The organism is Paenibacillus sp. ov031 (assembly GCF_900143165.1).
In the GTDB taxonomy this organism is placed as follows: Bacteria; Bacillota; Bacilli; order Paenibacillales; family Paenibacillaceae; genus Paenibacillus; species Paenibacillus marchantiae.
Window position 1 is genome coordinate 173,015 of sequence record NZ_FRDO01000002.1, and the last position, 115,343, is coordinate 288,357.

90 protein-coding genes (2 of these 90 running past the window's edge) are annotated in these 115,343 nt (G+C 48.6%); 23 read left to right on the top strand and 67 right to left on the bottom strand.

The genetic code is table 11. The features are described 5' to 3' along the window. Nucleotides 1-1,497 carry the 5' portion of a phytoene desaturase family protein gene (gene crtI / locus BUA17_RS11070; RefSeq protein ID WP_072733637.1) on the bottom strand. It extends 54 nt beyond the left edge of the window, so 1,497 of the gene's 1,551 nt are visible here — the first part of the coding sequence; it begins with the start codon at nucleotides 1,495-1,497; its stop codon lies off the left edge, out of view. 288 nt (nucleotides 1,498-1,785) lie between these two features. Then, the gene (locus tag BUA17_RS11075; RefSeq protein ID WP_072733939.1) at nucleotides 1,786-2,715 is read right to left on the bottom strand and encodes a MerR family transcriptional regulator; all 930 of its coding nucleotides are present in this window, start codon (nucleotides 2,713-2,715) and stop codon (nucleotides 1,786-1,788) included. 264 nt (nucleotides 2,716-2,979) lie between these two features. Between BUA17_RS11075 and BUA17_RS11080 the strand changes: the two genes are divergently transcribed. The 8 genes from BUA17_RS11080 (at nucleotide 2,980) to BUA17_RS11110 (ending at nucleotide 12,623) form a co-directional block, all read left to right on the top strand. Continuing rightward, the gene (locus tag BUA17_RS11080; protein WP_063566953.1) at nucleotides 2,980-4,455 is read left to right on the top strand and encodes a phospholipase D family protein; all 1,476 of its coding nucleotides are present in this window, start codon (nucleotides 2,980-2,982) and stop codon (nucleotides 4,453-4,455) included. 125 nt (nucleotides 4,456-4,580) lie between these two features. Next, a complete protein-coding gene (locus tag BUA17_RS11085) occupies nucleotides 4,581-5,204 on the top strand; it encodes a TetR/AcrR family transcriptional regulator (protein WP_072733638.1) in 624 nt (207 codons plus the stop codon). Then, entirely contained in the window at nucleotides 5,201-5,542 is a 342-nt protein-coding gene (locus BUA17_RS11090; RefSeq protein WP_072733639.1) for a DMT family transporter, read from the top strand. Before BUA17_RS11085 ends, BUA17_RS11090 begins: the two co-directional genes overlap by 4 nt. Beyond that, complete coding sequence (locus tag BUA17_RS11095) at nucleotides 5,542-5,856, top strand: DMT family transporter (RefSeq protein WP_063566950.1); 315 nt, start codon at nucleotides 5,542-5,544, stop codon at nucleotides 5,854-5,856. The genes BUA17_RS11090 and BUA17_RS11095 overlap by 1 nt, the downstream gene beginning before the upstream one ends. 139 nt (nucleotides 5,857-5,995) lie before the next feature. After that, complete coding sequence (locus BUA17_RS31835) at nucleotides 5,996-6,130, top strand: hypothetical protein (RefSeq protein ID WP_274568725.1); 135 nt, start codon at nucleotides 5,996-5,998, stop codon at nucleotides 6,128-6,130. A gap of 223 nt (nucleotides 6,131-6,353) precedes the next feature. Then, nucleotides 6,354-7,301, top strand: coding sequence for a TetR/AcrR family transcriptional regulator (locus BUA17_RS11100; RefSeq protein ID WP_083584669.1), 948 nt, complete (start codon nucleotides 6,354-6,356; stop codon nucleotides 7,299-7,301). A 40-nt stretch (nucleotides 7,302-7,341) separates the two neighbouring features. Continuing rightward, nucleotides 7,342-10,560, top strand: a complete 3,219-nt coding sequence (locus tag BUA17_RS11105; protein WP_072733640.1) for an efflux RND transporter permease subunit — start codon at nucleotides 7,342-7,344, stop codon at nucleotides 10,558-10,560. A gap of 374 nt (nucleotides 10,561-10,934) precedes the next feature. After that, nucleotides 10,935-12,623: a PucR family transcriptional regulator gene (locus tag BUA17_RS11110; protein ID WP_083584670.1), complete on the top strand. Its 1,689-nt coding sequence runs from the start codon at nucleotides 10,935-10,937 to the stop codon at nucleotides 12,621-12,623. Between the two features lie 4 nt (nucleotides 12,624-12,627). Here the strand turns inward: BUA17_RS11110 and BUA17_RS11115 are convergent, their stop codons facing one another. The 11 genes from BUA17_RS11115 to BUA17_RS11165 form a co-directional block, all read right to left on the bottom strand. Next, nucleotides 12,628-12,855: a hypothetical protein gene (locus BUA17_RS11115; protein ID WP_072733641.1), complete on the bottom strand. Its 228-nt coding sequence runs from the start codon at nucleotides 12,853-12,855 to the stop codon at nucleotides 12,628-12,630. 5 nt (nucleotides 12,856-12,860) lie between these two features. Then, on the bottom strand, nucleotides 12,861-14,300 hold the full coding sequence (gene hydA / locus BUA17_RS11120; protein ID WP_063566947.1) for a dihydropyrimidinase: 1,440 nt from the start codon (nucleotides 14,298-14,300) through the stop codon (nucleotides 12,861-12,863). Then, nucleotides 14,297-15,592 carry an NAD-dependent dihydropyrimidine dehydrogenase subunit PreA gene (gene preA, locus BUA17_RS11125; protein WP_072733642.1) on the bottom strand — a complete coding sequence of 432 codons (1,296 nt, stop codon included), beginning with the start codon at nucleotides 15,590-15,592 and terminating at the stop codon, nucleotides 14,297-14,299. Before preA ends, hydA begins: the two co-directional genes overlap by 4 nt. 186 nt (nucleotides 15,593-15,778) lie before the next feature. Continuing rightward, nucleotides 15,779-17,146: an NAD(P)-dependent oxidoreductase gene (locus tag BUA17_RS11130; protein ID WP_072733643.1), complete on the bottom strand. Its 1,368-nt coding sequence runs from the start codon at nucleotides 17,144-17,146 to the stop codon at nucleotides 15,779-15,781. Between the two features lie 109 nt (nucleotides 17,147-17,255). Beyond that, nucleotides 17,256-18,137, bottom strand: a complete 882-nt coding sequence (locus BUA17_RS11135; RefSeq protein WP_072733644.1) for a nitrilase-related carbon-nitrogen hydrolase — start codon at nucleotides 18,135-18,137, stop codon at nucleotides 17,256-17,258. Between the two features lie 168 nt (nucleotides 18,138-18,305). After that, nucleotides 18,306-19,571, bottom strand: a complete 1,266-nt coding sequence (locus BUA17_RS11140) for a M20 family metallo-hydrolase (protein ID WP_072733645.1) — start codon at nucleotides 19,569-19,571, stop codon at nucleotides 18,306-18,308. Nucleotides 19,572-19,647: 76 nt separating this feature from the next. After that, nucleotides 19,648-21,021, bottom strand: coding sequence for an aspartate aminotransferase family protein (locus BUA17_RS11145; protein ID WP_072733646.1), 1,374 nt, complete (start codon nucleotides 21,019-21,021; stop codon nucleotides 19,648-19,650). Nucleotides 21,022-21,109: 88 nt separating this feature from the next. Continuing rightward, nucleotides 21,110-22,186: an ABC transporter substrate-binding protein gene (locus BUA17_RS11150; RefSeq protein ID WP_072733647.1), complete on the bottom strand. Its 1,077-nt coding sequence runs from the start codon at nucleotides 22,184-22,186 to the stop codon at nucleotides 21,110-21,112. A 102-nt stretch (nucleotides 22,187-22,288) separates the two neighbouring features. Continuing rightward, nucleotides 22,289-23,239, bottom strand: a complete 951-nt coding sequence (locus tag BUA17_RS11155; protein ID WP_244552124.1) for an ABC transporter permease — start codon at nucleotides 23,237-23,239, stop codon at nucleotides 22,289-22,291. After that, nucleotides 23,236-24,060 carry an ABC transporter permease gene (locus BUA17_RS11160; protein WP_244552125.1) on the bottom strand — a complete coding sequence of 275 codons (825 nt, stop codon included), beginning with the start codon at nucleotides 24,058-24,060 and terminating at the stop codon, nucleotides 23,236-23,238. The genes BUA17_RS11155 and BUA17_RS11160 overlap by 4 nt, the downstream gene beginning before the upstream one ends. Continuing rightward, nucleotides 24,029-24,844 carry an ABC transporter ATP-binding protein gene (locus tag BUA17_RS11165; protein ID WP_072733649.1) on the bottom strand — a complete coding sequence of 272 codons (816 nt, stop codon included), beginning with the start codon at nucleotides 24,842-24,844 and terminating at the stop codon, nucleotides 24,029-24,031. The genes BUA17_RS11160 and BUA17_RS11165 overlap by 32 nt, the downstream gene beginning before the upstream one ends. A 544-nt stretch (nucleotides 24,845-25,388) precedes the next feature. Between BUA17_RS11165 and BUA17_RS11170 the strand changes: the two genes are divergently transcribed. From BUA17_RS11170 to BUA17_RS31840, 3 genes are all read left to right on the top strand, one after another. Next, nucleotides 25,389-27,611 carry a methyl-accepting chemotaxis protein gene (locus BUA17_RS11170; RefSeq protein WP_072733650.1) on the top strand — a complete coding sequence of 741 codons (2,223 nt, stop codon included), beginning with the start codon at nucleotides 25,389-25,391 and terminating at the stop codon, nucleotides 27,609-27,611. Nucleotides 27,612-27,730: 119 nt separating this feature from the next. Then, nucleotides 27,731-28,732 carry a GTP 3',8-cyclase MoaA gene (gene moaA / locus BUA17_RS11175; protein ID WP_072733651.1) on the top strand — a complete coding sequence of 334 codons (1,002 nt, stop codon included), beginning with the start codon at nucleotides 27,731-27,733 and terminating at the stop codon, nucleotides 28,730-28,732. Between the two features lie 323 nt (nucleotides 28,733-29,055). Beyond that, nucleotides 29,056-29,892, top strand: coding sequence for a methyl-accepting chemotaxis protein (locus tag BUA17_RS31840; RefSeq protein ID WP_072733652.1), 837 nt, complete (start codon nucleotides 29,056-29,058; stop codon nucleotides 29,890-29,892). 89 nt (nucleotides 29,893-29,981) lie between these two features. Here BUA17_RS31840 and BUA17_RS11185 read toward each other — a convergent pair whose 3' ends face one another. After that, entirely contained in the window at nucleotides 29,982-30,590 is a 609-nt protein-coding gene (locus tag BUA17_RS11185) for a LysE/ArgO family amino acid transporter (RefSeq protein WP_072733653.1), read from the bottom strand. A 157-nt stretch (nucleotides 30,591-30,747) separates the two neighbouring features. Between BUA17_RS11185 and BUA17_RS11190 the strand changes: the two genes are divergently transcribed. Then, nucleotides 30,748-32,235 carry an aminotransferase-like domain-containing protein gene (locus BUA17_RS11190; RefSeq protein ID WP_072733654.1) on the top strand — a complete coding sequence of 496 codons (1,488 nt, stop codon included), beginning with the start codon at nucleotides 30,748-30,750 and terminating at the stop codon, nucleotides 32,233-32,235. A gap of 115 nt (nucleotides 32,236-32,350) precedes the next feature. On the opposite strand, the gene BUA17_RS11195 is transcribed toward BUA17_RS11190, so the two are convergent. From BUA17_RS11195 to BUA17_RS11220, 6 genes are all read right to left on the bottom strand, one after another. Continuing rightward, on the bottom strand, nucleotides 32,351-33,178 hold the full coding sequence (locus BUA17_RS11195) for a carbohydrate ABC transporter permease (RefSeq protein ID WP_024632759.1): 828 nt from the start codon (nucleotides 33,176-33,178) through the stop codon (nucleotides 32,351-32,353). After that, entirely contained in the window at nucleotides 33,175-34,059 is an 885-nt protein-coding gene (locus BUA17_RS11200) for a carbohydrate ABC transporter permease (protein WP_064641854.1), read from the bottom strand. The genes BUA17_RS11195 and BUA17_RS11200 overlap by 4 nt, the downstream gene beginning before the upstream one ends. A 78-nt stretch (nucleotides 34,060-34,137) precedes the next feature. Then, complete coding sequence (locus BUA17_RS11205) at nucleotides 34,138-35,418, bottom strand: ABC transporter substrate-binding protein (protein ID WP_064641853.1); 1,281 nt, start codon at nucleotides 35,416-35,418, stop codon at nucleotides 34,138-34,140. 144 nt (nucleotides 35,419-35,562) lie between these two features. Beyond that, nucleotides 35,563-36,663, bottom strand: a complete 1,101-nt coding sequence (locus BUA17_RS11210) for a response regulator (protein WP_072733655.1) — start codon at nucleotides 36,661-36,663, stop codon at nucleotides 35,563-35,565. Beyond that, nucleotides 36,660-38,450: a sensor histidine kinase gene (locus BUA17_RS11215; RefSeq protein ID WP_072733656.1), complete on the bottom strand. Its 1,791-nt coding sequence runs from the start codon at nucleotides 38,448-38,450 to the stop codon at nucleotides 36,660-36,662. The genes BUA17_RS11210 and BUA17_RS11215 overlap by 4 nt, the downstream gene beginning before the upstream one ends. Before the next feature lie 130 nt (nucleotides 38,451-38,580). Next, the gene (locus BUA17_RS11220; protein WP_072733657.1) at nucleotides 38,581-40,584 is read right to left on the bottom strand and encodes a beta-galactosidase; all 2,004 of its coding nucleotides are present in this window, start codon (nucleotides 40,582-40,584) and stop codon (nucleotides 38,581-38,583) included. A gap of 246 nt (nucleotides 40,585-40,830) precedes the next feature. Between BUA17_RS11220 and BUA17_RS11225 the strand changes: the two genes are divergently transcribed. Further along, a complete protein-coding gene (locus BUA17_RS11225) occupies nucleotides 40,831-41,805 on the top strand; it encodes an AraC family transcriptional regulator (protein WP_072733658.1) in 975 nt (324 codons plus the stop codon). Between the two features lie 32 nt (nucleotides 41,806-41,837). Here the strand turns inward: BUA17_RS11225 and BUA17_RS11230 are convergent, their stop codons facing one another. Further along, entirely contained in the window at nucleotides 41,838-42,446 is a 609-nt protein-coding gene (locus BUA17_RS11230; protein ID WP_072733943.1) for a molybdenum cofactor guanylyltransferase, read from the bottom strand. Nucleotides 42,447-42,542: 96 nt separating this feature from the next. Between BUA17_RS11230 and BUA17_RS11235 the strand changes: the two genes are divergently transcribed. Then, entirely contained in the window at nucleotides 42,543-43,769 is a 1,227-nt protein-coding gene (locus BUA17_RS11235; protein WP_063566968.1) for an MFS transporter, read from the top strand. A 350-nt stretch (nucleotides 43,770-44,119) separates the two neighbouring features. Here the strand turns inward: BUA17_RS11235 and BUA17_RS11240 are convergent, their stop codons facing one another. After that, nucleotides 44,120-45,829: a glutamine--tRNA ligase/YqeY domain fusion protein gene (locus BUA17_RS11240; protein ID WP_170867831.1), complete on the bottom strand. Its 1,710-nt coding sequence runs from the start codon at nucleotides 45,827-45,829 to the stop codon at nucleotides 44,120-44,122. 261 nt (nucleotides 45,830-46,090) lie between these two features. Here BUA17_RS11240 and BUA17_RS11245 point away from each other — a divergent pair, with 261 nt between their 5' ends. Together BUA17_RS11245 and BUA17_RS11250 are read left to right on the top strand one after the other, a co-directional pair. After that, on the top strand, nucleotides 46,091-46,348 hold the full coding sequence (locus BUA17_RS11245; protein ID WP_090808970.1) for a DUF2164 domain-containing protein: 258 nt from the start codon (nucleotides 46,091-46,093) through the stop codon (nucleotides 46,346-46,348). A gap of 31 nt (nucleotides 46,349-46,379) precedes the next feature. Continuing rightward, nucleotides 46,380-46,928, top strand: a complete 549-nt coding sequence (locus BUA17_RS11250; protein ID WP_063566926.1) for a GNAT family N-acetyltransferase — start codon at nucleotides 46,380-46,382, stop codon at nucleotides 46,926-46,928. A gap of 183 nt (nucleotides 46,929-47,111) precedes the next feature. On the opposite strand, the gene BUA17_RS11255 is transcribed toward BUA17_RS11250, so the two are convergent. Both BUA17_RS11255 and BUA17_RS11260 read right to left on the bottom strand, forming a co-directional pair. Continuing rightward, nucleotides 47,112-47,900 carry an SDR family oxidoreductase gene (locus tag BUA17_RS11255; RefSeq protein WP_072733659.1) on the bottom strand — a complete coding sequence of 263 codons (789 nt, stop codon included), beginning with the start codon at nucleotides 47,898-47,900 and terminating at the stop codon, nucleotides 47,112-47,114. A 24-nt stretch (nucleotides 47,901-47,924) separates the two neighbouring features. Further along, entirely contained in the window at nucleotides 47,925-48,428 is a 504-nt protein-coding gene (locus tag BUA17_RS11260) for a GNAT family N-acetyltransferase (RefSeq protein WP_072733660.1), read from the bottom strand. A gap of 233 nt (nucleotides 48,429-48,661) precedes the next feature. Here BUA17_RS11260 and BUA17_RS11265 point away from each other — a divergent pair, with 233 nt between their 5' ends. Then, nucleotides 48,662-49,942: a methyltransferase domain-containing protein gene (locus BUA17_RS11265; protein ID WP_083584673.1), complete on the top strand. Its 1,281-nt coding sequence runs from the start codon at nucleotides 48,662-48,664 to the stop codon at nucleotides 49,940-49,942. A gap of 128 nt (nucleotides 49,943-50,070) precedes the next feature. On the opposite strand, the gene BUA17_RS11270 is transcribed toward BUA17_RS11265, so the two are convergent. Further along, nucleotides 50,071-53,472 (bottom strand): GH36-type glycosyl hydrolase domain-containing protein, encoded by a 3,402-nt coding sequence (locus BUA17_RS11270; RefSeq protein ID WP_072733662.1) that lies wholly within the window; start codon nucleotides 53,470-53,472, stop codon nucleotides 50,071-50,073. Between the two features lie 149 nt (nucleotides 53,473-53,621). Further along, nucleotides 53,622-54,638: a LacI family DNA-binding transcriptional regulator gene (locus BUA17_RS11275; protein ID WP_063566921.1), complete on the bottom strand. Its 1,017-nt coding sequence runs from the start codon at nucleotides 54,636-54,638 to the stop codon at nucleotides 53,622-53,624. A 457-nt stretch (nucleotides 54,639-55,095) separates the two neighbouring features. Between BUA17_RS11275 and BUA17_RS11280 the strand changes: the two genes are divergently transcribed. The 3 genes from BUA17_RS11280 to BUA17_RS11290 all read left to right on the top strand — a co-directional run bounded on the left by BUA17_RS11280 (nucleotide 55,096) and on the right by BUA17_RS11290 (nucleotide 59,663). Next, a complete protein-coding gene (locus BUA17_RS11280) occupies nucleotides 55,096-56,745 on the top strand; it encodes an ABC transporter substrate-binding protein (protein WP_072733663.1) in 1,650 nt (549 codons plus the stop codon). A gap of 97 nt (nucleotides 56,746-56,842) precedes the next feature. Next, entirely contained in the window at nucleotides 56,843-57,850 is a 1,008-nt protein-coding gene (locus tag BUA17_RS11285; protein WP_063566919.1) for an ABC transporter substrate-binding protein, read from the top strand. A gap of 100 nt (nucleotides 57,851-57,950) precedes the next feature. Then, nucleotides 57,951-59,663: an ABC transporter ATP-binding protein gene (locus BUA17_RS11290; protein ID WP_072733664.1), complete on the top strand. Its 1,713-nt coding sequence runs from the start codon at nucleotides 57,951-57,953 to the stop codon at nucleotides 59,661-59,663. A 188-nt stretch (nucleotides 59,664-59,851) separates the two neighbouring features. Here the strand turns inward: BUA17_RS11290 and BUA17_RS11295 are convergent, their stop codons facing one another. From BUA17_RS11295 to BUA17_RS11365, 15 genes are all read right to left on the bottom strand, one after another. Further along, a complete protein-coding gene (locus tag BUA17_RS11295; RefSeq protein WP_072733665.1) occupies nucleotides 59,852-60,766 on the bottom strand; it encodes a class I SAM-dependent methyltransferase in 915 nt (304 codons plus the stop codon). 210 nt (nucleotides 60,767-60,976) lie between these two features. After that, on the bottom strand, nucleotides 60,977-62,200 hold the full coding sequence (locus tag BUA17_RS11300) for an MFS transporter (protein WP_072733945.1): 1,224 nt from the start codon (nucleotides 62,198-62,200) through the stop codon (nucleotides 60,977-60,979). A 203-nt stretch (nucleotides 62,201-62,403) separates the two neighbouring features. Next, nucleotides 62,404-64,467 carry a molybdopterin-containing oxidoreductase family protein gene (locus BUA17_RS11305; protein WP_139295650.1) on the bottom strand — a complete coding sequence of 688 codons (2,064 nt, stop codon included), beginning with the start codon at nucleotides 64,465-64,467 and terminating at the stop codon, nucleotides 62,404-62,406. A gap of 454 nt (nucleotides 64,468-64,921) precedes the next feature. Further along, complete coding sequence (locus BUA17_RS11310; RefSeq protein ID WP_072733667.1) at nucleotides 64,922-65,776, bottom strand: formate/nitrite transporter family protein; 855 nt, start codon at nucleotides 65,774-65,776, stop codon at nucleotides 64,922-64,924. Between the two features lie 211 nt (nucleotides 65,777-65,987). Next, nucleotides 65,988-67,349 (bottom strand): FAD-dependent oxidoreductase, encoded by a 1,362-nt coding sequence (locus BUA17_RS11315; protein WP_072733668.1) that lies wholly within the window; start codon nucleotides 67,347-67,349, stop codon nucleotides 65,988-65,990. Nucleotides 67,350-67,719: 370 nt separating this feature from the next. After that, nucleotides 67,720-68,202, bottom strand: coding sequence for a glutathione peroxidase (locus tag BUA17_RS11320; RefSeq protein WP_063566912.1), 483 nt, complete (start codon nucleotides 68,200-68,202; stop codon nucleotides 67,720-67,722). A 187-nt stretch (nucleotides 68,203-68,389) separates the two neighbouring features. Beyond that, nucleotides 68,390-68,662 (bottom strand): hypothetical protein, encoded by a 273-nt coding sequence (locus BUA17_RS11325; protein ID WP_063566911.1) that lies wholly within the window; start codon nucleotides 68,660-68,662, stop codon nucleotides 68,390-68,392. A 90-nt stretch (nucleotides 68,663-68,752) separates the two neighbouring features. Beyond that, complete coding sequence (locus BUA17_RS11330) at nucleotides 68,753-69,640, bottom strand: ABC transporter ATP-binding protein (protein ID WP_063566910.1); 888 nt, start codon at nucleotides 69,638-69,640, stop codon at nucleotides 68,753-68,755. 436 nt (nucleotides 69,641-70,076) lie between these two features. Continuing rightward, complete coding sequence (locus tag BUA17_RS11335) at nucleotides 70,077-73,253, bottom strand: GAP1-N2 domain-containing protein (protein WP_072733669.1); 3,177 nt, start codon at nucleotides 73,251-73,253, stop codon at nucleotides 70,077-70,079. Continuing rightward, nucleotides 73,250-74,509: a TRAFAC clade GTPase domain-containing protein gene (locus BUA17_RS11340; protein WP_024632789.1), complete on the bottom strand. Its 1,260-nt coding sequence runs from the start codon at nucleotides 74,507-74,509 to the stop codon at nucleotides 73,250-73,252. The genes BUA17_RS11335 and BUA17_RS11340 overlap by 4 nt, the downstream gene beginning before the upstream one ends. Before the next feature lie 44 nt (nucleotides 74,510-74,553). Beyond that, complete coding sequence (locus BUA17_RS11345; RefSeq protein ID WP_063566907.1) at nucleotides 74,554-75,201, bottom strand: hypothetical protein; 648 nt, start codon at nucleotides 75,199-75,201, stop codon at nucleotides 74,554-74,556. 20 nt (nucleotides 75,202-75,221) lie between these two features. Beyond that, on the bottom strand, nucleotides 75,222-76,505 hold the full coding sequence (locus tag BUA17_RS11350; RefSeq protein ID WP_072733670.1) for a vWA domain-containing protein: 1,284 nt from the start codon (nucleotides 76,503-76,505) through the stop codon (nucleotides 75,222-75,224). Between the two features lie 148 nt (nucleotides 76,506-76,653). Beyond that, a complete protein-coding gene (locus tag BUA17_RS11355; RefSeq protein WP_083584674.1) occupies nucleotides 76,654-79,185 on the bottom strand; it encodes a transcription initiation factor TFIID in 2,532 nt (843 codons plus the stop codon). 1 nt (nucleotide 79,186) lies between these two features. Next, complete coding sequence (locus BUA17_RS11360) at nucleotides 79,187-82,576, bottom strand: tubulin-like doman-containing protein (protein WP_072733671.1); 3,390 nt, start codon at nucleotides 82,574-82,576, stop codon at nucleotides 79,187-79,189. A 238-nt stretch (nucleotides 82,577-82,814) separates the two neighbouring features. Beyond that, nucleotides 82,815-84,608, bottom strand: a complete 1,794-nt coding sequence (locus tag BUA17_RS11365) for a vWA domain-containing protein (RefSeq protein ID WP_072733672.1) — start codon at nucleotides 84,606-84,608, stop codon at nucleotides 82,815-82,817. Between the two features lie 435 nt (nucleotides 84,609-85,043). On the opposite strand from BUA17_RS11365, the gene BUA17_RS11370 reads away from it, so the two are divergent. Then, on the top strand, nucleotides 85,044-85,976 hold the full coding sequence (locus BUA17_RS11370; protein ID WP_072733673.1) for a hypothetical protein: 933 nt from the start codon (nucleotides 85,044-85,046) through the stop codon (nucleotides 85,974-85,976). Between the two features lie 235 nt (nucleotides 85,977-86,211). Here BUA17_RS11370 and BUA17_RS11375 read toward each other — a convergent pair whose 3' ends face one another. The 23 genes from BUA17_RS11375 to BUA17_RS11485 all read right to left on the bottom strand — a co-directional run bounded on the left by BUA17_RS11375 (nucleotide 86,212) and on the right by BUA17_RS11485 (nucleotide 109,608). Next, entirely contained in the window at nucleotides 86,212-87,774 is a 1,563-nt protein-coding gene (locus BUA17_RS11375) for a DEAD/DEAH box helicase (protein WP_072733674.1), read from the bottom strand. Between the two features lie 451 nt (nucleotides 87,775-88,225). Then, nucleotides 88,226-89,677: a SulP family inorganic anion transporter gene (locus BUA17_RS11380; protein ID WP_063567239.1), complete on the bottom strand. Its 1,452-nt coding sequence runs from the start codon at nucleotides 89,675-89,677 to the stop codon at nucleotides 88,226-88,228. Between the two features lie 548 nt (nucleotides 89,678-90,225). After that, nucleotides 90,226-91,896, bottom strand: a complete 1,671-nt coding sequence (locus tag BUA17_RS11385) for an ABC1 kinase family protein (protein WP_063567238.1) — start codon at nucleotides 91,894-91,896, stop codon at nucleotides 90,226-90,228. Next, the gene (locus BUA17_RS11390) at nucleotides 91,897-92,274 is read right to left on the bottom strand and encodes a phasin family protein (protein ID WP_053782782.1); all 378 of its coding nucleotides are present in this window, start codon (nucleotides 92,272-92,274) and stop codon (nucleotides 91,897-91,899) included. It lies immediately after the preceding gene. A gap of 72 nt (nucleotides 92,275-92,346) precedes the next feature. Further along, nucleotides 92,347-92,985: a ThuA domain-containing protein gene (locus BUA17_RS11395; RefSeq protein WP_063567237.1), complete on the bottom strand. Its 639-nt coding sequence runs from the start codon at nucleotides 92,983-92,985 to the stop codon at nucleotides 92,347-92,349. A 35-nt stretch (nucleotides 92,986-93,020) separates the two neighbouring features. Continuing rightward, a complete protein-coding gene (locus tag BUA17_RS11400) occupies nucleotides 93,021-93,743 on the bottom strand; it encodes an SDR family oxidoreductase (protein ID WP_240321537.1) in 723 nt (240 codons plus the stop codon). A gap of 274 nt (nucleotides 93,744-94,017) precedes the next feature. Next, nucleotides 94,018-94,854 carry a uroporphyrinogen-III synthase gene (locus BUA17_RS11405; protein WP_063567236.1) on the bottom strand — a complete coding sequence of 279 codons (837 nt, stop codon included), beginning with the start codon at nucleotides 94,852-94,854 and terminating at the stop codon, nucleotides 94,018-94,020. Nucleotides 94,855-94,983: 129 nt separating this feature from the next. Further along, nucleotides 94,984-96,189, bottom strand: coding sequence for a GerAB/ArcD/ProY family transporter (locus tag BUA17_RS11410; protein WP_072733675.1), 1,206 nt, complete (start codon nucleotides 96,187-96,189; stop codon nucleotides 94,984-94,986). Between the two features lie 50 nt (nucleotides 96,190-96,239). Beyond that, entirely contained in the window at nucleotides 96,240-96,461 is a 222-nt protein-coding gene (locus BUA17_RS11415) for a hypothetical protein (protein ID WP_063567234.1), read from the bottom strand. Beyond that, a complete protein-coding gene (locus BUA17_RS11420; protein WP_072733676.1) occupies nucleotides 96,454-97,653 on the bottom strand; it encodes a Ger(x)C family spore germination protein in 1,200 nt (399 codons plus the stop codon). The genes BUA17_RS11415 and BUA17_RS11420 overlap by 8 nt, the downstream gene beginning before the upstream one ends. Nucleotides 97,654-97,657: 4 nt before the next feature. Beyond that, on the bottom strand, nucleotides 97,658-99,118 hold the full coding sequence (locus tag BUA17_RS11425) for a spore germination protein (RefSeq protein ID WP_240321539.1): 1,461 nt from the start codon (nucleotides 99,116-99,118) through the stop codon (nucleotides 97,658-97,660). Nucleotides 99,119-99,422: 304 nt separating this feature from the next. Further along, nucleotides 99,423-100,409, bottom strand: a complete 987-nt coding sequence (locus BUA17_RS11430) for a siderophore ABC transporter substrate-binding protein (RefSeq protein ID WP_072733677.1) — start codon at nucleotides 100,407-100,409, stop codon at nucleotides 99,423-99,425. Nucleotides 100,410-100,450: 41 nt separating this feature from the next. After that, nucleotides 100,451-101,209 carry an iron ABC transporter ATP-binding protein gene (locus tag BUA17_RS11435; protein WP_072733678.1) on the bottom strand — a complete coding sequence of 253 codons (759 nt, stop codon included), beginning with the start codon at nucleotides 101,207-101,209 and terminating at the stop codon, nucleotides 100,451-100,453. After that, entirely contained in the window at nucleotides 101,203-102,171 is a 969-nt protein-coding gene (locus BUA17_RS11440; RefSeq protein ID WP_269453530.1) for an iron chelate uptake ABC transporter family permease subunit, read from the bottom strand. Before BUA17_RS11440 ends, BUA17_RS11435 begins: the two co-directional genes overlap by 7 nt. Continuing rightward, complete coding sequence (locus BUA17_RS11445) at nucleotides 102,168-103,121, bottom strand: ABC transporter permease (RefSeq protein ID WP_063567229.1); 954 nt, start codon at nucleotides 103,119-103,121, stop codon at nucleotides 102,168-102,170. Before BUA17_RS11445 ends, BUA17_RS11440 begins: the two co-directional genes overlap by 4 nt. Nucleotides 103,122-103,362: 241 nt before the next feature. Beyond that, a complete protein-coding gene (locus BUA17_RS11450; RefSeq protein WP_063567228.1) occupies nucleotides 103,363-103,698 on the bottom strand; it encodes a hypothetical protein in 336 nt (111 codons plus the stop codon). Between the two features lie 48 nt (nucleotides 103,699-103,746). Further along, entirely contained in the window at nucleotides 103,747-104,448 is a 702-nt protein-coding gene (locus BUA17_RS11455; protein WP_063567227.1) for a pirin family protein, read from the bottom strand. Between the two features lie 224 nt (nucleotides 104,449-104,672). Further along, nucleotides 104,673-105,083 (bottom strand): DoxX family protein, encoded by a 411-nt coding sequence (locus BUA17_RS11460; protein ID WP_063567226.1) that lies wholly within the window; start codon nucleotides 105,081-105,083, stop codon nucleotides 104,673-104,675. A gap of 40 nt (nucleotides 105,084-105,123) precedes the next feature. After that, nucleotides 105,124-105,984, bottom strand: coding sequence for a M56 family metallopeptidase (locus BUA17_RS11465; protein ID WP_063567225.1), 861 nt, complete (start codon nucleotides 105,982-105,984; stop codon nucleotides 105,124-105,126). Between the two features lies 1 nt (nucleotide 105,985). After that, the gene (locus tag BUA17_RS11470) at nucleotides 105,986-106,402 is read right to left on the bottom strand and encodes a BlaI/MecI/CopY family transcriptional regulator (protein ID WP_063567224.1); all 417 of its coding nucleotides are present in this window, start codon (nucleotides 106,400-106,402) and stop codon (nucleotides 105,986-105,988) included. Nucleotides 106,403-106,650: 248 nt separating this feature from the next. After that, nucleotides 106,651-108,114 (bottom strand): catalase, encoded by a 1,464-nt coding sequence (locus BUA17_RS11475; RefSeq protein WP_072733679.1) that lies wholly within the window; start codon nucleotides 108,112-108,114, stop codon nucleotides 106,651-106,653. Between the two features lie 316 nt (nucleotides 108,115-108,430). Next, complete coding sequence (locus BUA17_RS11480; RefSeq protein ID WP_072733680.1) at nucleotides 108,431-109,237, bottom strand: winged helix-turn-helix transcriptional regulator; 807 nt, start codon at nucleotides 109,235-109,237, stop codon at nucleotides 108,431-108,433. After that, a complete protein-coding gene (locus BUA17_RS11485) occupies nucleotides 109,213-109,608 on the bottom strand; it encodes a Fur family transcriptional regulator (RefSeq protein WP_063567221.1) in 396 nt (131 codons plus the stop codon). The genes BUA17_RS11480 and BUA17_RS11485 overlap by 25 nt, the downstream gene beginning before the upstream one ends. Nucleotides 109,609-109,883: 275 nt before the next feature. On the opposite strand from BUA17_RS11485, the gene BUA17_RS11490 reads away from it, so the two are divergent. Continuing rightward, nucleotides 109,884-111,011: a GGDEF domain-containing protein gene (locus tag BUA17_RS11490; RefSeq protein WP_072733681.1), complete on the top strand. Its 1,128-nt coding sequence runs from the start codon at nucleotides 109,884-109,886 to the stop codon at nucleotides 111,009-111,011. A 132-nt stretch (nucleotides 111,012-111,143) separates the two neighbouring features. Here BUA17_RS11490 and BUA17_RS11495 read toward each other — a convergent pair whose 3' ends face one another. Beyond that, nucleotides 111,144-112,082 (bottom strand): aldo/keto reductase family protein, encoded by a 939-nt coding sequence (locus BUA17_RS11495; protein ID WP_072733682.1) that lies wholly within the window; start codon nucleotides 112,080-112,082, stop codon nucleotides 111,144-111,146. Nucleotides 112,083-112,286: 204 nt separating this feature from the next. Continuing rightward, nucleotides 112,287-113,933, bottom strand: a complete 1,647-nt coding sequence (locus BUA17_RS11500; RefSeq protein WP_139295651.1) for a cellulase family glycosylhydrolase — start codon at nucleotides 113,931-113,933, stop codon at nucleotides 112,287-112,289. 300 nt (nucleotides 113,934-114,233) lie between these two features. On the opposite strand from BUA17_RS11500, the gene BUA17_RS11505 reads away from it, so the two are divergent. Then, nucleotides 114,234-115,247, top strand: coding sequence for a LacI family DNA-binding transcriptional regulator (locus BUA17_RS11505; protein ID WP_063567218.1), 1,014 nt, complete (start codon nucleotides 114,234-114,236; stop codon nucleotides 115,245-115,247). Between the two features lie 47 nt (nucleotides 115,248-115,294). Here BUA17_RS11505 and BUA17_RS11510 read toward each other — a convergent pair whose 3' ends face one another. Further along, nucleotides 115,295-115,343, bottom strand: the 3' end of a protein-coding gene (locus BUA17_RS11510; protein ID WP_063567217.1) for a hybrid sensor histidine kinase/response regulator. It continues 1,589 nt past the right edge of the window; the window shows 49 of its 1,638 coding nt (coding positions 1,590-1,638); its start codon lies off the right edge, out of view; the stop codon is at nucleotides 115,295-115,297.

Below are 115,343 nucleotides of genomic sequence, written 5' to 3' on the forward strand. Positions count from 1 at the left end.
CTTGCGAGCGTCCTCTTCCTGGATCAGCTTCACGCTGATTCGAGCCGATTCAAAGATGGTCGGCAGCCCACTGCCCGGATGCGTTCCGCCGCCCACCAGCCATACCCTTTTCAACTCTTCAAACTGGTTATGCGGCCGCAGATACATCATCTGCCCAAGATTATGAGCCATGTTAAATGTTGCTCCACGGTACACGTCGAGTTCATTTTGCCAATCCAGCGGTGTAAACATCATGGATTCTTCAATACGACTGCGGATGTCTGACAACTCAGGAATCGATTCCATCCGCTTCATCATCGCCTCCCGCACATTCTCCCGTTCTACCTCCCAATCGATGTCTCCGGTAAGGTTCGGCGTAGGCATGAGAACATATAAAGCAGATTTTCCTTCCGGTGCGAGCGTCGAATCGAGTCTGGAAGGGTTATGAATATAGAGAGATGGATCCGCAGACAACACTTTGTGCTTCGTAATCTCGTCGACATTGAGTCGATAGTCCTCGGGAAAATAGATCGAATGATGCGGTAAATCCACTTCACCGTCCACGCCCAGATACAACATGGCTGTGGAGCAAGAGTACTTTTTACGCTTCATTTTCTCCGGTGTATATTTCTTGAGTACGCCTGGTTCAAACAGATGGTTCACGGCATTTGCAAAGTCTGCATTAACAACGACATGGTCCGCTTCAATGCGTTCGCCATTTTCAAGCAAAACGCCTTCTGCACGACCATTGCGAACAATGACCTGTTTAACTGGACAGGATGTATGTATTCTTCCTCCATATTCTTCAACTACATCAGCCATGGCTTGAAATACGCGATTGACGCCTCCAATAGGGTGAAACAAACCATAGTGGTGCTCAATGAATGACAGAATCGTAAACGTACCCGGGCAATCCCAAGCGGACATGCCGAGGTATTTGGATTGGAACGTGAATGCCCAGCGCAAGCGCTCATCTGTGAAATAGCGGGACAGAATGCCGTAAACTGTATTGTTAATATCGAGTTTCGGCAGAGCTGTCATGGCATCTTTTCGCAAATAATCTGCCAGCTTGCCAAAAGGCCTGCGCAGCAAAGGCATGACTTTGCCAAACTTCACTTCCTCTTCCTGCATGAACCGAAGGTAATTGTCCTCGTTGCCGGGGAAAAGCTCCTTGATCTGTGCAGCTGTATCTTCACGATTACGAGAAGGCGTAAACACCTTATCACCGAAATTTAGGGCATACAGCGGAGTCAGCTCTTTCATCTCCACATAGTCTGATATCTTGCGTCCTACAACGTCGAACATCTCTTCAATCAACTGCGGCATCATCAAAAATGTGGCACCACGGTCGAATCGATATTCACCCAGCTCCAGTCTGGCAGAACGTCCCCCGATGACTGGCTGTTTCTCATATACATCTACTTCGTACCCCTGGCCGGACAATAACATCGCTGCTGCAAGTCCACCCGGACCTGCACCAATGACAGCTGCACGTTTACGTTGCTGATTCGGTATCATGCCACTCACCTTTCCTATGTTAAGAACTATCTCTAGGACTATAGTCTTTAACCTATTATTAAACCGCCCATGAACAGTTCAAGCGGGTAAACGCAAAAACATTATACAAATGTAGTACAAATATTATACAACTTATTAAATCAAAAAATGACCGACTGGTCAAATTCTCTAATAAGATATTTTGGAATACAAAAAAACACCCTCTGCGCTCTTGCGTCAAAGGATGTCCTGTATACCCAAACCTATACATTCTATTTTAAAATACATTTTCAAAAAGACACGAATCAGTTATCTCCGCCCAGGCGATGGTTCAACAAAATACTCACGTTCCATCCACGCTTGCCAATCCGATGAATCTTCAGGCATAATCCACTGCGGATATCGTGCTTTCTCTGTACGCTCATAACCCTTGCCTCCAAGTACAAAACGCATATGCGGGAACTCGTCCACAATTCGTCCTATGAGTTGATCACACCGCTCAAGAAGTTCGGAACTAGTAACCGATAGACAGACCAATCGGATGTTCTGCTCCCGGATAATTGGGAATAGCCCCTCTTCCGGTGTGTTGGCTCCGAGATAGAGCACTTCTGCACCATTTTTACGCATAAACAGGGAGAACAACAATAATCCCACCTGATGATGCTCCCCTTCCGGGCACAAGGCCAGAACTTTGGGCAGATGCGGATAGATCGGGAACAGATGGAAAAACTGATAAAAGCGCTGTGAGATCAGTTGTGTCATAAAATGCTCTTGAGCGACCGAAGCCCTGCCTTGCTCCCATGCATCCCCAACCCGAACCAGAATAGGCACCAGCACATGATAAAACATGGAATCATATCCGTACATGGTGAAGCCAAAATCAATCAGACCATTGGCTCGTTCACCCTGAAAGTTGTATAGCGAGTCATAGATCTGATCGGCTATACGTACATAAGCCTCTTCCATCGTGGGTACTGGAGGCGTTAACGATGTAGGCACTGCAGCTTCATGTGAACTGGTTTTGTTCACCTTGAGCATACGTACTGCTTCCGAAATATTCGTCTGGTGCTGCTCCACCTGCTCTTTTAACCAGCGCAGATCTGCAACATTCTCTTCCGTGTACAAGCGATAACCCGATTCCGTCCGCTCAGGGGTGACCGCACTGTACCGATTCTCCCAAGCCCGGAGCGTTACCGTCGGAATACCCAGCATGGCAGCGACTTGTTTGATGGAATACACCTTATTACCCACTTTCTTTCCTGAAATAGCCAGACTTTCGCAGGTTAAACGAATCCTTATCCCGTCTTTGTCAGGTATATGAAAATCCGAACATTCCACAAAAATAATACACTCATTATACACAACGGTCATATGCATGTCGATTGAATCGATCGAAATGGTTTTGCCTTTCCTGACGACTTAAATAATCTGTCAGGCTCTCTGCGTCAATGTTGTCATCCGGGTGGTAATAGAAGTCAGCACGTTCAGAAAGGGGAGTTATTGTTGTTTTCTTATCGCCGCCAGACATCAGACCGCAAGTCTTCACGCGGCAAATTTCCATACATACGAACAGGACTCGTCCTATTGGCACTATGGCTCATCGCCGTCATGCTCTATCAGACCTATAAACCGTTACCATCCGGCATTGCCTATGAAAGTCCTGAATACCGGGTGGATCAGGTACAGTTTTTGCATGATCTGACCTATCCATCCGCTGATGGACAGATGGAGCACGAACAGCAGATCTTCCAGCGCATGCTTCAGGTTATCGAGGACGCGGAACAGTTCGTCGTCGTTGATATGTTTTTATTCAATAATTACCAGCACAAAGGTCAGCAATTTCCACCCATCAGCACAGAGTTTACGGAAACACTGGTTGCCAAAAAACTTCAGAAACCGGATATGGATATGTGGTTCATTACGGATGAAGTGAACACCAACTATAACTCCGCACCGAACCCGTTACTGGAGCAGATGAAGCAGGCCGGAATTCACGTGGTCATCACAGATGTGGACCCTTTACGTGACTCCACTCCTGTCTACTCTGCGGTCTGGCGCACCTTCTTCCAGTGGTTTGGACAATCCGGCAATGGCTGGATTCCGAACCTGATGGCAACCGATGGACCGGATGTCACCGTGCGTTCCTACCTTAAGTTGCTCAATGTGAAGGCCAATCATCGCAAAGTGGTGGTCAGCGAGAAGACAGCTATTGTCTCCTCAGGCAATGTTCATGATGCCAGTGCCTATCATTCGAACATTGCTTTTGAAATAACCGGACCAATCATCGGAGATATTCTTCAGTCCGAGCAGGCCGTACTAAACATCTCGGGTGGAGGTAAAATTCCTTCCTATACAGCTCCTACCACAGACCCGAATAAAGGAGATTTGCGAATTCGCTATCTGACCGAGGGCAAAGTGAATGACGCAGTGCTCCATGAGATTAATCAATCGGCAAAAGGTGACATCTTGTGGATGGGCATGTTCTACATCGCTTCACCCAAAGTACTGGATGCACTGCTCGAAGCCTCGAAACGGGGAACCGAGATACGGCTTGTGCTCGACCCGAACGAAAATGCCTTTGGTCAGGAGAAGACTGGCATTCCCAATCGTCCTGTAGCTGCTGAGTTACATGATAAATCGGATGGCAAAATACAAATTCGCTGGTATAACACAACCAAGGAGCAATATCATACTAAGATGATGTACATTGCCAAAGCCACCGGGGACCATATCGTCCTTGGAGGATCGACCAACTTCACCCCCAGAAACATGAATGATTACAATCTGGAAAATGACCTCTGGGTTGCTGCACCACCAGACAACTCATTTACTCATGATGTGGCGAATTATTTTGACCGGATATGGAATAATGAAGATGCCGAGTTCACCCTGAACCTGGATGAATTTCAGGAAAAGACTACATTTTTGAAAGAAATCGTATATAAGCTGCAACTGATTTTGGGTTTAACGACCTTCTAATGGAAAATGAAATTCCAAGCATAAAGCCGCCTGTACACTATCGTGCAGGCGTTTTTTGTGCCTTGACAGGGAATGTAAAATGTGAAAATATAGGTTACCTAACGACCGTTAGGAAGGTGATATTAATGACTGCACATTCGATTCGGGATGCAGCCCTGTTCCATTTTGCAAGAGATGGATATGAAGGAGCCTCCTTAAGAGCAATCGCTGACGAAGTCGGGATTAAAAAACCGTCTATATATGCACATTTTAGCGGCAAGGATGACCTGTTTTTGCAAACCCTTGCGCATGCGTTTAAGGATGTTCAGCGTCGAACGCTCGAATACTTCCGTGATCACGCCGATCTGCCATTGGAACAAAGGTTGAAGGGTTTGCTGATATGGTTTGAGCAAGAGTATAACTGTAATGCCTCTGCCCGCTTTATGCTGCGTATGTGTTACTTCCCGCCGCTTTCGCTATATAGCGAAGTGATGGATTTAGTTTATCCGTTTCTGGACGGTATGGAGCGGTCACTGACACGACTGCTGCAAAGGGCGACGCGCAAGGGGGAACTACAGGCTGTTCCAGCAGAACAAGCTGCGATTACTTATATGACTTTTCTCGATGGCATCACGGTTGAGATTATTTATGGAAGTTCACGTCGATACAGAAGACGGATTGAAGCTTCCTGGCCAGTCTACTGGCATGGCATTCATCATCTGAAACAAGAGGCACTGCCCGTTGTTTTGAAAGGAGATTCATCATCATGAACCGCAACTGGTTATATGTATTTGTCGGAGGACTCATTGAGATTGTATGGGTAAGCGGGCTGAAACACGCCTCTAATGTTTGGGAGTGGGCTTTGACGGCCCTAGCCATCATCCTGAGCTTTGGATTAATCATTGCTGCTTCCAAAAGATTGCCTGTGGGTACGGTGTATGCCGTATTTACGGGGATTGGTACTGCAGGTACGGTACTGGCTGAAATGCTGCTATTTGGTGAAGCATTCTCACTTGCCAAGGTTTTGTTAATCGGCCTGTTGCTATGTGGTGTGATCGGACTGAAACTGGTCACGGATCAACAATCGGCAAAAGGAGGTGAAGCATAATGGCTTGGATGGCAATTGTGGGCGCAGGCATATGTGAAATTTTTGGCGTCATCGGCATTAATGGTGCTTCTACCCGAAAAGGCTGGCCTTATATCGTGCTCATGCTCGTATCGTTCGCATTCAGCTTCTCCCTGTTATCCTATGCGATGACTTCTATTCCCATGGGTACCGCGTATGCGGTGTGGACTGGAATCGGTACGGTGGGCAGTACGTTAACAGGTATGTTCCTGTTCGGTGAGCGGAAGGAAGCCAAGCGGCTGCTGTTTATTGCCATGATTTTGGTGGCGGCGATCGGATTGAAACTGATTACGTAACGTAAATACCTCCATTATATATCTTCCATAATATTTAATTATCCCAAAAAGACGACTTTCGATCAGAAAGTCGTCTTTTTGGGATATGATGTAAGTAAGAAACCTCACCACACTCTGTTACGTAAGAAAGGAAGTCGTGATGATGAAGAAATGGTTCGCGCGTATGGGTTCATTTACCGGATATATCTTTCTGGTCGCTGTGGGAACCTTTTATTTGATTGCTCTTGTAGCTATTATTCTTCTAGCCATTTACGTCTTTAAAGGCGGATCATGAAATAGATCATACATATTGCAATGAACATTCGTCGCTCATATATACAGCCTTTACTGCGTCTGCATTACGTAGGAAAAATGCTCCAGTCCCCATATAGTATACCCTCTTCTTTTTCCATTTTTCTCCCATTTGAATTCCATTGTCTTTATCGTTTATACTTGGTTTGACCCTAAAGTCAATTCAAGAACTCATAAGTTCCGCAGGTGAGGTGGATGTATCGTTAATGAACCCTATCCATGAAATGAATGAGAAGAAAAAGCTCATTATTACCACAGCACTCAAGCTGTTCTCAGCCAAAGGCAGTGCTGCAACCTCCATGCAGGAGATTGCAGAAATATGCGGGATGTCGAAAGGCAGCCTCTACCTCATGTTCAAATCCAAAGAGGAATTAGAGGCCAGTACGATGGAGTACTGCATATTCACGCTCATGGACGAAATCTCCCAGATTGAACATGAAGCTGGGCTCACTTCGAGAGAACGTCTGCACAGGCAGATTGAAACACTGCTTGTCCATGTATCCGAGCTGAAAGAATTTTTACGCGTGCAAATGCGCAGCATGATGATGGATGAAGAGCAGCATCGCAAGGAAAAGTGCAAACCGAAAAACAAGGATCTGGAGATCCGTACCCTGCACTGGTTCAAGGACAAACTGGAGGATCTGTACGGACCGGAGATTGGACCCTATACCTTAGACCTTATTTTGCTCACGCATGGTCTGTTCCTCTCCTACATCAAAATCTGGTTTACGGAAATGCCTTCCCTTACCGTATCCAAGATGGCAAGCAACATGCTGCAAACGATTGATTATGCAGCTCGCGGATTGCTCGATCAACGCCCTGCCCCTTTGGTTCCTTTGGAACATTGGCCAGCATGGAGCAGCGATTCAGATACAGATTCCACAATGATGCGTCATCCTATTCATATCATCAAACAGATGAAGGATATCATCTCTTCTGATATGCCTCCAGGGCAATTGCGCAATGACGCGTTGGAGACCATCGCCATCCTGAGACAGGAAATCATGGAATTCACACCGCGACGTGCCATTATTCTGGGCATGATGCGTAATTTGGATCACATTCCTGTCATCCAGCCATTGCACTCCGAGCTTCAGCACATTATGGATGCCATGTATAGCCGGTTCATCCAGGCTGACTCGTCACAACAATAAAGAAATACAGGGAGAAACAGAGAGGAGAAGAAACCATCGTATGAAAGGGATTATTAATTTTTCACTGAACAACAAGTTTGCGATCTGGATTCTGACCATCATCGTTTCCTTCGCCGGTTTGTACAGCGGACTGACGATGAAACAGGAGACCATTCCAAACATCAATGTGCCATTCTTGAGTGTTACGGCCATTGATCCAGGGGCAGCTCCAGAAGGTATTGTCGAGGATGTCACCAAACCACTCGAACAGACCTTAAGAAATGTAGAGGGAATTAAGACACTCACCTCTACTTCCATGGAGAATGCTTCTTCCATCACCCTCGAATTTGATTATGGTACCGATCTGGACAACGCTACCGCAGCGGTACGTGAAGCACTGAATGAGGTGCAGTTGCCGGATGGTGTACAGAAACCAACCATCTCGAAGTTCAGCATCAACTCCTTCCCGGTTGTCTCGCTCAGCTTGTCTGACAAGGACGGCGGCGATCTTGAACAATTGACTCGACTGGTTGAAACGGATATCCAGCCTGCACTCGAAGATATTGACGGTGTAGCTCAAGTCCAAGTTTCCGGCCAATATGTTAAGGAAGTTCAACTGAAGTTTGATCAGAAAAAAATGAATGAACTCGGTTTGACTGAAGATACAGTCAACGGCATCGTTCAAGGCTCTTCTGTCCGTGTACCACTCGGACTGTTTGAACTGGACAAAGCACAGAAAGCTGTTGTTGTTGATGGCAACATCATCGATCTGGATGATTTGAAAAATCTCGCTATTCCGGTTGTACCAAGCGGTGCAGGAGCAGGCAGTGGTTCGGCCACAGCACCACAAGGCGCCGGCGCACAAGCTGGTGGAGCAGCTCAAGGCTCTGCACAAGGTTCTGACCAGGCTGCAGGACAAGCCGCAGGTGGAAATGCCAGTGTAGGCAGCACTTCAGGTGCCGCAAACGCACCTGGAATTCCAACGGTTAAATTAAGCGAGATCGCCAAAATTGAAGTCATTGGTCAGGCGGAGTCCATTTCCCGGACAGACGGTAAGGAATCCATCGGGATCTCCATCGTTAAGTCCAATGATGCCAATACAGTTGATGTCGTTAAGGCGGTTAAGGACAAAGCGGAAGAATTACAAACGCAGTTCAAAAACGCCGATTTGACTGTTTTGCTTGACCAAGGTAAACCTATCCAGGACTCCGTAAACACGATGCTGTTCAAAGCGATGTTTGGTGCTTTGTTCGCCATTTTGATCATTCTGTTGTTCCTGCGTGATATTCGCTCCACCATTATTTCCATTGTCTCTATCCCGCTCTCCTTGCTCATTGCATTGACAGCACTGAATATGATGGACATTACGCTGAACATGATGACCCTGGGTGCCATGACGGTCGCGATTGGACGGGTTGTCGATGACTCCATCGTTGTTATCGAGAATATCTATCGCAGACTGACACTCAAGGGAGAGAAACTTAAAGGCCGTGATTTGATCCGGGAAGCTACCCGTGAAATGTTCATTCCGATCCTTTCTTCCACGATCGTAACCATTGCGGTATTCCTGCCGCTGGCACTGGTGAGTGGTATGGTCGGTGAGCTGTTCATGCCATTTGCCTTGACCATGGTCTTTGCTTTGCTGGCATCCCTGATTGTGGCTGTTACGATTGTACCGATGCTGGCACATACGCTGTTCCGCAAAGGTCTGAAGAACAAGCAGAATCATGAGGAAAAACCAGGCAAGATGGCGGAAGGTTACAAACGTCTCTTGAACTGGACATTGTCTCACAAACTCATCACCGTCGGCGTTGCTGTATTGCTGCTCGTCGGCAGTTTGTTCCTGTATCCGTTCATCGGTGCAAGTTTCTTGCCGGAACAACAGGATAAATATGTGACCATTACGTACAGCCCGGAAACTGGAGCTTTGCGTGAAGATGTTGAAAAAGAAGCACTCGTAGCCGAGAAATGGTTGCTGACGCAGCCAGGTCTGGAGAAAATGCAGTATTCCATCGGCGGCAGCAATCCACTGAGCAGCATGGGTGGAGGCAGCTCCAACTCTGCTCTCTTCTATATCGAATATAACGAAGATACGAAAGACTTTACAAAAGTGAAAGAACAGCTTGTGGAAGGTCTGAAGAAAGAAGTTACCGTAGGAACCTGGAATGAGCTTGACATGTCTGGGGGACTGGGAGGCAGCAGCTTGAGCCTTTCCATCTATGGTGACAATGTAGATCAGATCAAACCTGTCTCGGATGAAATTCTGAAGCTGGTTGAAGCAGATACCGAATCTTTTGAAAAAGCCGACACTACGCTCTCTGATACCTACGGGCAATACACGCTCGTCGCGGATCAGGAAAAACTGAGCTCGCTCGGTCTGACTGCTGGCCAACTGGCTATGACCCTCAGCCCTGCACGTGAACGCCCTGTACTCACAGAAGTGGATATTGAAAACAAAACGTATAAGGTCTATGTAGAGACTGACAAAAAGACATTTACCAGCATTGCTGATATTGAAAACGAAAAAGTTACTTCACCACTCGGCATTGAAGTACCAATCAAAGATGTCGCGAAAGTGGAAGAAGGCACTTCACCGAACTCCATCATGCGTATTGATGGCAAAGTCGTTGTGCAGGTATCAGCCAACATCTTAGCTTCCGATGTACAAAAAGCATCATCAAACTTGCAGGCGAACATCGACAAACTGGATCTGCCAGATGGTGTTGAAGTGAAGTTTGGCGGTACAACCGAACAGATTAATGACACGTTTACCCAACTTGGTCTGGCCATGCTGGCAGCCATTGCGATTGTATACTTTGTGCTTGTTGTTACGTTCGGCGGTGGACTGGCGCCATTTGCCATCCTGTTCTCCCTGCCATTTACCGTCATTGGTATTATGGTCGGCCTGTTCGTAGCTGGTGGTACGCTTGACGTATCTGCCATGATGGGTGGACTGATGCTGATCGGGATCGTGGTCACCAACGCCATCGTCTTGATCGACCGTGTTATTCACAAGGAAAAAGAGGGAATGCCTACTCGTGAAGCCTTGCTGGAAGCCGGAGCAACGCGTCTGCGTCCAATTCTAATGACAGCTCTGGCTACCATTGGTGCCTTGCTGCCACTGGTGACAGGACTTGAAGAAAGCGCAGGGATCATCTCGAAAGGTCTCGGAATTACCGTAATCGGTGGTCTGATCAGCTCTACGCTGCTGACTCTGGTTATCGTGCCAATCGTGTATGAGTTCCTGATGAAGTTCAAAAAGAAAAGAATTGAAGATTAATCGACACCTTCTGTTGATTGAATTAAATCATCACTCAGAATTATGATGAGCTTCTAACATAGAACACCCCTTAGTCCACATTAGAATGGTTTGTACATTCTGATCTGCGGCTAAGGGGTGTTTTACATTTAACTATAGTTTCTTAGCATCGGTCATAGAAACATCTAGATGTTAGATAGAACTACATAGAAATAATCCATTTTGTTTTATTTCATAAAAGGAAGATATCATTTTGTGAAATAAAACAAATGAACGTGAGATTTCAGCTCATCTGTTGTTAACAGACTTATAATCAAGACAAACGCTCTTCAGAAGCCCGACTTACAAAGCGGGTATGTAAAACTGCATGTATTTGTGGGAAGGACGGTGATTGTGTGGGGGAAACGACGCTGCATATTCAGATGAGAGACATGCTGAAACGTCCGGTGTTCCGCAAGGCTGAGGTACTCGCCAGTGAACGGGCCTTAGAGCGATATGTGCGCTGGGTGCACATTATGGAGGTTACCGAAGTAGGCAATTTGCTAAATGGCGGGGAACTGGTGCTAACGACTGGCATTGGCTGGCAGGATAATGAGAAGCAGGGACTGTCATTCATGCGCCAGTTAATTGCTCGTGGAGCTGCGGGACTCTGTATCGAACTGGGGGCTCATACCAAATCCCAGCTTGGACCTATGAAGGAACTTGCAGCAGAAGAGGATTTCCCACTGATCTGGTTCCACGAAAAAGTACGTTATATCGATATTACACAGGATCTGCATTTCGCGCTGATTCGCAGCTACCAGCGTATGCTTGCGGAGCTCGACAGCCTCACTACCTCGTTCAACCAACTTCTTTTGAATGGAGACGGTGTACAACCACTGCTCCGACTATTGTCTCGAACAACAGGTTACCCTGTAGCGTTATATCCAATGGATGGGGAAGCGAGTGCCGTTCCCTACTGCCCTCCAGCCCAATTGGAGATTCGTCGGCAGGACTGGTTGACACATCGTGGTCATTCGGACGATGGGGCTCATTTGGGAGATCATTTCGTTCAGAGGAATCATTCGGTGCATTCACTGGGTGCACTCACCCTGACTGTTCAAGCGCTTGATTATGCATTTGCCGATCTGGTGCTGATGCTCGACAAGCTACCGGATCACGATCAGGATCTGCATAACAGGCCCTCTGAAGAGTTCATCATCCAGGCACTGGAACGTTGTGCAGCCGCCATTGCTCAGGACTGGATGCGCACCAAATACATGGAGGAAAAACGACGCTACAAGGAAGATATGTGGGTCATTGACTGGCTTAACGGACATCATTCTGCGAAAGAAATCCATGAATATGTATCTGCCGCCAACGCCCAGCTTGCTTCTGGAAAAGGTACCGTCATTTTGTTCGATAGCAATCCCAGCTACACAGACAGTCTCAAGCTACAGAAACTGCTGATTCAACGTAATATCGTTGCCCGTTCCGTGTTCTCTCGGGAAGGATTTGCCCTGTACAGCACCGTGCTAAACCACCAGATCATTCTGATTATTGTTGACCCTCTGCCTGGATCTCAGCGAAAAAGCAGTCTATGGCGCTGCATTGAACAGTTGCAGCAGCATGAACAGGAACAGACCCATCGCCTCTTCTCGGGTCTGTTCGGCATCGGTCACAGCTGCGCTGATCTATCACGTCTGAAAGACAGTCTTGAGGCAGCCAAGGATACCCTGCGCATTCAGAAGGACATCGGTGTGATGCAGCAGCCCTTTTACAGCAATCTTCACTGCTACCGCATTATTGCCAGCATGAAGCAGAGCGGTAGTCTGGATGATTTCATTGAGGAATATCTCGGGCCTGTCATTCGTTACGATGCCGAAAAAGGAGGTCAGTTGTTACGTACGCTTAAACAATATTTTATTCTATGCTGCTCCAAGCAGGAGACGGCCACGGCTTTATTTATCGTCCGACAGACGTTATATCACAGATTACACAAAATTGAGACACTCCTGGGTGACGACTATACGCTCCCCGAGAAACGCGTCGCCATCGAACTTGCCATCTATGCATATGAATACGTTCATGGGCCACTCGCGTGACCTTCTACGCTCCTTTTTGCTCCTGAAGCTGCCTGATCAGGATATGACTGAACCACTTCCGCCCAGACGCCGTACCCACATATTGCTCCTGTTTTTCTCCAGGAAGATCGGGGTGCCCCCACACGACATGAGCACCCTCCAGATGTTCTCGAACGGCATAAATGCGATAACCCTGCGCCACCATTCGTTCAATCGCTATCTTTTCCACTTCAAATACATCATGGTCCGACATCAGCTTCACCCTCCATTCACTGCCGTCACAGGCTGTCTCACAGGTAATGGTGTACCGGCATCATATTTGTCACGCTTCACATACTGACCCGCGCCTGCCACTCCGGCAAACTGTCGATCCCGAATCACATATTCCCCGCGGCATAGCACTGTCACCGGACATCCCTGGATTGGCATGCCTTCAAAGGCGCTATAATCCACATTCATATGGTGGGTAGCTGCCGAAATCACCCTTGAGATAGATGGGTCAAAAATAACGATATCCGCATCTGTCCCCACAGCAAGGGTTCCTTTCTGCGGAAATAAACCAAATAGCTTGCTTGCCCGTGTAGAGCATAAATCCACCCACTGATTAAGCGAAATTCGCCCCTTCACTACCCCTTCGGAATATAAAATGCTGAGCCGATCTTCAATGACAGGCCCGCCATTTGGAATTTTGCTGAAATCATCCCGTCCCAGATCCTTCTGTCCCTTGAAGTTAAACGAGCAATGGTCCGAGCCAATCGTCTGCAACTGACCGCTCTTGAGTGCATTCCACAGCACTTCCTGATGATGGGCTTCACGCAGCGGTGGGGACCATACATACTTCGCGCCTTCAAAATCCGGTTGATCCATCTTCGATTGATCCAGAGTTAAGTACTGCGGACAGGTCTCGCCCCAGATTCGATAGCCCATGTCTCGCATACGGGCGATCTGCTCCACGGCTTCCGCACAGGTGACGTGTACCACATAGAGCTGTGAATCGGCAAGTGCTGCCAGTCGGGCCGCCCTCCCTGTAGCCTCTCCTTCCAACATGGAAGGTCGGGTAAGTGCATGATGTATCGGCTCGGTTCTACCATCCGCCAGCGCCTGCTGGACCAGCAGATCAATAACATCGCCGTTCTCGGCATGTACCATGACGAGTGCGCCGTACTCTTTGGCCTTTTGCAGCGTCTGAAAGAGAATGCCGTCATCGGCCTGGAACTGATTTTTATAAGCCATGAACACCTTGAAGGAAGACACACCCTCTTCTTCAATGATCTGTGGCAGTTCCTCCAGCACCTGATCATTCATCTCGCCAATCATCAAATGAAACCCGTAATCAATGGCGGCTTTGCCCTCGGCTTTGGCATGCCATTCCTGAAGGGATTCCAGCAAAGGTCGGCCTTTTTGCGTCAAACAGAAATCAATGACCGTTGTTGTGCCGCCGAAGGCAGCAGCTGCGGTACCCGTTGCAAAATCATCCGCCGTCACCGTTCCGCCGAACGGCATATCCAGATGAGTATGCGGATCAATCCCGCCAGGGATGACATAACAGCCGGACGCATCCACAACCTCCGTTCGTTCATCCGGCACAAGTCCCATGCCTATCTGCACGATCTTTCCATTTTCAATGTAGATATCCGCTTCAAACGTATCCGACGCTGTGACCAACATTCCATTACGAATCAATTTGCGGGTACTCATGATATCGCCTCCTTGGTGGATTGGTCTCTGGCCGATTGCAGCAGGGCAATCGCAGACTGACGGTCATTCCAGGTTAACGGTTCCTGTTCATGTGCGATCTCTACCATCTCAATTGCGCCGTCCACCGGACAGACAATCGAGCACAGATTACATCCGACGCAATCTTCCTCAACGACCTCCAGATACGAGCCAGAGGGGTCAGACAACATATCAATACATTGATGCGAGGTGTCTTCGCAGGCGATATGGCATTTGTTGCAATTGATGCAGACATCGCGGTTGATGCGGGCTACCACTTTGTAATTCAAATCGAGATTGCCCCAATCCGAATAACGCGGAACCGTCTGACCAATCAATTCAGATACACTTCGCAGACCTTTCTCATCCAAATAATCGTTCAAGCCATCGATCATGTCCTCCACGATACGGAAGCCATGATGCATGGCTGCGGTACATACCTGGACCCCCGTCGCGCCCATAAGCATAAATTCTGCGGTGTCCCGCCAATCGGATATGCCTCCGATGCCGGAAATCGGCACACCAACTGCCGGATTGCGCGCACACTCGGCAACCATGTTCAGCGCGATTGGCTTCACAGCCGGACCGCAGTAGCCGCCATGCGCCCCTTTGCCACCTACATGCGGCACGGTATTCCATGAATCGAGATCCACACCCGCCAGGGAGTTGATCGTATTAATCAGGGAAATCGCATCCGCACCGCCACGCACGGCTGCCCGGGCAGTCGCCGTAATATCGGTGATATTTGGCGTTAGCTTCACAATGACAGGTGTGGTCGCCACTTCCTTCACCCACATCGTCTGTAATTCAACCAGATCCGGTTGCTGACCAGACGCAGCTCCCATACCACGCTCGGCCATGCCGTGCGGACAACCAAAGTTCAGCTCCAGCCCGTCTACGCCGACAGCTTCGACTTTCTTCACAATCTCATGCCACTTCTCGCGTTTCGGTTCCACCATGAGTGAAGCAACCACTGCCCGATCTGGGAAACGCCTCTTGGTCTCAGCAATTTCACGCAGATTCACCTCCAACGGACGATCAGATATTAACTCAATATTGTTAAAACCCGCGACGCGCTGTCCACCAAAATGAACGGCTGCAAAACGCGAAGAGGTATTAATGATCGGCTCGCCCAACGTCTTCCAGACGGCACCACCCCAGCCTGCTTCAAAGGCGCGCTGAACCTGATATCCGGTATTGGTCGGCGGCGCAGAGGCCAGCCAGAATGGATTGGGCGATCGAATACCTGCCAGATTAATGGATAAGTCAGCCATAACGATCCCTCCTTGGTGTAGATAGAACCCACAACGGTGTTTTTTTCAACTTCACAAGTTACACAGGAACCTCACGTATTTATTACCTAGGACTTCTGCTTCATAAGGGTTAAGTTGAGTGGTTGGTGTTGCCAACCTGTTGGCATAATTTGTTGAAACATTCTAACGAACCGTACACCTCGTATTTCAAGCCGTCTCTTCCACCTGTCCGGGCAACGCCTTCATCACCGATGCAGCCGCCAACTTGCCTTGTTGAGCTGCGGAGACCACCATCGCTTCGCCCTGCCCCTGTCCGAAGATAACATCGCCTGCCGCATAGATCTGTGGATGGGACGTACGGTACGTCTGTGGTTCCACTTCAACAACGCCCCAGTGATGACGCAGGCCAAATACCTCAAATAATGGCAGCAAACGGTTCTGTCCAATGGCTCGAACAACGGTGTCACATTCAAGCATGAACTCCGATCCCTCAATCGGCACAGGCATTGCCCGACCACCTCCAGGTGGAGTAACCAGCTTCATTTTCATACATTCTATAGCCTGGACTCGACCATTCTCGTCTCCAATAATGCGCTTCGGCATGGTGAACCAGCGAAATTCCACCCCTTCCTGCTTCGCAAATGTATATTCGAAGGCATACGCTGTCATCTGGCTCTCCCCACGTCGATAAAGCATCTGCACACGCTCGGCACCTAGGCGTACCGAACAGGTCGCTGCATCCACTGCCGTATTGCCCGCACCAATAATGGCAACCTTCAGACCGTTCAGAGCCGGAGGCACACCCTGCTTCGTGGATTCCACCAGCTCAATGGCATCATAGACACCTTCCAGCGTCTCTCCTTCAATGCCGAGCATCGGAACAGCGCCCATCCCGCAAGCCAGAATAACGGCTTCGTGCTGCTCCAATAACTCTTCAGCGGATACATCCACCCCAATGCGTACACCATACCGAACCTGCACCCCCAGTGCCTGCACTTGTTCGACTTCCCATAAGGCTACGGATTCCGGCAGGCGAAAGGACACGATACCATACGTGTTAAGCCCTCCGCCTTTCGCTTTGGCTTCATAGATCGTCACCTCATACCCTGCACGCCCTAACTCTCTGGCCGCAGACAATCCCGCAGGCCCTGCGCCTACAACTGCAATACTTCTTCCGTTGGCAGGCGCTGCCTTGAATAACGGTTCATTCTTCGTCCGTGCCCAGTCTGTTGCATATCGCTGTAAATCACCGATCCGAATCGGCTTAGATGACTCGTTCAGTACACAAGCGCCTTCGCAAAGTTCCTCTGTCGGGCAGACCCGTGCACAGCTAGCACCTACCGGGTTGGCTTCCATAATGGTCCGAGCCGAGCCTTTGAGGTGATCTGTTGAGATTTTTTTGATAAACGAAGGAATATTAATGTCGGTTGGACATGCCTTGATACAGGGTGCATCATAACAGTACAGACAGCGGTTCGATTCCTCCATCGCTTCCTTGCCCGTCATTGCAGGCTTCATTTCGGTAAAACGACTCTCCCATCCGTAATCAGACAACGTTGCTCCTGCGCTGTTCATCAATATCATGCACCTCCATAAGGTTGATCTCTGTTTTTCCTTTCGCCGCCGGATAAAGTTAATGACTGACTCACACAGGGACTGCGATGCCAAAACTATCTTCGCTCAGCTACAAGTTAACAAGATGTTCGTAGGTCTCAGGCCGTCGATCGCGGTAAAATTGCCATACATTGCGTACTTCCCGAATCAACTCCGTATCCATCTCACCAATGATGACCTCATCCTGATCCCTGCTGCCCATGGCCACCATTCTGCCTCGCGGATCCACCAGATACGACTGACCATAAAATTCACCCATATTCCATGGCGATTCCACTCCCACTCGGTTGATAGCAGCCACATAATAGCCATTAGCTACCGCATGGGCAGGCTGCTCCAGCTTCCATAAATACTCCGATGTTCCGGCTACCGTTGCGGAAGGGTTGAATACAATCTCTGCACCCGCTAGCCCAAGCAGCCGTGCTCCTTCCGGAAAATGACGATCATAACAGATGTACACACCCACTCTGGCGTAGGCTGTATCAAATACCGGGTAACCCAGGTTGCCAGGTCTGAAATAATATTTTTCCCAGAACCCATTCGTGCCTTCGCCCGCCTCCACGTGCGGAATATGGTGTTTGCGGTATTTCCCCAGGTAGGAGCCGTCCGCATCAATAACAGCAGCCGTATTGTAATACGAAGCGATCCCTTCCACCTCGTATACAGGCAAAATGACTACCACGCCAAGCTCCTTCGCGAGCTCCTGAAAACGCATGGTTGTCGGTCCTTCCGGCACCTGCTCGGCAGATGCATACCACTTGGGGCTCTGCTCCGTGCAGAAGTAAGGCCCGTAGAACACTTCCTGCAAGCCGATAATCTGCGCTCCCCGAGCAGCCGCCTCACGCACCAGCGCAATGTGTTTCTGAATGGCGGCCTCCTTATGCACTTCAACTGGGGCCGAGCCCTCCACCTCGTGTGAAGCTTGAATCATCCCGATGCTGATTTTACCCATACGCCACATCGCCTCCTCTAAGAAACTGTCCGCTGTCCGTTTATATGAAAATCACCATCATCTTATATGACTGTAAAACCCACCGAATATGATTGGATTTGAAGTATCCATTGGATTGTTACCTACGAAATGAACTTCCATCGTCCTCCCTCCTGTATGTTCCCATCGTTACTCGCCGTTTTCCAGGCTGCACATCTGCCTGATCGTGCGGTACAACACTTCTGTACCGAGAGCAATGTCCTCGGGCGAAGAATACTCACTTGGATGATGGCTGATGCCATCCTTGCTGCGAACAAAGATCATGCCATAGTCACACACGTAAGAAAGGGCAAGTGCATCATGGAACGGACCACTCATCAGCTCCGGTAAAGGCAGGCCGATTTCTTCGGCAGACGAGCGAGTGGCATTCTTGATTCGTTCTGCACAATATCGCGGTTCACTGTTGGTATCTTCGGTCAAGGAGTAGGTCAGGCCATATTTCGAGCTGACGTCATCCAAAAGGCTCATTAACCTTCCTTCAAGCCGATTTCTACGCTCCATCTCCATATCTCGCAAATCAACCGTAAAGCTGACCTGCTCAGGAATGATGTTGCGTGAGTCCGGGAAGACACTGAGGCTCCCCACGGTCCCTACTGTCGGAGCTTCCGGATCTTCTCTGACCATATCGTCAAAAGCCGCAATGACCTTGGCGCTGCCCACCAGCGCATCATGCCGCATCCCCATCGGTACGGACCCGGCATGCCCTGCCATGCCTTTCATGGTCACCGTGAGCCACAGCGGGCCCGAGATGCCAGTCACCAGACCTACCGGAGCGTCCAGCGATTCGAGCACAGGTCCTTGCTCAATATGCAGCTCCAGATAACTGCCAATAGAGCCAGCCGGATAGATCGCTTCGGCAAATTGTTCTGGTGCACAGCCAAAGGCCTGCAATGCCTCTCGGCGGGTCACCCCATTTTTGTCCTGTCGCTCCAATTCTCCCTCTTCCAGCTGTCCGGTTATGCCACGTGAACCAAATAATCCTTTGTTAAAACGCGAGCCCTCTTCATCACAAAAGGCAATGACCTCAATGGGCATCCGAGGTCGAATCCCTTGTTCCATCAGACACTGAACAGCTTCCAGCGCACCAAGGACGCCGATGGCCCCATCATACCGACCGCCATATGGCTGGGAATCGATATGCGAACCGATCATGAGGATCGGCAAGGACGAATCTGTACCTTCAAAGCGACCAATCAGATTGCCAAACGGATCAAGGCGAGTCACAAGTCCGGCCTCTTCCATCCAGAGACGAACCTGGATAATGCCCTCCATGTCTTCCGGGGTTAAGGCAAGTCGACAGACACCCGTCTCCACAATTCGGCCAATACGGGACAACTGTTCAATTCGATCATCTAGACGCAGCTGATTGATGATTTTCCCGGTGGTGGTCTGCATCCTCCCTCGCCTCCTTACATATTCACAAGCACGATATAATTAGAGATCCCACTAGATTAGTACCTCTCCTCCATCGCTACCCTGCATCCAGACTGCGTAGTGCAGCCAGCAAACTACCAGCGATCAGGTCCAATTCTTCCTCGGTGGTGACAAACGGCGGTGAGATGGTCAAAATATTCGCAAATCCCGGCACGGTATCGCCGTTCTTGCCAATCAGTACGCCGTCCTTTTTGCAGCTTGCCAGTACTTTCATGACCTTATCCGCATGAGCAGGCGAACCATCGGCTTCAATCAGCTCCACCCCGCAGGCAAAGCCAAATGTGCGGATATCTCCAACCACCGATAACTCCAGCAGCGGCTCCAGCTTATCCCGAAGCAGGTATCCAAGTTCATCAGCACGGCTGACCAGATTCTCTCGTTCCAGAATTTCGAGATTCGCCAGTGCCACGCGGCAGGATACAGGATTGCCCCCGAACGTATTAACATGACGAAAGTGTGAATCGGTTCCAGGTTCTCTGAACGTGTCATACAGATCCGCTCGAACGGCTGTCGCCGATAGTGGAGCGTACGCACTCGTCATACCCTTTGCCATCGTGACGATATCGGGCTGCACTCTGTAATTCTGATGACCGAATTTTTGCCCGGAGCGGCCAAATCCGCAGATGACCTCATCCACAATGAACAGCACCCCATAACGCTCACAAATCTCCTGCACGGTACGCATATACTCCGGAGGCGGGACAATCATGCCGCCCCCTGTAATGACTGGTTCCATAATGACCGCAGCTACCGTCTCCGGCCCTTCCCAACGAATAACCTCTTCATAGATAGTGGCGCATTCCAGTCCGCATCCATCCTTGTTTCGTCCAAATGGACAGCGGTAGCAATAGGGAGGTGGTACATGAGAAAAGCCTACGCCCAGCGGCTCGTATTTGATTTTGCGGGCCGCTTGCCCGGTAGCGCCCAGTGCGCCCATGGAGTTGCCGTGATAGGCGCGGTGACGGGAGATGAATTTGTGACGAGTTGGTTCACCATTCTGATGATGAAACTGACGGGCTATTTTGAACGCCACTTCATTGGCATCTGAACCCGAGTTGGAGAAGAATATGCGATACTCCCCCTCCAGCCAGTCATTCAGCTTCTCTGCCAGCAGAATCGCCGGCTCATGGCTCTGGGTCATGGGCACGTACGCTAGAGCTTTCATCTGCTCATAGGCACTTTGGGCAATCTCCTCGCGTCCATGCCCGACGTTCACACACCACAGTCCCGACATCGCATCCAGATACCGTGTGCCATCCTGATCCGTGATCCAGCTGCCCTCCCCGCTTACGGCAATCATCGGATGATCGTTATGAGGCGAGATGTGATGCCACACATATTTGCGATCCTTTTCCAGCCACTCTTCCTTTGTACCACCACGCGGCTGGGGTTGCTGATCCACTGAGCTCATTCGTCATCCTCCTCTCTAACCTGAATCTATGGACTTTACACTTGACCACTCCGATTGCAGTGCCCACTTCCGAACGCTCCACGCTTATTTATTTCGTCACATCCTTCACCGCTTCTTCATAGATGCTTTTCTCAAGTGCTTCGTCCAGATTAGCGGCTTTCTTGATCAGACCATACTTCAGGGCAATATCCGCAGTTCGGGTAAACGATTCATCCACGAAACTGCCCACTTGTTTCTCCGTAAATCCTTCCGGGCGAATCAGCTTCGCAATCTCTTCCAGCATGGTCACCTGATGTTCGCGGGTCGTGCTGCCGTCCGTTACGTTCTTCATCACGATATCCACCGTTTCATTCTGATTGTCGATGGCGTAGTTCCAGCCTTTCAGAACGGCACGGGTCACTTTCACCGCCAGCTCTTTATTACTGTCCACCCAATCCTTCTTCGCGATCAGCGTATCCTCCAGCATGCCTACCCCGGCATCCTCAATGTTGAATACATCCAGGTCGGTCTCCTTCGTTCCGCTTTCCAGTACCACGTGATATTCGTTATAAATCGTTGCCGTGGCGACATCCACCTGATCGTTGAAGAACTGATCCATCGTGAAACCCTGCTTCACCAGTTCAATATCCTTCTTTGGATCAAGGCCGTTCTTCTCCATAAAAGCGAGAACCTGGAACTGCTGGCTGCCGAACCATGTGCTCACTTTCTTGCCTTTCATCTGGGCTGGATCGGTAATACCTGCGGACTTCTTGGCAATCAATCGATAACTGCTCTTCTGCGAAATCTGGGCGAGGGAGACCAGCGGAAGACCGTTATCCCGGCTGACCAGCAAACTGTCCACCCCGGTGATACCCACATCGGCTGCGCCGTTAACCACCTGCTGTTCGATCACGATATCCGGGCCACCCGGAATGATCTCGGCATCAATACCTTCATCTGCAAAGAAACCTTTCTCCTTAGCGGCGTATATCCCCGCGAACTGAGCCTGAGGCACCCATTTGAGCTGAATCTTCACTTGGGTTAAGGGCTGATCTGCCCCTTCCGCTCCCTCCGAGCTGGCAGCAGCAGGGGTGACGGAAGACTCTGATTTTGCGGAGCACGCTCCCAGCATCGCAACGACCAACAGTACCAACACCAGAAAACCCGGTTTTAACGTTTTGTACATATACAGAACAACCCCCTGTTTATATAAGGATTTTCAATCAGGTACTGTGAAGCCTGCTTCACGAGTCAATCGATCTGTGGAAGGTTGGCATCTTAATGAGCTTTAAGGATCTGTATGTGCACGATTCCACGGGGTCAGCCGTTTCTCGGCCAGAACGACGGCTTCATACAACACAATACCGAGCACGGCGGCGATAACAATACAGGACCAGGCAAGTGGCATGTTCGCCAGTCGGATCTGATCCGAGAGCAAGTATCCAAGCCCCTGGGAGGCGATGAAAAATTCACCCACAATGGCGCCAATAATGCTGGTCGACATATTAATTTTCAGACCTGCGAAGAGGGAAGGCAGTGCATGAGGCCAGCGCAGCTTCACGAAAACCTGCATCCTTCTGGCGGCAAGACCAGCCATCAGATCACTATATTGCGGCTGAATTGAGGTTAATCCCTTGAACAAACTCACAGCCATGGCAGCCATCGTAATTACAGCCACAACAGCAATTCGTGACCATATCCCGTCCCCAAACCAGTTGTTCATAATCGGGGCCAGCGCAACAATCGGAACGGCGTTCAGGGCTGACATCACGGCAACCGCCGCCCTGCCGCTCGTCGGGAAGAAGGATGCAACCGAAGCCGCCAAAGCTCCCAGCAAGGAGCCTAGCAGAAAGCCACCCAGCATCTCGGTTCCGCTGTACATCGCATATCGGAAGAGCATTTCTGCATTTTCGCTGATGGACGTTGCAATTGCTGATGGCACAGGCAGTTGGTAACTTTCAAGCGAGAATAACTGATGGAACAATCGAAGCTGCCATAAGGTAAGAAATAAGGCTCCGGCAAGCCACGGCAGTAGGCGCAATCCAATTGATCTTTTGCGAACACTACTACCCCGCAGTCTCTGTCCGGCTTGTCCCTGTTGCCCATGGATATCCGAGCCTGAAGCAGTTGGCACCTTAATCGAATCCACAATAGATTCCCCAATGGAGCCCGTGCCAGAGACAGCGACCGTCGCACCCTCCTCACCATTGCGGCTTACCACCACACTTTCATTCATCATGCAGCACGCCCTCCCTTGGCCCTGAATTCGGGCTGCCATGGGGTTAGCCAGCGCTCAGCGAGGCTGATGGCAAGATACGAGATGAGTCCTATGCCAATGCTGAGCATGATGGTTGCCCAGAACATGCCGATTTGGGCACTGCCGTAATACAAGGAACTGACCATCAGTACGCCAAGTCCATCCGGGGCTCCCATTAGCTCCACCACAATGGAAGAAGTGACTGCAAGTGGAGCAGCTATTTTCATACCGGAAAATAGACCCGGTAGCGCAGAAGGCAGCAAACATTTGATATAACGAGCAGGCAGGGAAGCTCCACAGGAACGCATAAGCTCCAGATGCTCCGGCGCTGCACTTTTTAATCCTTTGAGTGTGTGGATGATAATCGGGAAGAACGTAACGTAAGCCGCCATTATAATTCGGGCCCACTCGGCGTTATGGATAATGCCATAGACAATGGGCGCAAGACCGATTACGGGCACCATCTGGGAAGAGATGACATACGGAGATAAGGTACGCTCCACCCAAACCGCCACACTCATGAGCAGGGCCAGCAACAGGCCTAACACAGTTCCACCGGCAAAACCAATTGCTGCATTCCCAAACGTTACGGCCCCCTGTTCAGCCAATGTTCCTGAGTAACGAAACAGGGCTGTGAGAACTTCATGGAGATAAGGAAGACGGGATGCTGCCTGCTGGGGTGACAAGAACAAGTGGAGAATCCAGGCGATACCTTCCCACAGCAGCAATACGGACAAAATCCAGATCGCTACCCAGGAGCGAAAACCCAGCTTACTGGTGTGCAGGAACATGGATTGGATCACGCTCCTCATAGAAACAATTTCGGATGGTGGTCATCATACGGTAAAAGGCTTCGGTTTCCCTCAGCTCTCGATCCCGCTTGGCTGGCAGGTTGACGGAATGAATGGAGTGCACCTGACCAGGGTGTGCGGAGAGGACGATGATGCGGTCAGATAGAAATACGGCCTCGGGGATACTGTGTGTAACGAACAGGAATGTCTTGCCTGTAGATCGCTTAATATCAAGCAGCTCCAATTGCAGCTTCTCCTTCGTGAATTCATCCAGTGCGGAGAAAGGTTCATCCATAAGCAGCAATGGCGGATCAAGCGCGAGTGCCCGTGCGATGGAAACACGCTGCTGCATGCCCCCACTGAGCTGCCATGGATAATGGTCAGCAAAGCGGGTCAGCCCGACCATTTCAAGCAGTTCACCACTCATGCGACGGCACTCCTTCCGACTTGTGCCGAGCAGCTCCAGGGGAAGCTCCACATTGTGGCGTACCGTGCGCCAATCGAACAGAGCTGGAGTCTGGAAGACAATACCGAACTGGCGCTGCAACCGCGCCCGCTCTGGTTCTTCCCCGGCAACCCGGATGCTGCCTGTCGTTGGCTGGAGCAAATCGGCTACGAGTCGCAGCAGTGTGGACTTGCCACACCCCGAGGGGCCAAGCAGAGAGACAAATTCATTGGAATGTATTTGAAATGAAACGTCGGACAGGGCGGTAACTTGTTGTGCTCCACTGCCAAATACAACGGACACGTGATCCAGCTCAATATGGCAGGTGTCGGGGACGATGATAGAGGACATGGGCATTCTCCTTTTCGCGGGAAGCTCGCAATCTTTTCACACCAAGGCTGAATGGAAGGTTTATATACACGAACGTAACAGGTTTTGCTTGTTAGGTAATACTATATATCTTTGGGCCGGGATTACATTATACAGACTGTTTTGAGTATGGGCCTGTTCATGTTACACAGTGTAAAATGATACCGATTCTCAGTCCTAAACATGTCAATGTCCGTGTATGTTATCTAACATCTGCTTCACTTATACAGAACTCTTGTAATATCCAAGTAAAGGCGCATAATCATTTGTATTTATTGAATAAATATTCGGAAAATATGACATATACCCTCGTATTCTTGTTGATTTTCTTGTATAAACATTGATAACAGCATTTTGCAAAATGCTCATATAGAAGGACGTGAACTCTCGCCCCGATACGGTGTCTGGTTCCGGGATCATGAAGGCGGTGTCATTGATTCCCGTCCACCACCCATAGTGGCTGGATAATCGCGTTTCCGAACAGTCTCGCAAAGGATTTTCAAAATCAGAAATCGGGGTGGTCCGTATGTTTGATTGGCTGGGATCGAGAAAAGGGTGGCCGCTGTGGCGGTCGTATCGGTTGAATGCAAATATGAAGCACGACGTGGAGGAAATCTTTGAGGGCATCGCCGAGACCCGGCGGCAGCTTTTGATGGATTGGGCTGAGGAGCAGTGGAATCATCTGGATCGATTGCTTCAGCAGGTACGGGCCGTTCATCCGCAGGGGGTGCTGCAAGGTACGGAAGATGTACACGGATTGGAGGTATGGTTCGCAGCAAGTTATGTACGCGCTACTGATAGTACTGAGCTTTTTATGCTGAACGAGCAAAACCAGGTTGTATTTTCTACATATAAGAATCATATTGGACAAGTCTACGAAGATGGAAATGCTTTGATCGGGCCAGGATTAAGGTATACCCAAGCGGATATCAACGGACAAAAGTGCCTGTTTGGACCTTATTCTGATCCGCTCACACTAGAAATTGGACCACGTTCATCCACGTTTCACGATGATGTAACCTTGATGTTTATCGTACCTATCATGGAAAACGGCCGATACATCGGTTCCCTGTGCAACCGTGTGCCTAATGATGTATTGGGCGATCTGATCCAGCGTGAATCAGGCCACATCTACCCCGATTCCGGGGATAATTATCTATTTATGGCTGAATCACGACTGCGACCCACGCTTCAACCCGGGACTGCCCTGTCCCGCAGCCGCTTCGAGGATCATACATTTACCCATGGGGAAAATCTGAAGGACGGCGTAACCACTGAATGGGGCGTTGTATCTGTTAAAGAGCATACCGAATTGGAACTGATGTTTACCGATCCTTCTACCAACGAACTTCATCCCGGTGTAGCGAATACCATTCGCAATGGCTCCAATCTGTTTGTGGCTTTTCCGGGTTATTCAGACTATCGTCATATATCAGTTATTGGAAAAGGCATCACGTTCCAGCTTCCCCACTGTCCGGATCTGTGGGGCATGATGTGTGAAGGCGATTTGGAGGAAGTGTATCGGATACGCAGCATTGGCTGGCGCCAATTCAAGCAGCATAGCTTGTACATCCTGTTGTCAGGCATTGCGGGAGCTGCACTTGTATATGCGCTGACTGGAAGTGCATGGAGCGCAGCAGCCATCGCTGCCTTTAATTTCATCTATGGATTCCTGACTGCAAGCCAGCTGCAACGAAAACATGTTCAACGGGGCCATGAGGATTTGCGCCGCATTAGCCGCTTTATTCGGATTAACGCCGAAGGCAAAGGGGATCTGACTCAGCGTCTGGACACGTCGGCTTTTGCCCAGGATGAATCAGGTGAACTGGCGAAATGGATCAACAATATGATCGACTCTCTGGAAGGAATTATGCTCAAGGTACAGCTTGCCACCGTGGATGTGATGAACAACCAGCACCAGATGCGGGCGTCAACGGAAACTACACAGGGAACAACCGAACGTGTAAATCTCAAACTTGGCTCTATGATTCAGGGGATACGCAAGCAGCTTGAGGACCTGGATCAGGCCAAAGTAGCCGCCGACGAAATGCGCCTCACCTTACAACAGCTTGAAGTGTCGTCCACAGAGCAGATTGACGTTGCCCGCCAGGAAGTGGAGCGTATTGGAGACAAAATGACTCAGATCTCGGGAGCCGTGTCCGACACCAACCATACGATTCTATCCTTTATGGCGACCATGCAGGATATCTACCGCGCACTTGCTGTCATTGATGAAATTTCGGCACAGACCAACCTGCTTGCACTAAATGCTTCCATTGAAGCAGCCCATGTTGGCGAACACGGACGTGGATTTGCCGTCGTTGCTGGGGAGATCCGCAAGCTGGCCGAACTATCCCGTTCCTCCACGGAAGATATTCATCAGATTCTGGATAATATCTCTGTAGCGGCAGGAGCAGCCTCTCAATCCATCAAGGAGGGTGATCAGGTTCTGGCTGAAGGCACCACGCTTGTTCAGGCTGCTTCGCGCTTACTCCAAAGTGCGACGGCTGAAGAACCCCAAAGAACACAGGTTGTGGATCAGGTGGTGGTATTAATGGAGAATATCGCCGCCATCAGCCACAAAAACCGTTCCACGTCTTCCGAGGTGGAAGCCGAGATGGTCGAGCTTATTAACGACATGCTCCATGTTCAGCATTCATCGCACAATGTAGAAGCCATCACGGTCTTCTTGCAACAGCTTGTGGGACAATTCCAACTGACCCATCCCGATAAAAACGTAATTACCTGACGTCATCATTGACGCGGATTGGAGAAATAGCTAAAATTTGATGCAACTGTTCGTTTAGACATTGTCGGTTCATTTCATATAGAAGCTTTCCAATCTGAATCAATGAAAGGGTGGTCTGCATGGAAATGCTCCAGGATTCTTTTGGCAGAATACATGACTACATCCGTATTTCTGTTACGGACCGCTGTAATTTGCGTTGCGTGTATTGTATGCCTGAAGAAGGCATGGAATTTGCCCCGCATGACCAAATTATGAGCTACGAGGAAATTGCCCAGGTGCTCAAAGTGTTGGCTCCAATGGGAATGCGCAAAGTCCGTCTGACCGGAGGCGAGCCTCTGGTACGGAAAGATCTGCATCAACTCGTAAGTATGATCTCGGCCATTGACGGGATTGAAGATATTGCGTTAACTACCAATGCATTGCTGCTGGACAAACAGGCTCAGGCCCTGAAAGACGCTGGACTGAACCGGATTAACATCAGTCTGGATTCCCTGCAGGCGAGCCGTTTCTCCATGATTACTCGCGGTGGGGATGTAAATAAGGTGCTGAAAGGCATTGAAGCCGCCACGGCAGTTGGACTTGCTCCGATCAAGCTGAATGTCGTGTTAATGAAGGGCATCAATGATGATGAGATTAAGGATTTCATTGCCATGACCATAGATCAGCCACTGCATGTGCGCTTCATTGAATATATGCCGATTGGGCAGGCTTCAGATTCATGGCGCAAATCGTATTTGCCGCTGGAAGCAGTCACGGATGTATGTGCGGAGGCTGGCTGGACGGTAGAAAATACGGCAGGTCCGGCAGGTAATGGTCCATCACGAAACATGAAGATTGCCGGTTCACAAGGGACATTCGGATTGATCCATCCGGTCAGTGATCACTTCTGTGATAACTGCAACCGACTCCGCCTGACAGCAGATGGGCATATCAAAGCTTGTCTATACTGGTCGGATGAATACAACGTTCGCCGCTTCGTAGATGCCCCCGATGCTATGGCAGCTCTCTTCCTCAAGGCGCTTGGCACCAAACCGAAGAATCATGAAATGGCGCTTGCCCTGGAGCAGAAAATGCAAAGTCATACACCGACGGTACGACGCATGTCCCAGATCGGCGGTTAGGCAAGCGTGATCTGGGGGGTACCTGCTCATCGTTTAAATGCATCAGAGCAGGAAGAAATAATAAACGTAAGCACACGATATACTTCTCAAAATACAGCCATTATCGATGTACTAAAAGCTGCTGAGGTCAGATGATCCTCAGCAGCTTTTTTGTCATGTATTTTTCTTTTTTCTAACCTTGTTGATCAATTTTCCTGATTTCAAGATTAAAATAAAATTAATCTGCCATATGTCCTCTTTAGCCCTTCAAAGATCCCGCAATTCTGACGATGAATATACAATACATCACGATAATACGCACACATATATAGGAGTTGATCCAATTGAATATTGTTGAAGCACTTGTTGCAGCAAGCCCGTATTTTAAAATCATGCTCAAGGAAAATGATTTGATGATTGCTGTTACCGATATGGAGCAGTTCCGGTATTACGTACGGAGCGAAGATCTTGATTTGGGTATCAAGGCCGGAGATCCGATCTCACTTGAAGATCCTACACTACGCCGGGCACTTATCCATGGTGAGACTTCAGCCAATCGTATTGAAGCGCATCATTACGGGACTCCCATTAACTCTGCGGCTACCCCGCTTCGCGATGAAGCAGGCCAGATCGTAGGTGCATTGGCCATTGGATTTTCGCTCAAAAACGAGGAAAAACTGGGGCACTTCACCGAATTGATCGGAGAAATCAGCGGTAAGTTAACCGATATGGTTCAGACCGTAGCTGCTCAGTCCCAGCAACTGACCGCTTCATCTTCACAGATTTTGGACAACACACGGATGGCGGTGCAAAATTCCAGTGAAGTCACCAAAGTAGCTTCATTCATTCGTGAAATTTCGGAGCAGACGAACCTGCTAGGTCTGAATGCTGCCATTGAAGCAGCTCGAGCAGGAGAAGCAGGCGCCGGCTTTGGCGTTGTTGCTACCGAAGTACGCAAATTATCTACCGGAACCAAAGAAGCTACAGTGAACATTGAACGCTCCTTGAAGGAAGTACAGCATTCCATTCGTCAGATGGAACAGGAGATTACATCCATTGCCCAATCCAGCAACCAGCAGGCCGAACTCGTCACCGAGTTCAGCGAGGTGATTGATCAACTGAACAACGCATCCAAGGATCTCAAAGCTTTTATTGAATCCATGCTATTGAAGGCAGAATAAGATAGAATACTCATTTGGCGCATTAAGTATATAAGGCCAGCATATAAACAATCCCCGCACGTTTAACGTGAGGGGATTCTTTTCTATTTTTACGATAGAATCAGCTTCCACAGCATCATGCCCGCCATTCCGACCATGACTACAGCGGACAACCGATTGAAGAAAACACTGACCCGGCCTGTACGATCTGTTCTACCTACTAGCCTGCCTGCACCTGCCAGTCCCAGAAACCATACCCATGATACCACTGCCGCCGTAATCGCAAAATAAAAGCGTGCCACCCCTTCGTATTGAAGCGAACTGGTACCGATCACAGCTACCGTGTCCAGCAGAGCATGCGGGTTAAGCAAGGAAACGGAAGCAGCAAAAGCGATCTGCCTTCCCGCAGATAGCACTGCTGCTGAACTATTCGCAGGCCCGGAAGACTTCCAAATGCTCCATGCCATATAGAGCAAAAACACACTCCCTCCTGCATACAATACATTCGCCAGCACCGGCCATTGCAGTAAAATGAGGGACACCCCTCCGACGGCTGCTCCAATCAACAACGTATCACTGAGTCCTGCGGTTACTATCGCTGGCAGCGCCCGTGCATAACTTCGCTGACTCATGCCCTGATTAAAAATAAACACATTTTGTACACCGAGTGGCAAAATCAGGCCAAATGCCAGCACCACCGCGTGAATAATTACCCCCATCGTTCATCCCCCTTAGATATGTCTCCATAGTAGTAGAGATAACGTCAGGCGTAACCAACCACTTGGATGGCACTGGACCCAACCAAATGATATAGTGTTCAAAATAAGAGAAAACATAAATCCCATCACTCATTCTATAAAGGAGGCAAACCTGCCCATGAATCGTTCTGATTCTCGACAGGGGGGCAGCTGGAAGCCGGACCCGTCCCATTCCTTACCTCTGTACCGACAGATTGAAGTCTATATCAGCGAGAAAATTACTGCCGGCGAATGGACAGCAGGATATCGGCTTCCATCACAACGGACATTGGCTCAAACCATGGGTGTGAACCGCAGCACGCTGGTTACTGCACTGGAAAATCTGGCTGCCGCAGGCATGATTGAAGGCAGACATGGCGGCGGAACATATGTCTGTGGCTCTGGCTGGCATGCGCTGGCTCACGGAGCCATGCCCAACTGGGAGGAAGCCATCGAAGAAGGCTGGTATTACCCCAATCTGCCAGAGGTACAGCAGATTAACCGGGCTGAGTTCCAGCCAGGCATCATCAGGCTTGGTACAGGTGAGCTTGCACCTGAGCTGATGCCCCAGGAGGCTTTTAACGACCTCCTCCTTGCTCTATCCAGTCGTCCTCGTACACTAAACTACCTCGAACCTCAGGGTAGTCTGGAGCTCCGTCAGGCTTTGTCCGTTTACTTGCAAGAAAGTGGTATCCAAGCCTCCCCTGACTCCATTCTGATCGTATCCGGCTCTCTTCAGGCACTGCACCTTATTTCAGTTGGGCTTCTGCCCCGCGGATCGGCAGTTCTGCTGGAGAAACCATCTTATCTGTACTCCATTCATGCCTTCCAATCCGCCGGATTGAAAATGAGTGGCATTCCGATGGATGCCGAAGGATTACACACTCCGCGTCTGGAAGATGCCGTACAGAATAATGCAAACAGGGAAAGCATCTCGCTGCTCTATACGATTCCGAGCTTCCACAATCCTACCGGCTCCGTCATGAGTGACAGCCGCCGGGAAGAACTGCTCGCCACAGCGCGGAACATCGGCATCTCCATATTGGAGGATGCCGCGTACAGCGACCTGTGGCTGGACGAGCCCCCGCCGCCATCACTGAAAGCGCGTGATAAAGAAGGACGGGTGCTGCACATGGGCACCTTGTCCAAGGCGGTCAGCCCCGGTCTGCGCCTCGGCTGGCTAGTTGGGCCAGAGCCGGTCATCCGTCGCCTCGCAGACATCAAGATGCAGACAGATTATGGCACCAGCTCCCTCGCTCAGGAGGCTGCTGCACTCTGGTTTGCCGATGGATACCACGAGCAGCATATGGATCGCCTGCGGCCAGAACTGCGCAAACGCAGAGACTTTATGCTTGAGCTTCTGCAACGCGATTTCAGTGAACTCGCCGATTGGAGCATACCTGCCGGAGGCTTTTATATCTGGCTCCGATTTACCGCCAGTCCTCTATCCATTCGCGAACTGTTCCATGCCTGTCTGGAGAATCATGTGCTGATTCATCCGGGTTATCTCTATGACCGCCTAGATACAGAGCACATTCGTCTGTCCTATGCTTATGCTTCACCGGATGAGATGGAGCGTGGTCTTCACTTGCTGGCACAGGCAGTCAAGAAGCTGATGTCATCATGAAATGAAAGAACCGCCTTGATCGGAAGGAGTGACATCCCTCCGATCAAGGCGGTTCTTTTGAATTTTTGTATTAATAAGGCAGATACGTCTCGTCTAGATCGCAGGCAGGTTTTCTTTACCCTTTTACCGCACCTTCTGCAATACCCTCCATGATGAACTTTTGGAAGAACGCATAGATGAGAACTACTGGAATCGCGGTAAGTACCAGGGAAGACAGAATCAACGGCCATTCCTTGTTGTACTCGCCAAACAGCATGTTCGTGGACAGAATCAGTGTATAACGATTCACATCCGTCAGCATGAGCAGTGGCAACAGGAAGTCATTCCAGATCCACAGGAAGTCCAAGATGGCGATGGTGACCGTAATTGGCAGCAACAGTGGGAAGATGATCTGGAAGAACGTCTGGAACTCATTACATCCATCCATCTGTGCCGATTCTTCCAATTCACGCGGGATGGACTTAACAAACCCGTGATACAGGAAGATCGCCATGTTCACACCAAGTCCGATATAGATCAGGGCCAATCCGTATGTGCTGCCTTGAACGTGAAGTCCTTTGGCAACCCGTGTCAGCGGAATCATGATCGAGTGAAAAGGAACGAGCATGGATGCCACGAACAGGAAGAAGATCAGGTTGCTCAATCTGCCTGAAGTACGCGACAGCTTGTATCCGGCCAATGAAGCGCAGAATACAATACCCCCAATCCCCAGGAAGGATACAATCGCCGAGTTCAAGGAGCTGCCCAGCAGGTTGATTTTGTTAAATGCATCCGAGTAGTTTTCCCAATGAAATGTCGTTGGGAGAGCTATAAAGGATTGGAACATTTCGCCTTGTGTTTTGAATGAGTTCACAATCGCCATGTAGATTGGCAGCATTGCGACGAGGGAGCCCAGCACCAGCAGCAGTCGAATCAGGTAGCTGTTAATTCGTTGCATCCTCATGCTTCCACCTCTTTCTTCTTCATCACCGTAATCTGGATGAGCGTGAAGATGAGCACGATGACGAATAACACAACCGACTTGGCACTGGCATATCCGTATCTAAAATTGTTGGAGAATGCCTCTTCATAAATATTCATCGTAATGACCTGAGTGGCTCTGCCTGGACCGCCACCTGTCAGACCGTACACAACTTCAAATACTTTGAAGGCACCGTTCAGTGTTAGGAAGAAACAGATTGTCACAGCATGAGTAATCATCGGCAATACGACATTACGCAGTACCTGGAACGCGTTGGCTCCATCAATAACAGCCGCTTCCTTCAGACTCTTCGGCACACCCTGGAGTGCAGCCAGATAGATGATCATCATATACCCCACACCATTCCAGAGCGATACGATCAGGATGGAGTAGAATGAAAATTTCGGATCACCCAGCCACTGTTGGTCCAAAAAGGAGACGGCTAACTTCTCGGCCAGTTGCGGCAGCACCTGGGAGAAAATAAATGTCCACATAAAGGCGCTGATGATTGTACTGATCATGTTCGGCATGAAAAACAGGGTCCGGAATAACCCCTTGCTGCGCGTCCGTGTCTCAATGAACACGGCGAGCAGCAAGGCAATTCCATTTTGCAGGATCAGCATAAACACCACATATTTCAACGTGAACCACAGGGAATTCAGAAAGTCTGGATCTTCCTTGAACAGTTCCACGAAGTTCCCCAGACCGATAAAACTGTAATCCCGGTTCAGACCATTCCAGTCCGTCAAGCTGTAGAACAAGCCGCTAAATGTGGGATACAGCAGGAAAATGGCATAGATGACAAAGGCAGGCGCAGTGAACGCTAGCAGCGACAGATACTTCTTGAATACATTCGTAGCCATTGGTTCTCCCCCTTTTCACTATAAGCAGACTCGCGGAAACGGGGGAACGAAGACCGTTCTGCCAGCCGTTTCATCTGCTTACTTGTTGACTTTGTTGTAGGATTTCCACGCCTTGTCGAGCGCATCAATCACCTGCTGCTGATCCAGTTGTCCGGAGTAGTAACCTTGCAGCGCTTTGCCTGATTCATCCTTAACCGCTTGAGGAATGGATGGATCCTGATACGCTTTGCCTTCATTAACATATTTCAGGGCATCGTCTACCCAAGGGAAACTTTTGAAGTCATGAATTTTGGCAACCGGATTGAATTTCAGTGCTTCGTAGAATGCACTTGAATCCTTGTCATCAAGAACATAGTTTACGAAGTCGAGTGCCACTTCCTTGTTTTTGCTGGAGGAAGATACGGCCAGTGAAGTCGATGTGCTCAGGTTGATTTTGGTATCATCCGGGTTGTCATTGATTGGCAGTGGAGCTACGCCGAAGTTGATATCCGGATTGGACTTCAGGATGGTTTCTGCGAACCAAGGTCCTTGAATCCACATTGCTGCTTTGCCTGTTGCAAAGGCTGCTGAACCATCATCGCCGCCCACTTCGAGTGCTTTCTCCGTACCATTGGCATTGACGAGATCGAAGATGTCGAACAAGGATTTCATATCCGAGAAGGAACCTTGATCCTGATTCATCTTATCCAAGAAGTCTTTATGTTCTGACTGAGTCAGTGCACCTACAGTAAGTGGCAGGAACAGTTGTGGAATCCAGGCTTCTTTGTATGAAAGTTCAAACGGGGTGATGTTGGCTGCTTTCAGCTTTTCCACGACCGCTTTCATTTCCGTCAAAGTTGTAGGTACCTCTATCCCCTGCTCTTTGAAAATATCCTTATTGTACAGGTATCCCCAAGATAACGTTTCCAAAGGAACGGCCACGACTTTACCCGATGCATCCGTTACGGAAGGCTTAACGGAATCCAGTAATTTATCGACAAAAGGTTGACCCGACAGGTCTTCCAGATAACCTGCTTTGCTGAACGGTGGAATTTCATTGACCGCATGAAGTGCGAACACGTCCGGTGCATCATTGGAGGCAAGTCGTGTTTTCAGAATCTGAGGCGCATTATCTGCTGGCGGCATCTCCAGTTGTACGTTGACCTCAATATTCTTTTCGGCTTTCTCCTTGGCTTTGAACTGTTCTATATATTTATCGTAATGTTCTTTCAGCCGCGGCTGTGCAATGAATACTTTGAGGGACACCGTACTGCCCGATGCAGTTCCCTCCGCCTTACCATCCGTACCCGCATTGGAACCGCAGCCTGCGAGCAGAACACTCACAAGTACCGCACTTGCTACGCTTTTCCATACTTTCATCTCTTATGACCTCCCGGTGTAACTGGTTTGTCTTTCATAGGATCATTATATATCACAAAATGAAAGCGCTTCATTGGACATTATTAGACTCATTTATTGGATTATTTTAAACCTTAATCCAACAGTAAGCTCTCTGTGAATGAATTATTTAGGGCTGTTACCTGATATTCGAGGTTGTCCCTTTCGCATCTCTCCAGGCGAAACTCCGAAGTGTTTCTTGAACACCCGGTAAAAGTACGATACATCCTCATAACCCGTCATCTCAGCAATATGTTTGAATGGAATCTGATCATCGAGCACCCATTCCTTGGCTCTTGCCATCCGTAACTGGACAATATAGTCGGTCACATTCACGCTGTGTTCTTTTTTGAACACCTTGCTGAGATATTCTTTGCTAACAAAAAAGATCTGGGCAAGCTGCTCCAGCGTAATCATCTCCATGCAATGCTGATCGATGTATTGCTTCACCTCATCCAGGTTCAGCTTGTTCTTGAATTTGCGCTGCGCAATCAGCTGCTCCAACGAAGTATAGTAAGGCGCTGATATCCAGTCCACCGCCGATGCGATGGACGCCAGAGCAGTCGGTGGCGGGAGCACAGCTGCTACAGGTTGCTCGCATAAGCCGTTGGAAACACACAGCTCGCCCAGCAGCGTCTGTAATTCGTATGCGATCCGCCCAAGCTGTTGCGGTCTCCGGATATCACTGGTATCAAGTCGGTGCTCCAGCTGCCCGAACAGCTCATGTAATCCCTGAACGTTCAAGTCGTTAAAACGCAAGCGTGCCTGCTGCTGAAACAACGAGAATTCGCCAGAAAAAGCCGAAGGATAAGGTTCCCACGACTCCGGCCCGGACTCGGTCTTTTCCAATTCACGTTTACACTTGGCCAGAACGTTATTCAATTCATCGGGATTTACTGGCTTAAGCAGATAATCAGCGGCACGGTGACGAATGGCATGTTTCGCATAATTGAAATCATCATAACCGCTGACCACAATCACTTTGATATGCGGATATTGTGCGCTCAGCGTCTGGAGCAGTTCCACGCCGTCTTTACCCGGCATACGCATGTCTGTAATGATAATATGGGGCTGATGCTGCTCGACCAACCGGATCGCCTCTCCGCCATCCTCTGCCTCACCTGCTACCACCATGCCAAGCTCATCCCACGTGCCCAAATTGCGCAAAATGTCTCTATTCCATGGCTCGTCGTCCACTAACAGCACTCTATAATGATCCTTGTTCACGAGATCTCGCCTCCTGTATGGCAAGGAATTCGAACAGTGACACGGGTTCCCTGTCCTTCCCCACTCTCCATGTTCATACCGTATGCAGGCCCAAAGTGCATCAAAATGCGTGATGCGGCATTGACCAGACCAATGCTAGTGCCCGAGCTCCATACTCTGTCTCCTTGCTGGGACAGCTTGGACAGTCTCGATTGCATCTCGGCCAGCCTCTCTTGATCCATGCCCATCCCATTATCGGAAATGCGGATGGTTACCTCATGATCTAGTCGGACAACTTGAATGTTCAATTTCCACTCTCCCTGCTTTTTCTCCAGACCATGAACAAATGCATTCTCCACAATCGGTTGCAGGGACAACTTGGGAATGTAACAGTCATTCAGCCCGCCTTCAATCTCCAGTTTATATTCAAGTCTGCTGCCAAAACGCTGCTTCTGGATGAGCATATAATGCTCCAGTTGGTCCAATTCGGACTGTAATGGCACAAGACCATCCGGCGCTCTGACAATATAACGGAACATCTCACTTAGTGCACGAATAACTTTATAACTGTCTGCCGGCTTCTGTGAGTACACCATACCTCCGATCATCTGCAACGTATTTTGTAGAAAATGCGGGTGAATCTGGGACTGAAGCGCCTTGAGCTCGGCCGTCTGTTTCTCCAGATTCATGAGATAGTTATCCCGGATATGCTCCCGAATGCGGCTTGCCATACCATGCAGATTTTTCTCCAGCAGGCCAATCTCATCCACCCGACCACTGCGCACCACTTCCTTGTCCTTGATCAACTGGATTCCCTTCATGGAATTCGCCAGTCTGACAATCGGTTTGGATGTTCGCCAAGCCACAAGTGCTGCCAACAATACCGAAACCACGGTAGCTAGCCCACCCACAACAAGACCATATTTCATCGTTTCCATTGCACTCTCATTGATGACATGGGAAGGTACAATTTTGATCAGACGCATTCCTGAAGGATCAATGGCATGATAGAATACATATTCCTTGGCTGTTCGAATGAAACCGGAACTGTCCTTCGTAGCTGCGAGCCTTTCCAGCGCCTCTGCTGAAGGCTGTATCTCCTTATTTGGCTGATAGACCGGACTTCCCGTACTATCCGCGATGTACACCGCATAATCTCCCCGGCTGTCCAGCAATTCCAGTGTCTGATTGAATTCGGCCCACTTGACTTCCAGACTGATCGCGCCGATCTGCGCCTGATCCTCGAATCGGTTCATGCTGCGGGTCATATGAAACTTCTCTGGATCGTTCGGATCATTAATAATCGTAAAGTCCTTATGCTGTTTAAAAAGTTCATCGTATGCCGAAGGAATGTCCGGGACTGATCTGATCCGGCTTTCCATCGAGTTGAAGGTGAACAATGTGTCCAGTTCCTTCAGGTATAATTCCACACCAAATACATAGTTGCCAGCCGAATAATATACACTGTTCAGCATGTTGAACACAGCCTTCTGTTCATCGAAGCGGCTGGCAGCTGGAGCATCCTGGTTCAATGCCAAATACTGATGCAGCTCATCACTGATCTGAATGGAATAGATGAGATTGTTCATCCGCGCGAATTGTTCACCCAAATAGATGGAGGCCCAATTCATATTCGCACGGTTGGTCTCCATGATCTCTTCTTCCATGGAAGAACGGGTATTTTCGGCTGCTACAACCGTCATGGCAATGACGGGCAGAATGGCCAGAAACGTCATGGTGAGGATTAATTTGTTGCGAATGCTGCGTTTGAACGGATCAGTAAGCTTCCGATATAATTCGGTAAACACGAGGCATCCACTCCTGAGCTATGAGCTAAAATAAGATAAACGCCCCAGCATGAAGCCGAGGGCGCTTTGGTCTTGGTATTCTTTTTATAATCATTGAAAACAGACTTGTCAATTCATTTATGATTTCCCATTATTGCTCAATAATGCAGAACCCCCATGGTTCCAGCTTCATATTCTGCCCTCCGGACACCGCTGTTCCTGCCAAAAGTTCCGTTCCGTCCCCGTAGGCATACACGAACGAAATCGCCTGATCGGAGTAGTTAAAGAAATACCGAATCGTATTCCCCTGATCATTCACTCCGCTCTTCACGATGATTGGAAAAGCCAATTCCTGATCGGTTCCCCACAGTCCAGCTTCCTTCATGACACGCTCCAACACGTTGCGGATCACCGCGGAGCTGGTATAACATCCAACGTACGTTGCTTTGCCCTTGCCATAGGTATTCTGGGTAATTGCTGCATATTCTCCCCAGTGAGGATGATCATACCAGGCCAGCACTTCTGCAGTTGTTGGTGTGATGAGTTCCATCCAGGTGTGAATCTGATTCTGTTCCTCTCCAACCTCGAACGGATCATCTCGAAGCGAAACATTTTTCGGCTCTACAAAAAGGTTGTAACTGATGCCACAAGCCTCACTGATCAGTCCAGGCTGGTGGGTAGAGCGGACCTTAATATGCTCATTAGCGAATCCGCTCTTGAAGGAGTAAACGACATGCCCACCATCTTGTACGAATTGGTTCAGCCTCTCAAGCAAGACATCGGAAGCTGCGTACAAAGCAGGCACAACGATCACATCATAGCCTTCATAACTCTCCACAGACGGATCAATCAGATCACAGCCAATATTCATTTTGTATAATTCGTCATACATCCAGCGGATAACGTCGTTGTATTTTTTGTCACTCGTAAAATTAAATCCGAACCACTTGATCGACGTCAACGCCTCATTGCTGAACAGCACGGCTACCCGATTCGTTTTCTTCAAATTCACCAGTTGCGGGCTAAGTCTGGCAAAATCCCGGCCGATCGTTTTGGCCTCGTTGTACACCGGATTGGGTTCAAAATCATGGCTCAGCAATCCTTTCCAATACGTCTCAAATGAATTATGCAAGGAATGCCAGTGCCAATAGGCGACCATGTTTGCTCCCGATGCCAGGTGGCTAAACGCCTGAAGGCGAAGCTGTCCGGGGTAGGGAACCCAATGCCAGAAAGCCTGCGCTTCCGTCTCCAGTACGAGATAGTTCGATTGTTTGGTGGAACGTGCCACGTCACCACCGAATGAAATCTCAATGCCGGTCAGATCATCCTGCGACGGATGGTAGATGTCCACACTGGTGATGTCAAAAGGTTTGGATGCGGCAAAATGGTCCACATCTCCCTGAATGCCGTACGAATATCCACGCCAGTCGAAGTCAAAATTCTGGGTTACAAACTGCCCCTCCTGTTTGTACTCATTTACAATTCCGACCTGCCACGCTAGAAAGTTAGTTACCAGTTGGCGCTGGAATTTGGCAAATTCAGCTCCCAGACTGCCGTTGATTGTACCAACAACAGACGGGAAGTCCTCCCAGCTATTAATGCGGTTACTCCAGTAATCCAGCCCAAATTCCTTGTTCAGATCATCCAATGAGCTGAACTTGTTACGCATATATTTGACGAATTGCAATTGTACATTATCTCCGGCAGTGTTGTAATGCTTCGTTTCGTTATCCGTCTGATAACCAATCACGGCAGGGTGTTTACTGACACGGGAAATCAGCTTGCGAATGATGCGTTCCGCATAGAACAGATACGTCGGATGTGTGATATCCATGATCTGCCGCGCCCCATATTTCCCCGGTCCTTGTACCGTTGTTGCCAGAACATCCGGGTGCTCCTTGACCATCCACGTCGGAACAGCATACGTAGGTGTACCCACAATAACCTGAATACCCGCCGCATGCATGGCATCCAGAACACGATCTACTGAGGAGAAGTCGAATACACCATTCTGTGGTTCATGCGTACTCCATGTTGATTCCGCAATCCGCACCACGTTGATGCCTGCATCTTTCATCATCTGAATATCCTTGTCCAATCGCTCATAAGGCATATATTCGTCATAGTAGGCTACCCCGTACAATAACTTGTCCATGTTAAAATCCCCTTTTCATCCGGAAGTATGAAGCTCTTGGCATTTATACAAAATGAAATGATCCAATTGAAAAATGATAACGTTTACATTATTATCTATTGAAGTACATCAGAGACTTAGCAATCTGCCGAACGCTCTCCTGTTCTGCGATTTTCAATGTTGGCGTTAAACTGATTATAATGAAGTATACTATGGGTGCCGATTGTACAAGGCGAGTTATTTTTACCCTTTTCCGAGGTGAATGTCATGGATATCCGATCGCAGCTGCGAGAAATGCCACATCATACACTGGCTCACTGGCTGCCTATTATCGACTGTAACATTAAATTCTATGGAGCGCACAGCCAACAAGTTCCATACGGTTGGGCGATGCCGGAGGAATGCCATCCGGGCTTTGAAATTATGCTGATTATAAAGGGGACTCAGGAGAGTGTAATTCACGGATATACCTATACGGTTGAGGAAGGTTCGATTCTGCTAATTCCACCCGGATTCAAACATACAAACCAATGTGTATCATCAGAGGGCATGACGTACTTCAGTGCTCATTTTAATGTAGATGATCCCGTATTTACCCTGAAGCTGATGTCACATCACAGCCGAATCTATGAGGCAGGCACCACAGATAATATGCAAATGCGCCCTGTCCTGGAGAACTGGATGAACATGATCAGAACATCGGAGGCATACACTTCCACAGACAAATTTATCATGCAGGCACGCATGTTTGAATTGTTTGCCCTGCTGTCCCAAGCAGCTGACCGTGAACCACTATCCACCCGATCTGATGCTTCGCCTAATGCTCCAGCTCCCGCAGCCATGCATTATGCAGGAGCCATCGCAGAAGCCATCAAACAGGCGTTCCATACCCAGCTCCGAATCAAAGAGGGCAATGTATCCACCGTCAAAGTGGAACAGATCATATCCTCATTTGGCATCAGTCCGGGATATGGGTTGCAGATCTTTCGCAAGGTATACGGACAATCTCCACGGGCCTACCTGTCCAGCCTGAAGCTGCAGGAAGCCAAAGTACTGATCGAACAGCCGAAGCTCTCTTTGGGGGAAATTGCATGGAAGCTGGGCTACACCCATCTGTCGCACTTCAGTCGGCAATTCAAACGATGGACGGGCCAGAGTCCACTTCAATATCGCAACGCCGTTCAGGATCTATCCAACGAATCGGGTCCAGTGGACCAGAGTTGGGAGACCGAATCGGACTAAGAAAGGAATCAGAAGATGAATGAATAGATGGGTTAAGGGCCGTATGATCTGTTGCGAATATGCTCATACTCTTCCGGGGTATTCATATTACTAAGCTGAATGGCCACATCATGGACACCAGCGCTTTCCAGCTCATCGACGTCGACATATCGGCAGCTGATCTCTTCAAGCCATTGGGTTACTTTCAGTCTATTATCTATTAAGCGCTGTTCAAGTTCGGGGAGAACATGTCTATGATATGCACCTGCAAGCGGATGAACACGCCCTGCCAGTCGTGGAACGATCGCTTGATGCTCTTGACCTGATTCGGTGAGCCACTTCATACCTTTGAAAAAGGATGGCTCTATAAGCGGCATATCACAGGCGCAGACAAGGTTCCAGTCTGTCTGCGAGGCTTTCAGCGCGGCATGCAACCCTGCCAGCGGTCCCTTCCCAGGGTAATAATCCTGAACGCAGTCATAGGGCAATGCCTTGTATGCAGCCGTGTTGGCTCCTGCGGAAACGATAATACTATTCACAGCTGGTGCCATCGCTTGGATGACCTGCTCCAGCACGCTGGAACCATTCCATTCCAACAATGCCTTATTGGAACCCATACGGCGGGATAAACCTCCTGCCAATACAATACCTGTCCATTCCATCGTGCTCACGGTAATCCTCCTCGTTCAATAAACTTATTCTATACATTGAATACCCTTTCAACAAATGATACATTGAAGAATATGATTCTGAAAGGAATGGCTCTATTGGACAGATATGCACCCGGAAGAGGCAATCCCTCTTTGGTTTCGCTGAAACTATATAACTTTTTCATTTATGGAGCCATTTCAATCTTCGCCGGTTTTCTTCAGTTGTATTTGCAGGAAATCGGGATGACCAAATTGGAGATTGGCAGTCTGATGGCGATTGGTCCGTTTGTATCCTTGTTCGCTAATCCGTTCTGGGGCTTCTGGAGCGATAAATCACGCAATATTCGCATTATTCTGATGATGATGATGGGTGGCACCTTTGTGCTTGCTCAGGCCGTATTCTATGCGCCTACGTATGCCTGGATTTATGCAGCCATGATCTTTTTTTATTTTTTTCAAAGTCCACTGTTTGCCCAAACCAACAGCCTGATTCTTGGTTATATTGATGGCACGACTCAGAAATTCGGTACGTTTCGGCTATGGGGATCGCTGGGCTGGGCTCTAACCGCTGTGGCTGCCGGACCGCTGATTGACCGCCTGGGAGCGGGCAGTGTATCGATTGTCTTTGCCTTCATGATTGTCATTGCCTTTGTCTTTGCCTTGTTTCTACCCAGACAGCCGATCGCTTCAGATACACCTGTAGTGAGCTTTCGACGTTTCGGCAGGGTGATGTTCAATCCGTACTTTATGATCTTTATCGGGCTTGGGGTGCTCGTTTCCGTACCCAACGCCATGAACAGTACATTTATGTCATTATACATCGTGGAAATGGGTGGCGATAAACAGATGGTTGGCTGGGCCATCTTCACATCATCCATCCTTGAAGTGGGTGTTTTCTTGCTCCTGGACCGTTTTCTCAAACGCAAAATGAGCATGCTTCTATCATCGCTCATCCTGATCAGTCTGTTGTTCGCCATTCGCTGGCAGCTCATGGCCTTAGCGAACAATCCGTTAGAGATTGTGTTCATTCAGCTCATGCACTCCATTACGTTCGGCGGGTATTTCTATGTAGGGACTCAACTGACGATGCTGTTCATTCCAAGGCCGTACCGTTCCTCTGGTCAGGCCGTGTATACGATGGCCTGGGGCGGCCTCTCTGGTGTCATTGCCGGCCTGTTCGGCGGCTGGCTGTTCCAGAGCTTTGGTGCTGAAGTGATGTATAACATCGGGGTATTCTTCTCCCTGATCGGTGCTGTTGGTTTTGCAATCATGTGGCTCTCGAACCGCCGCAACGGCTATCAGCCAACTGTGTTGACGGAAATGGGTGAAAGGTAATTTTTTGTTGGCAAAGGTTGAACCTTTCAAGATCTACACTGGAGCACTACGAGGACAGAACAATCTTTCGATCGCTGTTATCCCCGGATTTTTTTGATTCCCTTTCTATAAGGGTAAAATCCGGTGATAAAGGCGACCGCTTCGCTTCTCCAGCTTTGTTCTGTCCTCTCCGTTATGGTGTAAATAACAAAGTTCAAACAATCAAACAAAAGATTAAGAATAGTAGTAGTAAAAAGAAAGGCGTCTCCATTGGCTTATTGCCCTGGAGACGCCTTTTACGTTTATAACCCTAGCTTGTAGCCTTGACCTTAAAGCTTTTAACTTTACCCTTGCCTACTCTGTACTTCACCTTATGCTTTTGGCAGTTGGAACGAGCTTTTCAGGGATACAACCCGGTTAAATACCGGACGGCCTGGCTCGGAATGTTTCGGATCAACGCTGAAGTAACCATGACGGAAGAACTGGAATTTATCCTGTGCTTTCGCTTCCTTCATCTCTTGCTCCACAAACCCTTGAACGACTTCAAGAGAGTTTGGATTCAATTGATCCAGGAACGTTTTCTCCGGTTGCTCTTCCAGCTCTGTTTCCTCTTCAGCATCCGGTGCTTCTGCGGTGATCAGAGGTTCATACAGACGGAATTCAGCAGGTACCGCTTGGCTTGCTTCCACCCAGTGGATGGTACCTTTAACTTTACGGCCTGTGAATCCACTGCCACTCTTCGTTTCCACATCATAGGTACAATGGATTTCAGTCACATTGCCTTCTGCATCCTTGATTACATCGTTACATTTGATGAAATACGCATGTTTCAGACGAACTTCGTTGCCAGGGAACAAACGGAAATATTTGTTCGGTGGATTTTCCATGAAATCGTCTTGTTCAATATAAATCTCACGGGAGAACGGAATTTGGCGATTGCCCATCTCCGGATTCTCCACATTATTCTCAGCTTCGAGCCATTCCACTTGCCCTTCAGGGTAGTTGGTAATGACCACTTTGAGCGGGTGCAGAACAGCCATCGTGCGCGGAGCTTTCAGTTTCAAGTCTTCACGGACAAAGTGCTCCAGCGTTTGCAGGTCGATGACGCCTTGGCTTTTGGAAATGCCTGTTTCGAATACGAAATCACGAATCGCTTCCGGTGTATATCCCCGGCGGCGCAGACCTGAAATCGTTGGCATGCGCGGATCATCCCATCCATCCACATGGCCTTCATCCACGAGCAGTTTCAGCTTCCGTTTACTTGTCACCATTTGCGACAGGTTCAGGCGGCCAAACTCATATTGATGTGGTTGGTTCTCCATCTCACATTCGGCAATAACCCAATCATAGAATGGACGTTGATCCTCAAACTCCAGGGAGCAGAGGGAGTGGGTTACTCCTTCAATGGCATCTTCAAGTGGATGTGCGAATGCGTACATCGGATAGATGCACCATTTGTCACCCGTATTATGATGATGTGCATGAGCAATACGATAAATGACCGGATCACGCAGGTTGATGTTCGGTGAAGCCATATCAATCTTGGCGCGCAGCACTTTCTCACCGTTCTGGAATTCGCCTGCACGCATCCGTGTAAACAGGTCCAGATTCTCCTCTACAGTGCGGTCACGGTACGGGCTGTTCTTGCCCGGCTCAGTGAGCGTTCCACGCATAGCACGGATTTCTTCAGCGCTTTGGTCGTCGATATAAGCTTTGCCTTTTTGGATCAGCAAGACCGCGCGGCTGTACATTTCATCAAAATAATCGGAAGCAAAACGTTTCTCGCTCCACTCATATCCGAGCCATTTCACGTCTTCCTGAATCGATTGAACATACTCTACATCTTCCTTGACCGGATTTGTGTCATCGAAGCGCAGATTTGTTTTGCCGCCAAATTCGCCACCCAGTGCAAAGTTAATCCAGATCGCTTTGGCATGGCCGATATGCAGATAACCGTTCGGTTCCGGAGGAAAACGGGTAATGACTTCCTGGACTTTCCCTGACCGGAGATCTTCGGTAATAATATTTTTGATAAAGTTAGGTGGGGTTGTACGATTGTCCACAGGTATCAAACCTTTCATGAATTGATTGGAGCTTTCAGGAATTTGCAGCAATTCCGGCTAAAATTCCTTTATAACGAAGTCATTTCCTGAAAAAATCTATTTTCTTGGAAAGTTTCGTACGCGTTTCATTTAAATATACCTTTAACGAGGGAGGAGTTCAATAAATAACGCCCCAAAATCAGGATCAGTTACACACAAGATAGGCCCAAAACCATTTTGACGGGTTCGCACGAATCATGTAGCATGATAGAAAAACAGAATTTAAGGGAGGGTTTCCCATTGAACGCGCTAAAACTGTCCAAAGAACAACAGGATGAAGCCATACGTACCATCCAGTCGTATTTCGAAGAGGAACGCGGCGAAGAACTGGGCGATCTGGCAGCTTGGGGTGTGCTGGATCTTTTCATGACCCAGTTGGCTCCCTTCATATATAATCAGGCACTGGGTGACGCCCGTACTACGGTGAATCAACGCATGGCCTCGATGGAAGAAGACCTGTTTGCATTGGAGCGCAAGCTACCGAAGAATTCCCGATAATTCATTATTTTAAAGAAAGAAGGTTGCACTCATGTTTACCTATTCATTGGATGAATATACCGAACTCCGCCCACTTGCCATGGAGCACACCAAACCGTTGTTCGAACTCACGGACCGCTCGCGGGACCAGTTGAGGCATTGGTTACCGTGGGTGGACAACGTGACCGAGATTGAGCATACTTCAAATTTTATCAGCAATGCATTGAAACAGGGCGCTGACAACGGCGGGTTCACCGCAGGTGTCTGGCTGAAAGGCGATCTTGCCGGCATCATCGGCTTCCACGAAATCAACTGGACCAACCGCACGGTAAGCATCGGTTACTGGCTTGGCAAAGGTTTTGAAGGTCAAGGCTTGATGACCAGCGCATGCCGCGTTCTGGTGGACTACGCTCTCGTCACCCTGGATCTGAACCGTGTCGAGATTCGTTCAGCAACCAACAACAAGCGGAGCCGGGCCATCCCTGAACGGCTTGGGTTCGTCCTTGAAGGCGTTATTCGCCAGGCTGAGAAACTGCCTAAGGGCTATGTTAACCATGCGGTGTATGGCATGCTGCAGCATGAATGGGAACTTTTACGCTAATTAGACTTACATAATTTGAATGGTTGGAGGACCAGCTTCCATTACGAATGACGGCCCTCACAATGCATACATCAACCCTTAAAGCCCCTCCTACTCCACAACACGTGGAGAATAAGGAGGGGCTTATCTTATTTGCGCATTTATGCATCCATATAACTTCGAATCTCTCGATCCGACTTCTTCTTAGAGCGCACGTACCATGCCACCGTCCACTACAAGAGATGTACCTGTAATGTACGTATTCGCTCCTGATAAGAGGAACACAACTGCTTTGGCAAACTCGTCGGGTTGACCATAACGTCCCAGTGGAATTTCCTTACGGAATTGTTCGGCAACTTCTTCCTCACTTATTCCGTTCTGCTCTGCACGTGCAGCATCCAGTTCACGTATCCGATCCGTACCAATTCTACCCGGTGCAACCGTATTAATCAGAATGCCATATGGCGCGAGTTCCTGTGACAAGGTCTTGGCTAATCCGAATACCCCCGTACGGAACGTATTGGACAGAATCAGACCGGGGATCGGCTGCTTCACAGAGGTGGAGGCAATGTTCACGATATGTCCGCCATTCTCCTTCATGTAAGGGAGCGCACCGCGAATCAGTCTGACATAGCTAAGTACATTTAATTCAAATGCACGTTCCCAATCTTCATCCGTCAATGACTCGAATGTTCCTGAAGGCGGGCCGCCTGAATTGTTCACCAAAATATCAATCTGCCCAAACTGTTCGCCTGTCTTGCGAATCAGGGCATCAATATCTTCCTTGCTTGTCACATCGGTTGCACAATATTCGATACGTCCACCACCACCCAGCGCCAGCAGCTCCTGTTTCACCGCTGCAAGCTTCTCTTCGTTCCGGCTGGCGAGCATGACATCAGCGCCTTCTGCCGCCAATTGAGCGGCTACCGCTTTGCCCAGTCCTCGACTGGATGCAAGCACCAGCGCCTTTTTACCCCGAAGTCCCATGTCCATTGTTGTTCCTCCTTCTACTCTGTTCTATCCGTTGGCCCGGATGAAATAGCTCATAAGAATATCGTCCACATAATTGCCTGCAATATAAAATTCCGACACCAGTCTGCCTTCCGTCACAAATCCGCACTGTGTATAAAAAGCAATCGCCCCTGGATTGCTGGATAACACCCGCAACCTAAGTTTGATGATCCCTTGTTCAAAGGCATGGTGTTTCATCGCATCCATCAGGGCTGTAGCAATACCACAGCGCCGATCATGGGGATGAACAGCGATATTAATCTCGTATACATGGCGGTTAACAGGCAGTCCTGTTGGCAGATAAAAGCCCACATAACCACATACCCGCTCTCCCTGAACGGCAATCAGCTGACTGCCTGGAGGACAATGCTGCAAATATTGTTGTCTGGATCGCCACTGAAACGGGGCCGGAGAGGTATGCTTATCCCATACCAGTGCATCCAGTTCCATCAGTTGGGCGGCATCCTTGATCTCGGATGGCCGAATGGTGTACGTATGGCTGATAAGCATAAAAGTTCAACCTTTCGTGCAATAGTCGATAACACTGCGCAAAGCAGCGTTAGAAAAAATGGCTTGTTCCTTACTCATTTCGACATTTTGCAATTGAATACGTGCAAAATGCTCCTTTGCTTTATATTGTAGCATAGCCTCAGACTTGACTAAAATTTCACTCAGTGGAAAGAAATGAACACTTAACCTTGCCGTAACGTCATCGTTTATACTGAATTGAAAAGGAGGTGCACATGATGAACATCAAAGAAGCCGCGGACAGACTCGGCATATCGGCGAGAGCTATTCGCTTTTACGAGGAAAAAGGACTGATCTTCCCCGTCAAACAGACAAGTAACGGATATCGTACATATACCGAGAATGACATCTGGCGGCTGCAAACCATTGCAGCTCTGCGTGAAATTGGGATGTCGCTTCAGGATATCACCCAAGCGCTCGGAGAGATTGACCAGGGCAATCAGCAGCGGCTGGAAGAATATCTGGAGCTGCAGCAGGCGGTCATGTATGCCCAATGGGTTGAGCTCAAGCGCATGCTGGATACAACCCAGCGCATGATTGATCTCAATCGCCAAGACGGGCCATTGGATGTCAGTCATCTGCATGATCTTGCAGACAGTGCGCGCCGTCTCAGGGAAGCCCGGCAGAACTGGCATGACCGCTGGAATTACGATATGCAAGCAGCCATCCACGATCAGCGCGTACAGGCGGCGAATGGTCGTCTGCCAGGACAAATTGCCTCAAACGTCAGCATTGATTCGAGACCTGGAGCCATGCAAGCAGCGGTTGAGTCGGATCGAAAAGGCGGACCAGATCATAACGGCGATGAAATCCATAGCCAGAACAATAGCCAGACAGCACACAGTCCAAACAGCGATACAACGTATACGGAAGATGCAGGATCAGGATCGGGAGAATTAGGAGTAAGAGTAGGCGCAGGACCGTTCAATATATATGACAACTATGATGAGGCGCTGGAGCAGACGGCAAGCTGGATATCTCCTGTGCCCGGCGAAAAAGGACTCGATATCGGTACAGGCACGGGGAATTTGGCTGGCAGACTGTTAGAGCGCGGCGCAGCGATGACTGCCATCGATCAATCCCGGGAGATGCTGCGTACATGCCGCACCAAATATCCCGAGATGCATGTGAAGCTTGGCAACTTTCTGGCGTTGCCTTTCGCCGACCATTCCTTCGATTTTGTCGTATCCAGCTTCGCCTTCCATCATCTGAGCCCAGACCAGCAACAGTTGGCGTTACATGAAATGCAGCGAGTGTTAACTGCACGTGGACGGATCTGCCTGACAGATCTGATGTTCGCTGATGCAGCTCACCGTCAGACGTATATTCAACAGGCTGAAGCAGCAGGTCATGAGGACCAATTGCAAACGATAAGGGAACGTCATTTCCCGCTGCTGGACGGCCTGTGCGGCTCGCTGGAGGACGCAGGCTATGTGACGAAGCATATACGCCATAATGCGCTTCTGCACACGTTGCTGGCCGTTCCTTTGCGTTAGAATGATCATCCCACCGTAACGAGTTCCCCTGACCCGCTATTGAATCCTTCTCAAATAAAAAAAAGGTCACCCTGCCTGTTAAGGAGGATGACCTTCCACTCTAGTAAAACATCGAGTTTGTATTTAATTTACATATAAATTTCAACAATCGTGCGCTCCGAAGCATTACGCGCTTGTTTGAATTCATCCAGCGAGATACGAGCCCCACCTTGACGGTAACGGTTCGCCGTTTGCTCGGTGCGGATGTCCTTGCCATTTACCGTTACACGGTTAACCGAACCTTCGTTCAGATGGTAGATAAATGTTACCGGCTCTCCTGCATATTCAAATTCGAATTGCATGCCATTCAGCTCAGCCGGCAATACCGGGTCAATAACCAGATCTCCGCCTTCCTGACGAATGCCAAGTGCGTTCGAGATCAATTGGTTCATGTAGATTCCAGGGCCGCTGGAGTAGATTCTCCATCCACCTTTCACCTGTACTGTTCCTTTGCGTAGTTGGTCAAAATGCTCCTGCGCCTCGTAGCGCGTGTTGAACTTGCCGTCGGAACTGCTGAAGTACGCGTTCGCCTGACGAATCTCCGCATTAGGTACAACTTCGCCGATGCCAACCGGGTTAATCATGGCAAGACCATTCCACACCTGATCCGTCTTACCAAGCTTCGCCATCGCTTCAACGTAACGGATATGAGCGTGTACATACTGCAAACCGATCTCGCGACCGAAGTTGGACGCTTGCTCTGCCCGTTTGAAGTGAGTGCTCACACCGCCTGCATATTGAGCTGGACGATTCATCAGACGTACCCCATCCGGGCACAGGAACTGTTCACGAATCAGCGCATAATGCGATTCTGCCTGTTCTGCATTCAGCAATTCACCGATCATGCTGCGCGTCATCGGCAGAAGGCGATATTGAATGCCTGTCTCCGTATCTGTTGGGTGAAGCATCAGCTTCGCTTGATCTGCTTCTTCCATGTATACGAAACCTGGGATCACATCTGTACCCAGCATGTAACGATTAAAGTCTTCACGGATGCCTTGAGCCAGAACGTCCAGCTCCTGTGCAAATCCAGCGTCTTTATGTTGCAGCGCTTGTGCGAGCACATTTACAGACTGATAAGTCAAAGCAACGGTCCAGCTGCTCACCATATATTGTTTGAGCTGTGCATTGGCTGGCTGGAGTGTATCATCCCAGTCCCCATCACCGTAAGAAGACAGGAATGTGTCGTGCAGGAAGTGTGAGCGGATATATTCGATCTCTTTTTTCGCGTGATCCAATACAGTCGCTGTTTCTTCCGTGAATCCGAAGCTGTGCTTAACGGTATAAGGCACTTTCTCATCCAGAATCGCATAGTCGCGAGTCGCTGTCAGGTAGTCCGCCAGCACTTTCAGCGGCCATACGATGATGTCACCGTGGCTCTCTTCCTGCTGAATTGCAAAATACTTGTCGAACATAAACCATTGCGGCCAGTTGCCATCATCTTCATATTGGTGGGTGTATACCATTTTGATGATATCGCGAACCTGCTCATATTTTTGCGTTGCCATGAAGTATTCAACCGGACCTTGGCATACATCCCGAGTACCCCATGCTGCGCCGCCGTACTGCTCCAAACCGTGAGGCACGGAGTAGTGAACCAGCATATTGTGTGTGTACCACCAAGCCAGTGCGTTCACTTTGAACAGATCCTCTGCACTTTGGCCCTCACCACGAGACAAACGGAAACCGTTCATTACACCTGCGAAGAATTCACGGTACGCCCGCACTTCCTCTTCAAAAGTAAGACTGGATCCTGCTACGACAGAACCGTCTGCTTCGTTTACTTGACCTTCCAATACGCCTTGTACCTTGAGCGTCCATTCTGCACTCTCTTCCAGACTAAGTGTAACCAGCGATGCAGATCCACTGCGAATACCACTCGCCAGCAACGTTTCATCTCCAACATTTACAGCTGCGCCATCCACCGACATGCGGTATTGCAGGTCAGGATACGTTCCGGCACTAATCGCTTGCGGATCAGCCTTGAAGATCAGCGTGTTGCCATCTTGCGTCATATGCAACGGATACTCGTATTCATTGACATTCATCGTAACTTGGTTGGTTACCAGGTAGCGATATGCTTTGCCACTAGTCGAGCGCACATTCATGCTCACTTCAGTCGTGTGTGCTCCAGTGTAGTTGGTCACGATAATGGTATCCGATTCGGTTTTGTAGATCCAACGTACATAGTTGAAGCCAATCTCGAACAGGGAAGGCATCGTCAGCAGACGATATTGTCCATCCATTTCCACATAAATGCGTTGTCCAGCCGTCTTCGGCACGTTCAATGCGTTACGGGCATTACTGATCATTTTATTAAAATTGGTGTTACCAATAACGAGTTGTGAGTTGAAAATACCGTACATATACGATGTCGTCGTAATAACCTGCGCACCCAGCTGTACATTGCCACCACTCATCAGGATATGGCCGTGCGGACGCTCTACGAGCAATTCTTTCGCTTTCAGGACGATATGTTCATAACTGCCCGTGAAGAAGGATAACAGTGAATCACCGCTACGCTCTTCCTGATGACGGTCAGGGAACAGATCATTAATCTCATCTTGTGTCAAATCAAGCGCAGCAAGCGGTTCACCCAAGAAGGATGACAGTTTCACCTGTTCCAACGTCTCGCCTTGCTCCACAGTCAATGCTTGTACTTCGTTCCATGCTGCAGTCACTTCATCCCCGAATTCCAGTGCGGAGATTCCGGCAGGATGATCTGCTTTGGCCAGTCCGTAGAAGACCACTTGGGCTTCCCCGTCCAAGCTTACGCGCTCCGATTGCAATGCTGTGTAGGCAAATTCATACTGGTATGTCTCATTTGCCAGTGTATTATGGCTCAGGCTCTCAGGCTGGTTCGTTTCCTTGTAGGACAGACCGAAGAATTGGAATCCGTCTGTAGAATAACCAACTGCCTTAGTCAGAGAACCTTGTTGCATGTAAGGGAAAGCACCTCCCTGAGGCTGGTTTTGACGGGAACACACCACATATCCCTTCGCTTCATCTTCGAATACCGTATGGTCAATATACTGTGACAGATAGGCTTCATTGCTGCGTACTGCACCTGGATCAGCAAGACCTACATCTTGTCCATATACCACGTCAATGTTATGTTGTTGTCCTGTGAGCTTCACATCCCAGAACCAGACGCCTTGCGTTGTGGCTGTAAACACAACCTGATAGCTAATACCTTGTTCTTTGCCTTCAAGCTGTACGGTACCTTCCCAGATCAGTTGATTCCCGGATTGCGCTTTGCTTGTGATCACTTTGCTGTTCGAACGCACACCCAGCAGTGGGAACGAGCTGATTTTCTCTCCCTCGTGTACACGCAGATACAGGTTATTCAAAGATCCATCGATCTGGTTGCTAAGCAATTGATTCAACATGGTCGTACCGGATTTAGCTTGGTACAGGTCCCCACTGTTCAAAAAGGTAAAGGATAAATCCCCGGCAGTCAGCCGGATTGATTCATTAATCATCGTTGTCATACTATTCACTCCTTCAATTAGTATAAAATCGAAACGTTTCGATAAATCTGAAAAAGAATAGGGGTCCTCTGCGAAATGACCTTTGTCTGGCCAATTCGGACGGTGATCCCCATCATTCAACTCTTAATTCAAAGAGGGCGAGTTACTTCCTAGGCCGGCTGGTTTCCTGACTCTACCTGTACCGATCGTACAGACTCGCGCTCCACCAGATCAATGGTTAACGTATACGATGTATTCACAGCTTCGCCGTTCAGCATCTGGAAGAGCAAATGTCCTGCCAATGACCCTGCTTCATGCTTGGGCTGCCGCACCGTCGTAAGCGGAGGATGAACATATTCGGACAGTTGAATATCATCAAACCCGATTATCGAAATGTCATTCGGTACCGAAATGCCGCTCTCTTCAAATGCTTTCAGTCCACCAATCGCCATTTCGTCATTCCCGTAAAATACAGCAGATGGAAGCTCGCCCTGCATAACCATCATCTTGGTTGCACTATATCCGCCCTCACGTACAAAATTACCGCTTAGACGCCATTTGGACTTCTCTTCAAGGCCCGCCTCCTGCATTGCTCGCAAATATCCTTGATAACGCAGAGCATTATCATAAGAATTGGATGGCCCGCTGATATAGGCGATGGTCTTATGCCCCTTCTGAATGAGGTGACGTGTAGCCAGGTAACCACCTTGCTCCCCGTCCACCAGCACGTTGACCAGATGGCTACTCGACAGCTGCCGATCCATCACAATGATAGGGAAACGTTCGCCTGCAGATTCCACCAGGATATCATCATGGATGTTATGAGCCAGGATAATAGCACCATCCACTCTTTTCTCTCGCAAGAAACGAACCGCTGTGGAGTCGCGTCCTCCCATAGAGCTGCAAGCAATCAGATCATATCCGTTAGCCAGCGCTACGTCCTGTACGCTGCGAATCAATTCGGAGTAATACGGACCCGAGAGATCTGTAAGAATCAACGCAATCGTGTTCGTCCGGCTCCGTTTCAGGTCCATGGCAAAGCCGTTTTTGCGATAATTCAGTTCCCGTGCTGCCGCCAGCACTTTTGCCTTGGTCTTGGCACTTACCTTGCTGTCCCCATTCAGTGCATAGGAAGCGGTCGAGAGCGCCACGCCTGCCAGCTTTGCCACATCCTTAATCGTTGCCATTCCACGTTCGCTCCTTCTAACTTTCTTGTTACCTATCATTTTATACTGTAAATGGTTGCAACAACCACTCATTCCTATGCATTATCCATTAGAAATGGCATCAATTCTCATTTATCGAAACGTTTCGAAGTGTTTTCAAAAAAAATTTCTCTTCACGTCTTTTAAGCATCACTGCTGAATCATATACCCTTTAATTGTACATATAGCTTGGTCGATTGACAACATTTCAATATTGGACAAGAGGAAGAATTCATTATAAATCACAATGAACACGCCTGTAAACCATAGATTGAAACGTTTCGACATTTTCATTATAGTCGGTGTTGATAGCGATTTCAACCTCTTTATCCATTTTTCACAGAAATATGTGAAGGGAATGATTCGCGGGGTCCCCATTACACCTTTGTGGTATTATACTGCTTATTAGTCCAATCCTCTATAAGGAGTCCATTAAATTATGAGCAATCTGGATCTAAGCTTTCATAAATCATCCCTGAACACCCCCGGCCGCTTGCAGCAAATCACAAACGTGCCTCCGGCAATGTTCAAGCTGTGTCATCTGGTGCAGCTCCATGATCGGGAAGCCTTCTCCCGTATCGATGAGCTGTGGAGCAGCAAGCACGTTCTTTATGTCATCACCTCTGGTCAGGCAAGACTGATCAGTTCGAATGGTCAATTGATGGTAAATACCGGCTCTGCTATCGTACGCCAAGCTGGAACCCTGCTTCAGCATGAAAGCAAGCGTGGTTCCCTTTCACCCGTTCAGGGTATTGCAATGGCCTTTGATTTTGCAGATAACGAACAAAGGCTCTGGCCATTCGGACATCCTGTTTCCGTTACGAGCCGTCTTATTGCCGAGCTGATCTCCGAGTTGGTTCAGTCCAGCTCGAAACACGATGAGTCCGGACCATTCAAACCTCATATGCTGTTTTATCAGCTGCTGGATACGTTGCGAGATCATGCTGTGCGTTTGGCTCATGAAGATCATTCCTGGCTGGACATCGTCATCGCGCACATCCATGAAAGAATTACTCATTCTTTTACACGTGAGCAATTAGCGAAAGAGGTTAATGTGAGTCCAGAGCATTTTTCAAGAGAATTCAAGAAGTACACCGGACTTACGTTTGTGGAGTATGTTACCCGGTTAAGAATTCGAATTGCCCAGGAACACCTGCTGTTTGCCAATCCCACATTGCAAGAGCTTGCGCAGTTGACGGGATACAGGGATACCTTTTATTTAAGTCGAAAATTTAAACAAACGGTAGGTTGTGCACCGACTCTCTATCGGAGAACGCCAAAAAAAATCGCAAGTCTTACATACAACTATACCGCTTCCTTGCTCGCACTGGGCCACATCCCGCATCTGGGTGCCGTTGCAGGATGGATGAAAAGTAGACTTATTGAAAATGGACAAAACCAATTTGATCAGTGTTATGAGCATGATCTCATTAATCATCCGGATCTAATCGCAGACGCTCATCCCGATGTCATCCTTGGTTATGCACCTCATTCCGGCATGGATGAATTACGGCAGATTGCACCAACGATTTTGATGCCTTTTGAGGAACTTGACTGGCAGGAGCAATTCATCCATTTGGGACGTATCACGGGTCTGGAAGCCAAAGCACGTGCGCTGTTAGACCATTATGATACGCTTCAGCAAGAGGCCAATCGTACACTCGATCAGATCATGGGTGAACGGGGTTCAGCAGTATGCATTTTCATGATTGGTGAGAGTGGAGCGTACATCTATGGTCACGGATGGGGTAGAGCTTCTCATATTTTGTATCAATCGCTGGGCTTCACCCCTCCTGCACGGATGAAGAAGGATGGACAACTACTCACAGGTTACATCCATGTTCCACTAAATGAAATTCATTTGTATGCGGCAGATCATATTTTTATTGATTATGCTAGGGAATCATCAGAGCAGGATGCTGTAGACAAGCTATTTGCTCAGGAGTCCTGGAACACCTTGAGTGCGGTCCGGGAAGGGCGCCTGTACGAGATTGATGCGGATATGTTTTATGGATTCGACCCCATCTCGGTTATGGAGCAATTGCAGCACATCATGCACAAACTGACATCACATCTGTCCATGCATTAGTCATCATAGATGTCCATGTACAAATGTTACGTCATCCTCTATGTTAGTAATGAGAATAATAATCATTATTGATTATATACACAGGGGGAACAATTATATGTTTGCTGCAAAAAAACGCTTTTCCGGCTTGCTGCTCATGCTCGCCATCATCATGATTTTGGCTGCCTGTAACAGCGGTACGGGTTCCGGCACAACGGAACCAACAGCGGCGGGTTCAGAATCGACTACAAGTTCGACCGAAACTAATACCGATTCTTCGGGTGCTACGCGGATCTACAAGTCATTAAGTGGAGATGTGGAAATTCCGGCTGAACCGAAACGGATTGTTACGGATATGTACGTAAGTGATCTGCTCGCACTTGGTGTAAAGCCCGTTGGCTCTATTAAATATTATCTGGAAAATCCATTCTACGCCGATCAAGTGGAGGGCATAGAGAATATTGGCGACCGGGGTGCCGTATCCTTGGAGAAGGTCGTCGCGTTGGACCCGGATCTGATCATTACCTACTCTGATAAAGCTGAAGAAATTGAGAGTTATCAAAAAATCGCACCTACCGTGGTCATTCCCTACGGCACGTTTACCAATGTAGAGGATGAAATTCGAGGCTTCGGAGAACTCATGAACAAATCCGAAGAAGCCGAAGCCTGGCTGAAAACGTACGACGAACGTATTGAAGCCGCTCGCGCCAAAGTAAAAGCAGTCATTAAACCGGAGGAAACCTTCTCCATCCTCGAAGTATCAGACAAGAGCTATTATGGCTATGGAGACAACTTTGGTCGCGGTGGACAAGCCGTTTATCGCGCTTTGGAACTTACACCACTCGAAATCACCAAGAAAGAACTGATGGGTGATACCCAGTGGAAAGAGATATCGCGTGAAGTCGTTGGTGATTATGCAGGAGACCATATCTTCCTGACCGTAGGGGAAAACAATAAAAATTACCAAGGTGATTCCATCTGGCAATCGCTCCCGGCTGTGAAGAACAATCAGGTGTACGAATTACAGGAAGATCGCTACTGGTACTTCGATCCGATTGCAATTCAGAGTCAGGCTGAAGAATTCGCTGATATGATCGTAGAACGTGCACAGCAAAATCGTAAATAAGAGGATGGATTCAATAATCATTTCATAGGAAGAAACGTAATGTCCGGACAGGCCGATCAGCCTGCCTGGGCTTTTGCGTTAGAGAGAGGAGTGACTACATATGCTTCGCCGTTTTATGGCTTATTATCGTCCTTATCGGGGACTCTTTATATTGGACTTCTCCTGTGCGATTCTGGCTGCACTGCTGGAACTTGCGTTTCCCTTGGCTGTAAACAAAGTTGTCGATCAGCTGCTTCCCGCAGGCAACTGGTCCATGATCTTATCAGCCTGTGCCGGATTACTGGGCATCTATCTGCTCAGTTCCTTTTTCCATTATGCAGTCACCTACTGGGGACATAAGCTGGGTATTAACATCGAATCCGATATGCGGCGGGAACTGTTCCAACGTGTGCAGAAGCAATCCTTCCGCTTTTTCGATAACAACAAGACGGGGCACCTCGTCTCTCGCATGACCAATGACCTGATGGATATAGGTGAGATTGCGCATCATGGACCCGAGGATCTGTTCATTGCCCTGATGACGTTGGCTGGAGCCTTCGGCATTATGCTGGGTATCAACTGGCAACTGGCTGTCATGACCTTCATCATCGTACCACTGATGATCTTCCTTTCCCTCTATTTCAGCCGCAAAATGTCCAAAGCGTTCAAGCGTATGTTTGCGGATATTGCAGATTATAACGCACGCGTAGAGAACAATGTGAGCGGAATTCGTGTAGTACAGGCTTTTGCCAATGAAAAGCATGAAGTGAAACGTTTTGTCGAAAATAATGAACGCTTCCGTCTTACCAAACTGATCACCTACCGGATTATGGCGTGGAATTCCTCGCTCAGTTTCATTCTGATGAAATTTGTCTCGCTGTTTGTACTGGTGTGCGGTACGTGGTTTGTCATTCAGGGCAGCATGACCTACGGAGAATTTATTGCCTTTGTCATGTTATCCAATGTGTTTCTTGGACCGATTCAGCAGATCAATTCCGTCATCGAAACGTATCCCAAAGGCATCGCTGGATTCAGACGTTACCTGGAGCTGCTGGAAGCCGAGCCCGATGTGGATGATACACCACAAGCCAAATCCATCCCACATGTGAAAGGCGACATCGCCTTCCATGACGTTTCATTTGCTTATGGGGAACACAAACCAACCTTGGATCAGGTGAATCTGGAGATTAAGGCAGGACAAACGGTAGCGCTGGTTGGACCTTCGGGTGCAGGCAAATCTACGCTGTGCAGTCTTATTCCACGCTTTTACGATGTGGATGCGGGGCACATCTCTATTGATGGGATTCCGGTAAGAGATATGACACTGGAGTCGCTGCGCTCCCATATCGGAATTGTGCAGCAGGATATTTTCCTGTTTGATGGGTCGATCCGTGAAAATATTGCCTACGGCAAACTGGATGCACCTGATGAAGAAATCTGGCAAGCCATTCGCCGGGCCCAACTGGAAGAGCTGGTACAATCTCAACCGGAAGGACTCGATACTCTAATTGGTGAGCGGGGCGTCAAATTGTCTGGAGGACAGAAGCAACGTCTATCCATTGCTCGCATGATTTTGAAAAATCCGCCGATCCTCATTCTGGATGAAGCGACCTCCGCACTTGATACCGAGACGGAAGCCGCCATTCAGTTGGCTCTATCTGAGCTGTCACAAGGACGTACTACACTGATCATCGCCCATCGACTGGCAACGATCAGACACGCCGATCGTATTGTGGTAGTGGAAAATGGCGGCGTAGCCGAGCAAGGCAGCCATGATGAACTTCTGGCGCGTCAGGGCTCGTATAGCCGATTGCATCAAGCCCAGTTTGGATAGGTGCGGAAGTAACGTCTCTTGGTTTCGTTAAACCACAGACCTGTGGAAATTGGCGCCAATAACACGCGCTCAGTTCGTTAAACAGTACTAACGCTAAAAAGGGATGTCCCCGTCATGTTCAATGACTTATGGGACATCCCTTTCTTATTCAGATCCTAATCTGTGATAATCATATCAGGAATAGGATTTTATTTTTTGACCGCATGGATGAAATGGTTTGTTTCGAAGGCAGATAAGTCATCTGTACGATTGTTGAAATATCGATCCTGTATGTCCTCCGGCGATAGATGCTCATATATGAGAAGTCCCACATCCGCCAATAACCGCTCCATCTCATCGTAAGTGAAGCAGGATTGCATCGGCTCGCCCCCCATTGCAGCCATCTTAACCATATTTTCAACCCGGTTAAACCTTCCTTTTTCCTCAAAGAGATGCTCATCTGCATAATCCAGCACAATGGAGCTACCCGTTGGAAGATTCCAAAATACATGTCGGAGCAAGTTGGACAGATCTTCTTTGGTCAAATAATACGAAACGCCTAATAGAGTAACCATCGTCTTTCGCTTCTTCAAGCCTTCCTTAGTCAAACGTTCATACGAAGGCTCATGGGTAAAATCCATTGGCACCAAATGAAGATTGTCCGGCATGATCAACTTGGCCTGGTTCAGACGCTCCCGCTTGAATTGCTGTGTAGTTGGATAATCCACTTCAAATAGTTCTAGAGTGTCCTCCAGTTCCGGATGCCTCATAGCAAATGTATCCATCCCCGCGCCAAGAATGACAACCTGCTTCAATCCCAACGTGATTTCATGCAGCAGTACATGCTCACAATAAGCAGCCCGAGCCAGTGTTATTGGAGATAACTGTACCTGGGTAATCCATTTTAAAATCGTATCCGGGTCGTCCTTGATCAGGTGAGCCATGTCCGGGTTGAAAAAATGGATACCTTGAATCATATTCTCGCGAATACCCGCAAACTCTTGCGGAGTAATAAGCTCTTTAGCTATATAATCATCGAAAATAAGAGGTGTATCGTACTGGCAGTGGTAGGCTCGGCCAAAAGCCGAAATCAAGGATGTGATGCTGGACTCATTTTGCTTCATATTTCATCCTCCCGTACAAACAAAAATAAGATTCCCCCTGGCCAGGAGAACCTTAGTATATACGGAATGTTTTTATATGTAAATTATATCATAAAAAGATTTTTTTGTCAATCTACATCTACGGGATGATCCGACAGATTAAAATGGCTTTCTTTGCCCCTCCACTCCAATCTGTCCTCTTCCTCCCTCATAGCATTCAATCAGAAAAAGCTAAGCGTCCAATCCGTACTCCTTCACTTCACGGTTGCGGTTCAGCACCGCATGCAGTACAAAACCAAGCACCGCAATAACCGCCGTGCCAGTCGCCAGCCACGCTACAGGAATCAGTCCCTGTTTGTCGTACATGACCCCCATTGCATACGGCCCGATAACCCGTCCAACCGCACCGATACCACCGGAGATCCCGATGTAGAAAGGTGCCGCTCTTCCGGCATGCTCTGAGATGAATGCCGGCGTAGCAGGTGAGATCAGCATTTCCCCAAAGGTAGCCAGTACCATTGCAAGCACCATACCCGGATAGCTATACATGGTGATCATGACGATGTAGGCCATGCCATAGAACACCGCACTTGCAGTCATCTGAGCAGTCGATGTACGGGCCATCGTACGCTTGACCCAATTGGTGAAGGGTTGTCCCACAAAGATCAGCACCCCATTTAGAGTCCAGAGCAGACCGTACATTCTTTTCTCCATACCCTCGGAAATAATATACGGAGACACACCCGTATTCCAGATGGAATTACCGAACAGCAGGAACAGCACGCCCAGGCTCATGAACAGATATAATCTGGTGTTGCCCAGCAGCGCCCAGACGCCCGGCCCATCGGGAACCGTTTTGCGTTTGGTCAGATGTACTTCGCCCTGATCCGGTTCTGCCCGCGACAGATAATACCAGAAGAAAATCGCAAACCCGGCGGAGGTCACCCCGTTCAGTATAAAGCTGAGGTGATAGGAAAAGTCAGCCAGAAAACCACTGAGCGCTGTACCAATTGCCACACCGATATTGTTGGCGACATAGATCACATTGAACAATTCCCCGCGTCGTTCCGCAAACCGGAAGCCAATAAAGGCTTGAATAGCTGGTAACGACAATGAACTGAATAGACCGATCCAGCCCATGGCACACATAAACACAACCCAATACGCGCTAATCCACGGCAGAGCAAACAGCCCTACCGCATTTAACGCCAGCGATCCGATGATCAGCTTCTTGACGCCCACCCGGTGGTACAATGCACCGCCGAGCAGTTGCCCGAAGATGCCGCCCAGCGACTGGATCAGAATAACAAACCCCGCGTTCGCCATCGTGCGTCCAAGCTCGTCAAATACATACATCGTGGTCAGCGGCCACATCAAGGCACTGCCTGTCGCATTGACCAAACTTGCCAGCAAAAATATTTTCACTTCTTTTGGATACGTATCCAGCCATCTCATCATCTTGTTTATTCTCCTTAGTGCCTTCAAAAAGCATATTGCCATAAAAAATAGACCCTTGCCCTGACGGCATAATTAGCCAGAGCGAAGGCCACTTGAATTTAGAATTTAGAAATTTGAATTCCGAATCTTGCTCTTTATCATTCTGCTTACGAACTATCCATTGTTCATCTTACCTGAAAAGATCCGATCTGCAAGCACATTCATTGACGCTTCACTTCGACAGTGGCCGAGAAGAATGTTGCCCCATTCCCCATGTCGGACAGACGATTAGACGTGAGCGAGTTCGCCCGCTGTTTTTTGCCATTACCATCCCACCATAAGCCTTGACTAATCACCGTTCCTGGCAGCATGGATTCACTCACTTTGGCGGTTAGCTCGATCCGGCCACGGTCGTTCCATACGACCACCGCATCCCCGTCTTCCACCTGTCTGTGAGAGGCGTCCTCTGGGTGCATTTGCAATAATGGCATCTTCTCCAAACGTTGATGTTTGGCCGAATTGGCAAAGGTGGAATTCAGGAAATTATGGTTTGGCGGCGACAGAAACATCAGCGGATAAACATCCGCAGGTCCAGCCGGGTTTTCCCCGTCATACCCCTCCACGAGTGCACTATACGTAGGCAACGGAGGCAGTCCCTTCTGTGCCATCGTTTCCGAATACAGCTCGATTTTCCCCGAAGGCGTGGGCAACTGATCCAAATAGGAGTCATGTGCAGACATATCCAGCTTGACGAAATGATGCTGCTTCAGCCCTTCCAAGGTTACTCCGTTCATGTAGGGATTGCCCGTACCCTGAAGTGCTTCCTCGATCATCTGTTCCGGTGTCTCACCGAAAATCTCCGGGTCATACCCCATCGCCTGTCCAAGCAAAGAGAACAATTCAACATTGCTCTTGCTCTCGCCCAAAGGCGCAATGACTGGCTCTTGCAAATGAACATACTGATGCCAGTAGGACGTATATAGATCCGTCGTTTCAAATGAAGACGTCGCAGGCAGCACAATATCTGCGTATTTCGCCGTATCCGTCATGAATAGGTCATGGACTACCGTAAACAGATCTTCTCGTGCAAAACCTCGCTCCACCCGCTCGGTATCTGGTGCCACCACCAGTGGATTGCTGCAGTAGACCATCAACGCCCGGATCGGCTGCTCCGCTTCCAGTAGCGCTTCGCCAATCCGGTTCATGTTCACCACGCGCGGCTCCGGGTTCTGCCGCAGCTCAGGACGCTCGAGCGCATCGCTATTGGTGCTCGCGTAGCTGTTGGTACGAATAGCGCCCCCGCCGCGCTTCAGCCACTGCCCTGTAATGGCAGGCAGACAGGCTACGCTGCGGACGTTCATGCCACCGTTGTCGTGATGCTGGAGGCCATTGCCGATATGAATATGAGCTGCCTGTGCATTGCCATAGAGCTCAGCCAGCTTCACGATGTCCGCTTCCGGCACACCTGTAATACGTGCGACACGCTCAGGGGTGTAGCTGCGGACATGATCACGCAGTGCCTCATGGCCAACGGTATACTTTTGCATAAAAGCCTCATCCGTCAACCCCTGCTCGAACAGTACATGCATTAATCCGAGTGCCAGTGCACTGTCTGTACCGGGGTAGAGTGGAATGAACCAGTCTCCCCATTGGGCGGTCCGATTGCGATGGACATCAATAACGACGATTTGGGCGCCCTTTTTGCGGGCTTTCTCGGCCAGAACAACCTGATGCATATTGGTGCTGACGATGTTTCCTCCCCACACCAGAATGACATCCGCATGCTCTGTATCCTCGGGCAATGTTCCACGGTTCGCACCCATCGTATATTTCCAGCCGGTATTTCCCGCTGCATTACAGATGGTCTGTTCCAGCTTGCTCGCACCTAGCGCATTGAAAAATCGACGATCCATGCCATCCACACCAAGAATGCCCATGTTTCCATAGAAGCTGTAGGGCAGGATGCTCTCCGGTCCGTAGGTAGCTGCCAGCGAACTGAATCTCGCCGTAATCTCGCCGATGGCTTCGTCCCAACTGATTCGCTCGAACTGGCCTTCGCCCTTGGCTCCGATGCGTCGCATCGGATATTGCAGCCGCTCGGGGTGATACACCCGCTCCGTCATATTTCGGACTTTGTTACAGATGGCGCCTTTTGTAATCGGATGGTCCGGATTGCCCGCAACCTTCACGATCTTACCGTTCTCCTTATGAAGCAGCAGGCCGCAAGTATCCGGACAATCGAGCGGGCAAACTGCCGGGAATACGCCATTCTCCTGATCGATCATATACAAGTCCCTCCCCCTTCAAAGCTATCCTCATATCATATCTTCTTCCTGGTAATCGCGTAAAGAGAACAGTCTTTTTTTAACGCCACAACCGCTCCAAATTTTTTACAAAAAAATCTTTTTTCCCTTTGATTCAATCTCGAAATTCAGGGGTAAATTAAAAATAAGGCATTAGGCTAGTGTTTCCCCACTTCCTCCTCATGCCATATCATGGACCACTCCCGAAATTCGCCATGAACAGGTTTCGTTCCCCCGAACCTTGTCATGGCGAATTTATTTTGCGTGGATATTTTTTTGCAAAAAAAAAACGATTCTTTTCCCGCCCATCACAGCAGACAGCCATGACTTGAACGAGATCAGAATCGCCTCCTGTTTACTTTGCATTCGTCTTTCCACTCGTTCTCGCACTCGCATCACGGTTACACCGCTAACTCGGTTACTGTGCAAAATGCCGCTACGCCTGCTTGCTCCACATCGGTCTGGCTTCCGTTTCCACAGGCTGGGCCGCCGCCATGGCCACCTCAGGCTTCACTTCCGGCTCATGCTTGCGCAGGTACACCATCCAGTAGGCAGCCGCGACAAACAGCGCCCCTCCCGTCAGGTTGCCAAGCCATACCGGAATGAAATTCATGACGTATTGTCCCCACGAATAATGCCCTTCAAAGATCGCAGCAGGAATCAGGAACATGTTGGCGACAACGTGCTGGAATCCAATAGCTACAAAGGCCATCGTTGGGAACCATATGCCCAATACTTTTCCACTCATCGTATCCGATGCATAAGACAACCAAACCGCGAGAGCGACCAGCCAGTTACACCCGATCCCGGATATAAAAGCCTGAAGGAAGCTGTCGTCCAGCTTGTGTCCAGCCATATCCACCACTTTGGTCAAATAAGCCCCCTCTGCCGTCAGACCAAGCACATGCCCAAACGCATAGGCCACAAAGATCGCCCCAAGGAAATTACCTATCGTTACTAAGGTGAGATTCTTCAACATGTTGCCTGCGGACAGTTTACGTGCAATCGTCGCGAGTGGAACAGCCATCATATTGCCTGTTAGCAGTTCCCCACCGCCAATCAGCACCAATATCAAACCTACCGGGAACACTGCTGCGCCAATCAGATTAACCAAGCTGCCCCACTCGGCCGGAGCAGAGGCAATGACCCGAATATCCAGCAGAAATCCAAGCGCAATAAAAGCGCCTGCCAGAAAACTGAGTATCAATACGGAGGACACCGGATTTTGGGCTTTCTTCATCCCCGTATGCGCCGTATATTGTGCAACCTCAAGAGGTGTTTTTGCTGCCATAACGATCCTCTCCTTCACAGTTCATGAACATCATAATTCAACCTGTTTTGTTGATATGTTCATTGTATCGCGAAGGTTTCAAGAGGTTTGTTACTTTTATCACAAAGTCTGAAAACTACATTTTAATATTTCCGTTGTGTCTTGCTTGATATGCAGAAAAAACAAAAAGAACTACCGCAGAATGACTGCGGCAGTTCTCAGATATTTATGGTTATACCATCGCTGGTGTTTTTACTTCTACTGGTGGCAACGCCTGAAGACCCGCCGAGTTCAGGAAGTTCCATGGTTTGTTGTAATGTGGCTGGAAGAAGAAGTCGATGAAGGCCAGCTCATCTACCGTCATGTTGTTCTGGATGCAGACAGAGATCGTATTGATCGACTGTGTCAGATCAGCTTGTGACATGACCTGCGCACCAACAATGCGGCGTGTAGCCTGTTCATAGATTACTTTGAGCAGCAGCTTCTCTGCCGTTGGCATGAACTCTGGACGGTAAGCATCTTCAAGCGTTACAGCTTCAACGACCAGACCCTCATCCGCAGCAGATGCTTCCGTCAAGCCTGTACCTGCAATATTTTGCTCATAAATTTTAATACCTGATGTGCCTTGTGTACCCATATAACGTGTCGTAGGACGAACAAGATTCCTTGCTACGAGTGTACCCATCCGCACTGCGTTGGTTGCCAGTGGAATGTACGCTGCCTTGCCAGTTGGGTTGTAATGAATTGCACAGCTGTCTCCAGCAGCGAAGACGTCTTTTTGGCTGGTTTGCATATATTTATCCACGATGATTGCACCGTTCGGCAGCATATCCACTTGGCCTTTGAGCAGCTCGGTATTTGGACGGAAACCAATGCACAGAATAACGAGGTCTGTATCGAACTCTCCTTTGGATGTAATGACCTTGTTCACTTTGCCATTCTCTCCGGTAAACTTCTGAACAGTTTGGCCCAGCGCCAGCTTGATGCCGTGTCCAGTCAACGTTTCTTCAATAGCATCCGTGAACTCGGGGTCGAGATATTTGTTCAAGATCCGGTCCACACTATCGATCAGTGTAACTTCCTTGCCGTTCATTTGGAAAGCCTCCACCAGCTCAATGCCGATATATCCGGCTCCTACCACAGTAATACGTTTGGCATGCTTGGCTTTCTCAATAATCGTGTTGGAATGGTTGTAGTTTTTGCAAAGTAAAATGTTGTCCATCTCGATGCCTTCCAGCTTCGGTACGACAGGCCATGAACCCGTGGTCACGATCAGCTTGTCGAAGGTATCTTCGAATTCTTCCCCTGTTTTCAAGTTTTTAGCCTGAAGTTTGTGACCCGCAGCATCTACTGACGTCACTTCATGAAGCATTTTGGTAACGACACCGAGCTCGGCCAGTTGGTTTGGCGAAGAATAGAACAATCCGTCTGGATCTTTCACCACGCCACCTACATAAAGCGCAATGCCACATGATAAGAAGGAGATGTTGTCATTGCGCTCATACACTGTAATGGTAGCATCCGGGTACAATTTGGCGGTGTTAACGATGGCTGCGGTTCCTGCATGTGTACATCCGATAACTGCGATTTTCATGATAAGGTTCCCCCTTGGAGTATATAAATAAAAAATTGAATTTAACGTCATTGTGGTTGTGAAATATTTCACTTCTAAATGAATACTGCTTATGTGATTTATTTCACTTTGTACACTTATTATAATGTGATATTTTTCACATTGCAAGGGGTTAATCAAAATAAATTTTTCGGATGTGGTTTATTTACGATCAAGCGAGTCATCGACTCAATCTCCATTGACTTCAGTTTTCCCTGCTTATGGCTGGTTTATGCTCAAAATAAGCGTAATAACTACTGAGGAGACACTTATATGAAGAGGATATTTGCACTAAAAAATTGTATCAAAAAAAGCCTATCCTCCAATCTGGAGGCAGGCTTCTTCGTTTATTTTATACGCCAAGCAGCTTTTCAATCTCTGCAGTCATGGCTTCAGGGGATTCTTTTGGTTCAACACGCCCTACAACTTCACCCTCACGATTCACGAGGAATTTGGTGAAATTCCATTGGATGTTATTGTCTTCGCCAACACCAGGTTGCTGCTCACGCAGATACTTGAACAATGGATGCGCATCTTCACCATTTACATCGACCTTGGCAAACACCGGGAAATTAACGCCATAGTTGATTTGGCAGAATGATTCTGCTTCCTCACTGGTACCCGGCTCCTGGCCTCCGAACTGGTTACAAGGGAATCCCAATACAACCAAGCCTTGATCACGATAGCGATCATAGAGCTTCTGCAATTCACCGTATTGTGGAGTCAGCCCACACTTGCTGGCTGTATTGGCAATCACCAACACTTTGCCTTGATACAAATCGAGTGAAACTTCCTGATTTGCGGTCGTTACCGCCTGATACGAATATACGGACATGACTGATTCCTCCCATGAGTAAGATGTAGGTTGGGCTGCTGTATGTACTGTACCGAATAAGCATGCGGCACACAGCCTGTCTCTATATTATAGACCTGAGGCGGTCAATTACCAAATCTGCGATTAAACCCTGCCTAAGTTCATACGTAGAATCAAATTTTGTCCATCGACATGGACATATCCCTTTTTAGCCTGACTTCGCAACCAAAATAGCATCATACCGCTCTTGCCGCTCTGCCTTCGTCACCCCAATCATCAGGCCACGAACCGAATGCATGAAATAAACAGCCGCTGAGCGAAGAGAATCGGCCCGAAGATGCTCATTATAAGCTTCCAGCATAAGCTTGGCCTGCTTCGGATGTTTCAATGCCGTCAAAGGCATGCCAAAGACCGATTCATCGATCGTCCCGGTTGTTATTCGTCCATATTGCTGTAACCAGGTGTAGTTGATTGCTCCCATTCCTGTAGACCTCCTAGAATGCGAATGAGCCGCGTGCATAACGCACAGCGGCTTCATTCTATAGTTTAGGACCACATATGGCCCGTTTCATTAACTTCCTGTCGCGTGACGAACGCGTTGCTCTGTCCGTCCTCCAGCATGAACCATTGCACTGTTCATGAGCACTTGTTCTGGAGGTGCTGATTGCTGACGTTCACCCGCAAGGGCGTAAGGCAAGCAGAGCGGTACACCGGAACGAGGATCAATCACGATATCAGCTTCAATGTTAAATACTTCGCGAAGCACATCGGAGTTCATAACCTCTACAGGTGAACCTGTAGCGATGGCTTTACCTTTTTTAATACCAATCATGTGATGCGCATAACGGGAAGCATGGTTCAAGTCATGCACAACCATAACGATTGTACGGTTTGCTGTGGCATTCAGTTGCTCCAGCAATTGCAGTACTTCAAGTTGGTGAGCCATATCCAGGAACGTTGTTGGCTCGTCCAGGAACAGAATATCTGTCTCTTGTGCAAGAGCCATGGCAATCCAGGCACGTTGACGCTGTCCACCGGACAGTTGATCGATTGGACGATCATGGAACTCCGTCATGCCTGTCACTTCGATAGCCCATTCAATCATGCGTTTGTCTTCAGCACGCATCGAACCAAAACCTTTTTGATATGGGAACCGTCCGTAGGACACAAGTTCGGTTACTGTAAGTCCTTCAGGAGCTGTTGGATTTTGTGGCAAAATCGCAAGCTGCTTGGCTACTTCACGCGTGGACTGCTTATGGATGGACTTCCCGTCGAGCAATACACTACCTGCTTTTGGATTCATGATCCGTGCCATTGTTTTCAGGATGGTAGACTTTCCTGAACCATTGGCTCCAACAAGTGCTGTAATTTTTCCTTGGGGAATTTGAATATTCAGATCTTCAACAATCAGTCTTTCCTCATAAGCGATATCCAACTTGGACGTCTCCAGACGAAACATGCGATCATCCCTCTCTCATTTATCCCGGTTATGTATTCCGGCTATGACAACGAAAACGAAATTGTAGTTCAGCGTATTTCCGGCGCAACAAGATCTTATACTCTAAAGATACTGATAATCATTATCATTTGTCAACAGTAAATACCAAATTCCTTGATAGTTGAAAGCTATTTTTGAAGTGTTTTACTAGAAATCGTTCAAATTTTTCGCACTTTATGTGAGAGCTTTTCTCATCGTGTACGTGCATTTCATCGCTTTGCGTATGTTCATCCTTGCCCAACATCTTAATAATGTGTCCGAATTGTGAAAATTAGACCTATATTGATTCATTTTGTATATGTCATTCCCCATCAATTGAGCAAAAACAAAAATACAGCCCCTACGAAATTCTTCGAGGTGGCTGTATTCCATTAATAATATATTCAATTAATGCCGCTTAGAGCTTCGGTTCCGGGACTAGGTTGATCACGAGCGTTCCACTCTGGATACTCACGATGTCCTTCAGATCAAAATCGGCCGGAAGCTCCACTTGGTGCCCATAGGGATACAGACGATCTGCTTCAGCAACAGTCAGATTTTCCACTGAAGATGATTCTGTTCCCTTAGACTGAGACGAATCTGAAGGCGTGCCGCCTGCATCTCCCTGTGTAGCTCCTTCATCCGTAGTGTCAGAGGCTGTGCCAGTACCGCCATCCGTCGATGTGCTGCCTGCTGCGGGATTTGAAGTGGTATCCCCCGTTGAGGCTGAATCTGCCCCTTGCTCGGCTTCTCCGCTCTGCTGAGTATCGTCCACATTATCGGTAGAAGAACCTGCTGAGCTTCCTTCAGACGTACCCTCTGAGCTGTCACCAGCTGTACCTTCGCCATCCGGCTCCTCATTTCGGTTGAAACTCTCCCATTCACCCTCAGCATTGAGCTTCTGTGTCGTACCATCTTTCAAGTTCCATATGAGAGTGTCCGTTTGCAAAGCGTTGCTGTCCGTTTCGTCTCTGTAACGAATCACCAACTGGGCAGGCGTCTGTGTGCCGTCGTCCGCTTCGGATGCAGGAACGAGGTAGGCGATCTGTTCAGCGAGCTCCACCTCCGGTTCAGCTGGAACAACGGGCTCCTGTGTCGGTGGAGGTGATGCCTCAGGTGTCTTCGCCTTATCGCTCATCAAAGCATACGTGCCTCCAGCAATACCAAGAATCAGAATGACAATGACCAATCCTAGAAAAAGGTTCTTCCTTTTACCTGTCAGCATGCGTACCAGCGGGGAAGACAACTCTGTTTTGGCGCGATCGTAAGCCGGCTTCATCGTCTTACTTGCTCTGGCATAATAGGGTTTGAAAGCTGACTTTGACTTAAAAGCTTCGCGATCATGGGCCTTGAAATAGGCCACGATTGCATCCGAGTATCCCTTATGTGCGTTAGAGCCGCGAATAAACAAGCGTTGATTCCCTGACCACTCCATAAATTGATACAACACTTCTGTACGTCCTGAACTACTATAGATAAATTCAATCAGGCCTGGATAATCGAGTCTGTTGCTACCGCTGCCACCGCGATAGAAAGCCAGCGGCAGTGCTTCAAATGCAGTCGTATCTGGGCGATCACGAAGCTCTCCGGCAAGCCAGCGACGCGTCCAGCGCTGGAGCTCATTACGTTCGGCCAAAGAGAGGGATTCCAACTCCTCTTCGTCACGCCCCTCACCGCTAAGCCATGCTCTCGCTGCCAGCATCATGTTTGTACGCGCAGATACATCTGAGCCCTGGCGAGCAGCCCAGTCCCGAACCTCGTTTCCGTGCAACAAAATATCAATGCTTAACAGCTGTTCACGGTTAACCCGCTCCAGATCGAGATCCTGGATCATAAACAAGTTAATAACGTAAGCCAGCTTATCTGCAAGCCGGGTTAAATCCTCCTGATACGCTGGTGGTTGGACAGCGGACCCAGGTCCACCTTTCCGGTTAGCGCGAACTGAAGCTCCAGACTGTCCAATCCGGGCGGTAATACCCGTGTCTAGGGAGCCTGCGACTGGTACACGATCCAAGATACTAACCCGCTTAAGTGCCTCATTGGCAGACTGAACAGGGTTGGGCGCAGAACACAAACGTTCACGCAGCTCCGTTCCTGTCCGTTCCAGCAAGAAACTGTTGTGGATGGCAGACGGGTGAGATGTAATCCATCTCTGGATCACTTCCACAACATCGGCGGCTGATTCCGTGCGTTTCAGCTGATTATCCAGATAGGGCTCGAACAGCAGCTTGGTCAGTGATTCGTTCGCCAGCACTTTGTCGAAGAAAGCACGGCTTAACAGGCTGTCCCGATCCAGCAAGCCATACAGCTCCTGCACGGCACGCATACGTTTCTGCGAACGGGCGTTATTAACACCATAGATGAAATAATCCACGATTCGGGACTGTACGACTGGCGCAGCGACCCGGAAATACTCCCCAATGCGTGCTGCAACCGATTCTTCAGGTACATTCTCCCGTTTAACGCTGTCCAGCTCACGACTGAGCAACGTCAAGAACAATTCGTTCAAACGAGAACGTTGCTGCGCTCCGCCTTCCGGTTTCAAGTAGGTGAGCAATCCACTTAGGACATCGCTTTTGTTATCCAGGTATAACTCTTCCATCCCCTGCTCCAGACGATAGAACATAGAAAGTTCCCCGTATGCTTCAATGGAGAGCTCCCGTCCAGGCTCCATTCCGGACAGCATCTCATCCGCAAAAGCATAAAATGAATCGGCAGCCGCAGGTTCGTGCAGTAGGGTCCAGGCGAATTCCGTATAAGGAAGCTTCGCCACAGATGCATCTGCATGGGTAACTCTGCCCGATACCAGATCAAAGGTGAAATCCTTCTCTGTATTCCGATCTTTCGGACGCAGCGTGCCCCGCTCAACAAACTGAAGGTGGATGCCTTTCTTTGCCTGCGGCTCCTTTGCAAAAGTCATAAAGCCGAGCTGCCGCCGGAACGCGTAAGGCAGCGCCGTATATAACAAACGCAGCAGTCCCTTGGCTCCGGCTGTAACTTCCTCAGCGGGCACATCCAGCGCAATGTATACCTTCCGACGTGTCGCTACGGCTTGCATGACGGCGTAGAGCAGGCGTTTGAATACCACCTCGTCCATTTTCAGACCGCCAAGGATCTGACTTGGAGAGCTTTGTCCAACACCAGCTGCTCGTGGCAATTCATTAAGCGATGGCAGCACTGTACCTTGTTCGATGTCATATGACGTGGCGAACACAGCATCCAGCCAGCCGCCTTGCTTCATCTGCTCTTCCGAGCGTTCGGGAGACAAGACATAGTTATGAGCGAAAAAAGCGCTGCGCAGCCCGGTGAAATCAACGGACTGGTACACATTTTGCCCAAGAATCGTCTCCCCGCTCTCCAGATGCAGCAGATGAATGGACGGGGGAAACTTCGTCTCATCCTTCTCACTCCGGCCCGTCAGCTCCGCCGGAGCGTCATAGACGCAGTAGGGATGAAGCACTTTTTTGATAAAAGAAGGGTCCAGTCCCGGCGATGCGGCAACCGTATCGAACCCCTCCGTTGTGCGAAACACCCCGCGCCGCTCTCGAGTGTACAGCTGTTGTTCAATTGGCGGGGTCATGGAAGAACGCATCATCCCACTCTCCCCTCAATGTACTTCAGCTTGTACAGCAGCCAGAGGAATGGCTCATCGACACGGATTGGACTGACCACACCTTGCAGCTTCATATCCACCGGATTGCTTCCCAGCGCAGACACCGCAAAGTAAGCCGTATCCTTAAAGTACACATCCATCGTGCCTTTGAACGGACGGTCCACCTTCTCGATAAAACGCCGGATCTCCCCGTCGATATTCTCGAATTCGGTCAGGTCAAACCAGTCGCGGTGCACCATGTTGCGGAATACATTACTGTTGGATTTGATGTAATCGCCCTCTTCATCCTTGAGGGAATGCAGCATGTCGCTTTTGGTGAGTACAACGGCTGTCGGAATATTCGTCTTGGCTTTGTCTTGGTACGCGATAAAGTCACCGAACATCGTTAACACCACATCACGTGGCTCATCGTATCTTGGCGTCCACTCGCCTGGCTCGTTGCCGAGGTTGATGCGGATTTTGTCCCGGATGGAACGAATCTGAAGCGGGTCCACCATGAACAGAATGCCTGCCGAGTTCTTGATATGCTGCCCGTGAAGTCCCAGATAGTCCTGCTCCACCATACCTTCACCAGCGACGTCAAAAAACACCAGTGTCAGCGGAGCTTTATCTTCATCCTTGAATACAAATTGGAAAATAAACGGCTCCTGCAGCTTCTCCTTCTGCGTTGAATCCAACAGATCGCCCCGCTCGAATAGCGGTTCTTCATAATCTGCACGGAACCGGCGGCTAATCTCCGCGTTCAGCGGCATGCAGGCCGCATCAAAATGATCGGCTGTGTAATGCTGCAATGTATGAATCAATGAAGTCATGTAGACGGATTTACCCACCTGGGATGCCCCAATAATGGAAATGATATTGCTTGGTGCTTTGCCTGCCGTGACAGGCAGCTCGTTATGGCACTGTGGACACAGCCGGCGCCGTGTAACCACACCGTAACGATCGTTCAGTCCCATCACAATGTTATCCGAATAGATGCGATGTTCCTCAGGTACATCATGCGGAGCCAGCACGGCCTCCATATCAAACACCGTATCCAGTCCAAACCGTTCGCGATATCGATTCAGCTTCGCATCTTCCCCAAGTGCGTAGTCCTCATCGTCGTCGCGATGATGTGCAGCACGGAACACAACCTCCTCCGGTGAAAACTTGCTGAAACAATACGGACATACGATATCGTAAAACAACGGCCGCTCTTCCGGCTGCTGTCTCTTCAAAAACCGACTAAAAAAGCTCATAGCCACTCCCCTCCCCTGATCAGTTAGACAAAAAGCCTAACTATCTAGTCTGATATAAGCCTATAGGCGGCTCCATACTTTGGTCCGTCCGTGAAGAATAGCCTCACGTAATCGTCCTTGGCTACCTCAACCGGTGGCATCTCATTTCTCCCGGGAGCAAAATCACTCACAAAAGGGTACACCGTGCCATCTTCCTTATTCAACGGAACCCCACCTTGTTTGCGGACATAACAGAGTGCCTCCTTCGGAACAGGTGCTTCCGTTGTAACGGTCATCAGTACACTTTTTCGTTTCTGAAAAAAACCGCTCTTGTATCGGATCGAAAAGCGAATATCCGCCTTGCCTGCACTGGCAACTACCGTGTTGTCTCCATCACGCTGACGCACCAGAACTGGCCCGTCCTCCTGCATCTGACACACATACACTGTATAACGAATTGCACCAAAACCCGTGATTCGATCCATATATCCATTGCTCGCCTTATATTCTTCTTTTGTGTATAACTTCAGCTTGCCCTGTGCAGCCTGTTCCTCGGTACGATCATCACCCATCATATCGAGCTCCAGCCGTTCAACATATACAGCTTCCACGCTCTCTGGCCAGAGCCAGCGAAGTGTACACTGGCTCTCGTCCACTGCAAGTGTCAGTCTGCGAATCAGGGGCGCTGAAGGGTCTGCATCCGTAAAACGCATCTATCGCCTACCTCCAGACGTCAAAATCCTTTGCTGCGCGAATCTCTTGCCCGCTGACCGAATCCTTCCACCGAATTGGTTCCTCCACCAGCATCGCGACGCCCACGCGTCTTCCGCGGTGTATTCTCCTTGATCGGAATAATCCAGCTGAACAGGGTTAACACACCAGATAAGATGAGCATCGCTCCGAATCTTACAAATGTATCACCAACCGTTGATCCGTCCAGTCCCCATTCGAGCAGAAGTCCGGCCAATAAACCAGACACGGCACCACCAATTCCGAAACTGAGTGCGAGATGACGGTTATCGAATACAAGTCCGAGCGACACGCCCAGCGCGACACCAATCAACAGTAAGACAGCCACTCGGAAAATAGCCAGATACGTACTGTGCTCCATCATGCCTGTACGTTCGGTCACCAGCGTTCGTTCATCAATCGTATCGTAAATTTGCTGGAATGCCAGATTAAGTCCACCGGAATCTGGTACATCATAGTACATACCGCCCGTCTGCTGTGCGATATGACGCAGCAAGTCGGTTCCGGAAGGGTCCACCAGACTCAGCCCCACCGTATTGACGGCGATCTGTTCATTTGCATACTCAGACAAAATGCCGGATGTGTCTGCATCACTGAATCCATCGGATAGCAGAATCGCTACCGTTCCGCGTTTCGGGTCCTGTTTGCCCTTAATCTGCTCCATCGCTTCCCGCAGCACTGCATCGAAATTAGTTCCGCCCGAGGTCGTCACGATGCCATCAATTTTGCTGTACACCTCATTTTTGGCAGCTTCGCTGTCCAACGGGGTGAACGGCTGAAGCAGCTCGGGTTGATCATCAAAGGTAATCACCGCCACCTGTTTATCGCTTTCCATTTGGCTAATCAGTGTTTTGGCCGCTTCAAAGCGACCGTTATCTGGGTCTGTCTTACTCATACTGCCCGAGTTATCGATCATCAGCACGATATCCTTGACTTGCTTCACACCGCCTGGGTTAATCTGATACAGCAATTGCAGGGCAAGTCCGACGACAAACAATAGCGCCAGCGTTGCCGGAACAAGCAGTTTCCAGGATAGTCCCAGATATCGCAGCTTCCAGGAAGCTCCGTTCAGCTTTGGCGAGATCATCTCTGCGAGTAAACAGAATAATCCCACGCTAAGCGCCAACACGCCAAAGTATAATCCCATCAGCAATAGACGGGGCATTTCCCCGAGCCACTGACGCAGCATGATTTCTCCAGCCGCAAAGCCCACAGCTCCGCCAATCAGGCTGAACAGGACCAGGAGAAGATTGATTTTTCGCTGCATGTTTGCATGCATCCTTTCCAAAACAGCCGATGAACGGCTGAATTAATACAAGATGGGTTGATGAAAAATGAACGTATAATGTACTGGACGGAAACAGATGGATCGATCTGTACCTCCCTTCCGTCCATATAAGATACAGCCTTATGTTTTAACGCATGGGTGACAGCTTCTCGGCCAGATCGGAGGGATGGAGCTCATAACCATTCTCTGTATACGAATCGTAATACACCCGACCATTGCGATACACCATCAGGTCTTCCAGATGGAAGCCCCCCATCAGATTCAGCTTCTCCACACCACTGCTTCGTTCTTCATATACCACACCCAGCTTATAGATCCGTGACGTTTCTTCGGCATACGCCGCGTAGTCCATGAAGGCACTATGGTGATCACCAAAGAAATATTTTTCTTCATAACGATGTTCCTGCGTATAGTCGAATACTCTTACCCGAACGACCGCCTGCTCCTCCAGTGTGCGATACAATCGGCGGAACAGATCATCACGGGTCAGTACATTTTTGTCCCCATAGGTAATTGTAACATTCGCCCGCAACAGCAATTCTTCTTCGAAAGGTACCCGGAGCGGTTCTGCTGTAAGCAGCATCACATGACATACCTCCATCAGACGTTGCAGGAGTCGCTCGTTTCCTTCTGTGGCAAGCCCGTTCATATCCCCCATATGGCGGTCCTCAAACCAGACATCCCGTCCACGCTTTGCCTCCAAATCTGCAATCAGCGCTTCCGTCACTTTGCCGTAATACTCCATTACGTTCTGACCGATATATTCATCTGCAGCCGCTATGCTCTCTACCGCTGTCTCACGCAAAACACGTTCCAGCGTTGCAAGTGTCTCCGTTACACTCCGGCTGAACGTATGCAGTTGTTCCATCTCTGTGTCGTAGACACGAAGCAGCTGCAATTCATTCTCCAGGCGCAGCAATTCAACTTTGGGCACATACACACGCTCCAGTAAACAATCGATCAGGTTGCGCACGTTCTGTTTGTCACGGAACAACGCCCGTTTGAACGACTGATCCTCTACCCGCTCCTGCTGAAGCTGCTCCAGCAAGGCACGTGCGGATTCAAGTTGCACCGATTTATCACGAATCAGTCCAAGCAAAGCCTCACGCACGCTGCCGAACCCATTGTCACTCCAGGCAGCCCACTGAAAATAGCCAACCTCAGGATGCTCCGTGCGCGATTGCTCAGCCTTACGACGAAGGGAACCTTCTGTGCTGCGCTGACGTACTCGTTCCTCCGCAAGACGGACCACATTATCACGGAAATACACCTCTGCCCCCTGCCCGAACAATGCTCTCTCCGCTTCACGCAGCGAGAGCGGCTTCAGATCGGTGAAGCTGACGTTATGCGTCATTATGCCGCTCATGCCGCTCACCAGATCCTCATCGGGAAGAATCCCTTCCACTTTACGTTCTACCGAAGCCCCATCCAGTCCGAAAAAGGCGAGCTTGTCCTTGATGCTCCACTCGGGTTCCTGCCGCATCCGTTCAAGCAAATAACGATACAGGTGATACAACACCGCGAGTGCAATGGGTTTGTTCGGCCGTCTAATCTCGGCAAAACCTGCACTGGCATAACCATGCTGATCCGAGGTCGTACGAATGTTATTTTTGAACGACGTATTGTTATACGTGTTGGCCCCCGTGCTTGATACGGAACCAGAGCTATCTGCATCCTGCTTCCGATTCTTGAGCAGACAGATTCGGCAGATGATCTCGGCATTTTCGATCCACCCGCCGGGTACGCCAGTTCCCCGCTCGTTTTTGTCTGACAAAATATATACGAGATCGAATAACGGAGAAGCGGGATGTACAACCGGAATGGAGATACCGTCCTCCGTAACCAGCAGATTGCCACTGAACGTATAGTCCAGCCCCTGCATGTAATCCAGTTCCCGCAGAAAAGCGAGTCCCGCTGCGCTTGCATATCCAAAGGAATCGACCTGCTCCATCTCGCTGACTAGCACATGCAAATCGGTCTGTACCGACTTGAAGGATTGAGCCAGTATCGTCTCGGTCAGCTTGGTAAGCTCCGGCAACAATACATTCAATGGATCATCTGCCCTGGTCACAACGGTCACGTAGATTCGATCGAACGATGAATATAGGCGTCCGTATTCGGCAATACGATTACTCACCCGCCGCAAGGTACGATTCAGACCAAAGAGTGCCTGATCTGAATCGTGGAAACTGCGATGCACATCCTTGCGAAGCGTTTTGGATGGTCGATCTGTCTGTATGGTGGACAAGGGAAGCACGTGACGGGTCACCTGACCATCATCAGAAGTGCTGCCATTCCTTGCATCACTCCCGCCGTTAACACGCGCATATCCTGAATGAGCACCATCGCTGTAATGGTCATGCTTCGTTTGCGCGGTGTCATGGTCACGATGTCGGGCATGCTCCTGATTTTCCGTTCCAATCTGTACATAGACTACGCCTTCTCCGTTATCCCACTTCAGCCGGTTGATTTCCTGGACAGCAGACACTGCCGGAGCGACCTGGTCACCCACGAACAAGAACAACGCGGGGTAATGGATGCTGCTTCGACCATCACCCAGGCTGCCTTGACGCTCCTGCTCTGTTGCATACTGTGCTGCATACTTCTCCAGATTGCGCTTCAGAGCATTGTTCGAGCTGAACTCCATCCCGGCCGCCATCTTACTTCAGCCTTCTGCGAATGTCATTCAGTTTCGATGACATCGTTCTGTAGAACTGGTAGATGTCTTCCCCGTTCGCCAGTTCTACTCGCTCGTATTCCAGACGATCACGGGATTCCATGAACAATGCAGCCAGATCATCCAACTTCGTAAGCAGTGGCGTGATATCTTCAGAAGCGGTCAGGTCGTTATCACGGCGGGACGCTTTGCGCAGCAATGTGCTGCGATCCTTCTCCGCGAGTCCACGGAAGTTGCCAAACACTTCATATTCGGCAAAGTTACGGCTCTTCATCAGGTTCGCAAACGGCTCCCACGCGTCTTCTTCCGGATCACGGTCATAGACGTACAGCGCGCCTTTCTTCACGATGGTATCGGTGTATAGTGCTTCGATGAAGCGGTCATACCACTGCTCCTCGTCCTGATGCTGGGCGAGAATGCCTTCCAACTCGGCGACTTTGGCTAAGATAGCGTTCATCTTCGCCAGTTCTTCACGTACCCGTGCGATCAGCTGCGGGGAACGCACCAGGTTTTCTTTGGCCATATCTTCATTAATACTTCCGAAAATGTCCTTCACCGACACCCGTGGCAATCCTTCGGATTGCAGGCGTTTCAATTCAATAACTGCCCGCTTCACTTCACCCAGGTTCGGCGTGGTGGACGTGAGGCGCATGTCGTAGACACCCAGCTTAGCAGACAAGTCAAACGGTTCCGTTGTCACAATTGCATAGCGGTTGCTTGTATTCTCATCAATGGATTTGGCTATCACAATGTTGTATCCGAGCGCCTGCTCGAATTCGGTACGTACACGGGCATTGTACTGCTTGACCCGGGCGTTCTCGTACACATCTCCCCATGACTTTTCTGGAATTGGCGACGGCAGATAGGTCCAGTTATTCTTTTCGGTTTGCACCAGATGGCGTCCGATACCTTCTTTGTCCAAAATGGTACGTTCATAACTTTCCTCATATACTTTGAGTGGTGTGTACACAAACAGTGGTACCCCGTTGCGAGTGTTCAGCCAGAAGATCCGGTTGCGCACTTCACTTTCCTTAACGGTAAAATGGGATTTGCCCACCGCATTGTTCTGATAGTTGCGAATCCCTCTCAGAATGCCCGGCGCCTGTGCTGGCACCGATACGAATCCCCAGGATGGGAAATGCAGACTGCCTGTGCTGTTGCTCAGATTGAACACCGGAACCGCCTCATCATCCAGTTTGCCTGCAATGAAACGTTCCACGAATTTCTCGACAGACTCGTCCTGTCCATATTTGATAACCAGGAAGTCCTCCATCGAGCGGGTAATCAGATCGCCGAACTTCTCAGTCAGGAAATCAGAGATGGAGCTGACGATATCGATCTCGTTTTCTTTCACCCACTGGCTGGAGTTCTCCAGCAATTCACGCGAGAAGTCGCGGATCAGATCATCCGTATCGCGCTTGTCCAGCAGTCCATCCACCACACTGACGATATCCGGCACACTTACAACGTTCCAGTAATACGTTTTGTTGCCTTTGTGATCAGACTGTTCTTCGCCGCGTGTCAGGATATCCCCGTTTTTGGAGAAGATCGAGCTGAGTGCGTTCAGCGTTTCAGTAAATACGTTATAAATGCGGCTGTTCTCCTGGTTCAGCAATTCGTACAGGTCTTCGTAGAACTCAATCATCTGATCATTGCGTTCCACATCGGCATGCAGCCAGTACTCATGAATTTTTGCTTCAATATAAGCATTCTTCTTCTTCTCTTTGGAGACGAAAGCACTCTTCGCATCGCCCAGCTTCTCTTCGGACTGCTCCTGAGAGGCCTCAATGTCACGCGGAATGCGGAAGGCATTCTCACGCAGGGTTTCAATGTACGACTGAATCATCTTCAGTACACAGAAGCCTTTTTCCGTGTAGATCAGACGGGAGACATAGAACGGACCCTGTTCGGGATGCAAAAACATACGCCGGATCTGTTCGGTGAACTGACCCGCAATTTCTCCCGGCAGTTGCTTCTTCGCCTTGATATATTCTTCACGGGCACGAGCCAGGAAGTTCTGCTCCAGTTCGGTGTCCATGTTCACGACCTGTGATTTCACCACATTGCCATAGGACAGACGCTCACTGTTCTGGTAACCTGGCAGCGGCTCCGGCACACGGGCTTCGAAGGACTTGACCACACTTTCGAGATCAATGCCCAGCTTGCGGGCAAACTTCTCGGTATCCTCCTGGTTCGGTGCTTTGGAGAACATGGTGTTCATTTTGTCGAACATGCGGTAAGCCAGATAAGTCGTCATTTCTTCAATCGGTAGTACCGCCGAGGATGCACCGATAATGTTGTAATCATAGTTGGCCGGATAGGCTTTGTTCATCTGAGCAATGTTCGTGCGAATGTTGCTGATATAATCGTGGATGGCAAACTCCTCGCCGGATTGCTTTTCCTCACTCGCCATAAAGTTGGTGATGTTCTCGGCGGTGACGTTCATGCAGTAATCATAAGCATTCTCCAGTAATTTGCCTTCCGTATTGGTAGCAGAAATCAGATGACACAGGTTGAACGGTGGTAGCGGTGAATTCACCGTCAGAATGTTGCCGTATTTTTGGGAGAAACGCTCACCCCGGCTGTCCACGTTCATCCAATAATCCAATTCCTTGAGCGCAGCGTATCCATTCTTGCGGATGTACTCACGAGTGTGTTCACTCAAGCTTTTGTTGGATAGGTTCACGTCTGGGGTGAACAGATATCCCAGCGTGTTCACGCGGTCAATCCCGGCAGAGCCGTGATCACGTTCGATAATCCCGCGCACGATATAGGAAATATCGAGGAAGCAACCACTGCCCGTACCTCCGGAAAGACCGGTCAGCAGGAACACCATCAGTTTTTTGTTCGTGCCTACAGATAATGTTTTGATCTTTTTGTCGATTGCCTGCACGACTTGGTTAATCTTCGTGAACAGCAGCAGGCGTCCAGCCTGACGCACACCTGCGGCGCCGTTCATGCCATCGGTGATGCTCAGCTCTGGAGACAGCCAGTCCGTAATATACGGCTCCAATACGCTGCGGTTCTGAAGCAATCCACCAATCTCGGCATTGGACAGCAATACAAATTCATTAATTGGATCAAGTCCGATGCCTTTATACTTCTTGGCGCGATCCTGTTCGTTCGTTTCAAAAGCAAGAAATTCCACGTTGGACGGTTTATCCATTTTTTTCTTGGATACCGGGTCCTGTGGCAGCTTGAAACGTCGGTTAATCTGGTATTTAAGGCGCAACAGCGCATCAATACCTGTTCCTCCAAGACCGATAATCAGAATCGGGTTATCAATCGTATCGACTCTGATTTTCTCACTGACAATCCCTCCGCCAAGCGATACATCCAGTTGCTGAATATGTTCTCTAACAATCGGTTTCATTCCAAGTCCTCCCTTATTTAAACCAGTTGGGCTAAAACTCATTACACTTGCCACTCCGATGACAGAGTAACCTTCCGATCGCTGTTATCCCCAGATTTTTTCAATTCACTTTTACAAAGTGAAAATCCGGGGATAAAGGCGAACGCTTCGCTTCTTCAGGTTTTCTCTGTCCTCTCCGTTCTCGTGTAAACAATTATATCCAAATTAAAATGCATTCCTTTTAAACCAAATAATCAAATTACACCAGATACTCAATTAAAATCGTTTTGTCCGCCTGTTGCAGCGGAATGCTCAGTCGGTCACCGTTCTTCAGTTCAACGCCTGAGCTTGCATCAACGGTACGGCCGGATTTCTCCAACGTTCCGCCAGCGGTGTTACGGATTATAATTCGATCCCCATTGCTGGGCGTAAATACATATTTCTCGGTTTCCTTCAATTCAGGGTCCAGCTGTAACAGCTGGTGCAGATGGAATCTACCCCGGAAGGATGCCAGCTTTTTATATTGCGGGTACGACTTGTCCCCGGTATTCTCATCGCGAATTTCGACAACCATCTGTCCGACAAATCCACGGTTTTTGCGTTTCAGCCAGCCTAGCAGGAACCAGACACCCACAGCTACCACGATCAAGGCGATCACGCCCAAAATAACAGGCATCCATGGAAACGGCTTGTCCTGCTCGCCCGCAGGTGTCGTTGGCTGAGTTCCGCTACCGGCTGCTCCGCCCGCATTGATCGTAATTGGAGCACTTTCCCGGTAGAAGCTGTCTTCTTCTGCACGGATAACAAGCTCGTAGTTATGTTTGTCCGGCACTTCAAACGTTCCGGTGAACCCGGAGCCCGTGTTTTCGAGCGGCTGTTCTGTGCTTTTGCCTGTATCCTGATCGTTTACGACCAACGTCGCCTTCATATCGGCATACAGATCATTATCCTGCAGAGGCTGCCCTCCATTCTCCAGCTTGGCGGTCAGATCGACTTTGTCACCCTTCGTATAGGACTTGGTCTTAATTGGGTCCACAACGAGCTGGAGATCATAGTTGAACAACAGGTTGATATCGATGCTGTCTTTCGGAGCCCCTTTTACCCGAAGTTTCCAGTCGCCTTCCTGAGGCTTGAGCAGCTTCACCAAGGAATAACTCTTGGAAGTGGAAAGCTTGGCTACGTCAGAGTTTAGATCTACGGCCTTGCCTGAAGGATCGGTTAATTCAATCTGGACTTGTTTTGAAGACATAATCGAGATGTTGGCTTCAAGTACACTGTCGTTCGGTACGTTCACGGTAACTTCCTGATAACTGCCGTTTCCTGTAATGGAGGGCAGCTTCACGACATTCAGTTTGGCATGATCGGCGAAAATTTCACTCAGAATCTGTGGCAGATCATCCGGTGTATCTGTGATAAAAGACTTGCCTCCGGTCTGCTGAGCCAGATCTGCAAGTGCGTCCTTGTTCAGTTTGCCGTCTGCGTTCAGCCCGATCGTATAGACGGGAATCCCCTGATCCTGTGCTTCTTTGACGGCCTTTGCCAGATCCGCATCGGATTGAGACTGGGTGCGACCTTTGGTTTTGTTAAAATCGTTGTTGCCATCAGCCAGCAGCACGATCATTGGCGAGTGAGATGCGTCTGCCCCATGGTTCAGCACATTCACCGCTTCAGCCACTCCGACAGAGATATCGGTATATGGCCCTCGGCCGAGCTGATCAATAAAATCTTTCAGGCTGCTCTTGTCCGCATCGGACTGAATCTCCAGCAATGCCTTTTCCCGCTCCACCTGATCGGTGTAAGCGACAATCCCTACCTTGTCCCCCTGGACCGGCAGCATATCAATAAACATTTTCATGGCTTCATTGCTGATCTTGTCACGGTCACTTGTATTCATTGAATTACTTACATCGGCTACAAGTACCGCATCGATTCCGCTTGTCTGTGCCTGAGCCGCTGCAGCATGTGGCAGCAACGCCTGAGGTAGCAGCAGCGTTAGAAATGCCAGCAGAACCAGAGTTCCGCTGAGCCAGCGTATTTTGCTTGTCCGCAGCATTGGGTGTACTCCTTCACGTTTGAGATTAAAATGGGAATAGTTTATTATAGGCGTCAAGCCTTAAGGAAATCTTAACAGTCTACTAATAAATTCTGAAAAGCACCCCTATCTTCAGTTACAGTTTTGTAATGACTGACAAAAATCGACGAATTCATGTCAGTAGCTGGCACAAAAGTTCCAACTATGGAAATATGATATAGTTATTGCCAGCAAACTGCAATATAACGACGCTCGATCAGTAAACATTATAACTACGCATATTTTAACTATGCCTAGAAAGGAACGGATTATGGTTACATACGGATGCCTCGCCATATTGTTTCTTTTTGTCATTATAAAGGTGATTGCTTTCCTGCTTCATCGGCGCAAACCCGTTTCCCGGGAAGATGCCGATCGAACCCTCTACACTATTCTGAATGGCGAGTGTGATTGAGCATGAGCAATAAACAAGTTGTATCCATCAAACCTTTTATAAGAACAACGCATGCATTTCAAAAGTTGCGTGTCTGCAAGCGGTGTGGCCAGTATACCTGCCTGTGGGAAGATCACTGTACTGCCTGTGGACGCGGCACCCCTGCCACAGTGGAAGAACGCTCCTCTTCCCGCGTCAAACGTCGGATTGCACGCGACTTGTTCATTACGGTAATCCTTGGTGCAGCGGCCACTTATTTTGGTGAAACCATAGACCAAACGATGGCGGCGGCCAGTGTCTCCCTGCTGCTTCTGGCTGGATTGATCTTCATGCAAAAGCGATCCTTCCAAGTGGAACAGCAGCGTGAACTTAAACGCATGCTGCGTCAGGATGAAGAAGCGATTCGCCAAGGCATTAACCGAAATTGGGCTCTTGTCGCAGAAGCACGCAAGCAGGATGAAGCGCTAGCCTATGAAATGCTCAGGGAGATCGGTTCACTCGTCTATAACGACCGGATTCGTCTGCAGCAGGTTGCGCTGCTGCAATCCTTCGTGCTGCGAAGTGATATGGACCTGCAGCTCAAACCGCTGCTGCTGCACAGCTTCGAGCGGCTGCTTGCTGAATATATCGGTGAAATCGCACGGCTGAAGCCCGAATTGGTCCGTGAAGATGCGATCCGGTATATCGCCACGTACGAAGTGAATATTTTGCAACTGCACAACGGGATTCAGATTCTGACGGCTGTAGCCGCCGCTGCTGTACGCAAGAGTAAATATATTGAGTTGTTCCCAAGTCTTATTACCCGCTACGCGCGCTTTATGCCCAAAGATCGGTTTATGAGACTCTATCGAACTCTGGAGCTCTATCCTGGTAAGGCACGCGGTGGTCTGGCGGAGTCGGTTGGTCGGGTGTATAACGAGAAATATCGGGATTCGTACGCAGATATTCGTGTATAGAGCTGATGTATATGGACTCGAAATGTAAATTAGTGCAAACTCAATCCCTGTATATAGACGAACCAAAATTCGTTTACCCCTGCATGCATACTGGATTCACGCGTGACATTGTATAGTTTTTATCATATAAGCTTCGACGAAAAAACACCCCATCCTTAGGTCTAGGATGAGGTGTTTTGATGTTTGGAAAATGTATGGCGTTCTTCCAGACTACTTGCCATAGGTTTTATCGTTATTAACGCCCGCGACGAGAATCGCGGCGGTCGCTCTTGGCTGGCCCACGTCCTGCGGAGTCCGGTCGGCGTGAACCTTCACTGCTGCGCCCGGAGCTGCGCTTGTCGGCGCTACGGCCGCCCCAGCCGCTGCTGCGCTCATCGCCGCTGCGACCTGCACCACGCCCGCCTTGACCCGCTGCACCGCGACTGCTGTCGCTGCTGCTGCGCGCGGAACCACGGCCTGCGCTGCGCTCGTCGCCACTGCGGCCGCCACTACGACCACCGCTGCGTCCACCTTCGCCGCCACGGGAACCACCACGACCGCCACGTCCGCCTTCGCTGCGGCCGGTACGACCTGCGCCGCGACGGGCACTGCCTGTCCCAGCGGAGCGTCCGCCAGAACGTTCTTCATCACCCTGACTGTTGATAGAACGTCTATTTGCTCCAGTTGATGCTAGCGGACCTTCACTTGTCCACTGGATACGGGACAGCTTCTGATTGGTGCCTTCCTCAATACGAGCAAGCTCCGGTCTGTCGTGCTGTGTTGCAAATGTCACGGCAAGACCCGTGCCGCCAGCACGACCCGTACGGCCGATCCGGTGGATATAGCTTTCCGCATCATGCGGCATATCGTAGTTGAATACATGCGTTACGCCTTCAACATCCAGTCCGCGTGCCGCAACATCCGTAGCAACGAGGATTTGCAATTTCGCGTCGCGGAATGCTTTCATTACGTTCTCACGCTTGGATTGAGACAAATCACCATGAAGTTCATCGCTCGCATAACCTGCTTCACGCAGATCTTCATTCAGCTTGGATGCACGGCGCTTGGTCCGGCAGAAAACAATTGCCAGGTACGGGCGATACGTATCAATCATGCCGCGAAGTGCCTCAAGTTTGCCACGATCCGTGCACTCCAGCACCTGCTGGCGAATCTGATTGATCGGAATCACGGACTTGGAGGATACCTTCACATCCTCCGGGTCTTTCATGTAGTTCTTCGCCAGGTTGCGAATGCCTTTCGGCATCGTTGCCGAGAACAGCATTGTCTGACGTTTGTGTGGCAGTTCACTAAGGATGGTCTCAACATCATCCAGGAAGCCCATGTGCAGCATTTGGTCGGCTTCATCCAGCACAAGTTTCTTAACATTATCCAGCTTCAACGTGCCACGACGCAGATGGTCCAGGAGACGTCCCGGCGTACCAATCACGATCTGTGTGCCGTTTTGCAGCTTGCGCAGCTGTTTGTCCACATCTTGTCCGCCGTATACCGCGAGAACATGCAGCTTATCGTCGTTTGCAGTCAGCTTCTTCGCTTCTTCCGTAATTTGCAGCGCCAGCTCCCGCGTAGGGGCAATAATCAGTGCTTGCGGCGAGCGGTCGGATACATTAATTTTCTGAATAATCGGCAGCAAAAAAGCCAGTGTTTTCCCTGTACCCGTCTGTGCCTCAGCAATAATATCACGCCCACCCAGCAATACCGGAATCGAACGCTCCTGTACCGGAGTCGGCACGGCGATGCCCTGATGTTTCAGGATCTCGCACCATTCCGGGCGAATGCCCAGTTGTTCAAAGTTTGCCAATCGTTACACCTCTGTATATTCATTTAGATAAGTCCATTTCATAATTGCTTTCACTTGGCTTCAATCAAGACTAGTTTTCCGTATATCAATCATGATTATGAAATGAATTTTTTAAAAAGCAATCGGTCCGTTGCTCTTCTTCTCCATACCCTGTAGTTTACACGTTAGTCAAGCAAAACAAAAGGGGATCAGGCGTTACTTTCCTGCATTTGTCCACAAATGTCCCGGATCGTTGTGTTTAAAGCCTTAACGAATCATACAGACCTTATACCGCAGTCATGGAAACCTGTGAAATTGTGACGAACTTCAGCCACGCTATAGACCTCAACTAACTAAGCATTTTGCTGATATAAACAAAAAAGGGCCGTCCCTGTCATGATCCATCATGACTTGCAGGACAGCACCTATCATCTATCAATGATACTCATTTGGATTCAACTATAGCTATGAATTAGGAACTGTGCCCTTGCACCGTAGCAAATCCGCTCTTCTCAAGCAAACGAGAGCTTTCCTCGTTCAGTCCGCGCAGATGCACCGTTTTGCCCAGCTTCGCATATTTGAACTTCACTTTACCAATGGCAACAACCGCCGTATTATCCCAAATATGTGAGCCACCAAAATCAATCGTGATTTCCTGCGGATCAGCCTCAGCATTGAACTCATCGACGAAGCGGGAAGATGAACCGAAGAAGAACGGTCCGTGGACCCGATAGACCTTCTGCCCCTGCTCCTCATATGCCTGCACACGAATCTTGGTCTGTTTCCAACCAAAATGAAGCACACTAAGCACAACGCCGACCATCACACCGATAGACAGATCGTGGGTATACACCACAATGGCAACTGTGACTACCATAACGAAGGCTTCCGCACGTGGCACACGCGCAATGTTCTTGATGGAGCTCCAGTCAAACGTACCGATGCACACCATAAACATCACACCTACGAGTGCGCCCATTGGCACCTCTTTCACCACACCACTAAGCAATAACAACAATATGGCCAGAAAAGCGCCAGCCGTAAATGTCGATAATCGACCTCGACCACCAGACTTCACATTAATAACCGACTGTCCAATCATCGCGCAACCACCCATGCCACCGAAAAGGCCATTAACAAAGTTGGCAATCCCCTGACCACGTACTTCACGGTTTTTGCTGCTCTTGGTCTCGGTCATTTCATCCACAATCGTTGCAGTCAGCAAAGATTCCAGCAAACCTACCAGAGCCATCGTGAACGAATACGGCAGCAGAATCATTAGCGTATTGAGAGACCAGTCGATATTCGGCAGATGGAACATAGGCAGGGTACTCGTAAGATTCCCCATATCCCCTACAGTTTTGACGTCCAGATGTAATAGCGCCGTAATGATCGTCATAATCACAATGGCAATCAGTGGAGCCGGAACACTTTTGAAAAACCGTGGCAAAATATAAATGATCGCCAGCGTACCCGCTACCATCGCATACATGATCCAGTTCGCACCTGTGAAATGGGTCAGCTGAGCCATAAAGATCAGAATCGCCAGCGCGTTCACAAACCCGGTCAGTACCGAATGAGGCACAAATGTAATAAACCGACCAACCTTGAAAATTCCCAGAATAAACTGGATTATACCTGTCAGAATTGTAGCAGCAAAAAGATACTCCACGCCATAATCCTTGACGAGTCCCACCATCAGTACCGCCATAGCACCCGTTGCGGCCGAGATCATGCCCGGTCTTCCGCCCGCAATCGAGATCACGATGGCAATCGTAATCGAAGCATACAATCCCACCATCGGATCGACACCCGCAATGATCGAGAAGGCAATGGCTTCCGGAATAAGCGCCAGCGCTACCGTAATACCTGCCAGCACGTCCCCGCGAATGTTACCAAACCATTGTTGTTTTAAAGTATTCATATCGTCCTTTGCCGGTCCTCCTACGTATTTAAACTCAAATTTGACTTATCTCCTGAACGGCAATGGAATGGTTCGTCACTGAGCAACTACAACAAACAACACAAAACAGCGGAATACCCTCCCGCAAAAATGTGTCTATATAAGTTGAAAACATGTTGGATTGACCATGATCCGAATAAGTTATCCGATACCATGTCTGAACATGTCTCATCCGTTCCAGTGTGCACCTCTTATTTCCACTACAACATTCAGGTGTCTTGCTTTTGAGACATCGTGAGCCAATCACAATCTCTCTAGGTTTTCCCCTCTCAGAAAAACCGGGTCCGTTAATGTACTGACCTATTATTATAGTCCTAGAGTCTCTTCTACACGAACAGAGTATGTATCCGTAATTGGTATATTATCTTTTATTATCTCTTATTTATGTAAAATATCTCAGTTATGCTCTGTTTATCTTGTTTAAATATTCCCGTCCATGCCCAAACAAAAAAAGCCGCCAATGCTCCCCTGACAGGAAGCGTTAACGACTCTCTTGATTACGTCTACACTTAAAATCTCCCCGATTTAAATATCGAATAGAGCAAGAAGGCCACCATCAGAATGGCTACCAGAAAACCGATCTCAATGACCGGAATATCCCACAGCATGGTTGACTGGTGACTGATCGAAGAACCGATGATCAATCCAACCATAATGATACAAAATGCGAGCAGTACAATACTAAAAGACAGCCGATTACTGATCTGGTCCATTCTGCGCATGAGCGCATCCAGTTCGGGGACACTGATCTCCAACCTCAGCTTACCTTTGCTAATAATGGAAGACAATTGCCTTAACTGTCCTGGCAGACCCATGACACTTTCGGCCATATCCGCAGCACTGCGGAACAGACGGTTCTTGATCCTCCCAGGATTGAAGCGTTCCTTGATCAGCTTTCGACCAAATGGTTCTGCCATATCTACGATACTCAAGGAAGGATCGAGATGTTCGATGACACCTTCCATCGTGAGTAGCGATTTCCCTAGCAGCAGAATGTCGGCAGGCATCACAACCCGATGTCGCTGCGCCACGCCGAACAGATCATTCAATGCCTGACCCACGCTGATTTTGGAGAAGGGAATATCGTAGTATTTGCTGCGCAGCTTGTCCAGATCGTTATGAAGCCCTCTCAGATCCATATCATCCGGCATCATGCCCAGCTTCTCAATCGCCCGAATCATGCTGTCCGTATCTTTGCGCATCAATCCAATAATGAGCGAAGCCAGGTGCTGCTTCATCTCATCGCTCAGACTTCCTACCATGCCGAAGTCAATAAAGGCAAGCCTGCCATCCTTCAGAACCATCAGATTGCCCGGATGTGGATCCGCATGAAAGAATCCATGAATGAAAATCTGATTCAACAACGAATCCACCAGCCGCTGCGCAATGTTATTCAGATCATGCCCACGTTTAATCAACTCGTCACGGTCATTGAGCTTGATGCCTTCGATGTACTCCATGGTGAGCACACGAGAAGAAGTTTGATCCCAATAGATCAGTGGTATTTTCACTTTGCTATCCTGCTGATATTGCTGTGCAATCTTTTCCGTATTACGTCCCTCGACGGTATAATCCAGCTCAGCCATCAGTGCCTGGGCGTACTCTTCTACCATTTGGGGGATCTGATATTGCTTCACCCAATCCCAGCGTTTCTCCGCCATCGCTGTCAATTCTCGTAAAATATCTAGATCGCGCTGAACGATACGCGATATGCCGGGCCGCTGAATCTTAATAGCTACGGCCTCACCGCTTCGGAGTTTACCCAGATGCACCTGTCCAATACTAGCCGCAGCCACAGGGGTATCCTCGAACCGGGAAAAGATCTCCTCCAGCGGTGTATCCAATTCCTGTTCCAAAATACCCCGTGCCGTCTCCGAGGAAAACGGTGGGACCTGATCCTGCAGCTTCACCAATTCCCGGATCACAGACTCGGGCAACAAGTCTGCCCTTGTGCTTGCCAGTTGCCCCAGCTTAACGAAAGCCGGCCCCAGCTCCTGCAGCACGAGTCGTATGCGTTCACTCAGCGTCTTGGTGGTGTGGGCTTCACGCGACATCCACCGCCGGGGTATGGCCAGCAGCTGGAACAAACCCAGCTCCTCGACCATATAACCGAAGCCATGACGCACCAGCGCCATGGCAATTTCCCGGTATCTGCCGACATGTTTGATTCGCACAGCCATCTACTCGATCTCGTTTCCTTTGAGAGGAGGAACTTCAAGTGGAGCTGGGGATACATCAGGTTGAAGCTGTGGTGTGTGACCCAGTTCCGCAAGCTTTTTCTCAAGGACGGCAACACGCTGTTCCAAACTGGTTACATCACTCTCGGATGGAACGCCCACTTCCTGAAGGACGCGCTTGACCTGTTCGTGAATCATTCTTTTGAACTGGCCCTGCTCTTCATCGCCCCGTTCCATCAGGCGTTCAACCAACGCTTTGGATTCACCAGGCGCCAGTTCCCCGCGCTTAACCAGATCATCCACGGTTTTCTCAATTTTCTCCTTACTTACAACAGTAAGACCGAGCCCTAACGAGATTGCCTTTTTGAACAAATCGCTCATTCTTGTCATCCTCCTCTTCGTTGATCTCTATAGTATACCCCTAATCAGCTGCTCACAAAAGAAACGGTACGGCTACACGTAGCGCGCAGCCCATTTTCCTGCCTGCAGAATTAACTGACGATAGGTTTCATGGGCAAAAGATGGTACATGATGTCCTGGCATCAAGTAAACAATGCGTCCAAGACCATATCTATGCGCCCAAGCTGCGGGCTTCGGCCCTTCTTCGGATTGATACTCCAGCAGAATTTTCGTTTCGGCAAATGAACCGAACTCGAACTGATAAGGCTCTTCCTCCATCGTAAATCCGGAAATGCCTTCCGTCACTGGATGGCTCTCTGCAGTTACTGTGAACTCTAGTGGGGCATAAGGTGGATGATGCAGGAATTTGGCACCGATCATCTGCTTCAGCTCATAACGATTTTGGAGCGAAATTCCGTTATGTATAATGACCAGTCCACCTCCATTACTAACATAGGACAATAAGCCTGCCGTCTGCTGTGGAGAGACTTTCCCCTTCCAATCATCCATGTAACAGATACACACATCAAATCCAGTTATATTTTCTTGCAGCAGCATGTTGCGATTCTCACTGCACTGCACAGTCATAGTATCGTGAAAAATCCGACTAATTTCCGCATCCACCCCTTGCAGCGGATGCCAGTCCGGATGAGTATAATCACCAAGTAATAACGCTTTTTTACGATGATCCATCAATAAAAACTCCTTTCAAATTACCTCTAACAGAATTACCAAGGAAGGGTATCGCCCTTGTAATCTACATACGCGGGCTGATCGCCCATGAACTCCTTATGGCGATCGATGAGTGCTGTGATATGCTGAGCCGATTGATCTGGCGTAAGGTCTGCATCGGTATTCAATTCCCCGCTCATATAACTCTGTACCCAGCCGGGATGTATCAGCATCACTTGCCCACCCTCATTCTTCAGACCATTATGCACAAGGCGGGCCTGCATGTTTAACGCAGATTTGGACATACAATAGGCAAACCATCCATCCCGGCTGCACTGCTCAATACTGCCTGCCTCCGAAGATATATCGACGATCAGCTTGTTTGTCCCTTGAAGAAGGAGGGGCAACAGGGCATGAGTCACACGCAATGTCCCCAAGGTATTTACGTTGAATACTTCTGCCATCTCCGCCATATTTAACGGTCCGCGGATATGATCCGTAATACTTCCTAGTATAGCCGCATTATTGATAAGCATATCCAAATGCTCTGTATCCAGCTTAAGTGTCTCCGTGAACAAAGCTACGGACAGATCATCCGCAATGTCCAGTTCGATGGCGCGTAAATGTTTTGGAAAGGCATCCGTCAGAAGACGAATTCCTTCTGACTCTTCCATGTCCAACCCTGCTGCATAAACGATATAACCTCTCTTCAGCATTTGTGCCGTCAGAGCTAACCCCAGTCCCCGGGCCGCCCCGGTTACACATACGGTTTTCATCATGCTGTCCCTCCCTCACAAGCTTAATCTGTCTTTAATTCATTCCACATTATTATCCAAAAACCTTTAATTATGAATGGGTACAACTAACTTCATGACCAAAGTCTCAGGTGAATTCCCTTGAATCAGTTTCATTCAGCTTATAGGGAATGATCCGATCACAGAGACAAGCAACAAAAAAAGTTCTGATCCATATATCGGATCAGAACCGGGAACAACTTGGCATCTTAAATGCGTTTCATTCAACGCTTAATATGACTCCAGGCGGGATCACATATTATTGCAGCAGTTGAGCCTTGTCCGCAGATCGGGCAGCGTAATAACGCCCCAGTTCAACGATTAGTGCCCCCATCTTCTCATCCTCTGGGACTACGAGCGCCTCAATACCTTCTTCACGCATTGCGTTTGCCGTAACCCTACCCACCGAAGCAGGCACTACGCCTTGCCGGAAGGCTTCCTGCATGGATTCGAGCTTGCCCTTTGACGCCGCGTATTCAACCAAAAACCGCACTTGCGGCCCACTAGTAAACGCGACAGCATGCACCTCATGCAGCAAAATTTCATTCAACAACTGTTCCAGTTCGCCCTCTTCGGGCGGGACGTGACGATAAGGAAGCACCTGACGTACTTGCGCCCCTTGTTCCTCCAGCCAACCGACCAACTTGGGCGCGGTTTCCCCATGCAGTTGCAACATGACCTTCTGTCCCTTAAGTTCATGAGGCGCAAATTCACGAATCAGCCCGTCTGTGCTGCCATCATCATCCCGTACCAGCGGTGTCAGTTTACGTTTTCGGAGTGCATTGACTGTTTTGTACCCTCTTGCTGCAATCAAGGATTCCGATAATACGTCCAGCAATTGATCAGCAATCTCCATATCCTCAGCCATATCAAAAATAGCGTCCAATCCCATACCCGTGGTTAATACCGTCCAGTCTGGCGGGTCGGATATCCAGGATACCAGACCATCTCGAATATTACGATCGTCCAGAAAAACAGTTCCCTGTGCAGGTCGGACTAGTGGAATCCCGCCCATTTTCTCAACCAGCAAAGACATCTCTTTGGATTTTCGTGGTCCGGTCAATGCTACGCGTATACCTGCCAAATGTTGAGCCATCCATGTTCCCCCCGTTAATTCAGCCGAAAGTCATCAGTCTGACTACAGTATACAGGGTACTTCTATGGAGGGAAACCGAGTTTCCCCTCTTTTCGGCGGTTCATCTATAACGATTTTTGATGGGATATATCAGGAAGGCTGTAGTTCTCCACCCTGATGTCCATCACGTTTACTTTTGTCAGGCTCATCTCGTTCCTGTGATGCTTTCCCTTGTTTATCCTCTTTTGGTTGCTGCTTTTGCTTCTGGTCATCCGTTGCTTGACGATTTTTCGCACCATTTTTGCGAGGACGAAGGAACACAAAGAGTATGATGGGAAATAGTATCTCGAACACAATCCCAATCCATGTCCATTCCCTTGTAAAGCGAAAGAGCTGAACCGCGTTTTTGAAAAACCAGAAACTACACACGTAACCAACCAAAGCCACGGGTCCTGTCATCACTTTACCCGAAACTTTTGGAATCATTCGTTTCATTCCCCAACAGACAAAGTACAGATCAAATGCAATTTTGGTAATCATTGTAGGTAGAGTTGCCGCTGCTAGTGCAAGATCAAACCGATCAAGGAAATCACTGATTTGCAGCTGCCTTGCAAGCTCATAGGAGGGATATACCAACCTGGATGCGATGGGTACCCCCACTGCCAAGATAGTTTCGACGATAATCAGAATCATTAACAGGGCTGCGATCGTAATCCCCCACATGACCGACTTGAATCGGAAATCACTTCCCTTAATTACAAAGGGAATTGCAATCATCTCTCCAAAAAAGGAAAATATGTACCAGCTTCCTTTGCCAACACCCGCAACATCAATGTCAAAATACGGCATGAGATTATCCATGTTTATTTGCTGAATAAGCATAAACGGCAAAATCAACGAATTCAGCATAAACAAAGTAACATACAGCTCTGACATCCCAATTAAGGACCCTAGCCCTCCCCTCACGATAAAAACAGCCATGACCAACAGGGTCAATAAAATTATGGAAATCGGGGTCGTCTCCAGCAAGGTAATGCTTACATAGTCACCGATTAGGCGGATATCACGGGCAAATATAAAGAGAAAAAACAGGATATACAACAGTCCTGTCACACGTCCCAAAAAGGGGAAACGCTCCACCAGAGATTCAAACAGATCCTGATCGGGGAACCGTCGCTGAACACGGCTTAACATCCATAGGGATGCCACCATGACAAGAAACACGGGGATATAGGATAAGTAGGCGTGCTGTTCAGCATAAAAGATGGCTTGTGCATGGGGCTGAATCAACGTACCTGTAATACTGAGCAGCATGATGAGCAGCACCAACTGACGACTGGTCACTTTTTGATTCATGGAATACCTCCTTTCTGTCTTATCTTTCATGCTTATTCGTTGAAAAAGCCTTATGGTAACGGTAGCCACCGCTGAATGAATTGGGTAAGCCATGTCGTGACGAAGACTGTTTTGCTCAAATTCGTTACATAGAACCAAATCCCGGCGCTGATGGCGATCAGTCCGTAGGATAACCAGCGATTAATAGCCGCTGCCTGCTTCAAATGTTTGAAGTCCATGATGATTACGGCAACGACTATACCCAAATAAGTGAACAGCAGCGGCTTAATCATGGACGATATCCTCCTCAGGTAATCCAAACGGTTTGTTGATAACTCCTACATTTTCAATAACGATATGTGGTTCAACCACAACTTTTACACTCGGATAAATATCATCCCAACGATCCTTAACCTTGTCCCATTCTTTGGGCAGATGTTGGTGAATCGAGCGACCCAAACCCAAAATATCGGCAGGATATTCTTTCTGAATCAGCCTTATCCCTTCCTTGATGTCATCCTGGATTTTCTGATGAAGTGCTTGATTCAGGTTCTTAATCTCTTGCTCTCTCAGGTCACCGTAGTTCGACTCGTTGTCCACCAAGACTCCCTTGGCATAAAGTTCAATCGTCACCAATATTTTTCCATTTTCAATATGAGGATGTAATGTAGAGTTGTTTTCGTTCAGCTTGATGAAAATATCACCTTTCCCACGAGGAGCCTTAACCATAATTTCTGGCTCGTTAGCTTCACCCATAGCCAATATAAGTGCACCAGCAGGCGCTTTTTCAATCATGCCTATCAGTTTGTCCTTCTTAAAGATGGCGAGTCCATCCAACTTGATGTTCGTCTTGACGTCCTTCCAGTTGCTCGGCACATTGTCAACGGTCGAGGCGACAGGCAGGAATGGATCTACCCCCTCGGAAAGAATCGCATCCGTGAACGTCTTGAGAGAACGTGGTCTGCGCATATTCAGAAAGCACAGTTCACGTACCATTTCCGAAGGAAATTTTTCAATCGGCGCATCGGTATTCAGCACCTTGTAAGCAGAACCTTTGGTAACAATAGGTAGAGCAGAGAGTCGGTTAAGCGGGTAACGCGTAAGTAGGTCCAGCATGGGAGCAACGCCTTCACGTGCAAGCTCCTCTCCGATCAGCATGGTACGCCGATGTGCATAATAAAGCTCACGGGAAAGTGCCTTTTGGCCTTCAATAGATGTTCCGCGCAACGTTTTGGCTGTATTGGATAACATGAACCACGATTTATCGCCACTTGTGCCCCCACCACCACCCTCACTTCCAGTGGAACCGGATTGGCCGGGAAGGGCAATTTGCAGACTGGTTCTGTAATTATCCTCTTCCTTGTCGATGGCGAGACCAATCACAAAAGCTATATCATTAATTTCCTTCCGATCCCAGCACCCTGATATGAAAATGGTACATAGGAGCATGATGGCGACAACATGCCGTTTATGGACAAAAAACATGTGCTTACCACCCCTCCTCAGCTTCAGGTGAACCGTTGATTTTCTCATTCATCCGCTGCTGGTCACGATGAACCGTTGAAGGACGATTGATCATTTTCCACCATGGTGCACGAATAACAATATCCTTGGTATCCTTTTTGCTGTAGGGACTGAGGCCCGACAAATACGGTACACCGAAAGAAGTCATTTGCGTCAGATGAACCGAGATCAGCACCAGTCCGAACACAATGCCGTATAAACCAAGCGCTCCGGCAAGCAGCATAATCGGAAAACGCAGTAAACGAACCGTAATGGCAAAGTTAAAACGAGGGATCGTGAAAGACGCAATCCCTGTCATGGATACGATAATAACCATGGGTGCAGAGACGATACCCGCTTGAACCGCTGCCTGTCCAATCACGAGTGCCCCCAGAATGCTGACGGCCTGACCTACCGTTTTGGGTAACCTGACCCCCGCTTCTCGCAAAGCCTCGAATGATAGCTCCATAATGAGGGCTTCAACCAGTGCAGGGAACGGAATGGCCTCCCTTGCCCCGGCAATACTCAGAATCAACGTGGTCGGCAGCATATCCTGATGGAAGGTTGTAATGGCGATATAGAGTGCAGGCAGAAATAGCGCGATAGCTACAAACAAAAACCGAATCCACCGCACCAGATTGCTGATAAAGAACCGTTCGTAATAATCCTCACTCGCCTGAAGCATCTGCCACATGGTTACTGGGGCTATAAGGACAAACGGGCTACCATCCACAAAGATGGCAAATCGCCCTTCCAGCAAGTTACCTGCAACTGTATCTGGACGTTCGGTATAATGCATCTGCGGAAAAGGGGAATACGGATGATCCTCTATCAATTCCTCAATATACCCGGACTCAAGAATCCCATCGATCTTAATCTTGTTGAGGCGTTTTTTGACATCCTTAATCAGCTTGGGATCGGCAATATCATCGATGTAGGACAGGACTATATTGGTTTTGGTCTCGGTTCCAATCGTCATGCTTAACATCTTAAGCCCAGGTGTTTTCAGCTTGAAACGAAGCAGAGCTGTGTTTACGCGCAATGTTTCGGTGAAGCCTTCGCGTGGCCCGCGGATAACCGACTCGGTCTGGGGTTCCTCGACACCGCGCCGCATGCCGCCCTTGACGTTGAATAGCCAAGCCTCCTTGCTTCCGTTGATCAACAGAAGTGCAGAGGATTCAAGCACACCATCCGCTGCGTCTGCCCAGGTATCCACTTTCTTCACCTGCGTCAGGGCGATACGTGTATCATCCAGAGGAGCTGCAGGTTCATCGGTTCGTTGTTCGATCAGACCACGAATCAGAGGCCGAAGCATATGATCCTGAATATCCGTCGAATTCACGATGCCTTCGATGTACACCAGTAGTCCTTCCACTTCAGGTGAAATCTTGACATTGCGGAAGATCACATCCGAGCAATCCGAGAAAATGTCTTCCAGTGCCAACATATGGCTTTCATGTGAAAGGCCTATCGGTTGTTTCAGAATAGGGGGAGACGGCAGCCCTAAGGGGATGTGTTTCTTCTTTTCTGAATCCTTGGAACCATCTTTCCCTGATGTTTTGTCCGCCATATGCCGCCCCTCCGTTCCTGTTTTTTTATACAAGGTAGCTTGTGCCAGAGCGCGCAGAATTATGTGGTCTTTTTATAAAATATCCAATGGCATCTTCATTTCAGACAACAAAAAAGGCCTCTGTATGAATTACAGAGACCTTTGGGGTTTCATCAAAAGTTTGCATCAAATCTTCATTCACTTAATTGATACTCTTGTCCACTTCTTTAATCATTTCCTGAATGGATTCCAAACCACCGCCGGACAAGTACCAGTAATCTGGGTCAAGATAAACAATGTGTCCGTCTTTATAAGCATTCGTATTTTTGACCAAATCATTCTCGACCACCTGTTTGGCAGGCGTTGCCTCACCACTGCCTGCAACCACTGCACTCCGATCTACCACGAACAGATAATCCGGATTTTTCTCCATAACATATTCGAATGAAACGCTTTGTCCATGGGTCGACACTTCAATATTTGCATCTGCCGGAGTAAAACCGAACACATCATGAATGATACCAAATCGGGAACCTGCACCATAAGCACTCAATTTGCCTTCGTTCGTCAGAACAACCAGTGCATTCTTTCCAGCAGCCGTTACTTTATCATTTAAAGCTTTAACAGAGGTATCAATGGATGCCAGTGCCTCTTCTGCTTCTTTTTCTTTACCAAAGATCTCTCCAAGCGTCTTCACATTCGAAGTCAGGGAGTTCATATAATCTTCTGTGTCTACCGCCATATAAATGGTCGGTGCAATCTTGCTCAGCTCTTCATAGGAGTCTTGCAGTCGTCCTGAGATGATAATCAGGTCAGGCTTCAAAGCATTTACTTTCTCAAAATCAGCCTCTTTCAAACCGCCAACATTGGCGTACTTTGCATCGTTATACTTTTCCAGATAAGAGGGAACTCCCTCCTGAGGTACACCGGCAACCTCTACTCTAAGCTGATCCAATGTATCCAGCACACCATAGTCGAATACAACCACTTTCTCCGGATTCTTCTTCACTGTTGTTTCGCCAAGTTTATGTTTAATGACGATTTCATCATTGGACTGATCTGCTGCTGCATTCGCTTCTGATCCAGTGCCACTGCTGGCACCTGTATTTTCTGCTGTTTTACTTCCACCGCAAGCTGCCAGAACAACCGACATCACCACAAGCAACGTAAACAACCAACCCTTTTTCATAAATAGACACCTCTCGCTCTCTCTATATTGGTTTAACTTTTTCAAGCAAAATACACACAAATCTTACGCCCATCAATCCATTGCACAGGGATGTGCATGTCATATACTTTCTGCAATACATCCGTATCAATGATGTCCTCCGTCTTACCTTCCTGCACGACACGCCCATCTTTAAGTGCAACGATATAGTCTGAATAACAGGAGGCAAAATTGATGTCATGAATGACAATAACAATGGTCTTGCCCAATTCATCCACCATTTTGCGAAGCACCTTCATAATCTGCACGGAATGTTTCATGTCTAAATTATTCAAGGGTTCATCGAGGAGAATATACTCGGTGTTCTGCGCGATAACCATGGCAATGTAAGCCCGTTGCCGCTGTCCACCGCTTAGCTCATCCAAATACTTTTTGCGGAATGGAGTCAGCTCCATATAATCGATGGCTTCCTGAATCCACTGCCGATCCTCTGCCGTGAGTCTTCCTTGTGAATAAGGAAAACGGCCAAAAGCAACTAGGTCCTCCACCGTCAACCTGATATTTATGTGATTGGATTGTTTGAGAACTGATATTTTTTTGGACAGATCCTTGTTCTTCCAGCCTTCGATCTCTTGCCCTTCGATCAGGACTTGTCCTGTATCCTTGCTGATTAGCCTGGTGATCATGGATAACAGTGTGCTTTTGCCTGCACCATTGGGACCAATAAATGAAGTGATTTTCCCTTTGGCAATATTCAGTGATACGTCATCCACTACCCGGACGCCGCCGTATTGTTTGGTTACATTTCTGACTTCTACCACGACTTATTCTCCTTTAGCAGTAAATAGATGAAGTACACACCGCCTACAAAATTGATAATGACACTTACTGTAGTGGCAAAAGTAAATACTCGCTCTACAATGAGCTGTCCACCGACCAATGAAACCACGGCTATAATGACTGAACCCCAGATCAGCACTTTATGACGATGTGATCGGAATATCTGATGCGCCAGATTCACGACCAGCAGTCCCAGGAACATGATTGGGCCGACCAGCGCTGTGGAGATCGACACCAGAACCATCACAACCAGCAGCAACCTTTTCACGATGTATTGATAGTCCACGCCAAGATTAACCGCGTGATCTTTGCCGAGGGACAGTACGTCGAGATATTTGGTAAACCTCTGTGCATACAGCAGGATCAAAATAATGGCCACCATTGAGATGATCAGCAAATCCGTATTCACATTGTTAAAACTCGCAAACATCTTGCCCTGCAGCACAAGGAACTCATTGGGATCAATCAGCACCTCCATAAAGGAGGACATGCTTTGAAACAGCGTACCCAGAATAAGGCCAACGAGCAGCAGCAAATAGATATTGCGCCCCCGTTCTCTACGGAACATGAACTGATGCAGGAGTAGAGCAAACAGACTCATTAACAGAACAGATACCGCAAAGTTAAGATTTTTGTTCACAAAGCTGATATGCGTGCTCCCAAACACAAACACGGCAAAGGTCTGAAACAACATATACAGGGAATCGAGCCCCATAATGCCAGGCGTAAGAATTCGGTTGTTGGTTATCGTTTGGAAAATGGCAGTGGAATACGCGATGCAGGCACCTGTGAGCACAATGGCAAGAATCTTTTTCCCTCTGCGAGGCAGAATATAATCCCAGTTGCCCCCGGATTGAATGACCAGAAATACACCAATTAACAACACTGCCGCTGCAATCAAAATGCCAAACTTCCAGGTATTCGCCGTATACTTCATTCTCATGATTCATAAGCCTTTCTTCGAAGCAATAAATACAGAAACAGCACGCTACCTACAACTCCCACAGTCAAACTGATGGAGAGCTGATAAGGATAAATAATCAATTGACCCAAAATATCGCAGACCAGAACAAAAATCGCACCGAGCACTGCCGTATGAGGCAATGTATCCCGCAAGTTGTCCCCCTTATACAACGTCACAATATTTGGTACTACAAGACCCAGAAACGGGATTGTACCTACCGTAATAATGACGACCGCTGAAACCATGGCAACCAGAATCAGTCCGAGATTAACCACTTTACGATAAGCCAGTCCAAGGTTGGTTGAGAAATCTTCACCCATGCCCGCAAGTGTAAAGCGATTAGCGAACAGATATACGATAATGAGCAGCGGAATACTGATATAGATCAGTTCATAACGTCCCTTCATAATCGTGGAGAAGTCACCTTGCAGCCAGGACGACATGTTCTGGATCAAATCGTTTTTGTAAGCAAAAAAGGTCGTGACTGAACTTACAATATTGCCAAACATCAAACCAAGGAGAGCAATGTATATCGTATCCTTGAATTTGACTTTCTCCAGTATCCGCATAAAAATTAGCGTTCCAGCCAGTGCGAAGGCAAAAGCGACCAACATTTTTTGCAGTGGAGAAGCACCGGGAAACCACATCAAAGTAACAAGGATACCTAACCGGGCTGAGTCCATTGTTCCGGCCGTTGTCGGAGAAACAAATCGGTTGCGTGTCAGCTGCTGCATGATTAGTCCAATGACACTCATACTGATACCTGCGACAAGGATGCTGACTAGACGGGGAAAACGACTGACTTGTAACACCTGAAGCTGGACTGGGGTCAAATGAAATATATCCATGGGCGAAATTGCTGAATTGCCAATAAACAGGTACACGATAGACAAAAAAGCCAGCACGATCAACATATAGCCTAACTTCATCTCTCTACTAATCCCCTCACCAATAGCCGTAAAACACTTGTAGCTGCTCTACTTAGTTCAACTTGATATTGATACTCATTATCAATTAGAGTAATTATATCGATATTAATTTCGTCATGTCAACCTTCCTCTGCTTCTCTTTTTCTAAATTTCATGAAACAACCTGAAACACATATAATTCAAGTTTAATTGTATATAAGGAAAAAGGCCTTCCAATTGGAAGGCCTTTTTAATGATTCAGTTAGTCGGCAAAATAATCTTCAGGAACATAGCGGATCTCAGATTCCGCATATATCGTCAATGTATGGCTTTCTCCATCATACTGCACCCGGTCTCCCTGAACGTAATACCAGTGCTTCACCAAGGGCTGATCTTTACGCTGTACAAATCGAAACACATTGAGCTCCTGTCTAAGCTCCATAATGCTATCTACCACCTGTTGTTCCAGACCCGTCACGGTAAAAACAAACCCAGTGCCTTCTCTTTGATAGCGATAGGACATCGAATCTGTTTTGCTGTTCACTAACCCTCGCCCTGTCACTGCATGCTTAACCATGAACCATTCCTGCTGCGTCATAAACGTAATTCCTCCTTTGATCTTGGAGTTTCAATCTATTTCGGTAATCTAGGGCAGATCGATCAACATATAGAAAGCGTCCTCGCTTGCATCCAGGTTCATGGATGTCGTCTGTTCCACACGAGCCGTATCCCCTTCATTTAGCTGATACTCTCCGTTCAAGCCAAGCTTTCCTTCAATGGCAAAAATGTACATGCGGCGATCTGCAGCCTGTTCATATGTTAAAGTCTGACCTGCAGCCAATCGGCCAAGATAGATGGTCATATCCTGTTGAATGGATGCGATACGCGCCCCACCTTCAGGGGATACCACGGGTACGAGTGCTCCCGCGAGTGCGTCTGGATCAAAAGAAGTTGTCTCATAAGACGGCTCAAGCCCTTTCGTATGTGGCATGAACCAAAGCTGTAATATACGCACTTCTTCAGAATCGGAGGCATTGTGTTCGGTATGGATCATACCACTGCCTGCTGACATGCGCTGAATTCCACCAAATGATGTAACAGCCACATTGCCCAGGTTATCTTCATGACGCAACTTCCCGTTCAGAACGATGGACACAATCTCCATATCACTATGCGGGTGTGCCCCGAAACCACGACCAGGGGCAATTACATCATCGTTAGCTACCCGCATGGGTCCAAACGCAGTATTCTCCGGGTCCTGGTATTCACCAAAGGAAAAGCTGTGATTGCCGCGCAGCCAGCCCCGGTCGAAGCTGGAACGGGAATCGGATGGAATGACGTTAATCATAAAGACATCCTCCTATATGTTCTCTTATTTTTTCTTAGTAGCATACTTATTCTCATTGTACCAAATCGATGGGCTTTTCGTCCAAAACAAAAAGCCTTCTCCCGGTTCGAATGGTTCACACGTATAATTACGCGTATCCGAACTAGCGAGAAAAGGCTTCTATACAGGATATACCTGCTTGAATGAAATTGTTAGTCCATCCCTACTCGATGGTGATATACCCGTTATGCACTCACATTCTGTCGAGCGTTCCCTTGTCTAGAGAAGAAATGATCCACCGCCAGGAAACGGCTGCCTGTGAAGAGTAGTGTCAATGAACCCGCCAGCAGCAGGTAATCAAACTCGGTACCACTCATGAACGGCTGCCCTACTTTGGCAGTAAGCAGAACCCCACCCATAACTACGATGAACAACGCAGCAAATACACGTGTTCCTAACCCCAGAATCATGGCTGCACCACCCACCAATTCAATGATCGCCACAACCGATGCCAGAAAACCAGGAATGCCGATACTTTCAAAGAAACCGACTGTACCGCTAATTCCACCTTCGAATTTGCTCCAACCATGTAATACAAAGATGAGACCAATCATGATCCTTGAGAAAAATAACCCAATCTCCACACTTCTATTCATATTCATCTTCCTCCTTGGAGTTTAAGTTCAACGTTAAATTTCAACCAATTGACCAAACAAACAAGACAGACAGCAGCAGGATCACTGTGGCAGAAATGAATACCGCATAGCGGGGAAGCGTCAGCGTAACATCCTGTTCCGGGTCTAATAGACGGGAAATACGTACATTCACCGAAGTATCGGCAAAAGACGATTGAATAGCTGTCTCTCTAATCCTCCAAGGTTCAGGGCAAGCTCGGATCAGTTTGAGCAGTGCACTACCAATGCCCGCGGCGTTCCCCGTACGTTCAATCGCTTCATTGTCAGCCAGAATTTCTCGAATGATATTGTAATGTTTTGAAGTATGCTTTAACACCGGAATATAAGGCATCATGACGGCAAATACCGAAAGCAATGTCGTCTTGAGTGGATCACGATGCCACAGATGATGCACCTCATGGTACACAACTGCTCTTTCTTCTTCAGCATCCAGCATCGTGAGCAGCCCTGTGGAAAGCACTATACAGGGTTTCCACAGACCAATCGTAAATGCAACCGGTGACGGCTTGTCCACCACAATGAATCGAGGTTGTTTCAGTTGACGGTACCGCGCCTCAAGTTTACGAGACATGGCCCCGTCTTCCAACGACCGAAGCTTCCGTACCGCTGCACTTGTCTTGATCATGCGATCGAACAGCAGCCAGCCTGTACCGGCAAACGTCAGGAGCACCAGTGCCATAAGAACATGCCCCATGGATAACCAACCCAGCCTGCTCATCCAGTGATTACATAGCCAGAGCAGATTAAACGGAATGTCCCAACCAAATATTTTGTACATCGCGTACATGAACATCTGCATGAACACGAATAACGGAATGCCAAACCCGACGGTAAACAACAGCTTCGAGCGGGCCTTCCACATGTCAATCGCTATCCTTTTTCCATTGCTTAATCTTCTGCTCCAGCCGCTCAATCAGCCCTGCATCTGCTTCATCCAGCGCATCCAGCATGTGATTCACAGCAAGTGCCCCGAATTCATCCACCAACTCATGTGACAATTCCTTGGATTGGTCGTTCATAAACTCCTCCCTGCTCTGTACCGGATGGTACAGTGACGTTCGGCCCTTCTGCGACTTGTGGAGCAGCTCCTTGTCCACGAGGCGATTCATCACCGTCATGACTGTATTGAAATTAACGTCTTTATCTTTTTCTAGTGCGGTTTGCACTTCGCGAATGCTGCTGCCTGGACGCGCCCATAGAATGTCCATAATCTTCGCCTCCAGCGGACCGAAAAACCGGTTCAGCCCACGCTCACCCACTTTAAAATTGTGTATTCTCATGTTCAGACACCCCTCACACTACTCATTGTAGTGCCAACAAACGAGAAGTCAACCTCTATGTCAGCTATTTATTGTAAATGATTTGTAAATATGTTTTCCATTTCAGAACATCATTTTGATGCACAAGTTCGGTTTACAGCTAAAAAAAGTCTAAAGACCGGGCAGGTCTGCTATTCTGCAGTCCTGCCCGGTCTAATTCATAAATCGATTATTCATTTCTGAAATAATGATGAAATCAGTGCTTTTATTTAATTGCGATCCTGTGAGGGCATAAATGCGGAGATATCCACACCAAGTCCATGAGCCAAACGACCACCGAGCTGTCCATCTGCCTGGAAGAAATGGCATAAAGCACGAAGCTGGGTCTGTTCCGGTACTACCTTCAAGTCATTGATCAGGTTATCGAGCAAATGTTGCTGCTCCACCGCCGTGAATGAACGGAACAACTCCCCTGACTGCGTATAGTTATCGGTCTTCTCAATTTTCTCACGCGTAACATGACCCTCTAACGGAACCTGGCTGTCACGGTATTCCGGTGCTTCTTCCGGGCTGTTGCCCGAGCTGTTCGGTTCATAATTTACCGGGGACGGGTCCTGACTCACATTCATCAATCCATCACGCTGATGATTGCGAACTGGAGCATAAGGGCAGTTCACCGGAATCTGCAAATAGTTCGGTCCGAGCCGGTGGCGCTGTGTATCCGGATAAGAGAACAGACGACCTTGCAGCAATTTATCTTCGGAAGGCTCAATTCCAGGCACCAAAGCGCTTGGTGAAAAGGCTGCTTGCTCCACTTCTGCGAAGAAGTTTTGTGGATTACGGTTCAATGTCATGGTTCCGATCGTCTGGAACGGTAGTACATCTTCCGGCCAAGTCTTGGTTGGGTCAAGCGGATCGAAGGCGAAATCATCCATCTGCTCCGGCTTCAACAACTGTACCTGCAGCTTCCACTGCGGGTATTGACCGTTTTTGATATGATCGTGTAAATCCCGGGTGGCATGGTTGAAATCCTGTCCTTGTACCTCAGCTGCCTCTTGACGTGAGAAGCCTCGCACGCCTTGAGCCGATTCCCACTTGTATTTGACATAATGGACTTGCCCTTGAGCATTAATCCATTTGAAGGCGTGTACGCCGAATCCATCCATTTCACGGTAACTTGCTGGCGTACCCAGATCGGAAAACAACCAAGTCATCATATGAGTCGACTCCGGTGACAGTGTCATGAAGTCCCAGTAGCGTGCAGGGTCCTGGATATTCGTATCCGGCGCAGGCTTCAGGGAATGAACCATATCCGGGAACTTCATGGCATCACGGATGAAAAAGACGGGCAAATGGTTACCCACAATATCATAGTTCCCTTCACGCGTGTAGAACTTCACGGCAAAACCACGTGGATCACGCGCTGTCTCCGGTGAACCCGTACCGTGAATTACCGTGGAGAACCGCACCAGTACATCCGTCTCTGTGCCCGGGTCTTGTAAGAAATCGGCTGTCGTATAAGCCTTCATGCTCTTCTCCAGCGTAAACACGCCATGTGCGCCAGCACCTCTTGCATGAACGACCCGTTCCGGAATACGTTCACGGTCAAAGTGTGCGATCTTCTCAAGAAGATGATAATCCTCAAGCAATGTGGGACCTCTTCTTCCTGCGGTACGGGAGTTTTGGTTGTCACCTACGGGTGCGCCCTGATTGGTTGTCATGCGTTCTGTCATATCGTTATCCTCCTCATGTTGGTCTCATGCCTGCTGTATATACTCTATTAAAATCATATTCGCCATCGCTTTAAATATACATTTAGACTTGATCTAACTGTTAAATTGATTCTAACATGTCCCACTCGCCCCTTGCATGAGGTTCGTATGAGATTAAGATGAGTTTCTTGTTCGTTTCATGAATGAAATATGAACATCAACTTGGAGTAAGATGAGCATTGATCCATTCCGATTGCTTGATCTACTCTCTCTAGTGGATATACCCGCATACGAGTGACATGAACAGCGCAATGTGTCCACACAAAAAAAAAGCGGACTAATCCGCCAGGCGGTAGCCCACTCCTCTTACCGTTACTATATATTGAGGCGAAGCCGCGTTATCGCCAAGTTTTTTGCGCAAGCTTTTGATATGAACATCCACCACATTGCTTCCACCCGTAAAATCAGTCTCCCAAATATCGCTGAGCATCTCCTCACGGGAAATCACTGCACCTTTGGCATCAATCAGCTTCAGCAGCAGATCATACTCTGTCTTGGTCAGGTGAATGCGGTCATTGTTCCGGTGCACACTCATCCGCTCACGATCCAGCCATAGATCCTTGAAAGCGATGCGTTGGCCTTCCTGAGGTAGAAATCCACGTTTCGGTGCTGCAGGACTGTTGCCGATCATGCGTTGCACACGATACAACGCTTCCTGCGGACGGGCTGGCCAGACCAGTAATTCCTCCTGAAGCATCGGGCCACTGGCACTGCCAATCATCTTCTCCCCCACCAGATACAGACAGGGTGTTGCATGTTCCGCTTCACGATTCAATCGGCTGCTGATACCGGCAAAAGCATCAATGGTTCCAGCAACAGACAGGTCATAGATCAACAGATCAAATACAAGCCGTTCATGCAAATCAGGCTCCCAGCGGTGGAACACCAGCACATCGAAGCAGCTATCCGTAAGTGCCTTAACCAGCTCATGTACTTGCCCTGGCATAGGACTAATCAGAATGACCCGTCTCGTAACCGGGCAATTATCCACAAGGGGAGTTGGATCCGCAAGGGCAGGCTTGACCCGGAGCGGCAAACGACGACCGGACAGGTTGATTTTTACTTGACCCGTTTGTTTCTGCATTCCGCGCAGACACCTCCAAAGACCACATGAGCGTGATCAATCGCATACCCGGTTTCCTCCGCGACTTGCTTCATCCATTGCGGAGGAACCTCCGTCATGACTTCATCCACCTTGCCACATACTTCACACATAATATGTTGATGATCGTCCATGCGGGCATCATAACGACTGGCCGTCTCGCCTAACTTGAGTTCTCGAATCAACTCTTTATCCGTTAAATATCGGAGCGAATTATATACCGTACCATAAGCCAAATTATAACCTTGCTCCACCAGACGGTTCATCACTTCTGCTGCCGTTGGATGGTCTTCGGAATGACGGACTACATCGTAAACAGCTTGACGCTGTATCGTCAGATTTAGAGTTCTCACCAGCAATTCTCCTTTATTAACCCATTCAATAGTATATAAGATGACACAGCAATCTACTGATTGCTATGATTCCCTGAAACATCAAAATCAATTTTGATTTAGATTAAGTATAAATCTCATTGCACAATGAAGTCAATATCCGACTATTTTATTCATGAATACTTATAGCCAAGCCTCTTCTAAGCATCCGTTGCTCTCATTTGGGATAATATGGTTCGCTACTATACTGCTTTTCAGCTAAAATATAGTAATGTGCGCTAAAGGGGGGATGCTTGTTGCTAAGCACGTTTTTCGTCAATCTCTGTGTCATGATCACGTTCATGTATGTGTCCGGAATCATAGCCAAATTCTATCGTATCCGCGTGCCCTTTCCCTCGATGCGTGTTCAGATGATCGGTGGTCTGCTGTTCGGGATCTATGGAACGGTACTGATGAATTATTCCTTTCCTTTAAATGAAACTACCATTGTGGATTTGCGTCATTTGGCTATCGTCACAGCAGCCGTATATTTAGGAGGACTGGCTTCGGTCATCTCGGGACTTGTCATTTCCATCCTGCGTATTGTCATGTTTGGAATGTCATCCGCTGCCATCGATGCAGCATTCGTCATGACGATTATCGGACTATCCGGTGTATATTTTGCCTATGCTCCCTGGTCGAGATTAACCAAAATTATTACCATGAACCTGCTGGGTATGACGCTGATCTTTGTGATCCTGATGCTGAATACAACCAGCATGAACTCATTAATGAAAGTATATCCTTTACAGATGACCATTTCTTTTGTCGGTGGAATCTTTATTTATTTCATCGCAGAATTCATTAATAAATCGAATGAGATGTTGTTCCTGCTCGAACGAAAAGCAACCACCGACCATCTTACCAATCTCAGTAATCGCAGACAATTTGAGAAATCACTTGAGTTGGAACTGGAACGGGCTCGTGAGTACAAGCAAAAACTATCCCTGTTGGTCATCGACATCGATCGTTTCAAAAAAGTAAATGATACTTTCGGTCATACTTCAGGTGATGCGGTTCTGAAACAACTCGGACAATTGCTCATTGAGCATACCCGCTCAGCGGATATCGTCTCTCGAAACGGAGGCGAGGAATTCGCTATACTATTGCTCGATTGTGGTCATCACCAAGCCATGGCCATTGCCGAGTCCATCAGACAATCGGTCGAGAAGTACCATTTTGCGCTGCCTGATGGCAATACGATCCGGCTGACCATCTCCATAGGGGTCGCTGTTTTTCCGGATCACTGCGACGACCGGGATGATAACGATTTCTTTGAACAGGCAGACCGTGCATTATATGAAGCCAAGAATACGGGCAGGAACCGCGTATGTGCCATTCCGCTGCGTTCCAGGTCGCTCTCCGGCGGCCAAAGCCCATTCTAATCTCAAACCAAAAAAGGGATGTCCTCATAGCCTATCAGGCTAGCCAGGACATCCCTTTCTTATCTCAACATTTTGCAGCATTCGAATCAACTCGCGTACGGGTAAAAAGCAACCTGTGAGGTTGAGTTCGCCTTAAGCTAAGATTTGTTCGATTTCTTCAACGATGGCAGCATCCAGCTTCACACCGGAAGCGGCAGCGTTCTCTTTCACCTGCTCAGGGCGACTTGCCCCTACAAGCGCACTGGACACGTTATTTTGACGCAGAATCCACGCCAGAGCCAATTGACCAACCTTCAAGTCCAGCTTTTCCGCCACTTCAATCAACTGACGAACCTTGCCAATCCGGTCAGCATTAATTTTCCCTTCATCCCATCCCAGCTTCGCTGCCCGGCTGTTCTCGGGAATATCGGACACCGAAGTGTATTTCCCGGTCAACAATCCTTGTGCAAGCGGGGAGTAGACGACTTGTCCAATACCTTTGCGCTCACCCAAAGGGATGATTTCACTTTCGATGTAACGGTCAAACATGTTGTATACCGGCTGGTTCACCACGATATGATCCAGCAACAGGCGGTCAGCGGTACCCAGCGCAGCTTCCATCTGTGCCGCGGTCCATTGACTAACACCTACGTAGAGCACCTTGCCCTGACGCACCAGATCGTCAAGTGCTCGCAGTGTCTCTTCAATCGGTGTTTCGGTATGATAGCGATGGCAATAATATATGTCTACATAATCAACACCTAGCCGTTGCAAGCTGGCTTCGCATTGTTCCTTAATATGTTTACGTGATAACCCTTGGTCATTTGGACCGTCACCCATTTTGCCAAAAACCTTGGTTGCAAGGACATAGGAATCGCGGGAATACGCTTTCAACGTCTGCCCCAGCAGTTCTTCTGCTGCACCCCGCTCGTACACATTGGCTGTATCGAAAAAGTTGATGCCTTCATCGAATGCGGCTTCAATTGATTTCACCGCGTTTTCACGTTCCACATATCCTCCGTATGTCAGCCAGCTACCCAGGCTAATCTCGCTTACTTTCAGTCCGCTTCCACCTAATCTACGGTATTCCATTGAATGCACATCCTCCTCTAAACTGATTAATGATGAAGTTCCCTTTCTATTGTATCGTATTCGGCTCGGATTAAAAGGGCTTTGGAGAAGAATTTGGGATATTGATAGGGATGAATATGAAAAGCTCCGCTAAAAGAGCGGAGCCACGACACGCGTCAAATATTACCCAGTCACCACATTTTAATGAATGGGCACTAGTTAATCTTAGTTAGCTGTTACGATAAATTGTTCCCATGCTCCGCCCACAGCGTTACGATTGGCAGACAGCACGCCTCCGTTATTCAGATCCGCACTGACATATTTACCGTTCGCCACGGATTTGAAGGCCACCAATCCCCCACCCAGATCTTCACGGGTAAACTTCTCCCATGTGGATGGGTACGTGGCCGAGGCGATCAAGCGCCCGCCATTATTCAGATCTGCTTGCACATATTTGATGTTGCTCATCGACAGGAAGGATACCGTACCATCCGAATTCTGGATGATTTTGAACCGCTCCCAATGTCCGGCAGTATCCCGATTGGCTACCAGTGCATCTGCACCGCCATTCTCTGCGCTAACAAATGTGCCGTTGGCATTGGCTTTCAGGCTGGACCATGTCTCTGTAAAAGGAGCCGTTCCCGTATGTTTTTTGACCACATTCTGGAACGAAGTATTAGAGGCAAAGTTCGCCGTTGTGAACTTGCTCCATTTTGAAGCAATTGTTGCCGCGCTGTCCGTATTCAGGTTCGGTGCCGGGTTGTTGTTGTTATTGTAATAGCCCCAAGTTCCGCCGCCTTTGACCTTATAACTCCAGTTCGTCCATGAAGCATTCAGTGCATTCAGACCAGACAGCCACTTCTCGGTCAGATCATCCTGACCAAACGAGAACTCGCCCGCTAACACCGGAACGTTCCAATTCTTCTGATAGGACGCCATATCCTTCAGCCAGCGATCCATCTCCGAATTGGTCAGATCCCAGTTGTTATAATCCGTGAATTGATAATGGTGCGTCTGATACATCACATTCGTCCAGCCATAAGTCGTTGGTGGTGAAGCTGCCCACCAGTCGAAGAATGCTGCGATGATGATCATGTGATCGGCATCCTTGGCACGGACGGCTTTGTACATCCGGTCATAGAAATCCATCTTTTGCTTGATTTGAGCTGCATTTTCACCCGTTCCCATGGTTACCAGAGGTTCATTGAGCAGGTCGTACGCGGCAACAGTTGGATTACCTTTGTAACGTGTCGCCATCCGTTCCCAGATCTGAATAGTCCAGTTCTGGTATGTAGAATTAGTCCACAGTTGGTTGGAATTCTCCTGACCGCAGGAATGCCATGGACAGGCGGCTCCCGGTGCACCGTGCAGATCGAGAATGACATACAGGTTCCGTTTGCCCGCTTCATCAATCAGCCAATCCAGTTTGCGGAACGTAACCGAATCAGGCTTCATGACACCGCTGGTGTTCATAAAATCCTCCCAATAGATCGGCACACGCACAACGTTCATGCCCCAGTTCTTGATGTTATCCAGATCACCAGCCTGAATCCAGTTGTCCTGATATCCATTGATCAGGCTCTGTGCACCCGATTCACCAAAACGATTCGTCAACGTGCGACGCAGCGTGTATTCATCTACCGCCCCGGATGGCGTCATCCATTCTTCCTGCAGCAGCCAGCCACCCAAGTTTGTACCACGCAGATTTACCACGTTGCCTGTACCCGAATTATTGCGAACAACCGTCCCGTTAGCCTTCAGGAAATCCCCTGATCCAAAAGCCGCACTGGCCTTCGGTGAACCTACGGCCGAAGCCAGCAGTCCCAGCAGCAGACAGCTGCACAATAGCATAATAGTGCTCTTCTTCAACATGTTGACGCCTCCTTTAAATGGTCATATCTTGAGGTATGACTGAACCAGGATGCAGCACTCACGACAGGTAACGGTAATGCTATATAAACAGCGGGTGTACGAGGGGGACAATCCATGGATGTCCGCTATTTATCACAACTGGAGTTAGTGAAATCGATTACATTTTATTGAATATTAAACCCTTTATTCCTCCACTATCCCAATTATTGTTTCAATCGGTTATAACTTGTAATCGTTTTCAATTGGAATTATAATGAATTTGAATTAATTGTCAATCACTTATTTGGAGTTGTGAAGAATATGGATGTCAAAATCATTGATGTAGCTGCCATTGCAGGTGTGTCCCCGGCAACCGTATCGCGGGTCATTAATCAGCACAGCAAAGTAAGCACCAAGACCAAAGATAAGGTGATGCGCGCCATCGAGCAATTGGGATATCACCCCAACGCAGCAGCCAAGAATCTTCGTTCACAGAGAACCATGACAATTGGCGTAATCGTTCCCGATATTAACAACTCCTATTATGCCGAAATTATTAAAGGCATTGAGAACATCGCCTATGCCCGCCATTACAAGGTCATTATATGTGATGCTCATAACCTGAAAGAGAGAGAAGTCGATTATCTTAATTTGCTGCTGGATCGAACCATTGACGGTGTCATCATTATCACGCCCATGCTGGCGGATGAGGAATTATTCCAGCTTGCGGATAAGGGGTATCGCATTGGCATCGTTGGCAAATATATCGAACATGATCAGATCCCGTGTATATATACAGACAACGTGAAATTCTCCCAGGAAGTTGTTCAGCATCTCGTTGAGGCCGGACATCGAAATATCGTTTTCTTAAACGGTTATCCTGAAGCAATTGACAGCTATGAACGGCTAGAAGGTTACTTGAAGGCCCTGCGCAATCATCAGATTCCGTTCCGTCCCGAACTGATCGAGAATGGGAACTTCAATGAGGAAGGTGGGTACGAGGCCATCAAAAGACTGTTTAACAAAGGCCTGTCCTTCTCCGCTGTATATGCGGCTAATGATGAAATGGCGCTAGGTGTATACAAAGCATGTATGGAATACGGGATACGCATCCCTGAGCAATTGGCTATCGTAGGTGTGGACAACAATCGAATCAGCAAATACATTCATCCTACGCTAAGTTCGGTGAACCAGCCCAAGTATACGATGGGGGCCATTCTTATGGAGAAGATGATTGACACGATGAATACAAATGATTTTCAGGACAAACGTGTATTTAAAGTCGACTCGGAGCTGCTTGTTCGAGCTTCCTCTTCCTTCAAAATAACAACATAAAGCGCACCCGTAACAGGTGCGCCAGTTTAATATATGTTCACATATTCTTAATGCACAATGATGCTTAACGCATTCAACAAATCAGCCTGCTTCACC

Bases quoted from the DNA above. Each gene is read 5' to 3' on its own strand.
- BUA17_RS11470 (WP_063567224.1), bottom strand. From the start codon at position 106,402: ATGAGAATACACAATTTTAAAGTGGGTGAGCGTGGGCTGAACCGGTTT.
- BUA17_RS11330 (WP_063566910.1), bottom strand. From the start codon at position 69,640: ATGTTTCGTCTGGAGACGTCCAAGTTGGATATCGCTTATGAGGAAAGA.
- BUA17_RS11385 (WP_063567238.1), bottom strand. From the start codon at position 91,896: ATGGCTGTGCGAATCAAACATGTCGGCAGATACCGGGAAATTGCCATG.
- BUA17_RS11495 (WP_072733682.1), bottom strand. From the start codon at position 112,082: ATGGAATACCGTAGATTAGGTGGAAGCGGACTGAAAGTAAGCGAGATT.
- BUA17_RS11370 (WP_072733673.1), top strand. From the start codon at position 85,044: ATGAGCAATAAACAAGTTGTATCCATCAAACCTTTTATAAGAACAACG.
- BUA17_RS11325 (WP_063566911.1), bottom strand. From the start codon at position 68,662: ATGGGAGCAATCAACTACACCTGGTTACAGCAATATGGACGAATAACA.
- BUA17_RS11230 (WP_072733943.1), bottom strand. From the start codon at position 42,446: ATGGAATGGACAGGTATTGTATTGGCAGGAGGTTTATCCCGCCGTATG.
- BUA17_RS11345 (WP_063566907.1), bottom strand. From the start codon at position 75,201: ATGCGTTTTACGGATGCAGACCCTTCAGCGCCCCTGATTCGCAGACTG.
- BUA17_RS11170 (WP_072733650.1), top strand. From the start codon at position 25,389: ATGTTTGATTGGCTGGGATCGAGAAAAGGGTGGCCGCTGTGGCGGTCG.
- BUA17_RS11200 (WP_064641854.1), bottom strand. From the start codon at position 34,059: ATGGCTACGAATGTATTCAAGAAGTATCTGTCGCTGCTAGCGTTCACT.
- BUA17_RS11340 (WP_024632789.1), bottom strand. From the start codon at position 74,509: ATGAGCTTTTTTAGTCGGTTTTTGAAGAGACAGCAGCCGGAAGAGCGG.
- BUA17_RS31835 (WP_274568725.1), top strand. From the start codon at position 5,996: ATGATGAAGAAATGGTTCGCGCGTATGGGTTCATTTACCGGATATATC.
- BUA17_RS11315 (WP_072733668.1), bottom strand. From the start codon at position 67,349: ATGAAAATCGCAGTTATCGGATGTACACATGCAGGAACCGCAGCCATC.
- BUA17_RS11300 (WP_072733945.1), bottom strand. From the start codon at position 62,200: ATGAGATGGCTGGATACGTATCCAAAAGAAGTGAAAATATTTTTGCTG.
- BUA17_RS11240 (WP_170867831.1), bottom strand. From the start codon at position 45,829: ATGAAAGGTTTGATACCTGTGGACAATCGTACAACCCCACCTAACTTT.
- BUA17_RS11145 (WP_072733646.1), bottom strand. From the start codon at position 21,021: ATGAGCTCAGTGGATCAGCAACCCCAGCCGCGTGGTGGTACAAAGGAA.
- BUA17_RS11185 (WP_072733653.1), bottom strand. From the start codon at position 30,590: ATGGGGGTAATTATTCACGCGGTGGTGCTGGCATTTGGCCTGATTTTG.
- BUA17_RS11220 (WP_072733657.1), bottom strand. From the start codon at position 40,584: ATGGACAAGTTATTGTACGGGGTAGCCTACTATGACGAATATATGCCT.
- BUA17_RS11135 (WP_072733644.1), bottom strand. From the start codon at position 18,137: ATGGGTAAAATCAGCATCGGGATGATTCAAGCTTCACACGAGGTGGAG.
- BUA17_RS11305 (WP_139295650.1), bottom strand. From the start codon at position 64,467: ATGATCGATCAGGAGAATGGCGTATTCCCGGCAGTTTGCCCGCTCGAT.
- BUA17_RS11165 (WP_072733649.1), bottom strand. From the start codon at position 24,844: ATGTCCTCTATCATCGTCCCCGACACCTGCCATATTGAGCTGGATCAC.
- BUA17_RS11130 (WP_072733643.1), bottom strand. From the start codon at position 17,146: ATGAACAGCGCAGGAGCAACGTTGTCTGATTACGGATGGGAGAGTCGT.
- BUA17_RS11310 (WP_072733667.1), bottom strand. From the start codon at position 65,776: ATGGCAGCAAAAACACCTCTTGAGGTTGCACAATATACGGCGCATACG.
- BUA17_RS11500 (WP_139295651.1), bottom strand. From the start codon at position 113,933: ATGTTGAAGAAGAGCACTATTATGCTATTGTGCAGCTGTCTGCTGCTG.
- BUA17_RS11260 (WP_072733660.1), bottom strand. From the start codon at position 48,428: ATGCTTATCAGCCATACGTACACCATTCGGCCATCCGAGATCAAGGAT.
- BUA17_RS11355 (WP_083584674.1), bottom strand. From the start codon at position 79,185: ATGGCGGCCGGGATGGAGTTCAGCTCGAACAATGCTCTGAAGCGCAAT.
- BUA17_RS11100 (WP_083584669.1), top strand. From the start codon at position 6,354: ATGAACCCTATCCATGAAATGAATGAGAAGAAAAAGCTCATTATTACC.
- BUA17_RS11295 (WP_072733665.1), bottom strand. From the start codon at position 60,766: ATGAAGCAAAATGAGTCCAGCATCACATCCTTGATTTCGGCTTTTGGC.
- BUA17_RS11430 (WP_072733677.1), bottom strand. From the start codon at position 100,409: ATGAAAAAGGGTTGGTTGTTTACGTTGCTTGTGGTGATGTCGGTTGTT.
- BUA17_RS11150 (WP_072733647.1), bottom strand. From the start codon at position 22,186: ATGTACAAAACGTTAAAACCGGGTTTTCTGGTGTTGGTACTGTTGGTC.
- hydA (WP_063566947.1), bottom strand. From the start codon at position 14,300: ATGAGTACCCGCAAATTGATTCGTAATGGAATGTTGGTCACAGCGTCG.
- BUA17_RS11480 (WP_072733680.1), bottom strand. From the start codon at position 109,237: ATGCAGAAACAAACGGGTCAAGTAAAAATCAACCTGTCCGGTCGTCGT.
- BUA17_RS11425 (WP_240321539.1), bottom strand. From the start codon at position 99,118: ATGTTGGCACTGGAAGACATTTTCTCGGATTGCTCGGATGTGATCTTC.
- BUA17_RS11415 (WP_063567234.1), bottom strand. From the start codon at position 96,461: ATGATTAAGCCGCTGCTGTTCACTTATTTGGGTATAGTCGTTGCCGTA.
- BUA17_RS11255 (WP_072733659.1), bottom strand. From the start codon at position 47,900: ATGGACATGGGACTTCGGGGTAAAAAGGCGCTGGTGCTTGCATCCAGT.
- BUA17_RS11440 (WP_269453530.1), bottom strand. From the start codon at position 102,171: ATGAGAATGAAGTATACGGCGAATACCTGGAAGTTTGGCATTTTGATT.
- BUA17_RS11205 (WP_064641853.1), bottom strand. From the start codon at position 35,418: ATGAAAGTATGGAAAAGCGTAGCAAGTGCGGTACTTGTGAGTGTTCTG.
- BUA17_RS11115 (WP_072733641.1), bottom strand. From the start codon at position 12,855: ATGTCGGACCATGATGTATTTGAAGTGGAAAAGATAGCGATTGAACGA.
- BUA17_RS11140 (WP_072733645.1), bottom strand. From the start codon at position 19,571: ATGCAGACCACCACCGGGAAAATCATCAATCAGCTGCGTCTAGATGAT.
- BUA17_RS11350 (WP_072733670.1), bottom strand. From the start codon at position 76,505: ATGCAGCGAAAAATCAATCTTCTCCTGGTCCTGTTCAGCCTGATTGGC.
- BUA17_RS11155 (WP_244552124.1), bottom strand. From the start codon at position 23,239: ATGATGAATGAAAGTGTGGTGGTAAGCCGCAATGGTGAGGAGGGTGCG.
- BUA17_RS11450 (WP_063567228.1), bottom strand. From the start codon at position 103,698: ATGACGCAGCAGGAATGGTTCATGGTTAAGCATGCAGTGACAGGGCGA.
- BUA17_RS11460 (WP_063567226.1), bottom strand. From the start codon at position 105,083: ATGAATAGAAGTGTGGAGATTGGGTTATTTTTCTCAAGGATCATGATT.
- moaA (WP_072733651.1), top strand. From the start codon at position 27,731: ATGGAAATGCTCCAGGATTCTTTTGGCAGAATACATGACTACATCCGT.
- BUA17_RS11265 (WP_083584673.1), top strand. From the start codon at position 48,662: ATGATGAACATCAAAGAAGCCGCGGACAGACTCGGCATATCGGCGAGA.
- BUA17_RS11400 (WP_240321537.1), bottom strand. From the start codon at position 93,743: ATGATGAAAACCGTATGTGTAACCGGGGCGGCCCGGGGACTGGGGTTA.
- BUA17_RS11190 (WP_072733654.1), top strand. From the start codon at position 30,748: ATGAATCGTTCTGATTCTCGACAGGGGGGCAGCTGGAAGCCGGACCCG.
- BUA17_RS11085 (WP_072733638.1), top strand. From the start codon at position 4,581: ATGACTGCACATTCGATTCGGGATGCAGCCCTGTTCCATTTTGCAAGA.
- BUA17_RS11225 (WP_072733658.1), top strand. From the start codon at position 40,831: ATGGATATCCGATCGCAGCTGCGAGAAATGCCACATCATACACTGGCT.
- BUA17_RS11270 (WP_072733662.1), bottom strand. From the start codon at position 53,472: ATGACAACGATGATTAATGAATCAATCCGGCTGACTGCCGGGGATTTA.
- BUA17_RS11320 (WP_063566912.1), bottom strand. From the start codon at position 68,202: ATGTCCGTATATTCGTATCAGGCGGTAACGACCGCAAATCAGGAAGTT.
- BUA17_RS11455 (WP_063567227.1), bottom strand. From the start codon at position 104,448: ATGATTAACGTCATTCCATCCGATTCCCGTTCCAGCTTCGACCGGGGC.
- BUA17_RS11335 (WP_072733669.1), bottom strand. From the start codon at position 73,253: ATGATGCGTTCTTCCATGACCCCGCCAATTGAACAACAGCTGTACACT.
- BUA17_RS11235 (WP_063566968.1), top strand. From the start codon at position 42,543: ATGGCTCTATTGGACAGATATGCACCCGGAAGAGGCAATCCCTCTTTG.
- preA (WP_072733642.1), bottom strand. From the start codon at position 15,592: ATGGCTGACTTATCCATTAATCTGGCAGGTATTCGATCGCCCAATCCA.
- BUA17_RS11505 (WP_063567218.1), top strand. From the start codon at position 114,234: ATGGATGTCAAAATCATTGATGTAGCTGCCATTGCAGGTGTGTCCCCG.
- BUA17_RS11090 (WP_072733639.1), top strand. From the start codon at position 5,201: ATGAACCGCAACTGGTTATATGTATTTGTCGGAGGACTCATTGAGATT.
- BUA17_RS11250 (WP_063566926.1), top strand. From the start codon at position 46,380: ATGTTTACCTATTCATTGGATGAATATACCGAACTCCGCCCACTTGCC.
- BUA17_RS11285 (WP_063566919.1), top strand. From the start codon at position 56,843: ATGTTTGCTGCAAAAAAACGCTTTTCCGGCTTGCTGCTCATGCTCGCC.
- BUA17_RS11380 (WP_063567239.1), bottom strand. From the start codon at position 89,677: ATGAATACTTTAAAACAACAATGGTTTGGTAACATTCGCGGGGACGTG.
- BUA17_RS11105 (WP_072733640.1), top strand. From the start codon at position 7,342: ATGAAAGGGATTATTAATTTTTCACTGAACAACAAGTTTGCGATCTGG.
- BUA17_RS11275 (WP_063566921.1), bottom strand. From the start codon at position 54,638: ATGGCAACGATTAAGGATGTGGCAAAGCTGGCAGGCGTGGCGCTCTCG.
- BUA17_RS11280 (WP_072733663.1), top strand. From the start codon at position 55,096: ATGAGCAATCTGGATCTAAGCTTTCATAAATCATCCCTGAACACCCCC.
- BUA17_RS11405 (WP_063567236.1), bottom strand. From the start codon at position 94,854: ATGGCTCAACATTTGGCAGGTATACGCGTAGCATTGACCGGACCACGA.
- BUA17_RS11195 (WP_024632759.1), bottom strand. From the start codon at position 33,178: ATGAGGATGCAACGAATTAACAGCTACCTGATTCGACTGCTGCTGGTG.
- BUA17_RS11095 (WP_063566950.1), top strand. From the start codon at position 5,542: ATGGCTTGGATGGCAATTGTGGGCGCAGGCATATGTGAAATTTTTGGC.
- BUA17_RS11445 (WP_063567229.1), bottom strand. From the start codon at position 103,121: ATGAAGTTAGGCTATATGTTGATCGTGCTGGCTTTTTTGTCTATCGTG.
- BUA17_RS11420 (WP_072733676.1), bottom strand. From the start codon at position 97,653: ATGTTTTTTGTCCATAAACGGCATGTTGTCGCCATCATGCTCCTATGT.
- BUA17_RS11360 (WP_072733671.1), bottom strand. From the start codon at position 82,576: ATGAAACCGATTGTTAGAGAACATATTCAGCAACTGGATGTATCGCTT.
- BUA17_RS11395 (WP_063567237.1), bottom strand. From the start codon at position 92,985: ATGGATCATCGTAAAAAAGCGTTATTACTTGGTGATTATACTCATCCG.
- BUA17_RS11465 (WP_063567225.1), bottom strand. From the start codon at position 105,984: ATGTGGAAGGCCCGCTCGAAGCTGTTGTTTACCGTCGGGTTTGGCATT.
- BUA17_RS11365 (WP_072733672.1), bottom strand. From the start codon at position 84,608: ATGCTGCGGACAAGCAAAATACGCTGGCTCAGCGGAACTCTGGTTCTG.
- BUA17_RS11475 (WP_072733679.1), bottom strand. From the start codon at position 108,114: ATGACAGAACGCATGACAACCAATCAGGGCGCACCCGTAGGTGACAAC.
- BUA17_RS11410 (WP_072733675.1), bottom strand. From the start codon at position 96,189: ATGAATCAAAAAGTGACCAGTCGTCAGTTGGTGCTGCTCATCATGCTG.
- BUA17_RS11390 (WP_053782782.1), bottom strand. From the start codon at position 92,274: ATGAGCGATTTGTTCAAAAAGGCAATCTCGTTAGGGCTCGGTCTTACT.
- BUA17_RS11290 (WP_072733664.1), top strand. From the start codon at position 57,951: ATGCTTCGCCGTTTTATGGCTTATTATCGTCCTTATCGGGGACTCTTT.